Source organism: Pseudomonas sp. Pse79, assembly GCF_024519615.1.
GTDB lineage: Bacteria > Pseudomonadota > Gammaproteobacteria > Pseudomonadales > Pseudomonadaceae > Aquipseudomonas > Aquipseudomonas veronii.
This window is the reverse complement of sequence record NZ_JALJRR010000019.1, coordinates 1-112,630: the sequence shown is the minus strand read 5'-3', so window position 1 is coordinate 112,630 and position 112,630 is coordinate 1. Positions and strand designations below refer to the sequence as shown.

Here is a 112,630-nt window from a genome sequence, read left to right as displayed (position 1 = left end):
GACCTCTTCCACCAGCAGGTGGTCGATGCCGACGTCGCCGAACTCATTGATCAGCAGCGCCGTGTCGCCGAGGCTTTCGCCCTGCAGCAGGCGCGTGAGCAAGCTGGTCTTGCCACTGCCGAGGAAGCCGGTGATGACGTTGAGGGCAATACTCATATGTTACCTCCGCCTCTTGTAGGAGCGAGCTTGCTCGCGAAAATCATCAACGATAACGCGGGCATCCTGGATGCACGCGGCGTTCTCGGGCTTTTCGCGAGCAAGCTCGCTCCTACAGGGGCATTCCAAGTGATCGAGTAGTTGCGGTCGAGGGGGTCCAGCTGGCGCCCGAGCATGGTTTCGGCCGCTTGCCAGAGTTGATCCAGGCCGATATGAACACGCCCGCGCAGTTGCACGTCGTTGTTGAGGGTCGCGAGGATCGGCGCCGGGTCGGCCAGGCCGGTGGTTTCCGGGATCACCCGCTTGAAGGCCACCTCTTCCACCAGCAGGTGGTCGATGCCGACGTCGCCGAACTCATTGATCAGCAGCGCCGTGTCGCCAAGGCTTTCGCCCTGCAGCAGGCGCGTGAGCAAGCTGGTCTTGCCACTGCCGAGGAAGCCGGTGATGACGTTGAGGGCAATACTCATATGTTACCTCCGCCCCTTGTAGGAGCGAGCTTGCTCGCGAAAATCGTCAACGATGACGCGGGCATCCTGGATGCACGCGGCGCTCTCGGGCTTTTCGCGAGCAAGCTCGCTCCTACAAGGGGCATTCCAAGTGATCGAGTAGTTGCGGGTCGAGGGGATCCAGCTGGCGCCCGAGCATGGTTTCGGCCGCTTGCCAGAGTTGATCCAGGCCACTGGCCAACGCCTGCTTGCCGGTCGCGCCGAGCAGCAGGTACGACGCGCCCTGGAAGTCTTCGACCTTGAGCCGGAACACCGCCAGCACCTGGTTGATCGCGGCGATCCGGCGCAGGCGTTCGCGGCGCCGGGGCAACTCGTCGCCCAGGGGGTCGCTCCAGTGCAGGTCTTCGCCGAGCAGCCCGCAGAGTCCGCACATGGCTATACCCCGCTCATGGCATGACATCGCCGGAGTTCGGGCCCAGGGTCTGGCCGACGAACAGGTTGCCGCCCGGCTCGCTGGCCAGCAGCACGGCGGTCGGCGCCACTTCGTCGGCCAGGCCGAAGCGGCCCAGGGGCAGTTCGGCGGCCTTGGCGCGCTTCCAAGTGTCGCTGATGCCGCCCACCAGCGGCGTTTCGATGGGCCCCGGCGCGATGGCGTTGACCAGCACGTTGTCCTTGGCGACTTCCAGCGCCAGGGATTTGGTAAAGCCAATCACCCCAGCCTTGGCCGCGGCGTAGTGGGTCAGCTCGGCGCCGCCCTTGATCCCCAGTTGCGAGGCGACGTTGATGATCCGTCCCCAGCCCTGCGCCAGCATGTGCGGCAAGGCGCGCTGGCTGGCGACGAAGACGCTGGTGAGGTCGACGCGCAGCATGTCGTTCCACATTTCGATCGTAAGGTCGACGCAGCGCGCCTGGGTGAGCATGCCGGCGTTGTTGACCAGGATATCGATGCCGCCGAAATGTTCGACGCAACGGTCGACACTGGCCTGGGCGCCTTCGACGGTGCCGACATCGGCCAGGCACTCGAACACTTGCGCGCCGAGGTTGCGGCAGGTGACGGCGGTTTCGGCGAGGCTGACGGCATTGCGGTCGGCCAGCAGCAGGCGCGCGCCTTCGGCGGCATAGGCACGGGCGATGGCGGCACCGATGCCGCTGCCGGCGCCGGTGATCACGGCGCGGCGGTTAGTCAGTTGAGGCATACACAAACTCCTGAAAAAACACAGTACCCAGGTGGGGTCAGTCGGGCCAGCGCACGGTCAGGCCACCGTCGATGACGATGCTTTGCCCGGTCAAATAGCTCGACGCGTCACTGGTCAAAAACTGCACCAGCGACGCCACTTCATCCGCCCTGCCCACCCGGCCCAGCGGAATCGCCCGCGCCGCCTTGGCCAGGCCTTGCGGCCCGAGGGAGTTCTGCGCATCCAGCGATTGCGGCGTCTCGATCAAGCCCGGGATCACCGCATTGCAGCGAATCCCCAACGGCGCCAGTTCCACCGCCAGCGAGCGGCACAACCCCGGCACACCGGCCTTGGCCGCCGCGTAATGGCTGTGTTCCTGCCAGCCATATACGCCGCCGGCAATCGACGAAATCGCCACCAGCGCACCGCCTGCGGGCATATGCCGGGTCGCTGCGCGGAAGGTACGCATCACCCCGGTCAGGTCGACATTGAGCATTTCGTCCCACACCTGATCGGTCATTTCCAGCAGCGGCGCCCGACGCAGCAGACCGGCATTGGCCACCGCGTAATCGAGGCGGCCAAAATGCTGCACGGCCTGGGCCGCCAAGGCGTCCACCGAGGCGCTGTCGCCGACGTCCAGCGGCAGCATCAGGCACTCGCCGCCCGCTTGCTCCACCAAGGACACGGTGGTGCGCGGGTCATGGGGATCGGCCGGGTAATACCCGCCCACCACGGCCACGCCGCAACGCGCATAGGCCACGGCGAGGGCTTGGCCGATGCCGCTGGCGGCACCGGTAATCAAGGCAACTTTACGGTTCATCGAACACTCCTTACTGCACGGTTTCCGGGCGCACATGGCGTGCGGCGAACATCAGCACGCCGGACAAAAAGCACGGCACGGCGCCGAACCACAGGGCGGCGGTCTGCCAGTCGCTGCCGGCGGACAACACTTGCGTCGCGCCGAACCCCGCGACCACCGCACCGATCGGGCCCATGGCATGGATGATCGCGCCGCCGGTGGCGCGGATGCTGGTGGGGAAACTTTCGCTGATAAAAAACAACGCCGCCGAATACGGCCCGATCAGGAAGAACAGGCCCAGGCTGTACAGCCCGACCACCATCGCCATGTTGCTCGGGCCGAACAGCATCCCGGCGAACGACAGCCCGCCGAGCATCCAGCCCAGGCCGATGACATTGCGGCGGCCGATCTTGTCGCCCATCCAGCCGTGGCTGAGGTAACCGCAGTAACCCACCAGGTTCGACAGCACGAGGATGATCAGCGAGTTCTCGAACGAGATGTGGTGAACGCTGACGATCACCGACGTGCCGAGCACGCTGAACACCTGGATCGCCGCCCAGTTGAGCAACAGCGCGGCGCCGATCACCAGGGTGGCGCGGCGGGCCGGGCCTCGGAAGGCGGCTTTGAGGCCGGCTTTGCTGTGCTCGTCGTAGTCCACGCCATAGGTCACGGCAACGTTTTGCGCTTCACTCACCGCGCCGCTTTTACGCAGCTCGCTGATGCGCTGGTGGATCTGGAACTGCGGGCTCTCCTTGAGCTTGCGCGCCATGATCGCAATCACGATGGCCGGGATCGCAGCAAAAATGAAGCACCCCTGCCAGCCGATGATCGGCAGCAACAGCGCGGTCAAACCGGCGGCAATCAATGCACCGACCGGCCAGCCGCCCTGCACCAGGCTGTAGATAAACCCGCGACGCTTGGTCAGTCGGGGGTCTTCCGAGGCGCCATACAGCTCGCTCAAATACGTGGCGTTGACGGTTTCCTCGGCATAGCCCAGACCGCCCAACGAACGGATCAGAATCAGCGGCGACTTGCCCCACGCCCCACCGATCGCGGTCAGCGCCGAGCACACTGCGGAACCGGCCACGGTGAAGATGATCCCTTTGCGTCGCCCCAACTTGTCGACAACGGGGCCAATGGCAAACGCCACCACCGCCGTGCCCACCGCCACCCAGGTCGCGATTTCAGCTTGCTCCACCTCGCCCCAGCCGAAGTGCCGGCCGATCTCCGGCAGCAACGTGCCGAACAGGATGAAGTCGTACACCGCAAACACCCAGGCGAAAAACGCGATCCAGGTGGCGAAGCGCACTTCCTGGGACGTCAGTTGCCGGGGTTTCCAGCCAGTCAGGTCAAGCTTGTTGTAGATGGACATGAATCGCGCCTCAAAGGTGGGGGATCAGCTACGCGGTTTGAACCCATCTTGTAGGAGCGAGCTTGCTCGCGAAAATCATCAACGATGACGCGGGCATCCTGGATGCACGCGGCGTTCTCAGGTTTTTCGCGAGCAAGCTCGCTCCTACAAGGGCTGGGGATCAGGTACGCGGTTGCCGACGGATAAAGTCATCGGCGATTTCGTCGAAGGTGACGAAGCGCACGCCGGCATGGCTCTGAATGTGTTCGATCAAGCGTTCGAGCATCAGCAGCACTTGCGGGCGGCCGGACACGTCGGGGTGGATGGTCATGGTGAACACCGCGTGTTCGTGTTCGCGGTAGACCCAGTCGAACTGGTCGCGCCACATTTCTTCGAGGTGACGCGGGTTGACGAAGCCGTGGCTGTTGGGCGCCTTTTTGATGAACATCATCGGCGGCAGGTCGTCGAGGTACCAGTTGGCCGGGATCTCCACCAGGTCGGTTTCTTCGCCGCGTACCAGGGGTTTCATCCAGGTGTCGGGGTGCTGGCTGTAGTCGATCTTGGTCCAGCTGTCGCCCTTGCGCACGTAGTAGGGGTGGAAGTCGTTGTGCATCAGGCTGTGGTCGTACTTGATGCCTTTTTTCAGCAGCAGCTCGTTGGTGACCTTGCTGAATTCCCACCACGGTGCGACGTAGCCAGTCGGACGTTTGCCCGTCACTTGGGTGATCAGTTCGATGGACTTGTCGAGCACAATTTCTTCCTGCTCGGCGGTCATCGCGATCGGGTTTTCGTGGCTGTAGCCGTGTACGCCGATTTCGTGACCGGCGTCGGCCACCGCCTTCATCTGCGCGGGAAAAGTTTCCATCGAGTGGCCGGGGATGAACCAGGTGGTGCGCAGGCCGTAGCGCTCGAACAGTTTGAGCAGGCGCGGCGTGCCGATTTCACCGGCGAACAGGCCGCGGGAAATGTCGTCGGGCGAGTCTTCGCCGCCGTAGGAACCGAGCCAGCCGGCGACGGCGTCAACGTCGACGCCGAATGCACAGAGGATGTCTTTAGCCATGGGGGTGTCTCCTTAGATAGTCAGTTGGGATTCGACGGACAGCGCCGCCCGCAACAGGCGTGCGTCTTCCCCCGTCGGGGCGCTGAGCAGCAGCCCGGTGGGCAAGCCCAGCGCGTCGCAGCCGCTGGGCAAGGTGACGCCGGGCATGTCGAGCAAACTGCCGGGCATGGTCAGGCGCAGGGTGGCGAGGTTGGTGCTTGCAAAGCGTTCGTCGTCGACTTCCAGCGCTGCCAGCGCCGGGGCGACATGGGCGACGGTCGGGGTGATCAACAGGGCGCCGTCGAGTTCGTCGACCAGTTGCTGTTGCAGGCGGCGACGCGCGTCGATCAGTTGGAGCAGGCGGCTGGCCGGCAGCGACCGCGCCGCTTCGAGGCGGCGCCGGACACGCGGGTCGAGCCGAGCGGCGTCGGGGCTGTCGAGCAGCGCTTCGTGCAGGGCGAAGGCTTCGAACGCGCCGAGCCAGCCTTGCTGCTGGATCAGTTCCAGGGTGGCCTGGAAGGTGGCGCACGGGCGCACGTCGATCAGCGCGCCGGCGGCGTTGAGTTGCTCGACGGCGCGCAGCAGGTTGTTGCGCACCGCCGGTTGCACGTCATCCAGCAGGCGTTGCTCAAGCACCAGGCGCAGGCCCTTGAGGCTGCGGGCGCGGTGGGTTTGCCGGCGGCCGTTGAGCAGGTCGTCGATGGCCAGCACATCACGCACGCTGCGGGTCAGCGGGCCGAGGCTGTCGAGGGTGCGGGCCAGCGGGAACACACCGTCGCGGCTGTAGCGCCGACTGCTGCTGCGGTAACCGACCAGGCCGTTGAAGGCAGCGGGGATGCGGATCGAACCAGCGGTGTCGGTGCCCATGGCGATGGGCACGATGCCAGCGGCGACGGCCACCGCCGAACCGGACGACGAACCGCCGGGAATCCGCGGCTGGTCACGCCCATGGGGGTTGTGCGGCGTGCCGAAATGCGGGTTCAGGCCAAGGCCGGAATAGGCCAGCTCGCTGAGGTTGGTCTTGCCCACGCTGACCATCCCGGCGCGGCACAACAGGCCCACGCTCGGCGCATCGAGCAAGGCGGCGGGCGCGTCGCGGCGGTAGGCGGCGCCGGCGGTGGTGATGCTGCCGGCCACGTCGAACAGGTCTTTCCAGGCCAGGGGCACGCCGTCGAACACACTCAAGGGCTGGCCGGCGCGCCACCGGGCGGCGGCGGCTTCGGCTTCGCGGCGGGCGCGGTCGGCGGTCAGGGTGATAAACACCGCGGCCGCGCGGCTCGCGTGGTCGAGCGCCTGTTCGAGGGCTTGCACCGGGTCGCTGCGACCGCTGGCGAAATCCTCGGCCATTGAAGTGGCGTTTGACATCAGGTTGACCCTCATAAAACGTACATATTAATAAAATGTACATTTAATAAAGGCAGCTTTCGTGCCAGTCTGTGTCGATGACTTTTCCCGCGGTTGCGATTTATCGACCAGAGCGCCGGGCTAGATGGTTTTGTAGGAAGCAAAAAAACCTGGCGCGGACTCTGCAACGCACGCCCAAGCCAATAATGTATCTTTTATGAATAAGTACATTTTAGTGCAGAAAAGTAACAGCCCTAGATTCAAGGCCCCAAAAAAGTGCCACCGACGTGGCGCGGAGTGACAGGCGCATCTATGAGAGAATCCCCGGCTTCGTCCTACATACACCAGACCTCTTTACCTCAGAGAACACGATGAAAGCAGTGTCCGCCTCGGCCTCCCGTTACGCGATGATTCACCAGCTTTTGCGTGACGCGATCGTCAACGGCACCGCCCGCCACGGCTTGGTCCTGCTCGAAGCACCGCTGGCCGAATTGTTCGGCACCAGCCGCGTGCCGGTGCGCAAGGCGCTGGACCTGCTGCATGCCGAAGGGTTGATCTGCCGTTTCAACGGGCGCGGTTACCTGATCAACCCCGAGGGCGTGGCCATGGAACCGCTGCGCCTGCCGCTGAGCGCTGCGCACCTGGGCCTGAACGACGAGGACGAGTTGGTGGATACACGGCCGTTGGGCGAGCGGATCGTCGAGGAAATCGGCGCGGCGCTGTCCACCTGCATAGCCTTTGGCCATTATCGCCTGGATGAGCAAGCCGCCGCCGACCACTATGGCGTCAGCCGCGCAGTGGTGCGTGAAGCGCTGATGCGTCTGCGCGACCGTGGCCTGGTGGAAAAAGAGCCCTACTCCCAATGGCTGGCCGGGCCGTTGACGGCGCGGGAAGTCACCGAAGACTACGAACTGCGCGCCTGCCTGGAGCCCGAAGCACTGCGCCAGAGCGCGCCGAACCTTGACCGCGCGCTGCTCGAAGCCATGTTGCAACGCGTGCTCGACGCCCAGGACAGCCCGCAGTGCAGCCTCGAAGCCATCGAGCAGATCGAAGAAGACTTGCACCAACGCTGCCTGGCCGGCCTGCAGAACCGCAAGATCGCCGCGCTGATCCGCCAGGGCCAGAGCCCGATGATCATCAGTCGGATTTTCTATCGCTTGCTGGGGATCGGCGCCGACCCGGCGATGCTCGCCGAACACCGCTTGATCCTTGAATTGTTGCTGCACGGCGCGTTCGATGCGGCGGCGTTGAACCTGCGCGAGCACCTGCAACGGGCGCGGCAGCGGATGTTGCAGCGGTTGAAGGTGTTGTCGGTGTTGCCGGAACAGCCCCTGCCCGCCTACCTGCACAAAATCAGCTGACGGCATGCGGTTAACCTTGTGGGAGCAAGCCCCCTCCCACCTTGACCGGGTCTCTGCAGTAATTTCATGCAATATGTTGCTATCTAGCCCCCGCCATTGAAACCGCCGCTGGCCCGCCCCATCTAACTTGCATACTTCCTGATGCAGGTGCCCCATGAGCGACCAGCAAGATACCCCCGATTACGACGCCAACGAATACGCCGACCCTGAAAACGCCGAGGTTCACTCGTCCAATACCGGCCTGGCCCTGCCTGGGCAGAACCTGCCGGACAAGGTCTACATCATCCCGATTCACAATCGACCGTTCTTCCCGGCGCAAGTATTGCCGGTGATCGTCAATGAAGAGCCGTGGGCCGAAACCCTGGAGTTGGTGAGCAAATCCGACCATCACTCCCTGGCCCTGTTCTTCATGGACACGCCGCCCGAAGACCCGCGGCATTTCGACACCTCCGCGCTGCCGCTGTACGGCACCCTGGTCAAGGTCCACCACGCCAGCCGCGAAAACGGCAAACTGCAATTCGTCGCCCAGGGCCTGACCCGCGTGCGGATTCGCACCTGGCTCAAGCACCATCGCCCACCGTACCTGGTGGAAGTCGAATACCCGCACCAGCCGACCGAGCCGACCGATGAGGTCAAGGCCTACGGCATGGCGCTGATCAATGCGATCAAGGAACTGCTGCCGCTCAACCCGCTGTACAGCGAAGAGTTGAAGAACTACCTCAACCGCTTCAGCCCCAACGACCCGTCGCCGCTGACCGACTTCGCCGCCGCCCTCACCTCCGCCACCGGCAATGAGTTGCAGGAAGTGCTGGACTGCGTGCCCATGCTCAAACGCATGGAAAAAGTCCTGCCGATGCTGCGCAAGGAAGTTGAAGTCGCGCGCCTGCAAAAAGAACTCTCCGCCGAGGTGAACCGCAAGATCGGCGAGCACCAGCGCGAATTCTTCCTCAAGGAACAGCTCAAGGTCATCCAGCAGGAGCTGGGCCTGACCAAGGACGACCGCAGCGCCGACGTCGAACAGTTCGAACAGCGCCTGGAAGGCAAAGTGCTGCCAGCCCAGGCGCAGAAACGCATCGATGAAGAACTGAACAAACTGTCGATCCTCGAAACCGGTTCGCCGGAATACGCGGTGACGCGCAACTACTTGGACTGGGCAACCTCGGTGCCGTGGGGCGTGTACGGCAAAGACAAGCTCGACCTGAAACATGCGCGCAAGGTCCTGGACAAACACCATGCCGGGCTGGACGACATCAAGAGTCGTATCCTCGAATTCCTCGCGGTGGGCGCTTATAAAGGCGAAGTCGCCGGTTCCATCGTGCTGCTGGTCGGCCCGCCGGGCGTGGGCAAGACCAGCGTGGGTAAATCGATTGCCGAATCCCTCGGGCGGCCGTTCTATCGCTTCAGCGTCGGCGGCATGCGCGACGAGGCCGAGATCAAGGGCCATCGCCGCACCTACATCGGCGCCCTGCCCGGCAAGCTGGTGCAGGCGCTCAAAGATGTGGAAGTGATGAACCCGGTGATCATGCTCGACGAGATCGACAAGATGGGCCAGAGCTTCCAGGGCGACCCGGCTTCGGCGCTGCTGGAAACCCTCGACCCGGAACAGAACGTCGAATTCCTCGACCACTACCTGGACCTGCGCCTGGACCTGTCGAAAGTGCTGTTCGTGTGTACCGCCAACACCCTCGACTCGATCCCCGGCCCTTTGCTGGACCGCATGGAAGTGATTCGCCTGTCGGGCTATATCACCGAAGAGAAAGTCGCCATCGCCAAGCGCCACCTGTGGCCTAAGCAGTTGGAAAAAGCCGGCGTGTCGAAAAACAGCCTGACCATCAGCGACGGCGCCCTGCGCGCATTGATCGACGGCTACGCCCGCGAAGCCGGGGTGCGCCAGTTGGAGAAACAACTGGGCAAGCTGGTGCGCAAGGCGGTGGTCAAGCTGCTGGATGAGCCGGAGGCGGTGATCAAGATCGGCACCAAGGACCTGGAAAGCTCCCTGGGCATCCCGGTGTTCCGCAACGAACAAGTGCTGTCTGGCGTCGGCGTGATCACCGGCCTGGCCTGGACCAGCATGGGCGGCGCGACCCTGCCGATCGAGGCGACCCGCATCCACACGCTCAACCGTGGGTTCAAGCTCACCGGGCAGTTGGGTGAGGTGATGAAAGAATCCGCTGAAATCGCCTACAGCTACGTCAGCTCCAACCTGAAATCGTTTGGCGGTGATCCGAAGTTCTTCGATGAAGCCTTCGTCCACCTGCACGTCCCCGAAGGCGCCACGCCGAAGGACGGCCCCAGCGCTGGCGTGACCATGGCCAGTGCGCTGTTGTCGCTGGCGCGCAACCAGCCACCGAAGAAAGGCGTGGCCATGACCGGCGAGCTGACGCTGACCGGGCATGTCCTGCCGATTGGCGGGGTGCGTGAGAAGGTGATCGCGGCGCGGCGCCAGAAGATTCACGAGCTGATCTTGCCGGAGCCGAATCGCGGCAGCTTTGAGGAATTGCCGGAGTATCTGAAGGAAGGGATGACCGTCCACTTCGCCAAGCGCTTTGCGGATGTGGCCAAGGTGCTGTTCTGATCGTCCTTTAGCGCTTGGGCGGGCGTCATCGCGCGCAAGCCCGCTCCCACACTTGACCGAGTACATCCTTTGGAAGGCGGCCAAGATGTGGGAGCGGGCTTGCGCGCGATGGCGTCCGTCGCCGCCCTCTTGTCACACCCTGTCGCATCTTCGGTTATGCTCGCCCTTCGTCGCACATCAACGGAGCCTCCATGACCGCTGCCCGCCTGCTTCTCCCCTTGAGCCTTGCCCTGCTGGCCGCGTGCGCCAGTGCCCCGCAGCAAAACGTCAGCGTGGAAAAACAGAGCGCCTGCCCGCTCCAGCTCAAAAACGGACAAAACCTGATCCTGACCCTGCCAAGCAACCCCACCACCGGCTACCGCTGGGCCATCCAGGATTCCGCCGGCGGCGTGCTGCGCGCCCTGGGGCCCGAGGTCTACAGCAGCACAGAATCCGGCGTGATCGGCGGCGGCGGCCAGTCCACCTGGCGCTTCCAGGCCTTTGCGGCCGGCCAGGGCCGTTTGCGCCTGACTTCCCAGCAACCCTGGGAACCGGAAGCCGAACCGGCCGAGACCTTCGACTGCGCCATCACGGTGAACTGATATGCCATGGCTGATTCTTGCGTTGATGGGCGCCGGCACCTTTATCTACGGCCTGACCGTCCACGCGGCGTTACTGTGCCTGCTGGTCAAACCGTTGCCGGTGCTGGCGCTGCTGGGCTGGCTGCATGATGCGCCGCCGAGCGACTATCGACGCTGGATCAGCCTGGGGCTGATTTTCTCCCTGGTCGGCGATGTGCTGCTGGCGTGGCCGGGCGACTTGTTTATCTTTGGCCTGGGCGCGTTTCTGTGCGCGCACCTGGCGTACCTCAAAGCCTATTTCAGCGACTGCCGACGCTTGGCGTGGCTGCCGTTGGTGCTGGCGCTGGGCGTCGGCGCGATGCTGCTGAGCATCCTGATCGCCCATGGCCTCGGCGACTTGCTGATTCCAGTGGTGGTCTACGCCTTGGTGATCAGCGCGATGCTCTGGCGGGCGCTGGCGCGACTGGGCAGCGCGGTGCCCAAGCGTTCGGCGCTACTGGCGGCGGCGGGGGCCGTATCGTTTGTGGTTTCCGACACGCTGATCGGTATCAATCGCTTTGTGCTGAGCTTCGACGCGGCGCCGTATCTGCTGATCGCCACTTACTGGCTCGGCCAGTGGGGCATCACCGCCTCGGCGTTCCATCAGACAACCCGCGCATCCAAGGAGCAACTTGGCTAAAATGCCCGCCTTTCCCCCCTCGTCGCCGGAACAACCGTGAGCAAAGAACCCGATCGCCTATTCGCCCAGCCCCTGCCCCAGGTGCCGGACTTCGCCTTTAACGAAGACGTGGTGCGGGTGTTCCCGGACATGATCAAGCGCTCGGTGCCCGGTTATCCGACCATCGTCGAAAACCTCGGCGTGCTCGCCGCGCAGTTCGCCCAGCCCAACAGTGTGCTGTACGACCTGGGGTCCTCCCTCGGCGCGGTCACCCAGGCGTTGCGCCGCCACGTGCGTACCGACGGCTGCCACGTCATCGCGGTGGATAATTCGACGGCGATGGTCGAGCGCTGCCGCGAGTACCTCAATGGCCAGGACTCGATGTTCCAGGAGTTGCTGCCGGTCCAGGTGATCGAGGGCGATATCCTCGCGCTGCAGTTCCAGCCGGCCTCGGTGGTGGCGCTGAACTTCACCCTGCAATTCATCGCCCCCGATCAGCGCCTGGCGTTGCTCGGGCGCATCCGCCAGGCGTTGTTGCCCGGCGGTGCGCTGATCCTCTCGGAAAAGCTGCGCTTCAATGACCTTGAAGAACACGCGCTGCTCACCGACCTGCACATCGCGTTCAAACGCGCCAACGGCTACAGCGAGCTGGAAATCGCCCAGAAGCGCAGCGCCATCGAAAACGTCATGAAGCCCGACAGCCTCGAAGAACACCGCGAACGCCTGCTGGCGGCCGGGTTCTCGAAAGTCGTGCCGTGGTTCCAGTGTCTTAACTTTGCCTCGTTGATTGCCTTGCCATGATTGATCTGTCCCCCCTCGCCCGCCATCTGGTCGGCACTCCCCTGGCCGTGTGGGCCCAGGGCCTGCAAGCGCAACTCGATAGCAAGATGGAAAAGGGGCATGGCGACCTGGAGCGCTGGCAGAGCGCGCTGGATGCATTGCCGAAGATCCAGCCCAGCGAAGTCGATTTGCTCAATGGCCTGACCCTCGACAGCGATTGCGACGACGCCACGCGCGCGCAGATGCACAGCGCATTGATGGGCCTGTGCCCGTGGCGCAAGGGCCCGTTCCACTTGTTCGGCGTGCATGTGGACACCGAATGGCGTTCGGACTGGAAGTGGTCGCGGGTCGCGCCGCACCTGGACCTGAAGGGCAAGCGCATTCTCGATGTAGGCTGCGGCAATGGGTATTACATGTGGCGCATGCTCGGCGCCGGTGCCGACAGTGTGATCGGCGTGGACCCGAACTGGCTGTTCTTCTGCCAGTTCCAGGCGGTGCAACGTTACCTGTCGGCGCCGAACGCGTGGCACCTGCCGTTCCCGTTCGAGGACTTGCCGGCGAACCTGGAAGGCTTCGACACTGTGTTTTCCATGGGCGTGTTCTACCACCGTCGCTCACCGATCGAGCATTTGCTGGCGCTGAAAGACTGCCTGGTCAAAGGCGGTGAACTGGTGCTGGAAACGCTGGTGATCGAAGGCGATCAGCAACAGGTGCTGGTGCCGGAAGACCGCTACGCGCAGATGCGCAACGTATGGTTCCTGCCATCGGTGCCGGCGTTGATGCTGTGGCTGCGCCGGGCCGGGTTCAGTGAGGTGCGCTGTGTGGATGTGAGCGTGACCACGGTTGAAGAACAGCGGGGGACGGAGTGGATGAAGTATCAGTCGCTGAGTGACTTCCTCGACCCGGAAGACCATAGCAAGACGATTGAAGGGCTGCCGGCGCCGATGCGGGCGGTGATCATCGCCAGGAAGTGACCCCAATCTCCCTGAAAAAATGAAGATCAAAAATGTGGGAGGGGGCTTGCCCCCGATAGCAGTGTGTCAGTCAGCTTATCTATAGCTGACCCACCGCCATCGGGGGCAAGCCCCCTCCCACATTTGCTCATCAGTGTTCTTTAGAGGGCTGGTTTGGCCCGGCGGGCCTTGAAGAACTCGCTCAACACCGTCCCGCATTCCTCGGCCAGTACCCCGCCTTCAAACAGCACCCGATGGTTGAGAAAGCCCTGGGTAAAAAACTGCCCTTGGCTTTGCACAATCCCCGCCTTCGGCTCCAGTGCGCCGTAGACCACCCGCGCAATGCGCGAATGCACGATCAGGCCCGCGCACATGCTGCACGGTTCCAGCGTCACATACAGCGTGCTGCCGGGCAGGCGATAGTTGCTCAGCGTCTGGGCGGCGGCGCGGATGGCGACCATTTCGGCATGGGCGCTGGGGTCGTTGCCGCTGATCGGGCAATTGAAGCCACGGCCGATGATCACACCGTCCTGCACCAGCACCGCGCCCACCGGCACTTCGCCCAACGCCGCGCCCTGTGCCGCCAGGGCTAGGGCTTCGCGCATGAAGTCCTGGTCGCGGCTGCGGTCGATGATCGCCGTGGGGCGAAACTGGCGCATCACGCTACCTCGATGGCGGCCATCAGGCCGGTTTCCATGTGGTCGATCACATGGCAGTGGAACATCCACACGCCCGGGTTATCCGCCACCAGCGCGACGCGGGCACGTTCGTTCTTGCCCAGCAGGTAGGTGTCGGTGAAGTACGGAATCACCGTGTGGCGGTTCGAAGCGATCACCTTGAAGCTCATGCCGTGCAGGTGGATCGGGTGCTGGTATTGGGTCATGTTTTTCAGTTCGAAGATGTAGCTCTTGCCCTTCTCCAGCTTGGCAATCGGGCGGTCGGCGCAGGCCTTGTCGGTGATGTCCCAGGCCTGGCCGTTGATCTGCCACAGGCTCGGCGGTTTGCCGTTGTCGACGTTGACCGACACCGAACCGACCCATTCGAAATTGAAGTTGAGTTTCTCGGCGTTGGCCAGGTCCGGCTCGCTGATCGGATTGGCGGGCAGCGCCGGCGGCCATGCGCTCGGCGCGTCGGCGTTGGCCACCGAACGGAACGTGCCCAGGCGCACCGGGCCGTTGCGGATCGACAATTCTTCGCCCGCCGGCGGGGCCTTGATCGCCAGGCAGAGGCGCATGCCCGGGCCGAGCCAGTATTCCTTGCCCAAGGAGCGCGGCTCGATGGGGTTGCCGTCCAGCGCATAGATCTGCGCGTCGGCGTCGGGAATATTGAGGCGATAGGTCAGCGTGTTGTCGAGGTTGAGCAAGCGCACACGGGTGATCTGCCCGGCCGGCAAATCGATCACCGCCTGGGCCACGCCATTGATGGTCGACAGGCGCCCGGCCGTACCGCCACGCGCCGCTTCACGGGGCACGCTGAAGGCGACAAAGGCACCCTCTTCGTCGACGTGCCAGCTTTTCAGGCTGAGGGTGCGTTCGTGCTTGAAACCGGTGGGTTCGCGCTCTTCCACGATCAGCGGGCCGACCAGGCCACGGCCAAGTTCTTCGCTGCTGTTCACATGGGGGTGATACCAGTAGCTGCCGGCGTCGGGCACGCGGAACTTGTAGTCGAAGTATTCGCCGGGCAACACCGGCAATTGCGAGACGTAGGGCACGCCGTCCATTTCCAGCGGCAGGCGGATGCCATGCCAATGGATGGTGGTGGCGACCGGCAGGTGGTTGATGAAACGCACCCGCAGCCATTCGCCCTGGCGCACGCGCAGTTCGGTGCCGGGGGCCGACGGGCCGAACGCCCAGGCTTGGGTCTTGTGCCCCGGCACCAGTTCCACATCGAGGGGCGCGGCGATCAGTTCGTAGTCGTGTCCCGCCTCGGCCTCGGCGACTTTCCCCAGCCAGTAGCGGTAGCCGCCACCGGCACCGACGCCCACTACGGCCAGGCCGGCAAGACCACCCAGGATTTGTCGACGGGAAAAGGATCGGGACACAACAACCTCACGTATCTGCTGCGGGCCGAGGGCCTGCAAAGGGCAGATACGATACACCTGCGACGGCTAAACAGTAAGACTTCGCATTGCCGCATGCCAAAAACACCGAGGACTGATGTGGGAGGGGGCTTGCTCCCGATTGCGGTGGGTCAGCTATAGATGAGTTGACTGACACACCGCTATCGGGGGCAAGCCCCCTCCCACATTGGATCTTCATTGTTTTTAGTGTTTGGCAGCGGCCAGGATCAGGGCCTTCATCTCGGCGACCGCACCTTTGAAACCGACGAACAGCGCATGCGCCACCAGCGCGTGGCCGATGTTCAGCTCGTTGATGCCCTTGATCGCCGCCACGGCTTCGACGTTGTGGTAATGCAGGCCATGGCCGGCGTTGACGATCAGGCCTTCACGCAGACCTTGGGCCACGCCGTCGATAATGCGCTGCAACTCGGCGGCGACTTCGCTCGGCGTGGTCGCATCGGCATAACGCCCGGTGTGCAATTCGATGGCCGGCGCACCGACCCGGTGCGCGGCTTCGATCTGGCGCTCGTCGGCGTCGATGAACAGCGAGACTTCGCTGCCGATCTGCGACAGACGCTCCACCGCAGCCTTGATCCGCGCTTCCTGGCCGGCCACGTCGAGGCCGCCTTCGGTGGTCAGTTCCTGACGGGTCTCCGGCACCAGGCAGATATGCGCCGGGCGGATGCGCTCGGCGAACGCCATCATTTCTTCAGTGACGCCCATTTCGAAGTTCATGCGGGTTTGCAGCACGTCCTTGAGCAGCAGCACGTCGCGCTCCTGGATGTGACGGCGGTCTTCGCGCAGGTGTACGGTGATGCCGTCGGCGCCCGCTTCTTCGGCGTCCAGCGCGGCTTTGACCGGGTCTGGGTAACGGGTGCCCCGGGCCTGGCGCAGCGTGGCGACGTGGTCGATATTGACGCCGAGAAGAATGCGATTGCTGGTGGTCACGGAAGCGCTCCTGAAAAGGGGAAAGAAACGCTGCACAGCATACACGGGGTTGTCAGGGCTTTCGAAACAACTCGCGACTGACCAGCGGCCGCCCGCCCAGATGCACGGCCAGGGCCTGGCGCATCAGGCGCTTGGCGGCGGACAAGGCGCCGGGGGCGCTCCAGTCGGCTTCGCTCATGGCCAGCAGCTCGGTGCCCTGGAACAGGCCGGGTTGCAGCAGGTACACACGCTCCAGGCCGGCGTCGACCTGCAGACGATACATGCCGTCGGCGGCAATGGGTTCGCCATGCAGGTCGTTACTCAGTTCGAAGCCATAGCCGAGGTCGTCGAGCAGGCGCCATTCGAACGCGCGCAACAGCGGCTCCAGCGGGCGGCCTTCGGCCAGGGCCAGCAGCGTCGCGGCATAGTGATCGAAGACCGCCGGGTGCGGGTCTTCGGCCGGCAGCAGGCGGATCAGCAATTCATTGAGATAGAGGCCACTGAACAGCGCTTCGCCATTGAGCCAGGCAGAGTTGCCGACGCTTTCCAGGCGGCCGACGTTTTTCAGCTCGCCCTTGCCACGAAACTCCACGTCCAGCGCCACGAATGGCCGCGCCAAAGTGCCCGCCTTGCCCCGCGCACTGCGCAACACCGCGCGCAGGCGACCTTGGGGCGTGAGGAAGTCCACCAAGGCGCTGGTCTCGCGGTAGGCGCGGCTGTGCAGCACGTAGGCGGGCTGGCTGGGAGGCGGGGTTGAGGACATGGGTTCTCGTTGCTGGAATGCACTAGTGAAAACGACACAAACCTAATGTGGGAGGGGGCTTGCCCCCGATGGCGGTGGCTCAGTCAAAATATTTAGTGACTGACACTCTGCTATCGGGGGCAAGCCCCCTCCCACATTTTTTGCCCTGCGGTGTTCTTACAGGTCGCCGTAACCCAGGGAGCGCAATGCGCGCTCATCATCGGACCAGCCACCCTTCACCTTCACCCACAGGTTCAGCATGATCTTGGAATCGAACAGCAATTCCATGTCCTTGCGCGCTTCGGTGCCGATGCGCTTGATGCGCTCGCCCTTGTCGCCAATGATGATTTTCTTCTGGCCGTCACGTTCGACGAGGATCAGCGCATGGATATGCAGGGTTTTGCCCTGCTGCTTGAACTCTTCGATTTCGACGGTGATCTGGTACGGCAGCTCCGCGCCCATCTGGCGCATGATTTTCTCGCGTACCAGTTCGGCGGCGAGGAAACGGCTGCTGCGGTCGGTGATCTGGTCTTCCGGGAAGAAGTGCTCGTTCTCCGGCAGGTAGCCGGCGATCACGCGCTCCAGGGCTTCGAGGTTGTGCCCGTGCTGGGCCGAGATCGGCATGATCTGGGCATTCGGCAGTTGTTCCTGCAGCCAGCTCAGGTGCGGCATCAGCTCGGCTTTGTCTTCGATGCGGTCGGTCTTGTTCAGCGCGACGATCAACGGGCCGGTGACATATTGCACACGTTCGAGAACCATCTGGTCTTCGTCGGTCCACTTGGTGCGGTCGACCACGAAGATCACCACGTCGACGTCTTTCAGCGCGGCCGAGGCGGTCTTGTTCATGTAGCGGTTCAGGGCTTTCTCGCCGCCTTTGTGCATGCCCGGGGTGTCGACGTAGACCGCTTGTACGGCGCCTTCGGTCTTGATGCCCAGCATGTTGTGGCGGGTGGTCTGCGGCTTGCGCGAGGTGATCGCAAGCTTCTGGCCGAGGATGTGGTTGAGCAGCGTGGACTTGCCCACGTTGGGACGGCCGACGATGGCGACATAGCCACAGCGTGTTGCGGTTGAATCAGTCATGGCCATTCTCCACGCCCAGGGCAATCAGTGCTGCAGCGGCCGCTACCTGTTCGGCAATACGACGGCTCACACCCTGACCTCGGCTTTTTTCATTCAATAAGGTGATTTCACATTCCACGAAAAAGACGCGGCAATGGGGCTCACCCTGGATATCCACCACTTCGTAGCGTGGCAGTTCGCACCCGCGGGACTGCAGGAATTCCTGCAGGCGGGTCTTGGGATCTTTGTTGGTGTCGACCAGGGTCAGGCTTTCGATCTCGGACGTCAGCCAGGCGGTGACGCGCGCCTTGGCCGCTTCCATGCCCGCATCCAGATAGATGGCGCCGATCAGCGCTTCAAGGGCGTCGGCCAGGATCGACTCGCGACGGAAACCGCCGCTTTTCAACTCACCGGAGCCCAGGCGCAGGTACTCGCCCAGGCCAAAACCACGGGCCAGCACGGCCAGGGTCTCGCCCTTCACCAGCCGCGCACGCAAGCGCGACAACTGGCCTTCACGGGCTTGCGGGAAGCGTTCGAAGAGCGCTTCACCGGCAACGAAATTGAGGATGGCGTCACCGAGGAATTCCAGGCGTTCGTTGTTACGCCCAGCAAAACTGCGGTGTGTGAGGGCAAGGACCATCAGTTCCTGGTCCTTGAAGGTGTAGCCGAGCAGGTGCTCGAGACGGCTTAGAGAAACGCTCACGGTTTACCCATATCTGTTTGGTGGCACCGGCGGCCATCGACGATTGACGCAGTGTTCAAATTCAAATCCTGATTGGTGCTGCATGAGGCCGGAAATTGTCCCAGCCCCAGAAAAGCATTCGGCGCTGTGATCACAGCGCCGTCTGTATTACTTGATCAGCCCGACCCGCGAGAAGTTCGGCAGGTGGCTGAGCTTGGGTTCCGGCCAGCTCATCCAGACCGCGAAGGCCTTGCCGACGATATTCTGGTCGGGAACCATGCCCAGCAGGTCCTTGGGAATGGTGGGGTCATCCCAATAGCGGCTGTCGTTGGAGTTGTCGCGGTTGTCGCCCATCATGAAGTAGTGCCCGGCCGGCACTTTCCATTCGCCATCGGGCATTGCGCGGTAGCGGCTCATTTCCTTGCGGATTTCGTGCTCCACCGCACCGAGTTTTTCCTGATACAGCTCGGCGCTGCCCAGGGTGTTCGGCTCGGCGCCCAGCAGCTTCTCGGCCACCGACTCGCCGTTGATGAACAGCCGCTTGTCGCTGGTGTAGCGAATCACGTCACCCGGCAGGCCGACCACACGCTTGATGTAGTTGACGTTCGGATCGCTCGGGTAGCGGAACACCATCACGTCGCCGCGCTGCGGCTCACCGATCTCGATGACTTTCTTGTCGATCACCGGCAAGCGGATCCCGTAGGAAAACTTGTTCACCAGGATGAAGTCGCCCACGTCCAGGGTCGGTTTCATCGACCCCGACGGAATCTGGAACGGCTCCACCAGGAACGAACGCAGTACCAGCACGATGAACAGCACCGGAAAGAACGATTTGCCGTATTCAACCAGCAAAGGCTCTTTGTTCAGCTTCTCGATCACCACGACATCGGGCTGGCTGACGCTGCCCTGATAGGACGCGATAGCCGCCCGCCGACGCGGGGCGAAGAACACCAGATCGAGCAACGCCAGGAGTCCGCAAACGGCAACGGCGATGACCAGCAACAGCGGGAAATTTAGCGACATAGGACCTAACTATCCAACCTGAGCACCGCAAGGAAGGCTTCTTGTGGAATTTCCACGTTGCCCACTTGCTTCATGCGTTTTTTACCGGCCTTTTGCTTCTCAAGCAGCTTGCGCTTACGGCTGACGTCGCCACCGTAGCATTTGGCCAGTACGTTCTTTCTGAGTGCCTTGACGGAAGTCCGCGCAATGATCTGCCCGCCAATGGCGGCCTGGATCGCGACGTCGAACATCTGGCGCGGAATCAGTTCTTTCATCTTCTCGGTCAACTGTCGACCTTTGTAGTGCGCGTTGTCCTTGTGCACGATCAGTGCCAGGGCATCGACCTTGTCGCCGTTGATCAACACATCCAGTTTCACCAGATTAGCCGATTGGTAACGATCGAAATGGTAATCCAGCGAAGCATAGCCGCGACTGGTGGATTTGAGACGGTCGAAGAAGTCCAGGACCACTTCGTTCATCGGCAAATCGTAAGTCACTTGTACCTGGGTCCCGAGGAACAGCATGTCGTGCTGGATGCCGCGCTTCTCGATACACAGGGTAATGACGTTGCCCAGGTGCTCCTGCGGCACAAGAATATTGGCGCGCACGATCGGCTCACGCATGTCTTCGATGGAAGACAGGTCCGGGAGCTTGGACGGGTTATCGACGTAAATCGTTTCACCGTTTTTCAGCAACAGCTCAAAAATAACGGTTGGCGCGGTAGTGATCAGGTCCAGGTCGTATTCGCGCTCAAGGCGCTCCTGGATGATCTCCATGTGCAGCATGCCGAGGAAGCCGCAACGGAAGCCGAAGCCCAGGGCGTCGGAGCTTTCCGGGGTGTACTGCAACGACGAATCGTTGAGGGTCAGCTTCTGCAGGGCTTCGCGGAAGTCTTCGAAGTCGTCGGAGCTGACCGGGAACAGGCCGGCGTAGACCTGCGGCTGGATGCGTTTGAAGCCCGGCAGCACGTCGACGTCAGGGGTGCTGCTCAAGGTCAGGGTGTCACCCACCGGCGCGCCGTGGATATCCTTGATGCCGGCGATGATGAAGCCGACTTCACCGGCTTTCAGATCAACGGTGGCAGTATGCTTCGGGTTGAACACACCGACGCTGTCCACCAGGTGGATCTTGCCGGTGGATTTGACCAGGATCTTGTCGCCTTTCTTCACACGGCCATGGCGCACGCGTACCAGGGAGACAACCCCCAGGTAGTTGTCGAACCAGGAGTCGATGATCAACGCCTGCAGCGGATCTTCGATGTTGCCGGTAGGCGCGGGGATGGTCTTGACCAGGCGCTCGAGCACTTCGTCGACGCCCAGGCCGGTCTTGGCGCTGCACTCGACGGCGTCGGTGGCGTCAATGCCGATGATTTTTTCGATTTCTTCCTTCACGCGGTCCGGATCGGCCTGCGGCAGGTCGATCTTGTTCAGCACCGGCATGACTTCCAGGCCTTGCTCGATGGCGGTGTAGCAGTTGGCCACGGACTGGGCTTCGACGCCCTGCCCCGCGTCCACCACCAGCAGCGCGCCTTCGCAGGCCGCCAGGGAACGGCTGACTTCATAGGTGAAGTCGACGTGGCCTGGGGTGTCGATGAAGTTCAGCTGGTACTTGATACCGTCTTTGGCGGTGTAGTACAGAGTCACGCTGTGGGCCTTGATGGTGATCCCGCGCTCGCGCTCGAGGTCCATGGAGTCCAGTACCTGGGCTTCCATTTCACGCTCGGCAAGGCCGCCGCACATCTGGATGAATCGATCGGCCAGCGTCGACTTGCCATGGTCAATGTGGGCGATGATGGAGAAATTGCGGATATGACTCAAATCACTCACGGATCAACACTCAAAAAGGCTGCAGGCAGACTGCCCGCTGAAAAATAGCCGGGAATTGTACCTGATGCTCGGGCAGGACGTCATCTTTGCTGACCAGAACAAAAATGCCCCGATCTCTCGAACGGGGCATTTTTTGCTCATAAGCGCAGGCTCACCCGGCGCGGCGCAGCAGCCAGAACCCGGCCAGGGCGCAGATCGCGGTCGGCACCAGCACCGCAAACAGCGGCGAGAAGCCGAACACCAGGCTCGACGGGCCAAGCAAATCCTGGGCGATCCGGAACGCGAAGCCCACCAGCACGCCGGTGAAGACCCGCTGACCGAGGGTCACGGAGCGCAACGGACCGAAGATGAACGAGATCGCCATCAGCACCAGCGCGGCGGTGACCACCGGCTGCAGCACCTTGACCCAGAACGCCAGCCAGTAACGGCCGTTATTCAGGCCCTGATCCTTGAGGTAGTGGATATAACTCCACAAACCGGAGATCGGCAGGGCTTCCGGGATCATGACCACGGTGCTGAGCAGTTCCGGCTTCAGGGCGATGTCCCATTGCTCGGTCGGCACACTGATCACTTCGGTGCTGGCCTTGATGCCTTGGCCCACATTGCGGAAGTAAGTGGTGGTGACATCACTCAGCGTCCATTTCTCAGCACTGTACTGCGCGCGCTTGGCGAAACTGGAGGACAACATGTGGCGTTCTTTGTCGAACGTGTAGCGCGTCACACCAATCAGCAGGCCGTCGGGCTGCACGGCGTTGATGTGGATGAATTCATCACCCTGACGGTGCCACAGGCCGTGCCTGGCGCTTTGTGCATCGCCCGAACCCTGGGCCAGGGCACGATTGGCCTGGGCAGTGGCTTCGGACGGTGGCGCCACGTACTCGCCGATCAGCACGCTGCACGCCATCAGCAACAGCATCGGTTTCATGACGGCCCAGACGATACGGCCGATGGAAACCCCGGCCGCACGCATGATCGTCAGCTCGCTGTTGCTGGCCAGGCCGCCCAGGCCGATCAGGCAGCCGATCAACCCGGCCATCGGCATCATTTCGTAGAGACGACGCGGGGCGGTCAGCGCCACGAAGCTCAATACGTCCGTCACGGTATAGGTGTCGGTGACGTTGCCCACTTCATCAATGAAGGCGAACAACGACGCCAGCCCGAGAATGATGCCCAACACCGCCAGGATGGCGATCAGTACGCTGCTACCGATGTAGCGATCGAGCTTAGCCACGAGCCAACTCCTTCTGGCCACGACGGCTCTTCATTTTCAGACGTATAGGTTCCCAGTAGAGCAGCCCGAGGCCGATCATCAGGAAGACCCCGTGTACCCACCACAGGCCCAGGGTCGGCGACAGCTTGCCCTTTTCCAGGGAACCACGGGCGGAGATCAGGATGGTCAGGTAGGCCATGTACAGCAGGATCGCCGGCAGCAGCTTGAGGAAGCGGCCCTGGCGCGGGTTGACGCGGGACAGCGGCACGGCCATCAGCGTCACGATGAACACCAGCAACGGCAGGGAAATACGCCATTGCAGCTCGGCGATGGAGCGCAGTTCCGGGCTGCCGAAAAGCGACGACGTCGGGAGTGCATCGCGGTCGGTGACTTCTTCGCTGATATCAGGACGAGCCAGCATTACGCCATAAGTGTCGTATTTGATTGCCCGATAATCCGCCAGGCCCGGGCTGCCGTCATAGCGATAGCCATTTTCCAGGATCAGGTAACGGCTGCCGTCGGGGCGAACTTCCTGCCGGCCGCTGTCGGCCACCAGAATCGAAATGCCACGGTCTTTCTGGTTCTGCCCAAGGTTTTTCTGGGAAATGAACACGCCGCCGAGGTTGGCGCGGTCATCGGTCATGGTTTCGGTGTAGGTCACCCGCGTGCCGTCGTTGAGTGCCTGAAAGCGCCCGGGCTCGAGGGTGTCGAACTCAGTCATCGCGTCCTGTTTGTTCAGCAGCAACTGGAACTGCATGGCACCTTGCGGCGCCAGGCTCATGCTCAACCAGGCCACCAGCAGGGCAACACCGGCGGCCGGCACCATGGTCATGGCCAGCAGACGCTGCTGGCTCATGCCGGTGGCCGAAAGCACAGTCATTTCACTTTCAAGGTACAACCGGCCGTAGGCCAGAAGAATGCCGAGGAACAGGCCGAGCGGCAGAATCAGCTGCAGAAAGCCTGGCAGGCGAAAGCCCATGATCAAGAACAGCGAGCCCGGATCCAGGGCGCCAGAAGCCGCCTGGGCAAGGAACTTGACGAAACGACCACTCATGATGATGACCAGCAATACCGCGCTCACGGCACTCAGGGTCAACAGGACTTCGCGGGACAGATAACGGAAGACAATCAAACCAGACACTCCAGGGTTGTCAGGCTAAGGCGGCCAAACAAGCAAGCATAACGAGTCGGCCCGTTTAAACAGGCCGGCTAAAAAGATTGCGCATTATCCTGTGATTGACCGCGCCTGTCACGGAGCTTACTCATGCGCGTACACAAAGCCTGCGGCAAGGGTTGTCAGGCTCCGCCGCCGAGGTTCAAACTGCGGCCTTTGTCGCTGGCGGTTTACACGGCTGCCAGGCTTTAAAAGCCGGAGCACACAGACTCCAGGCTCACAGACCTTTATAAGGGACCCGAACATGGAATTGGTTGTAAAAAGCGTTAGCCCCGAAACGTTGAAAACCGCCACCCTCGTGGTCGCTGTCGGCGAAGGCCGCAAGCTCGGCGTTGCGGCCAAACAACTCGACGAACTGAGCGGCGGCGCCATCAGCGCGGTCCTCAAGCGCGGCGACCTGGCCGGCAAGGTCGGCCAGAGCCTGCTGCTGCAAAGCCTGCCGAACCTGAAGGCCGAGCGCGTATTGCTGGTGGGCGTGGGCAAGGACGCCGAACTCGGCGACCGCCCGTTCCGCAAGATCATCAGCGGCATTCTCACCACCCTCAAGGGCCTGGGTGGCAGCGACGCGACGCTGGCACTCGATGAAATCGTGGTCAAGGGCCGTGACAGCTACGGCAAGACCCGCCTGCTGGCCGAAAGCCTGCTCGACGGCGGCTACATCTTCGACCAGTTCAAGAGCCAGAAAGCCGAACCGCGTGCCTTGAAGAAAGTCACCCTGCTGACCATCAAGGCCGCCCAGGCCGAAGTCGAACGCGCCGTGAGCCACGCCCAGGCCATCGCCGCCGGCATGTCGTTCACCCGCGACCTCGGCAACCTGCCGCCGAACATCTGCCACCCGACCTACCTGGGCGAGCAGGCCAAGGCGCTGGGCAAGGAATTCAAAAGCCTGAAAGTCGAAGTGCTGGATGAGAAGAAGATCAAGGAACTGGGCATGGGCTCGTTCTATGCGGTCGGCCAGGGCAGCGACCAGCCGCCACGCCTGATCGTGATGCAATACAACGGCGGCAAGAAGGCCGAGAAGCCTTACGCCCTGGTCGGTAAAGGCATCACCTTCGACACCGGCGGCATCAGCCTCAAGCCGGGCCTGGGCATGGATGAGATGAAGTACGACATGGGCGGCGCCGCCAGCGTGTTCGGCACCCTGCGCGCGGTGCTGGAGCTCAAGCTGCCGATCAACCTGGTGTGCATCCTGGCCTGCGCCGAGAACATGCCGAGCGGCGGCGCGGCCCGTCCGGGCGATATCGTCACCACCCTGAGCGGCCAGACCGTCGAAATCCTCAACACCGACGCCGAAGGCCGCCTGGTGCTGTGCGATGCGCTGACCTACGCCGAACGCTTCAAACCACAGGCAGTGATCGACATCGCCACCCTGACCGGTGCCTGCATCGTCGCCCTCGGCTCCCACACTTCGGGCCTGCTGGGCAACAACGACGAACTGATCGAGCAACTGCTCAGCGCCGGCAAGGCCGCCGACGACCGCGCCTGGCAACTGCCGCTGTTCGACGAGTATCAGGAACAGCTGGACAGCCCGTTCGCCGACATCGCCAACATCGGCGGCCCGAAAGCCGGCACCATCACTGCAGCCTGCTTCCTGTCGCGGTTCGCCAAGAACTTCAACTGGGCGCACCTGGACATCGCCGGCACCGCCTGGACCAGCGGCGGCAAGGACAAGGGCGCTACCGGCCGTCCGGTGCCTCTGCTGACCCAGTACCTGCTGGATCGCGCCAAGGCCTGAAAACCGTGACTCCGGGGCGGCGTTACCGCCGCCTCGGGCTCCAGGAACCGCAATGACCCAAGTTGACTTCTATATATTGCCCAGCGCCGATCCGCTCGCGCGCCTGGACTTTGCCTGCAAACTCACCGAAAAAGCCTGGCGCATGGGCCACCGCATCTACCTGCATTGCAGCGATGCCGCCCAACGCGACGAGCTCGACGCACGCCTGTGGCGCTTCAAGGGCGAAAGTTTCGTGCCCCATGGCCCCGCAGAAGCTGAACCCGACGGCCAGGTGGTCCTGGGCGTGGGCGACAGCTGCGGCGATCACCATGACCTGCTGGTCAACCTCGACCTGAAAGTCCCGGCCTTTGCCAAGGCGTTCGCCCGCGTGGCGGAAGTGGTGGTGGAAGATCCGGCTATTCGTCAGGCCGCGCGGGAGAGTTTCCGTTTCTATCGCGAACAGGGCTATCCTTTGCAGGATCACCGGCTACAACGACTTTGAGTGCATGATGGACACCCCGAACACGCTAAAAAAAGACGACCACCTGTTGGACGACCTGGAGTCGATCCGTCAGTTGCTGGGTGATGACAACCTCCAACCGCCGCTGCTGACGGAAACCGTCAATGGCGACGTGCAGATTCCCTTGTTGTTCGACATGGTCGGCGCCAAGCCGGTTGAACCGCTCGAACCGCAACCTGCGCCGGCCCCACCGGTTGTCGAAGCGGCACCCGCTACCGCGCCTGCCGAAAAAACCCCGGATGCCTTGCTGCTGCACCTGGACAACGAACTGCGCGCCGCCGCGCAACTGATCATGCAAGACGTGATCGACGACTTCGCCCCGCATATCGAAACCGAGATCAAGCGCCGGATGGATGCACGGATGGAACGGTTGCTCAGCCAATACCAGAATTAGCGCCCCTGTAGGAGCGAGCTTGCTCGCGAAAAACGTCAATGATGGCGCGGACATCCTGAATGAACGCGCGGCCCTTCAGGTTTTCGCGAGCAAGCTCGCTCCTACCCCTCGCCCCTATCCCCCGTTATACTTGCCGGCTTTCCTGAATTAATGCCAACTAGGGTCCCGCCGCGCATGGATAAGACCTACCAGCCGCACGCTATTGAAACTTCCTGGTACCAGACCTGGGAGTCCGAGAATTATTTCGCTCCGCAAGGTGCGGGCGATTCCTACACCATCATGATTCCGCCACCGAACGTCACTGGCAGCCTGCACATGGGCCATGGCTTCAACAATGCGATCATGGATGCGTTGATCCGTTTCCGCCGCATGCAGGGCCGCAACACCCTGTGGCAACCGGGCACCGACCACGCCGGTATCGCCACGCAGATGCTGGTGGAGCGCCAACTCGAAGCCACCGGCCAGAGCCGTCACGACCTGGGCCGCGAGAAATTCCTGGAGAAAGTCTGGGAATGGAAGGACCAGTCCGGCGGCAACATCAGCCGTCAGATCCGTCGCCTGGGTTCGTCCGTCGACTGGAGCCGCGAGCGCTTCACCATGGACGACGGCCTGTCGGAAGCCGTGAAAGAAGCCTTCGTGCGCCTGCATGAAGACGGCCTGATCTACCGCGGCAAGCGCCTGGTCAACTGGGACACCAAGCTGCACACGGCGATTTCCGACCTCGAAGTGGAAAACCACGACGAGAAAGGCTTCCTGTGGAACCTCAAGTACCCGCTGGCTGACGGCGCCAAGACCGCTGAAGGCCACGACTACTTGATCGTCGCCACCACCCGTCCGGAAACCATGCTCGGCGATGCCGCCGTGGCCGTGAACCCGAACGATGAGCGCTACCAGGCCCTGATCGGCAAGTTCGTCGAGCTGCCGCTGGTCGGCCGCCGCATCCCGATCATCGCCGACGACTACTGCGACCCCGAATTCGGCACCGGCTGCGTGAAAATCACCCCGGCCCACGACTTCAACGACTACGAAGTCGGCAAACGCCACAACCTGCCACTGCTGAACATCTTCGACAAGAATGCCGCCGTGTTGCCGGCCTGCCAGGTCTTCAATCTGGACGGCACGCTGAACGAGAGCATCGATGGCAAGATCCCGGCCGAATACGTCGGCCTCGACCGTTTCGAAGCGCGCAAGCAGATCGTTGCCGCCTTCGACGCCGCCGGCCTGTTGGTCAGCGTCGACGACCACAACCTGAAAGTGCCGAAGGGCGACCGCTCCGGCACCATCATCGAACCGTGGCTGACCGACCAGTGGTACGTGTCTACCAAGCCGCTGGCTGAGCCTGCGATTGCAGCCGTGGAAGATGGCCGCATCCAGTTCGTGCCTAAACAGTATGAAAACATGTACTTCTCGTGGATGCGCGACATCCAGGACTGGTGCATCAGCCGTCAGCTGTGGTGGGGCCACCGCATTCCGGCCTGGTACGACGAGTCGGGCAAGGTCTATGTCGGCCGCGACGAAGCCGAAGTGCGCGCCAAGCACAACCTCGGCCCGGACGTGGCGCTGCAGCAGGACAACGACGTACTGGACACCTGGTTCAGCGCGGGCCTGTGGACCTTCTCCACCCTGGGCTGGCCGCAGCAGACCGAGTTCCTGAAGAAATTCCACTCCACCGACGTGCTGGTCACCGGCTTCGACATCATTTTCTTCTGGGTTGCCCGGATGATCATGCTGACCATGCACCTGGTGAAGAACGAAGACGGCACGCCGCAAGTACCGTTCAAGACCGTGTACGTCCACGGCCTGGTGCGCGATGGCCAGGGCCAGAAGATGTCCAAGTCCAAGGGCAACGTTCTGGACCCGCTGGACATCATCGACGGCATCGACCTGGAAACCCTGGTGCAGAAACGCACCTCGGGCATGATGCAGCCGAAACTGGCGAAGAAGATCGAGAAGCAGACCCGCGACGAGTTCGCCGACGGCATCGCCAGCTACGGCACCGACGCCCTGCGCTTCACCTTCTGCTCGCTGGCGTCCACCGGTCGCGACATCAAGTTCGACATGGGCCGCGTCGAAGGCTATCGCAACTTCTGCAACAAGATCTGGAACGCGGCGCGCTACGTGCTGGATAAAGGCGAAGACTGCGGGCAGAACGGCGAAGAAGTCGAACTGACCTTGGCAGACCGCTGGATCATCTCGCAACTGCAGCGTACCGAAGCCGAAGTGACCCGCCAACTCGACCAGTTCCGTTTCGACCTGGCCGCGCAGGTCTTGTACGAGTTCATCTGGAACCAGTATTGCGACTGGTACCTGGAACTGTCCAAGCCAGTGCTGTGGGACGAAAATGCGCCGGTCGAACGCCAGCGCGGCACCCGTCGCACCCTGGTGCGCGTCCTCGAAGTGGCACTGCGCCTGGCGCACCCATTCATGCCGTTCATCACCGAAGAAATCTGGCAGCGCCTCGCGCCGCTGGCCGGTATCCAAGGCAAGACCATCATGCTGCAACCTTGGCCGGTGGCCAACGAAGCCCGCATCGATGAGGCTGCCGAAAGCGATATCGAATGGCTCAAGACCCTGATGCTCGGCACGCGCAACATCCGCGCCGAGATGAACATCGGCCCGGGCAAGCCACTGGCGGTGTTCGTGAAGAACGCCAGCGCCGAAGACCAGCGTCGTCTCAGCGAGAACGATGCGCTGCTCAAGAAGCTGGCCAAGCTCGAATCGATCACCGTATTGGCGGATGACGCCGAAGCGCCACTGTCGGCGACCGCACTGGTCGGCGACATGGAAGTGCTGGTGCCGATGGCCGGCCTGATCGACAAAGGCGCGGAACTGGCCCGTCTCGACAAGGAAATTGCACGCCTGCAAGGCGAAGTGCAGCGGGTCGGCGGCAAGCTGTCCAACGCGGCATTCGTCGACAAGGCACCGGCTGAAGTAATCGACAAAGAACGCGCCAAACTGGCCGAGGCCGAACAGGCCCTGGGCAAGCTGGCGGAGCAACATGCGCGGATTTCCAGCCTGTAAGGGCTAGCCGTGTAAAAAGAGGCCTTCGGGTCTCTTTTTTTTTCTTTGCAAACCCGATCAATGTGGGAGGGGGCTTGCTCCCTCCCACATTTGATCGAGTTGACCTCAGGATGTGTGACAATGCCCACCACTTTGAGCCAACACCAGAATCATCATGACCGCCCCCAGCACACCGAAACCTCCGCGCAAGAAGCCCAAGACCGCCACCACGGCCAAACCCGTCGTGCCGCGCAAAGAGGCCAGCCTGCACCCGCGCAACCGCCACCAGGGCCGTTACGACTTCCCGGCGCTGATCAAGACCACGCCGGAACTGGCGCAATTCGTGATCATCAACCCCTACGGCAAGGAAAGCATCGACTTCGCCAGCCCGGACGCCGTGCGCGTATTCAACCGGGCGCTGTTGAAGTCCTTCTATGGCGTGCAGCATTGGGACATCCCGGCGGATTACCTGTGCCCGCCGGTGCCAGGGCGTGCCGACTACGTCCACTTCCTCGCCGACCTGCTGGCCAGCGTCAATGACGGCGAAATTCCCCGCGGCGCGCCGGTCAAGGTGCTGGACATCGGCATGGGCGCCAACTGCGTCTACCCGCTGATCGGCTACAGCGAATACCGCTGGCACTTCCTCGGCTCAGAAGTCGACCCTACTGCCGTCGCCGCCGCCAAGGCCATCGTGCAGTCCAACGGCCTGAACAAGGCGATCCAGCTACGCCAGCAAAGCAACCCCAAACAGATCCTGCTGGGCCTGCTGGAACCGGGCGAGCGCTTTGACCTGACCATGTGCAACCCGCCGTTCCACGCGTCCATGGACGAGGCCACCAAAGGCAGCGAACGCAAATGGCGCGCCCTGGGCAAGGCTGACCCAAAACGCAAGTTGCCGGTGCTGAACTTCGGCGGCCAATCGGCCGAACTGTGGTGTGAAGGCGGTGAAGCGCGCTTCGTGACGCAATTGATCGCCGAGAGCGCGCACTTTGCCCACAAGGTGTTGTGGTTCAGCACCCTGGTGTCGAAAGCCTCGAACCTGCCCGCGATCGAGACCGCGCTGAGAAAAGCCGGCGTGCTGCAAAGCCAGGTGGTGGAAATGTCCCAGGGCCAGAAACAGAGCCGCTTTGTCGCCTGGACCTTCCAGACCCCGTCCGAGCAGCAGGTATGGCGCCAGCGCTGGGCGCGCAAAGACTGAGCCTAAATCCCAGGCAACAAAAAACCGTGCCCGGATCGCTCCGGCGCACGGTTTTTTTTTGCTGCGTCTTACTTGTTAACAGCGTCGGTCAGGCCTTTGGCCACAACCAGCTTGATAACTTTCTTGGCAGCGATTTCGATGGCAGCGCCAGTCGAAGGGTTACGGCCAGTACGGGCAGGACGCTCGGTCACTTTCAGTTTGCCAACGCCTGGCAGAGTGATTTCGCCGCCGTTTTCCAGCTGATCAGCAACAACTTGGCTCAGTTGGTCCAGCAGAGCGCGCACGGTGGTTTTCGGTGCGTCTACTGCTTCAGCCAGGTCAGCGATCAGTTGGTCTTTAGTAATAGCCATTGTGGTGTTCCTTCCCTATCAAATTCATATGGATTGCAGAGTGCAGTGTCAGCCGTCGAGCCCGACCGTCAAGGCCTGGCATCCCCGGCTATAACCTCGGAGATCGGGGTTATAGATGCTTGAAACGAGGATTGGTTCGACCTGACAAATACTGAATGCACGCTTAACGCCGAGTCTTGGGCGTAAGACCGGGCAAAACTAGCACAGAGACGGGGAAATATCCGCTTCTACCTACCCATTTGGTCAGCTTTATCGCTCTAAACCGTGAAAAAAAGGCATATGGCCCGTCGGAGGCCTTCCAAAACACCTTCAAAGCACGTCTTGGCCAATGGGTGCGGTACACTGGGCGACTTTTCGGGGAGGCCAACCGCTCCCCTATCAACCAGCCGAGAAGCCTATGCCGATCCGTCATTGCATCGTCCACCTGATCGACAAAAAACCCGACGGCACACCCGCAGTTCTCCACGCCCGCGACTCCGAACTTGCCGAGTCGGCCGCGATCGAGAACATGCTTGCCGACCTCAACGAGAGCTACAACGCCAAACAAGGCAAGGCCTGGGGTTTCTTCCATGCCGAGTCGGGCGCGCACCCGTTCAGCGGCTGGTTGAAGGAGTATTTCGACGGGGGCCAGGATTTCACCACGTTCAGCCGCACCGCCGTCGAACACCTGCAGAAGCTGATGGAAGAGTCCAACCTGTCCACCGGCGGCCACGTGCTGTTTGCCCACTACCAGCAAGGCATGACCGACTACCTGGCCATCGCCCTGCTGCACCACAGCGAAGGCGTGGCGGTCACCGACGAACTGGACGTGACGCCATCGCGCCACCTGGACCTGGGCCAGTTGCACCTGGCGGCGCGGATCAACGTGTCCGAGTGGCAGAACAACAAGCAGTCCAAGCAGTACATCTCGTTCATCAAGGGCAAGAACGGCAAGAAAGTCTCGGAGTACTTCCGCGACTTCATCGGCTGCCAGGAAGGCGTCGACGGCCCGGGCGAAACGCGCACCCTGCTCAAGGCGTTCAGCGACTTCGTTGAAAGCGAGGACCTGCCGGACGAAACCGCCCGCGAAAAGACCAAGACCCTGGTGGACTACGCCAGCAGCCAGGCCAAGCTCGGCGAGCCGATGGGCCTGGAAGAACTGTCGGGTCTGATCGATGAAGATCGGCCTAAGGCGTTTTATGACCACATCCGCAACAAGGACTATGGGCTGTCGCCGGAGATCCCGGCCGACAAACGCACCCTCAACCAGTTCCGCCGCTTCACCGGGCGCGCCGAAGGGCTGTCGATCAGCTTTGAAGCGCACCTGCTGGGCGACAAGATCGAGTACGACGAAGCCGCCGGCACCTTGATCATCAAGGGCCTGCCGACCCAACTGACCGACCAGCTCAAGCGCCGCAACTGATGCTCGGCGGGGTCCTTAAAAAAGTCCTGCTGGTGTTGCTGGTGGTGGTGGCGATCCAGAACTGGGGCAAGGTCGAACGGCTGTTCAACCCGTCCCAGGTGGTCCCGGAGCAAACGCGGGCCTCGGCGCGCGTGGTGCTCTACTCCACCGAGTGGTGTGGCTACTGCAAACAGATCCGCCGCTTCCTCGACCAGAAAGGCATTCCGTACCAGGCGCTCGATATCGAAAAAGACGCCCAGGCGCGCAAGGCCTATGAAGCGTTGGGCGGCGGCGGGATTCCGTTCGTGGACGTGAACGGCACGTTGATTCGCGATTACAGCCCCGAGAAGATCATGGCGGCGCTGAAATAATCAGCGCACCACGATCAGCCGCCCCAGCAGCGTGTGCTGCTCGAACCCCAGCACCGCTTGCAAGCCATTCAGCACGGCTTGCGGATCGTTGCTCGGGAAACTGCCGCTGACACGCCGGGAGCCCACTTCGTCGTTGAGCAGCAGGATGCGCCCAGGGTAGTAACGCTGCAGATCCTCGATCACCTCGGCCAGCGGTGCCTTGTAGTAGTTGAGCCAGCCGTCGCGCCAGGCCAGGCGTGATTCGCTGTCGACCGCGTGCAGGGGCTCGGCCACGCCCTCGGCGTAGCTCATTTGCTGGCCCGCCGTAAGAATTTGCTGCGCACCCTGCTTGGCCGGCGTGACGCCGACCCGCCCCGACAACACCGTCACCTGCGCGCCCGCCGGTTGCAGGCGCACTTCGAACTGCGTGCCCAGCACCCGTGTTTCACCACTGCCCGCGCCCACCACAAATGCCGCGCCGGTGTGAGTCACGCTGAAAAGGCCCGCGCCGCGCCGCAGTTGGACATGCCGCTCACCTTGGCTGAAATCCACGGCGATGGCGCTGTCGGCATCCAGGGTGACGCGGGATTGATCGGCCAGGGTCACGGTTTTCACCTCGCCCGGCGCCGTCACGTAGTCCGCCCCCAGGTCATCGACCCAGCGCGACGGTTGCCAGCCGCCGCCCATGCACACCATCAACACCAGGCACGCGGCCATGGCCAGGGCGCCCACCCCGCGCATGGCCCGTGAGCGCTGCGAGGTGTGCATCGCATTCAGGTAGCCCTGTAAGGCCAACGCGTCTTCGTCCGCCAGTTTACGCGCCGGCACTTCGCTCAACTCCCATAGCACCTGGGCCTGGGAATAGGCCTCGACGTGTGCCGGATCAGCCCGCAGCCAAAGGCTGAAGGTGGCCTGGTCGCCGCTGCTGGGCTGGTCGTGCAACAGGCTCAGCCAGGCCAGTGCGGCCTGTTGCTGGTCGGGCGTCGGGGTGACGTTCACGGTGCTTTCCCTGGCGTGCGTGGAGGCAATGGCTCGCGAAGGCTGGCTTTGCAGGCTTCGAGGGCACGCATCATATGTTTTTCCACGGCACTTTGGGACAGCCCCATGGCCTTGGCGATTTGCGCGTATTTGCGGCCATGGATGCGGTTGAGCAGGAAGATCTGGCGGGTGCGCTCGGGCAAGCTGCGCAAGGCCGCCTCGACGTGGCGCAAGTCGTTGCCGGCCTCCAGTGCAGCCTGGGGTTCGGAGCCCTGATTGTCCTGCTGCTCGGGCAACCAGCCTTCGTTGCTGCGCACCCGCGCGCCTTCGCTGCGCAGGTGGTCGATGGCGATATTGCCGGCGCAGCGCAGCAGGTACGTGCTGAGTTCTTCGACCTGCACCAGCGGCCGGCGCCAGAAGCGCAGGAACAAGTCCTGCACCAGGTCGGCTGCAGTGGCACGACAGCCCACGCGCCGGCTGACCAGCGCTTCCATCTGCGAACGCTGGGACAAAAACACCTGCAGGAAATGCGCGCGCCCACCCGCCGCGTCCGCGTGCGGGCTGTCCTGGGGTTCCGGTGGCGTACTGATCATCATGCGCGGCTCACAGGGTGGCAAAGGCTGCGACGGGACCGGCCAGCAGGCCGACGCCCGCCAGGCTCAAGGCCAACCTCGGCCAATACGGCAACAGCAGCACCAGCAGCAGCGCGCTGAGCATCAACACCGCGCACCACTCCACCAGGCCTTGGGCCCACCCCGAGGCAGCCACCGCTGGCCAGATCGATAGCGTCAAGCACCCCCCGCCGGCCGCGCGCAACCCCAGGCGGCGGCGCGGCGACGGCTTGCTGCGCAGCAGCTCGCCATGGTGACGGTCGGTGGACAGGCACAGTGCGGTAAACCCGACGTAGCACATCAGCCATGCAAGCAGCATTCAATGCGCCTCCGGTTTGAGAGTGAGCGCCCGCGCCCGTTCGGCCTTGGGCTGGGGCGCCGTGCGGTGGTGCATCTTCCAGGCGGCCCAGGCGAGGAATACACCGCTGCCCAGGCACGTCAGGTCGAAGCCGGCCATGGCCCAGTCGCCCGTCGCCAGTGACGCGCCCAAGTGGTGCGAGGTGGTCAGCGCGTTGAGCGCAGGGATCGCGCCAAACAACAGCGCGCCAACGCTCAGTTGCTCGACCCAGGCCTGGCGCCCTCGGCGCAGCATGGCGTGCAACAGGCTCAGGCCCCACGCGATAAAGAACATTTGCACTTCCCAGTCGGCGCGCTGGGCGAAGCTCACTGGCAACAAACGGTTGGCCCAGAAGAACGCCGCGATGGCGATCAACAACCCGGACATGCTGGCAATATTGAGCACTTCGACCAGGCGCAGCTCAAACGGCATGCCACCGGTTTTGGCGTGCTTGAGCTGGCGCTTGCCGAGCCAGATCACCAGGCCGGTGCCGATCATCGCGGTGCCCGCCAGCCCACAGATAAAGTACAGCCAGCGCAACACCGGGCCGGCGAAACGGCCCATGTGCAGGCCATAGAAACTGCCACCGATCGCCGCCGGCAGCGATTGCTCGGCGCTGACCCGCAGCCGCTCGCCGGTACTGCCGTTGAACGACACGGTGCTGCCGAAATCATGCACCACGCGGTCGGCGCCGGCGCGGACCACATTGACCGAGGCATTCGCATCACTCGGGTTATTCACCACCAAGCGCCCGACATGCCCGCCCGCCCACTGCGCCCGCGCCTGTTCGTACATCGGCAGCAACGGCAACAATGTGCCGGGCTGGCCCAGCGCCGGGGCGTTGTCGGTGGCGGGGAACACCTCGTTGAAGAAGGCCCGGCTGTCGTTGCCGTAAGAGGCCACGATCGGGGCCGGCATGACCATGCTCATGAAGATCACCAGGCTGCTGTAGGTGATCATCAAATGAAACGGCAGCACCAGCACGCCCACGGCGTTATGCCCGTCGAGCCAGGAGCGCTGGCCCTTGCGGGGGCGGAAGGTGAAGAAGTCCTTGAAGATTTTTTTGTGGGTGATGATGCCGGTGATCAACGCGACCAACATCACCATCGCGGCGAAGGTGGATAACCAGCGGCCCCAGGGGTACGGCATTTGCAGCTGGAAGTGGAAGCGATAGAAGAACTCGCCGCCCATGCTTTCGCGGGCTTGCACGGCTTGGCCGCTGACCGGGTCGAGGACTTTCTGGATGAAGTTGCCGCGTTTGCCCGGGTCGACCTTGTCTTGCCACATCACCGACAGGCCAGGGTCGCGGCTGTTCGGCAAGGTGATAATCCAGCGCGCGGCGGTGGGCGCCTGCCGCTGCAGGTAGGCTTGGGCCACCGCGAGGCTGCGCCCATCGTCCAACGGCCTGGCCTGCACTTCGGGCTGGGTCCAATGGCTGATTTCATCCTTGAAATACGACAAGGTGCCCGTCAGGAAAATCGCAAACAGCAGCCAGCCAAAGATCAGTCCGGCCCAAGTGTGCAACCAGGCCATGGCCTGGCGGAATCCTTCTTTCATGTGCGTGCCATCCATACACCCACACCTGCCAGGGTCGCGAACAACGCGCTCGGCAGCATCACGCCACACCAGGCACGCCATGCCGTGCGGCAGGCAAAGCACCACAGCACCGCCAACAGGTAGAACACAAACGAACTCATCATCCCGGTGATCACTGCGTCGGCGCGGGACGTGGGCAGCCACAGCGCCAGACAGACGGCGGCCAGAGACGCCATCAGATAGCCGCCGACCACAGCGGCCAATGCGCGTGACGTGACAGCGAGGCGGTAAGCGGCGGGAAGCGAGGTTTTGCTTTTCATGCGGGGAGCGCCAGGTTCATCAGAGCGCAATATTAATGATAAATATTCTCATAAGCAAAAGAGAACGGATGAATCACCTGCTCGAAGGCGTGAGATCTAGCTGCCCGCCAGGCAACTCGGGGTGCCCGCGACCAGGGCGTCGATGGCGCAGCGCGTCTTGGCCGGCATGTGCGCCGCGGTGGGCCAGATCACATGGATCGGCGCGGGTTGCTCGCGGTAGCTCGGCAGTACCGCTTCCAACTGCCCGCGCAGCACATAGTGCGCGATCAGCCAGCTCGGCAACCAGGCCAGGCCCACGCCAGCGATGGCGGCATCGGCCACGGCCTGGAGGTCGTCCATCATCAGCGGCGAGGCGACCCGCGCGCGGTGCGGGCGGCCTTGGGCATCATTGAGTTCCCACTCCAGGCGTGGCGCATTGCAGCGGTAGGCAATGCCGCGGTGCCCGGCCAAATCCTCGAGACACTCGATTCGACCGACGCGGCGCAAATACGCCGGCGCCGCCGCCAGGCCGATGGCCTGTTCGCCCAGGCGCCGCGCGCTCAAGCGGTCGGTGTCGGGTAACGCGCCGATTCGCACCGCCAGGTCGAAGCCTTCCTGGGCCACGTCGATCAGCCGGTCAGAAAACGAAATATCAATCTCCAACTGCGCAAAACGATCCAGCAAGCCCCACAACGCCGGCGCCGCGTAGTGATGCCCGAAAGCCAGCGGCAAGCTCGCCCTCAAGCGCCCGCGAGGCTGCTGCCGACCGCTTTCGAGCACGGATTCGGCCGCTTCCAGCTCGGCCAGCGCGCGCAGGCAATGCTCGTAATAAGCCTGCCCGTCCTCAGTCAACCGCTGACGGCGGGTGGAGCGCTGCAACAGGCACGTGCCCAGGCGCGCCTCGAGGCGCGCCAAGCCTTTGCCCACGGCCGAACGGGTGAGGTTCAGCCGTTCGGCGGCTTCGGTCAGGTTGCCGCTCTCGACGATCTGCAGAAAGAGTTCAACACCATCAAAACGTGGGGTGGCCATGCTGTAATTGTCGCCTTTGATTCCCTGATTGAAGGAAAACTTGTCACGAATAAAGAATCCACTTCCCGCGAGAATGACACGCTCCACCTCTCGAAAGGAAGACCCCATGCCTCCCGCCGTCGCTGTATCGGCTGTCAGCCCATCAAGCTCCGCCAGAAACGCGCTCGCCCTCACCGCCGTGTGCCTGGTGGCGCTGATGTTCGGCCTGGAAATCTCCAGCGTGCCGGTGATCCTGCCCACGCTGGAACAACAATTGGGCACGGGTTTCCAGGATGCCCAATGGATCATGAACGCCTACACCCTGGCCTGCACCAGCGTACTGATGGCTGCCGGCACGCTGGCCGACCGCTTTGGCCGGCGACGCATGCTGGTGCTGTGCCTGTGGCTGTTTGGCTTGGCCTCACTGGCCTGCGGGCTGGCTGAAGACGCGTCCCTGCTGATCACCGCGCGTTTCGTCCAGGGCGTGGGCGCCGGGGCGATGATGATCTGCCAGTTCGCAATTTTGTCGCACCAGTTCCGTGAACCGGCGGCGCGGGCGCGGGCTTTTGCGGTGTGGGGCGTGATCGCGGGCCTGGGCCTGGGCTTCGGGCCGATGGTCGGGGCGTTGATCCTGGCGGTGGCGGACTGGCGCTGGGTGTTTCTCGTACATGTGCCGCTGACCTTGCTGACTCTGGTGCTGCTGCATGTCAGCGTGCAGGAGTCGCGCGACCCGGCTAGCCATCGCCTCGATATCGCCGGCATGCTCACCTTGACGCTGTCGGTGTTTGCGTTGGTTTATTTCATCACCCAAGGCACCGAGAATGGCTTTGGCGCACCGGCCATGCTGGGCTGGGCCGGTCTGTCGCTGGCCGCGCTGCTGCTGTTCAGCTTGATTGAGCGGCGCAGCGCCCATCCGATGTTCGATTTTTCGGTGTTTCGCATCCAACGCTTCAACGGCGCGTTGATGGGGTCGATCGGCATGAACTTCAGCTTCTGGCCGTTCATGATCTACCTGCCGTTGTACTTCCAGGCGGGCCTGGGCTACGACACCCTGACCACCGGCAGCGCCCTGCTCGCCTATACCCTGCCCACCTTGCTGGTACCGCCGCTGGCCGAACGCCTGGCCCTGCGCTACGGCGCCGCACGCATCATCCCGCTGGGCCTGGGGGTGATGGGCACCGGCTTTCTGGCCATGGCCGCCGCCAATGGCGCCGCGCATCCAAACATCGTGCTGGTGCTGTTCAGTTGCGCGATGGCCGGCGTGGGCTTGGCGCTGACCAACTCACCGACCACCAACACCACCACCGGCTCGGTCTCGGCGGATCGCGCCGGCATGGCCTCGGGTATCGACCTCAGTGCGCGGCTGATCACCCTGGCGCTGAATATTGCGCTGATGGGTTTGGTGCTCTTGCTGGGGATCAGCCATCAACTGGCCGAAGTGCTGCCCGAAACCAGCGCACTGGATTGGCCCGCGATCAGTCAGCACATTGCAGCGGGCAAGCTGGAAGTGCTGAGCTCGATGGGGCTGGCGCGCGCGGATGCCCAAGCGGCGCTGCGCCACGGCGCAGGTTGGGCGATGTTGTTTGCGGGCGTAGGGGCGTGTGGGTTGGCGTGGTTGAGCGGGTATTTTTTCCGACGCAGCAGGTAAACAAAAACGGGCCTGCATCTGCAGGCCCGTTCTCAGTGGGGAATGAAAAAACTGTCAGCTGTTAATTGCAGCGTTTTCGTTTTCCAGGAATTCCTCTTCAAGCGCGTCATCATTCACTTTGTTGGCCGGCACATTTTTCGCGGCAGCGCGTGGCTTGCCTTGCAGTTTGCCGAACAAGTGTTCCAACGCATGGTCCAGCTTGGTCGCGGCACCGTCGATCGCCAGTTCCAGCGTATCGGCTTTATGCAGCACCGAAAGCGGTTGATGGCCCTTTGGCCGTGCTTCCAGGCGGCAGCTTAAATCGTGGGGACCGGGCTTGTCGCCGTTCTCATCCCGCAGGTAGACCTCAACGCGGGTCAGGTCTTCTTCATAACGTTCGAGCGTGCTTTCAATGGTATTACGTACCCACTCCTCCAGTCGGATGCTGCTTTCAATATGGTTATCGCTATTGACTTGGATTTGCATAGTTCTTCCCTTATTTCAGCTAGCTCGCGAGAGGTCACAAACTGCAACACCGGGGTGGTGAAACCATGACCTCTTGATTACACAATTGAGCAGTCAGAGAAACAATTCAACCCCTTTGCAAAGATAAATCCCACATTACAAATTAACCCTGACTACAAGCAAAAACGCTGGTAGGGTGGGGAGTTAGTTACATCTTCCTACCCCCCGCAATCTTCATCGTTGCCCCGCGCGCGCCTGCTTGCGCCGCCGACCAATCATGCACCGCATTCTCGCTATTGCCCTGAAACAAAGCACGACGCCAACCCATGTGGGAACCGGCTCGCCCGCGATAGCCGTCTCTCAGCCGAGGATTCATGAGCTGATCCCCCGCAATCGCGGGCCAGCCCTCTCCCACAGGTGTGTTCCAGCGTCAGACAGGTCGCTGTACGGCACGGCCCTTGCTGTACAGCTGATGAGGCAAACGGATGTTGTGAACCCTCAGCGACGGAGTGGCCGGTGGTCAGGCAACGCGAACTAATCCAGACCTCGGTCGTCAATGACTGCATGTTCTTATCAGGCGGTAACGCACCATGGACAATCCTTTTCAGATCATCACCGACACCTTCACCCCACAATACCGGGTCAACCTGAGCATCCAGCGCCTGGATGGCAGCATCATGCTGACCCTCTCGAATGAGCAGGGCGTGGTGGTCAAGCGCATGATCAGCGCCGCACAACGCAACGACCCGCAACGGCTCAAGCGCCTGGTGCAAAGCATCCAGTTCGGCATTGCCATCGAGCAGGGCCACAGCGCCATGGAAATCCTGGCAGTGATGACGGACGGGGACAGTCACAAGCTGTTGCAGCGACCGCCCACCCGCGCCCTGCCCTTGAGCGTCAGGTTTTAAACGCTGTTTCAGGGCTCTCACCCATGCGGCGCGGGCCTTGCACCTTCACCGACGGAAACGCCGAAGAATAACCATGGGTACGTTTTTGATCACCACCGAGACTGACAGAACTGCGCGAGAGGGATGGACGATTCATTCTCGAGTGCATCAAGCCATCGACTAGCTGTGTCTTACTCGAAACGCGTCTTAAACTCGCACCGACTTCTCTATATTTCAATAATCGATAGCGTTCGGTAGAACAGCTATATTTAAGAAATAAACGCTGACCGTCCAGACGTATCCCGCGCAATTATCGGCCCTTGATGCAATGAGCTGTTCAGCCGCAGCCCCAGTAAAGCACCAATACGCGAACGGAATAACTTCCAATAATCCAGCGAACGAGAGAATGCAACAGGAAAGAAATTCGAGCTGGAAAACCAGCTCGGCATCTATGCACTAATTAGCACGAAGCTGATTAGCAAAGTGTAGATCGATCAAACTATTCGTATCATCCCACGACAAGGGAGAAGCGGAAAACGAAATCCTGTCAGCCTCCACTGGAATATCGTGATCTGTAAATATCTGGTTATGCTTATAATGCATTCGCAGCATCCTGACGGCCTCAGGATCTGATTCGCTCTTGCCGCGTTTCTGCGCGAGCCTCAACCGGTCCCTGGCATGGAGACCCGCACCTTGAATCACCCATTCAATTTCGCCTGCCTCGTCACGAACAAGCAGGTTTTCGACAAACCCTAAAAAATCCTCTTCCCAATAAACAAACTCAAACTCGGTACGACTGGCATTCCAGTGCTTCAAAAGAATTAAGGATTTAGCAGTTTTTATACCGCGCTCATCCATCTGCTCCTTGATTCGAGAGTACATATAGTTCAAAAGTATTTTCCCTTGAGCTGCGGCATTATCACCACCCGCCGCACGCAAAACCCGAACTTCATCCACATCACAAAATCGCTGCTCTTGAAGATCCACCCTGACCGCATTGGGACTTTTGAATAAAGTTTTAACAGAATACCCAACATCCCCATCGATAATATCGAAAAGCTCCTTGCGTTTCGACCTGGGACCAACTGCTTTCTTTACGATTCTGATTAACGTTTCTGCATCCTTGCCATCCAAATCGGTCGAGTACGGCAAACAGAAAAAAGTTCTAAGCAGACGTGACAGCTCCACCAGCTGATCTTTCGAGAGATAGCTCACCTTACACTCCAGAACTTGTATTCTTGGTTAAACCGTCTAATTCCACTAGTAGTTCACTGGGAGGAATGCCCAACCCCTCCGCAAGTCGATAAATATTCTCAAGACTAATATTTCGCTCCCCTCTCTCGACTTGACCGACATAGCTACGGTCAAGTCCACACCGGAGCGCCAAGCCTTCTTGGGTAATAGATAGCTGATGGCGTAGACCCCGGAGTCGATCACCAAAAGCCTGTTTTACCTTGGCCCCCCACATATCGTCAGCTGTCATTTGCACCCCTCTCATGAGATGCGTATAGTCCGGACATGAAGACCATGAATCCACGGACTATCAGTACCTTTTGAAATGAAAAAAAAATATCGCGTTATTGACCTTTTTTGTGGGTGCGGTGGAATCAGCAGGGGACTTGAGCGCACTGGGCGCTACTCAATTGAAGCTGGGGTCGAGATAGAAGCACATCCAATACGGACATTTGTGGCCAACCATCTCAATTCAGCAGGGTCTCCGCCACTTTCGTACCAAGGCGATATAAGAGAAATAGCGGGACCAGACGCAACAAAGAACATCAGTGATTGGCTACGCCCTACAGGCTTGGATACTCCCGGAGAACTGGACTTATTGGTGGGCGGCCCACCCTGCCAAGGTTTCAGTAGAAATGGCGTTCGGCAGTACGAGGAGTGCGGGGTAAAACGCTTCTATGACGACCCGAGAAACCATTTATACCGTGCATTTTTGAGCACCATTGAGACCTTGAGGCCTAAGGTTGTTCTTATTGAAAACGTTAGAGAGTTTCTGAGTTTCGGTGGAGGGCGATTTGCCGAAGACTTATTAAAGCGATTAGATGAGTTGGGTTACACCGCCGATTACAGAAAGGTTTGTGCGGCCGATTATGGAGTGCCTCAAATCCGCAACCGGGTAATATTTATTGGCATCCATCGCGGCTATATGGATATCCCAACATCGAAGCTACCTTTCCCTACCCCTACGCATGTCAAACCCAGCAGCAACCAACTGGACCTTATTGCCGACAAGCCTTACAACACTGTCAGCGATGCGATTGGTGACCTTCCTGAACCCTCTTATGTACAAGGGACGCGACTCCCCTACAACAGGAAAAGTCAGAATGCGTTTGCGACCTTGATGCGTTCAAAATCAGGTGAAGTTCGCAACCATATTGCGAGAATTCTCAGTGAAAAGAGCTTACAGCGTATCAACGCGGTAGGTACAGGCAGAATGAAACATGTCGATGAAAGCTTACAAACTCGAAGCTTCTATGGCAGTGCCTATAGAAGGCTCGACTGGAACGAGCCGGCATTGACAATCACCACATGGGTTTATCATGTCGGTTCGGGTAGATTCGCACATCCAGTCGAGGATAGAGCAATTACCATGCGTGAGGCCGCGCGGTTGCAAAGCTTCGATGACGATTTTGTATTTCCTGATTTGATAAACCCTGTGTCTCAGATGATAGGCAACGCTGTCCCCCCTCTTATGGCTCAGGCTTTTGGACAGGCGATAGCGGATCTATTAGATAAGGATAGCCTTAGCCACCTGACGCAATAATTCAACGTAACTATGAAGGAAAATCCTCCTTCATAGTCACCACCGTCATACAACAAACAGTCTCAGCACATTGAATTACCCCCAACAACAAAAACACTCAACCCCAAAACAACCTTGACACTCAATCACTCCTTTCTTTCACGGATGGATATTTTGACGAAGAATACCTTACAACCAGAATCGAAAAAGCGAGAAGCAGAACGCCGCCACTGATATACAGAATCCCTTCATCAGGAGCTTTGTGGTGCGACACATCGCTAATCAGTAGCCGAATCAATGCCGTCACTCCAATGTAAAGGAGGAACCTCAATGGCATATGATTCGTTTTAAAATAGATACCCGACATGGCGAGTAATTCGAGATAAATGAAAAGCAGCAAGATGTCATCGACACTGACTTTCTCTTGATGCAGCATATCAACAAACGCCGAAATACCCGCCCATACGGTGATTGCGCCAATTGCGAACAATGCTAGATAGTGAAAAAACTCTACACTCAGGTTCCCTAAGCTATTAGCCCCCGCATGAAGCCGCACCCGCATCCGATCTGCCCACTTCATAACTTTCCACTCCCCATCGCACGTCAAACCGAAAAAAAAGACCACGCATTGCCTCTACCGCACGGCTCATCCAGCCCCCGTATCCGAGGCTACACAGTAACAAATTGATCTTGCGGAGTTCTTCCTAAAAACAGGCCAACGTTAAGGATATAAGTAAACTTGACCTTGCTCTTGAAGTAAATCCAGAACATGGCGGCCAACGCCAGGTAGTCGAACGACTCGACAAACAGATTGCCCATCGACTCAGCCAGCCCGCGGACATTCTGACGCAGCTTTTCGACCCGGTTGATTTTCACGATGATGCTTCCTTAGGTCGGCTCGACCGGATAGTGCCGCTTGGACGTGACGGTTGTTCTGCATGCAGAAAAAAGGCCAGCGGCAGGGGTAAGATGATGGCGGGGTGACATGAGACACTCCAAACCTGTATTTCCGGGCTACATTAAAAAACTGCTACCCAAACCCCACGGTTTGGCTTACCCTTTTAGCTGTATATAAATACAGTAGTCGCAAAAGACAACTATCGTGAAGGCATGTGAGGTGGTGAATGGCCGTCGAAGTGGTATACCGCAGCAGCCGAGATCTGGAGCGTTTGTTCATGGATAAAGCCGAAGCTGACCGTCATGACAAGATGCTTGAACTCGCTGAGTTGCTCGCAGAAGTGTTGCAAAAAGCCGTGCCGTCGTTGAGCGAGCAGCAGGTTGAAGAGGCCGGGATCTACATGGCGAAAAACCGCGATGTCTTTGCCAAGGCGTTCAAGAGCCAACCGGACGCGCTGTCCGAGTTGCTGAACCCGCCGGCGGAATAAAGTCCGAATTGAACAGGCCCTGAATCGATGATTCAGGGCCTTTTTAATGCGTGGGCTAGCGGTAAAGCAGGCGCTCGGCCAGTTCATCGGCGACCCGTGCAGGGGAGCGTTTTTCGGCCTGGGCGTGGGCGAAGATTTCGGTCAGGCGCGTGCCGATGTTCGACAGGTGCGCGGTGATGGTCGGCAGTTCGGCGCCGCTGTGCTTGAGGGCGACGTAGATCAGGCCACCGGAGTTGATCACATAGTCCGGGGCGTAGAGGATGCCGCGCCCTTCCAACTGGTCGGCGACTTGCAGGTTGGTCAGTTGCGCACTGGCGGAACCGGCCACGGCGGCGCAACGCAGTTGGCCGACGCTGTTGCGATTGAACACGGCGCCGAGGCCGCAGGGCGCGAGGATGTCGCAGGGGGTGCTGAGCAAGGCGTCATTGGCGATCGGGTGTGCGCCGAGTTGCTCCATGGCCAGTTGCACTTTGCCTTGGTCGATGTCGCTGACCAGCAGTTCGGCGCCGGCGGCATGCAGTTGTTCGGCGAGGGCGTAACCGACGTTGCCCAGGCCCTGGATCGCCACGCGCAAGCCTTCGAGATTGTCGCTGCCCAGGCGCGCCATCGCGGTGGTGCGGATGCCGGCGAATACGCCCATGGCGGCATGGGGCGCAGGGTCGCCGGCGGCGGTGGTGCTGGTGACGAAGCGGGTTTGCTGGGCAATGCAATCCATGTCGGCCACCGAGGTGCCGCTGTCGATGGCGGTGATATAGCGGCCATCAAGTTGCTCGACACATCGCCCGAAGGCTTCAAACAGGGCTGCGCGGCTTTCCACATGGGCGGGGCGCAGGATCACGGCGCAACCACCGCCTACCGGCAAACCCGCCAGGGCGGCCTTGTAGCTCATGCCTTGGGCCAGGCGTGCGGCGTCGGCCACCGCGCTTTCGTCGTCGGGATATGCGAGGTAACGACAACCACCCAGGGCAGGCCCCAGGCGGCTGTTGTGGATGGCTATGATCGCCTTCAACCCGGTCGTCGGGTCGATGCTTAGGTGCAGCGATTCAAGGCGGGTGCTGTGCATGAGAGCAAACATCGTCAAGCTCCCGAATCACTTCTGGTGTCGCCAAGTATAGGCCTGCGGCAGAAAACTGCCGAAGTGCGCGGGAATAAGCCACCCGGTTTTGCGGGGCCTGCGACATAAGCAAGTAGGATATCTCTCAAGCTACTGGACGAAAATTCTCAGCAAGGCTAAAACGGGAGCATCCGCCGGAGAATGCAATGAACCCCCGTCACGCCTTTTTCGCCTGCCTGGAACGTTCGCCCCCTGCGCTGTTTGAAGCTGCGCTGTGGATTGCGGCCGAGCATGACCCAACGGTGCAACCGCTGTTGATCCTGCAGGAGCTCAACGTGCTGCAACAGCAGGTCAGCCTGGGCATGCCCCTGTTGCCGGCGGATGAGCTCGGCCAGCCGTTGCTGCGACGCCTGAATGACCTCGGGTTCGCCCAGGATGACTTCACCCCGCTGCGCCCCGCCGCCGCGCTGCTGGACAAGGTGTTGCAGCGCAAGCGCGGGCAACCCCTGGCCATGGGGCTGATCGCGATGGAACTGGCGCAACGCCTGAATATCCCGATGGTCGGCGTCAACTTCCCCGGCCACTTCCTGCTGCGGGTACCCGGCGCCGATCACCTGCTCGACCCTTGCGGCGGCCGACGCCTGTACCCCAACGATTGCCGCGAACTGTTGCAACGCCAATACGGCCCCGACCTCAAGCTGCAGGCCGACCACCTGCGCACCGCCAGCCCACGCTCGATCCTGCAACGGCTGTCGCGCAACCTGCGCCAGTTGTACCTCTCCAATGACGACCCGCTGGCCGCCCTGGTCGACGCCGAGCGCGTGCTGGAACTGGGCCATGCCAGCGCCGCCGATTACCTGGCGCGGGCCAGCCTGTATCAACGCCTGGACTGCCCAAGCGCCGAGCGTTTCGACCTGGAGCACGCGCTGCTGCTCAGCGAAGACCCGATCCAGCGCCTGCGCCTGACCCAGCGGCTGGGCCACTTGCCGCCCAACTCAGTGATTCACTGAACACAACGAGCGCGTCTAGGGTGTATCAGGCTGGTTGGCAGGGTGCGCCTGGATAAACGCCGGATGCTGCGCCGCCAAAGCCGCCACCCGCCCGATACGCGGATACCCCGCCAACGCCACCTTGAAGCGCTCGGCGGCATACAGCTGCGGAATCAGAAACGCATCCGCCAGCCCCGGCTGCTCGCCAAAGCAAAACCCGTGATCGCCAATCAACTGCTCGACCGCGTCCAAGCCCTGGCTGATCCAATGACCGATCCAGGCCAGCACCTGGGTTTCATCATGGCCCCACTGGCGCAACAGGTTCTGGGTGCTGGAGTTGTGCAGCGGGTGAATGTCACAGGCGATGATCGACGCCACCGCGCGCGCATGGGCGCGGGCTGCCAGGTCCTGGGACAGCAGCGGCACCTGTGGATAACATTCCTCCAGGTATTCGATGATCGCCGACGACTGGATCAATAGTTCGCCGTCATCGGTGCGCAGCGCCGGGACGCGACCTTGCGGGTTGATCGCCAGGTACTCCGGCTGGCGATGGGCGCCGCCCGCCGGCGCCACAAGGTTGACCGGCACGGCGGTGAAATCCAGGCCCTTGAGCGCCAGCGCGATCCGTACCCGGTACGACGCGGTAGACCGATAGTAAGTGTAAAGCTCCATCGCCCTGCCCCTCAGTGCGCCGCGACCACCGTGCCACGGCATTCGCCGAAGCCGATGGAGGCAAAACCGTCACGGCTGCAACGGCCGCGCAGGATGATTTCATCACCGTCTTCGAGGAATTTACGCACCTCGCCCGACGCCAGTTCAATCGGCTTCTTGCCGCCCTCGGTGATCTCCAGCAGGCTGCCGAACTGCCCCGGCTGCGGCCCGGACAAGGTGCCCGAACCGAACAGATCGCCGGCCTGCAACTGGCAGCCATTGACGCTGTGATGCGCAACCATTTGCGCCACGGTCCAGTACATGTACTGGGTGTTGCTCAGGGTCAGGCGCTGGGGCGGCAGGTTCTGTTCACGCATCGACGCCGTGGTCAGCAGCACCTCCAGCTCGATATTGAACGCGCCCGCCGCCTGATCGCGTTGATCCAGCAGGTACGGCAGCGGCTGCGGATCGCCTGCGGGACGAGCCGGTTGGGCCTGGCGGAACGGCGCCAGCGCTTCGGCCGTCAGCACCCACGGCGAGATGCTGGTGATAAAACTCTTCGACAGGAACGGCCCCAACGGCTGGTACTCCCAGGCCTGGATATCCCGCGCCGACCAGTCGTTGAGCAGGCAGAAACCGGCAATGTGTTCGGCCGCCTCGCCAATGGCAATCGAGTCGCCCATGGCATTGCCCTGGCCGATCCAGATGCCCAGCTCCAACTCGTAGTCCAGCCGCGCGCAGGGGCCGAAGCTCGGCTCGGTCTGGCCGGCCGGCAGGGTCTGGCCTTTGGGGCGGCGCACCTCGGTGCCGGACGGGCGAATGGTCGATGCACGGCCGTGATAACCGATCGGCACGTACTTGTAGTTGGGCAGCAGCGGGTTGTCGGGGCGGAACAGTTTGCCGACGTTCTGCGCGTGTTCGATGCCGACATAGAAGTCGGTGTAGTCATTGATCTTGGCGGGCAGGTGCATCTGGCAATCGGCGGCGCGGTGCAGCACTTCGGCTTCGCGTGCTTGCAGCGGGCTGCCCTCCCCGAGCAATGCCAACAGGCGCTCGCGCAAGGCCACGCGCGGGCCACGGCCCAGCTCGAAGAACGCGTTCAATTGCCCGCCGGCAGTGGCGTCGACGGCGCGCAGCGCTTCACCGTCAAACGCATCGCGGGCGGCCAGCAGGTCGAGAATGCAGTCGCCGATCGCCACGCCACTGCGCGGCGCCGCGCCGTTGATGCTGAACACCCCCAGCGGCAGGTTTTGCAGGGGAAAATCACGATGACCGTTGGCGCTGGTGACCCAACTGCGGGCGAGCGTTGATTGCGTCATGGGTTATCTCCGGTTCGGGTCGAAGGTGACGGGCAGCGAGGCCCAGCACGCGTCATAAGCAGATTGTAGTTGCGGGCAGTCCAGGGCGAAGCGCGTCGGGCGCAGCACTTGGCTGGTCTCGAACATGAACGCCATGGTGTCATCGATCTTGTGCGGGGCCAGCTCGACATTGATCGCCTTGGTGCAGGTCTCGCCATCCGGGCCGTGGGCGCTCATGCAGCTGTGCAGCGACGCGCCGCCGGGCAGGAAGCCTTCGGCCTTGGCGTCGTAGGCCCCCTGGATCAGGCCCATGTATTCGTTCATCAGGTTGCGGTGGAACCACGGCGGCCGGAAGGTGTTCTCGGCCACCATCCAGCGCGGCGGGAAGATCACGAAATCGAGGTTGGCCAAGCCATGCACGCTGGTGGGCGAGGTCAATACGGTGAAGATCGACGGGTCGGGATGATCGAAACTTACCGTGCCGATCGTATTGAACCGACGCAGGTCGTATTTGTACGGCACGTTGTTGCCATGCCAGGCCACGACGTCGAGGGGCGAATGGTCGAGTTCGCAGGCCCACAGTTCGCCGAGGAATTTCTGCACCAGGGTCGTCGGCTGCTGGCGGTCTTCGTAGTGAGCAACCGGGGTCAGAAAATCACGCGGGTTGGCCAGGCCGTTGCTGCCGATCGGGCCGAGGTCCGGCAGGCGCAGCGGGGCGCCGTGGTTTTCGGCGACATAACCGCGCGCCTGCGCATCCAGCAGTTCGACGCGGAATTTCAGGCCGCGTGGCAGCACGACGATTTCCAACGGCTCGACCTCCAGCACCCCGAGTTCGCTGGCGATACGCAAGCGGCCCTGCTCAGGCACGATCAACAGCTCGCCATCGGCGTTGAAGAACACGCGCTGCATCGAACGGTTGGCGCCGTAATGGTAAATGCTGATGCCCGACGGTTGCTCCGCCCCGGCATTGGCCGCCATGCCGACCAGGCCATCGATGAAGTCGGTCGGCTCGCTCGGTATCGCCAACGGGTCCCAACGCAGCCGATTCGGCGTCACCGCGCCCAGCGGCCCACCAGCCAGTTGTCGCTCCAGTTTGACGAACGCCGGATGATGGGCCGACGGCTGGATGCGATACAGCCAGGTACGGCGCGCTTCACTGCGCACCATGGTGAAGGCCGTGCCGGAGAAGAGTTCGGTGTACAGGCCGTAAGGCGCTTTTTGCGGGGAGTTCTGGCCGACCGGCAGCGCGCCGGGCAGGGCTTCGCTGGCGAATTCATTGCCGAAGCCCGAGAGGTATTCGAGGTTCATGGATCATCCTCTGACGGAAGTTGTTTTTATCGTAATCCAGTTACGCATAACGTAATTTGATCACTGTCGACCGTCAAGCTATAAAGACGCCCACTCATCTCTCGGATTCCCGTTGCCCCATGGAAAAGCCCCGCGACACCGGTAAACAGAAAGTCCGCTCGGCCGAAGTGGGCACCGACATCCTCAAGGCCCTGGCCGAACTGTCGCCCTCCACCTCGCTGTCGCGCCTGGCCGAGCATGTGCAGATGCCGGCGAGCAAGGTTCACCGCTATCTCCAGGCCCTGATCGCGTCGGGCTTCGCCGAGCAGAACAGCGCCACCAACCATTACGGCCTGGGCCGCGAAGCATTGCGCGTGGGCCTCGCCGCACTGGGCAGCATGGACGTGCTCAAAGTCGGCGCCCTGCCCCTGGCCGAGCTGCGCGACGAATTGAATGAAACCTGCTTCCTGGCGGTGTGGGGCAACCAGGGTGCGACCGTGGTGCAGATCGAACCGGCGGTGCGCGCGGTCACTGTGGTGACGCAGTTGGGTTCGGTGTTGCCGCTGCTCAGTTCATCCACCGGGCTGGTGTTCAGCGCCTTTTTGCCAGCGCGGGAAACCATCGAATTGCGCGAGCGCGAGATCCAGGCGGGCATCGCCCACGCTCTGGCGGACGACCAGGCCTACGCCAGCGCCTGCGAACAGATCCGCGCGCGTGGCTTGCACTTTGTGCATGGCCTGCTGATGCCGGGTGTGGATGCGTTGTCGGCGCCGGTGTTCAATGCGGTCGGCCAGGTGGCGGCGGTGATGACCGTGGTCGGCCCCACCTCGCTGTTCCATGCCGATGAAGACGGCCCGGCGGCGCAGCGCCTGCTGGCGGCGACCCGGGCGGTGAGTTGGCGGATGGGCTACCAGCCCTGAATCAATCGTGCCATTGCGTCAGGGCGACCGCCAGGCGGTTCTCCAGAGCGCGGACCGGTGCGGCGTCGCTCAGGTAGTTGTTGCTGATCATCGAAAACACCAGGCGCCGCCCGTGGGCGTCGGTGAGGTAACCGCTCAATGACGACACGCCGCCCATGGAGCCGGTCTTGGCATGCAGGTTGTCTTGCGCCAGCGTGCCGCGCAGGCGATAACGCAGGCTGCCGCCGCTCATGCGCGCGGGGTTGCCGGCAATCGGCAAGGCGTTGTACCACGCGTCGAACCAGGGTTGCCTGGACGTCGCCAGCAGCAGGTCGGTGAGCGTCTGCGCCGACACCAGATTGCGCCGCGACAACCCCGAACCGTCCACCTGATTCAGGCTCGCCGGGTCCAACCCCTGGCGCCGCATGAAGGCCGCCACCGCCGCCACGCCCGCCTGCGCGGTTCCGACGTTCGCGGTCTGGCGGCCCATGGCCTTGAGCAAGGCTTCGGACATGTTGTTGTTCGAAAGTTTGAGCAGCGGCGTGATCAGTTCCTGCAACGGGGCCGATTGATGCTCCGCCAGCAGCCGCGCCGTCGCCGGACTGCTGCCCCCGATCACTCGCTGGCCCAGCACCTGGATGCCCTGCTGCGCCAATGCCTGTTCAAACAGATTGGCCACCAGTTGCGTCGGTTCCCACACACTCACCCATTGCCGACTGTGCTTACCCGGCGCCAGCGCGCCCGTGAGTTGCAGCAGGTTGGTGCCGTGCTGGCGCGTGATCCCATAGCTGTTGCCGGGGCCGCTCACCGCGCGGTTGCTCAGTTGCACGTAATCGGTGGCCGGGCTGATCGCCACACTGACCGGCTGGCCGGGGCTCATGGGCGCGGTGGCGGTGACCATCAAGGTGCCCGCATCAAAATCAGAATTGGGTGACACGGTCAGCGCCGAAATCTGCGCGCCGTAGTAGGTGCTTTCATCGTCCTGAGCCCAATCCACGCCGAGGCGCTGCGCATCGAACCAGCTGTCGTCGAACACCAGGTCGCCCTGCACCTGACGCACGCCTTGGCTCGCCAGTTGCGCGGCGAGTGCCTGGTAATCGGCGAACTGCGTGGTCGGGTCGCCCAGGCCGCGCAGGTACAGGTTGCCGTTCAGGCGCTCGCCTTGCTGCGCGCCGTTGCTCAGCAGTTGGGTGGAAAACCGATACTGCGGGCCCAGCACGTCCATCGCCGCCGCGGTGGTCAGCAGCTTGAGGTTGGAGGCCGGCACCAGCCGCGTGCGCGGGTTGTGTTGATAGAGCGTGTTGCCGCTGCGGGCGTCGCGCACCACGAGTGAAACCGTGGCGCCATTGAGGGCCGGGTCGGCCAACAGGCGGTCCAGGGTTGAAGGGCCGGCGGTCGGCGCAACGCTGGCGCAGCCCCCCAATAAAACGCTCAAGCCGACCAGCATCGCGCTGGTGTGTAACCCTCGTGCAAACCGCATCAGTACCGTTTTCCGCAAAGCCGTCAGTGGCGGCAACGCTAACAGCTCATGCCGTTTGTGGCGAGAGAGCGTGCTCGCGCTGGAGGGCGAAGCGCCCCTGACAGGCTCGACCACTGCCCTCGCCGCCGGCTCAGAACTCCAGCGTGCTGGACACCGACACCTGCCGCGCATCCCCCATCGACACAAACACCCGGCTGGCCGCCGAGGTGTAGTAGGTGCGATCGAACAGGTTCTTCACGTTGAGCTGGAACTTGACCTTCTGCCCGTCGATTTTGGTGTTGTAGGAGGCGAACACATCGGCCACGGTATAACCCGGCAGATTGAAGCTGTTATTCGCATCGCCTTCGCGCTGGCCGACGTAACGCGCGCCAGCACCGACGCGCAGATCATCCCCGCCGATCAAGCTGCCGATGTCATACACCGCCGACAACGAACCGGTGTGCTTGGCCACGTTCTGCAGGCGCTTGCCTTGCAGCGCCGGGTCTTTGGTGACTTCGGCATCGGTGTAGGCATAGCTGCCGATCAGGCTCCAGCGCTCGCTGAGCTGGCCGCTGGCATCCAGTTCCAGGCCACGGGAGCGCACTTCGCCGGCCACGCTGTAGACCGTGTCGACACCGGAGCCGACGGACACCAGCACGTTGCGCTTGGTGATATCGAACAGCGCCGCGCTGGCGGTGATGCGCCCCGGTATGTCGAGCTTGGTCCCCAGCTCCCAGGCCTTGGATTGCTCCGGCTGCAGGTCGCCCTGAAGCACGCTGCCATCGTTCAGCGCGGCAATGGTCGAGTTGGGTTTGAACGACTCGGTGTAGCTGCCGTAAAACGACAGTTCGTCGGTGTAGCGGTACACCAGGCCGGCACGCGGCACCCATTTCTGGCCATTGCCGTCGGTATTGGCCTTGAACGGCACGCCTTTGCCGGCGTATTGGTCGTACATCTGATAGCGCGCGCCGCCCACCAGAATCCACTGGTCGGTCAGGTGAATCGCATCCTGGAAGAACAGTGAGTCACTGCGCAGCAAGTCGGTCTGCGCGCTGTCCTTGGCGCTCACCGTGGTGCCTTGCACATCGTTGCCATACACCGGATTGACGTAGCTGAAGGCACTGCGCTGCGCCTGGCGGATCAGTTCGGCGCGATAGATCTTGCGGTACTCATCGTCGAGGCCGAACACCAGGTCATGCTGCATGCCGCCCAGCTTGACCTTGCCTTCCAGGCTGGCCGTGGCGAAGCGGTCGGTGGTCAGTGCGCCACGCGTACCGTCCATGCTGCGAGTCAAGGTGCCGTCGGCATTCACCGAGGCGACGCGCACCTGGCTGGCGTCATAGGTTTCGCGGTTCCAGCTGTAGCCGACGTGCGCCTTCCAGTCGTCGTTCAGGTCGTGATCGGCCTCCAAGCGATACAGGTCGGAGCGGCCTTCCATGTTGTTGAACGGCTCATCCAGGCGCCGGGTGGCGGGGATGTCCAACGGGTGATTGGTCTTGGGGTCGATGGCGGTGCCGCGGTCGAACGGCGAGAGAAACTCGCGGTGTTCGTAAGCGAACACCACCTGGGTGGTGTCGCCATACCAGGCCAGGGATGGCGCGATCAGGCTCTCGCGGTGAGTGCCGTAGTTGCGCCAGTAATCTTCGTCCTCGTGGTCGACGATCAGGCGATACGCCAGCCCGCTGTCGCCGATGGGCCCCGTGGTGTCGAGGTTGCCGCCGCTGCCGTTCTTGCCGTTGCCGAAGGTGGAGCCACGGACAGTCAAGGAGGTGGACTGCAGCAACTGCGGCTTTTTGCTGACGATATTGACCACGCCGCCTGGGTCCTGGATGCCATACAGCAGCGACGACGGGCCCTTGAGCACTTCAACCCGTTCGGCCGTAGCGTTCAGCGCCCGGCCCTGCACCACGGGCATGCCGTCCTGCATGATCGAACCGTTACGGTTGTCGCCAAAGCCGCGCAGCATCACCGCATCCTGGGTGCTGCCGAGGGTGTTGGCCTGGGTGATGCCGCTGATATTGGCCAGGGCGTCATCCAGGTTGCGCGGTTGTTGATCACGCAGCACTTGGGCGGGCACTACGTTGACGGTTTGCGGGGTCTCCAGCAGCAGGCCACGGGAACGCATGACCGAGCTGGTGGGTGGCGGCTGGTAGCTGGTGCTGTCGGCGGGTTCGGCGACCGCGCTGATGGTGGTGGCGCCCAGGTTCAGCGCGCCGTCGCTGGGCACGGGCTCCAGGGCCAGGGTGCGGGCGTCGATCTGGCGGAAGGTAAAACCGGAGCCGCCCAACAGGCGTTGCAAGGCCTGGGTCGCGCTCATCGGGCCGCTGACGGCCGGGGCATTGAGGCCGTAGGGGGCTTCGTCGGTGTAGATCACACTGAGCCCGGTGACCCGGCTGAAATCACTGAGCGCCTGGGGCAGCGGCTTGGCCGCCAGGGCAAAGTTGAACTGGGCACTTTGTTGTTCCTGCGCCTGCGCCACACTCAGGGGCAGCAGTGCCAGCCCCGATACCGTCAAGACCGAGGCTCCCAGCCACTGTTTAACCCAACCGCCCGCCGTCGATTTCATGCTTGTGAGCACCCGTGTAGAAAACGCTGTTAATGCGAATAGATCGCAGTTTCAAGCACTACACGGATGGGCGTCGGGTTTACCTCACCTCCGGTTGAAAATAATCCGGTTTTATTGCGCCTGAATGCAAAAACCCAGGCGCGGGAAGTGAACATGCACGGTGCCGCCGCGTTCGTCGGTACGGCGCAGGATCAGTTCTTCGCGGCCGGCAAACAACAACTCACCGAGCACCGGGTCGGTGCCGTAGTCGGTGGCCGCAATGCTCACCTGCTGGCCGGCCGTGAAGCCATTCAAGTCCTCGAACACTTCAGCGGGCAACGCCGCCGGGGTGGCGTGACGCGCTACGTCAAGGGCTTGCTCGGTGCTCATCTCGGTGGCGGTGCCATGGCCAAAGCTCAGCACCCGGTCGAGCCAGGTGGCAACGGCGGGATGTGCGTCAACCAACGGCGCGGTCACCACCGAGCCTTTGAGGAACCACAGCGGATGGGCCAGGGCAAAGTCGGCAATCGAAGGCTCACCGAACAGAAAATCTCCCTCTTGATGCTGCAATTGCTGGTCGATGCGGCTGATGATCGCCGGCCATTGATGCTTGGCCTGCTCCAGATGCAGACGGGCTGCGGTGCCGCCGCTGAACAGCTTGGCACGATCGGCCACCAGCACTTTGAGCATTTCGGGCGGCACTTTGGCGAACTTGGCCGCCAGGGATTCGGGCTGGAATACCAAGGCCACGGCATGGGCGAACACAACCGAATCGGCCCAGGCGGCGAACCCCTGGGCGACCAGTTCGAGGCCTTGGGGAAACAGCGCCGGCCCGGCTTTTTCCTGTTCCAGGCGGTGCGCGATCAGTGCTGTGTCACAGTAGATGTCGGCGCCGATCTGCAGCACCGGAGTCTTGCGATAGCCGCCGGTGAGGGCGATCAGGTCAGGCTTGGGCATCACCGGCGAGATCAGCACCGAGCGCCAGGACAAGCCCTTGAAGCCCAGGAGCAGGCGGGCTTTTTCCGCGAAAGGGGATTGCGGGTAGTGGTGCAGGATCAACTCAGACATGCCAGGCTCCGCTCAATTAAATGAGCATTCAGCTTAGCCTGCAAAATCACGCGTGGGTGAAATAGGCCCCCATCAATCAGGTCAATGAGCCACTCGCCGCCAGGCATTCTTTGGCGCTCTTCTTCAATTTCTTGATCAAGCGTTCCTGGCGCAGCGCCTCGCCCTTGCTCGCACACTGCTCGGTGTACACCAGCGCGATGGCGGGGCTGGAGAGGAAGAACCGCGCGCCCTTGCCGCTTTGATGGGAGGCAAACCGGCGCAGCGGATCATTGCTGATGCCGCAATACAGCGAGCCGTTGGCGGCACGCACCAGGTACACGAACCAGGGCTTGGGTTCAGGAAGATCAGTCACGGGTCGATTCGGCAAACCAGAGGAGCGCCAATCTTATCAACGACTGGCCTGAAATGCCCTCAGGCCTTTGAGCGCCTGGGCGCGCACGGCGTTTTTCAGCGCGGGCGACCAGCCCAGCAGCAGCCCCTTGAGGCCCAGGGCCTGGCGCGACCAGCGCCACAGGTCGAAGTGGTCGTGGTGTTCGCAGATCTTGCCGTCGCGAAACACGAAGCGCGCGCCAATGTCGTTGACCACCGTGTTGCCGGTCGCGCTGAACAGGTACGTTGCCACCCAATGGGCGCTGCCAGTACTGTCATCACTGCGCACGTGGTCGAAGGTCAGGGAAAAGTCCTTGGCCCGCGTGGTGAGCATGCGCCACATATCCCCGGCATCGCGCCCGCGCAGCTCGCCGAACGCCGGGTCGCTGAACACCACGTCGTCGGTGTAGCAGGCGGCCATGGCTTCGGCATCCAGATGTTGGAAGGCCGTATAGAACTCGGTGATCAGGACGTTGTGGGCATCACTCATGGGCAACATTCGCACGATGGTCAGGGGTGCTGAACGATAATCCTCGTAACACGGGAAAGCCATGGTTATTCGTCACGAGAATAAGTGATGCCTGGCGGGGTTAAAGGTAGATAACGTCCAAAGTGGCGCTGCCGTCTATCTGGATTTCTTCCTCACCCGGCAGAGAGTCTTTGGGCGCGAGGACTGTACTCAACATCAGGTCTGTCTTAAGGGTCGTCACTGCCACGGGAATTATATTACCGTTACTCACGGTGCGCAGCCAACGTGGTTGCCACGTTGCGTTATCGGCAGCAAACCACGTCTCTTTATCGATGGACTCAATCACGGCTCTCGGTTGTTCGTCGGCTGTCACATCGTTCATCTTAAGTTCGTACCTGCCGATCTTTTGCCCACCACTTGCCAAGCCCAAACCATACACGGTGAGCGGGTCATGTGACGGTGATTGAACAGCCGCAGTTCCGGCTCGATTGTCCAGACTCCTGACTGCCATCAAAGTCGGCGCGTCACAAGTAACCTCCAAGTTTATCGTCGCCGCTGGCAGTACCATCTCCCCCAGTCTAGGAAAATCGTTGATCGAGATCTTCCCATAATCCACCGTACCGGCATCAGATAAAGTTGGCGTACAGGCCGACGGAATGATAGTACCGACCACGCTGATATCCACACTGGATGCGGCCATTACATTAGAAACACCGGCCAGCAAAAACGCGGCGGCAACAAGTACACGGGACGGTTGCATAATAGGCTCACTTTCGGTCATTACTTGATGAGCCAGGCAAGCGCACAGACGCGCTTACTTTAACTCGCCAGCAAGACAAAACTATTAGAATGAAGTGTATGCCCCGACCAAACAATGCCAGGACAGCCATCACAAGTTAAGGGATAACTCATTCAAACTTAATACAAGTAATACGATACTCAGCCACTGCCTGACTCACTCTAGCACCGTCATGAAACTGCAACTTTCTACGGCACCATGCCCGCCGCACGCGCATAAGCGAACAAATCCACATCGGTGGAGATGCACAGCCGGGTCATCGCGGTGCTTTTCTGCTTGCTGATGGTCGAGATGCTGCGGTTGACCCGCGCCGCGATCTGGCTGACGGTCATGCCGCTGGCGAGCATCCGCACCACTTCGCGCTCTTTGCCGGACAACTGCGGCACGGCTTGCTGATTGCCCGTCCCGGCCTCCGCCAGTTGTGCACGCAAACATTCGCTGACGAAGGTGCGCCCTTCACTGACGGCGGCAATCGCCAGGGGCAGTTCGCGGGCCGACGCGCTTTTGGCCAGGATCGCCCGCGCGCCCTGGGCAAACGATTCGCGCAACGTGGCGACATTGGCAAACATGGTCACCAGAATCACCGGCAAGTCCGGGTGCCGGCGCCGCATCAGGCCGAGCAAGCCATAGCCGTCGGCTTGCTGGTTACCCGGCATGGCGAAGTCCGTCACCAGGATATCGCACGGGGTGCTGTCCACCAGCGCCAGCAACTGATCCGGGCCGTCGGCCTCGGCGACAACTTTGCACCGGCCATTGGCTTCTATCACCACTTTCTGCCCGATACGCACGATGGGATGATCGTCAGCAATAATTACGCGAAGCATGAGCACCACCATGATGGCAACTTGAATCCGCGCAAAATACTCCCGGATCGGATCGGCAACAACCGCCCCCAAACGCCGTAATGGCAGATAGCCCAGCAATCCCTGGGAGCAGAATTTTACCCCACAGAAAAAAAGGAAATTGCCCACTCTGAAGACCTACAGAAGCCATCGGTCTTAGCTGTCATCCTTTTCCTAACAGCGACAAATATTTCAGATACCCCATCAAGTCGCTGCGCAAGGCGAGCAAGCGCTGAAGGTGCATGGCCACGCCGTCGCGGTTGATCGCCTCGATCAACTGATGACCGCGCATTTCCAGCGGTGTGGCGCCGAAGAACGCCACGCTGCCGATCAAGCGGTGCAAATGCTCGACCGTGGCCTGCGCTTGCAGGCCGTCGGTGGCCTGGGCCAGCGCATGCAGATCGAGCTCGGCCTCATACACCAGGCTCGCCAGGATACCGGGCAGCGCCTCGCTGCAGCCGAACAGTTGCCCCAACCGGCCGCGACTCGGCCAGCGCCCCTCCACCGCCGTGACCGGCTGCGCGGTCTCGCTGATACGCGGGCCGGGCAGCCAGTCGCCGAGGACTTGGCGCAGTTGTTGAAAGGTCACCGGTTTGGCCAGCCAGGCATCCACGCCCGCAGCCTGGCACTGCTGGATTTCGCGCGCGCCCAGCTTGCCGGTGAACGCGATGACCGGCACGCGCTCCGCGCCGTCGCGCAGTTCGCGGCGGCGCAGCTCACGGGTCATGGCATAGCCATCCATCACCGGCATTTGGCAGTCGCTGAAAATCAGGTCGGCGCGGCTGACGTCCAGAATCGCCAGGGCAGCCTGGCCGTGCGCGCACACTGCAAATGCCAGCCCCAACCGCTCCAGCATCGCGCCCATCAGCAGGCAATACGCGGGATGATCGTCTACCAACAACACCTTGAGCTCACGCCAATGCCGGGTTGACGCCGGCTGTGCGGCCAGGTCATCCCCTGCTCGGTCGCCTGGGATAGGGCCTGATGACATGACTACCTCAAATTCAATAAGCGCACGGCGCGGGGATCGGCAACCTCAATGGCCGACAGAACATCCGCCGACATAGGTACCGGGTACGGCACGCAACACGCCTGGCTGTTCGAATGTGCTGTGAAGATGTATCGGCCGGAACGCTATTTGAATTAGGCCGCCTGCGCGATACAACAACTACGAAACCCTTATATTTCCTACACACAAAAAAACGAGTTCCGACAAGTCGATTGGGCGTGTGCGACATCCGCCCATTGTCGTATTTGTTGTATTTGCCCGACGCCCTCCCCCCGATAGATTGCCCGGCATCCCCAGAGCGGGACGCGACCGGCCACTCCAGGCGGTCGCCACCTAGTTACCGACGGGTCCCCCCTTGCCCCTCGGCAATCAGCTTTGCATCGGAAGCTCGATCACATGAAAAAGCCCTTAGCCGCATTCACCGCCGTCATCGCCCTTGTCGGCAGCGGTATGACCTTCGCCGCCAGTACCGTGGAATTGACCGTCAAAGGCGTGATTACCCCAAGCGCCTGTACACCGACGTTGTCCGCCAGTGGTGTGGTGGATCACGGTAAGGTCTCGGTAAAAGACCTCAACCTCGACAGCCCGACCAGCCTGCCCACCGCCAGGCTGCAACTCAATGTGGACTGCGAGGCCGCAACCCTGTTTGCGTTGCGCACCACCGACAACCGCGCCGGGTCGTCAATCTACGGTTTCGGCTACGGCCTGGGCCTGATCAACAACCTGCAGAAAATCGGCACGTTCTGGCTCTCCCTGAGAAATCCGGTGGCCGACAACGTCGCCGTCGAGCCCATCGAGTCATTGGATGGCGTGAGCTGGCAAGCCATTGACGATGTGGTTTGGCAAAACCCGTACATGGCGGCGTTTGGCGACAGGTCGAACGGTCAGGATCCCAAGCCGATCCCGATCAAGAACGTGATCAGCGAGCTGGTGATCGACACCCAGATCGCCGCCGCCAACAGCCTGGACTTGAGCAACGAAGTGCTGATCGACGGCTCCGCCACGATCGAGGTCAAGTACCTGTAACTCATCATCCACGCAGGGCATTGCCCAGAGAGGTTGTTCATTTCATGGATAAATATTTCCCCGCATTGTTGGCGAGTCTGCTGCTGGCGAACGTGCCCAGCGCTTTAGCCAGCAGCCAGGCCGAGCTGAGCGTGAGCGGCGTAATTACGCCCAAAGCCTGCACGCCGGGCTTGGCTGAAGGCGGCACCATCGACCACGGAAAGGTGACCGTGCGCGACCTCAACCAAGACCGAGACACGTTGCTGCCGCGCAACACCCTGCACCTGAACGTGCGGTGCGAAGGCTCGACGCTCTTCGCCATGACCACCATCGACAACCGCCACGGCACATCGGTGATCCCCAACCACCACGGCCTGGGCACGACCCCCAACGACGAGAAACTGGGCAGCGTTTCGCTGAGTTTGAGCAACCCCATGGCGGACACCATGGCCGTGCGAACCATCGTGTCGCTGGATGGCGGTACCACGTGGACCCCCGGTACGCAGTTGGGCCACCTCAACCTGCTCGCGGTTGCCGCAATGGACAACCCCACTCAGCCAATGGCCGTGACGATCTTCGACGCAGACATTGTGCTCTACACCCGAATTGCCCGCGCCGATGGCCTGACCCTCACCGACGAAGTCCTCGTCGACGGGCACGCGACCCTTGAGATGAAGTACCTGTAACAGCGTAACCCCCTGTCCCCCTGGACCCCCTGTATTCCTATCCATCCCTGGAGCTTCACCCGTCATGAAAAAGCTACTGCGTACCAGCGTTACCGGCGTACTGATCGGCTGCGCTTTCCCGGTGCTCGCCGCCTCCACCGTTGACCTGACCGTCAAGGGCCTGATTGTGCCCTCGGCGTGCATGCCGAGCCTGTCGGCCGAGACCATCGACGTCGGCCGAGTCTCGGTCAAGGACCTTAACCTGGACACCCGGACCCAACTCACCCCGGTCACCCTGCAGATGGGCATCGACTGCGAAGCCTCGACCCTGTTTGCCCTGACGGCCACCGACAACCGCACCGACTCGGCAAACAGCATCATCGAATATGGCATCGGTAAGACCAGTGCCGGTCAGCGTATTGGCGGCTACGTCATGTTCCTCGACCAGGGCGTCGCCGATAGCAACTCCGTCAGGCTTATCCAGTCGGCGGACAACGGCGCCACCTGGAACTCTTATGGGGCAGACACGGGATGGCAGACCAATCGATGGATCTCGATCCAAGAGATCGGCGCACCGCGGGTGCCTGTGCCGGCCCAGAACACGCAGGTGGCGCTCTCGGTCAAGCCATTCATCCTGCCGGCCCAGGGTCTGACGATTACCGAAGACACGGTGATCGACGGTTCGGTCACGGTCGAAGTCCTCTACCTGTAACGCCACCGCCTTGCCCGATGCCCGTACCACCCGTTCAACACCAGGTAACTCAAGCCATGAACCTGCTTACTCGCTTGCCGGCCCTCACCCTTCTGTTGGCGGCAGCGCCCTTGGCCTTCGCGCTCTCGAGCGTGGAGTTGGACGTCAACGGGCGAATCACCCCCAGCGCGTGCAGCGTATCGCTGTCGGACAACGGCCTTGTCGACCACGACAAGATCCTGGCGACGACGTTGCATCCGAGTGAGTTCACCGTGCTGCCGAACCAGCAGATGGGCTTGAGCATCAGTTGCGAAGGCCTGGTGTTGTTCGCCCTGGTGGGCATCGACAACAAGCGCGAGTCATCGCTGGCGCCGGATTATTTTTATGGGCTGGGCATGAACCCCCATGCCCCCGACGAACGCCTCGGGTCGGTCAGCCTGTCGTTGCGCGGCCCGGTAGGCGATTCGCAGCCGATGCAAACCCTGACCTCATCCGACCAGGGGGCTAGCTGGAAGCCCGAACCTAACATGTACCCGCGTCTGTTGATGGGCTTTGCCCGGGCCGGCGATACGCTGCCCGCGCCGATCCGGCAATTGGTGGCGTCCCTGCGGGTCGACACCTCGATCAGCCCGGCCAACACCTTGACGCTCCACGAAGAGGTGCCCCTCGATGGCTCGATCACGCTGGACCTGCGTTACCTCTGACACCGTGCCGTCGGCGCCCCGGTCACCCACCGCGCGCATGTCGGCCCATTTGAAGCGCCCTGTATAGAAGAGCCCTGTTATGAACTCGTTTTTTTCCGTTTGGCGCTGGCTGCCGCGTCTCTGCTGCGTGGCACTGGCCGTACTCGGTGCAACCGTCGCGCGTGCCGACGGCATGGTCCCGGACACCTCGGTGGTGATCGTCAACGAGGCCGATGGCGAGGCCACGGTCTCGGTCACCAACACCGACACCAAAATGGCCTTGCTGCACGTCACCCTCGAAAACATCCCCGAGGACAGCGACACGCTGCTGTTCGTGACTCCACCCCTGACCCGCGTCGAGGCGTCCAAGAGCCAGTTGGTGCGCTTCATCCTGCAAACCCAGGCGCCGCTGCAAACCCAGCGCCTCAAACGGGTGATTTTCGAGGGCATGCCCGCCCAGCGCGACCCGGCCCAGCTCGGGCGCGCGCAAGTGGGCGTGACCGTGCGGCAGAACCTGCCGGTGATCATTCATCCCAAGGGGCTGGCGCCGAATCGCACGCCGTGGCTGGGCCTGCAATGGACCTTGAAAGCCGACCAGCTCAGCGTCCACAACCCGTCCCCGTATGTGGTGCGCCTGGCCCAGGAGCTGCAACTGCTGCCCGGCAATGCTTCGGCGATGCTGCCGCGCACCTATGTGCTGCCCGGTGAAACGCTGACCGTCACCGCCAGCGGCGCCGGCGCCGGCGCCGGCGCCACCAGCGTGCGCCTGCAACCGGCCACGGTGTATGGCTTTGCGGTCGCGCCCCACGACGCGCCCATAAGCCTGTGATGCAACGGCGCCCAGGGACACGACGGCGCCACTATCACGAAGTGGCCACCCACTGAAGGCCACCGGGAAGACCTGACGCGATAGGGAATCACGCCGGGTACTTCCATCATCCGAGTGCATTTGTGTGAACACAGTCATCCATTACCGTGACGGCAAAGCCGTGCCCGGCGTTTCACCGCGCCTGGCATTACTGGTGCTGACGCTCAGTCAGGGGTTGCTGACGAACCTGGCATGGGCAGAGCAGTCGTCGACAGGTTCGTTTGATCCACAGACCCTGCTCCAGCGCGGCATCGATCCCGAACTCGCCAGCCTGCTGATGCAGACCCCGCGTTTTACCCAGGGGCGCCATGCGCTCAACCTGACGGTCAACGGCCAGCGGCGCGGGCGCGTCGATGTCAGCGTGGATCAGCACGGCGCCACATGCTTCGACCCGCCGCTGCTGGACGCCGCGCAGTTGGTGACACCGTCTTCGGGCCCGGCAGAAGAAAGCAGTTGTTATGCCTTTCTCGAGCAATACCCACAGACCGTGGTCGAGCACGACCCAGCCAACCTGAGCCTGAACCTGGTGGTGCCCACCCAGGCGCTGCGCCCGCTCACCCAGGACATTTCCGGCTATCAGACCGGCGGTTTCGCGGCGCTGCTCAACTACGACGTGAGCGGCCTGTACAACCATTACCGCGATGATTCCAGCCGCTTTGGCTCGGCCAATACCGAGGTCGGCTTCAATGCCGGCGACTGGATCGTGCGCAGCCGCCAGGTACAGACCTGGCAGGACAGCCGCTCAAGCACCACCCATCTGGACGCCTACGCCCAGCGCACCTTCGCCAGCCACCAGGCGGTGTTGCAGGTCGGGCAGATCAACCTCTACAACCCGGTGCTCGCGGGTGCGCCAATCACCGGCGTGCAGGTGCTCACCGAACAGGCCCTGCAGGATCAGAACCAGGGCGCGACCATCAACGGCATCGCCAACGGCCCGGCGCAGGTGGAAGTGCGCCAGAACGGCGCGTTGATTCACTCCACAGTGGTGCCCGCCGGCCCGTTCAGCTTGAGCAATGTACCGCGCCTCAACGGGCGCTCCGACGTCGAAGTCACCGTCAAGGAAAGCACCGGCGAGGAACGGCGCTTTACCGTGCCCGCCGCCATGCTCGGCCTGGGGCTGCCCGCGCCCGGCTACTCGGTGGCGGCCGGGCGGGTGCGCAATATCGGCGACGGCCCGGGCGCCGAACCCTGGGTGCTGAGCGCCGGCTGGAGCGCCGCGCCGCATCCGCAGCTCAGCTTCGGCAGCGGGCTGTTGGCGGCCGCGGATTATCGCTCGGCGGGCCTGAGCCTGGGCCTGTTGCCGCTGCCGGACAGTCAGGTGCAAGTGGCCGTGGTCGCCTCCGAAGCCTCGCGGCGCACCCAGGAACGCGGGGTGCAGACCGACCTGTCGTGGTCGCACAAACTCAGTGAGCGCTGGGCCTTCACGGCAGCCAATTCCTGGCGCACCCAGGGCTACCGCGACCTCACCGAATCAACCTACATCGCCGACACCCGCGAGCAGCAACGCGCGCGTTACCGCGACCAGCAGAGCGCCACCAGCTCATGGTCGCACCCGTGGCTGGGCGCCTTCAGCGCGGGGGTTTCCCGTTCGTCCTCGTTCCAGGGCGACAGCAGCAGCCGCGCCCTCGCCTCCTGGGGTACGCAGGTCGCCGGTATGTCGATTTCCACCACCGCCGAATGGCACATGGGCGGGCGTCGTTACAACGACGACAGCCTGTACCTGACGGTCAGCCTGCCCCTCGGCGAAAGCCGTCGTGGCCGCGCCTGGGTGCGCAATTCCGGCGGCGAGCACCGCACCGGGATGGGGCTCAACGAGCAGATCAACGACCACTTGGCGTATCGCGTCGGCGTCGAACATGACACCCGCGACCGCGAAGTCGAATCGTCCCTGGGCGTGTCGGCCCTGCCGTTCTACAGCCAGTTGGACTTCAACTACACGCGCGCTGACGCCGAACGCTCCAGCTACCAGGGCGGCGCACGCGGCGGGATGGTGCTGCACGCCGACGGGTTGACGTTCTCGCCCTACCCGGTGCGCGACACCTTTGCCGTGCTGGCGGTGGGCGACATGCCCGGGATCAAGGTCAACACCCCCAGCGGCCCGGTGTGGACCGACTGGCAAGGCCAGGCCGTGGCGCCTCAGCTCAGCGCCTACGGGCGCAGCCCGCTGGAAGTCCACACCCGTTCGCTGCCGCGCAATGCCGACATCCACAACGGGCTTGCGGTGGTATCGGCAGGCCGCGGCGCGGTGGACCGCATCGAGTTCGGCGTGTCGCTCACCCGGCGTGCGCTGCTGACCCTGGACACCCCGATGCCACGCGGCTCGACCGTGACCACGGAGGACGGCGAGTTCATCACCCTGGTCCAGGAAGGCAACCAAGTGTTCTTGCCCGACGTGCTCGACACCCGCCCGCTATGGATCAAGGCCCCTGACCAGCCGCGCTGCCACTTGCGCTTTGAACTGCCGGCCAAGGCCGACCCCCACGTGTATTTCGAAACCGCACCGGCCCGCTGCCAGCGACCTTGAGGACCCCAATATGAAGCTTCAACACAGCCTGGCAGCCCTGCTGCTGTTCGCCGGCACGGCCCTGGCCGAGAACGACTGCCGCCTGGACCTGAGCGAATCGCGCCTGGATTTTGGCCTGATGAACCGCGCCGTCGCGTCAGCACCGGCAGCGGAACACCTGCTCGGCGAACGGCGCCTGTCCTTGACCTTGAACTGCCCGCAACCGGCTGACATGAGCCTGTTCTACCGCGCCCTGGCTGCCGGCACCGAGCGCTTGCGCTTGGGCGACGGCGGCAGTTACCGCGTGCAAGTGCATGACGCGGTGCTCGATGGCCACGCGGTGCAACTCGGCTTGCTCGCCGGCCCAGGCCAGGCGCCCGCGCAAATCGGCACGAGCCTGGCGTGGCGCGCCGACCACGGCATCGTCCCGCTGCACGACGGCCAGCCCGCCACCGGGCGCAGTTTTGCCGCGCAACTGCAGGTGAGTGCGTGGGCGCGGGACGAAGCGATCCGCGTGCGCGATGCCGAAACCTGGGAAGCCTCGGCGCAGGTGGACGCGCCCACCTCCGGGCGTTCACGGGAATTGCAGCTGCAAGCGCGCTTCGCACCGACGGCCTGCACGCCCACCCTGACCAACAACGGCACGGTGGACTTCGGCAAGTTGTCGGTCAGCGACTTGCACCGCGACAAAGACACCGCCCTGCCCGCCCGCGCGCTGAGCCTCACGGTCAGCTGTGACGGCCCGACTCCGTTTGCCCTGGTCATGCACGACAACCGCGCCGGCTCAGCCACCGGCGGCATCGATGAAACCGCCTACGGCCTGGGCCTGGATGCACGCGGGCAGAAAGTCGGCCGTTATTACCTGCTGGTCGACCCCGCCCGGGCCAGCGCCGACAACCTGTCCCAGCTGTATCGCACCGACTCGACCACGGGCAGCGCCGCCTGGAGCAGCGCCAGCGCCAGCGCGATCCCCTTGGGCGCGCGCAGCCTCCTCGGGTTTACCGCCACGGCCGGTAGCACCGAAGGCCCGAATGCCCTGCAAAACCTCAGCGCATTACTCAGCCTGAAAGCCTTCATCGCGCCGCTCGACAGCCTGGACCTGCGCAGCGAAGTGCGGCTCGACGGTTCGGCGACCCTGGAAATCACCTACTTCTAAGCCCCTCGGAGCCTCCCATGATTGCTCGCTACCTGATCCTCGTGCCCCTGTTGTTCAGCCAACCGGCGCAGGCCGCCGCCCCCGTCGACCTGAACGTCAACGGCCGGATCATCCCGGTGTCCTGCGCGCCAAGCCTGTCGGCCAACGGCGTGGTGGATTTCGGCAAGATCGCCCAGCAAGACCTCAACCTCACGACCGGCACGCGGCTGCCGGTCAAGTCCCTGAACCTGACGGTGATCTGCAACGGCCCGGTGCGTTATGCCTTGCGCATGCACGACAACCGCGACGGCTCGGCCCACGTCAACAGCGAGATTTATTACGGGTTGGGCCTGGACAACAGCGCGAACAAGATCGGCGTGTACTCGCTGACGTTCGATCCGCAGCAGACCGTGGTGGGTGGCGTGGCCGAGGTCCACGGCACCGAGTCCACCACCGGCGGCGTGGCCTGGCGCGCGGCCAACCGCAACCCGATCAATATCGGCGCCAAGAGCCTGCTGGGCTTCACCGACACCGCGGGCAGCACCGCCGGCCCCATGGCGATCCAGAACCTGACCAGCACGCTGAGCCTGGAGACGGTGATCAACGCCAAACAGAATCTGGACCTGAGTACCGACATCCTCATGGACGGTTCGGCGACGCTGGAGGTGGAGTACCTCTAGACTTTCTCGCTGCTGACCTCGACGTACCGCGCGCGCCCCGCACCGAGGCCGGCGACGATGGCGCCCAGGCCGATCACCGCGAAGACCCAGCCGGTGGCGGCCCAGCCGCCGGTCCAATCGTGAATCAGGCCCACCGCGAGCGGGCCCAGGGACGCCAGGGTGTAACCGAAGCCCTGGGCCATGCTCGACAGGTTGGCGGCCACGTGGGCATCCCGCGAGCGCAGCACGATCAAGGTCAGCGCCAGGCTGAACGTACCGCCCTGCCCCAGACCCAGCAGAATCGCCCAGCCCCACAGCCCGTCAAGGGGCGCATACAGGCAGCCCATCAGCCCGCCGAGGGTCAGCAGCATCACCACCACGATGGCCAGGCGCTGGTCCTTGCCGCGCGTGGCCAGCCAAGGCGCGGTGAGGGCGCTGAGCAGTTGCACGATGATCGAACCGGACAGCGCCAGCCCGGCATCGGTGGCGCTCAGGCCGCGGTCGATGAGGATCGACGGCACCCAGCCGAACACGATGTAGGCCAGGGACGATTGCAGGCCCATGTACAAGGTCACTTGCCAGGCCAGCGGATCGCGCAGCAAGCCCTTCACCCGGTAGGCGACGCGATGCGCGCCATGCTTCTGCCCGATTTGCGGCAACCAGCACAGCGCGGCCAGCAACGCCGGCACCATCCAGAAGCCCAACCCGATGCTCCAACGGTTGCCGAAGGAGTCGCTCAAGGGCACCGAGGCCCCCGCCGCCAACGCCGCGCCCAGGCACAGCGCCATGGTGTAGACCCCGGTCATCGCGCCAGCCTGCCTGGCGAAGTCGCGCTTGACGATACCGGGCAACAACACGCCGATGATGCCGATGCTGGCCCCGGCGATCAGGCTGCCAACAAACAACCCGACCTCACCGAACGCACTGCGCAGCAGAATACCGCCGGCCAGCGTCAACAAGATCCCCAGCACCACCCGCTCGGCGCCGAAGCGCCGAGCGAGGAGCGGCGCCAGCGGCGCGAACAGGCCCAGGCACAGCACCGGCAAGGTGGTCAGCAGACCGGCCCTGGCCGCCGACAAGCCCAGGCTGGCCGAGACCTCACTGAGCAGCGGCGACAGGCTCGACAGCGCCGGGCGCAGGTTCAGCGCCACCAGCACCAGGCCCAGCAGCAACAGCCATGGCCGGCTCGTCGGCGGGGGGCTGTGCTGGACTGCATCGTCGTCGGCCTCGGCGTCGATCAGCAATTCTTCCAACTCAGGCATGCGTGGGGCGTCAGGGTTCATTGATCAACTGCCGGCAAAGGGATTTGGCGCGCTCCGGGTCTTGCTGCGCTACGGCATCAAGCAGGGCGGTGTGCAGGTCGAACACCGCCTGGCGACGCGGCGAGATGTTCAGGGTCTGGCGCAGTTGCGCGCCGATGATGCTGGAAAAGTACCGGTACAACTCGCTCAACGCCGGGTTGTGCGCCGCGTCCACCAGCCGTTGGTGGAATACCAGATCGGCGCTGATGTAGGCCTCCAACTCACCGTGATACAGCGCGGCGCTGGCATCAAGCGCCTCGCGCAACCGGTGCAGGTCTTGCTCGGTGCGACGCAGGACGGCCAGACCGATGGCCTCCACTTCCAGGATCTGCCGCGTCTCCTGCGCCTGTTCCAGGCTGCAATGGGATAACGCGCGCATGGCGCCCAGCGGGTCCGTCATCGAACGCAGGTAACTGCCGTCGCCCTGGCGGACCTCGATCAATCCAGAGAATGCCAGCACCCGCATGGCCTCGCGCACGGTATTGCGGCTGATGCCCAGTTCCGCCGCCAGCTCAGGCTCGGTGGGCAGGCGCTCGCCGATGGCCCACGTGCCTTGGGTGATGCGCTGGCGCAGCTGCTCGAGGGCTTGGTCGACCAGGGAGCGTTTGATCAGCGGGGAGATGTCTGTCATGAGGTTTGCGCTTTCGTCCAATCATAGGATGAATTTACCTACAGCCTATTCGGACTTGCCTACAAAGGCAACGCACTAGGGTTTTCAGGCAGGGAAACGGAGCAGTATTTTCGATTGTTAAAATTACCCTTAAAGGGTAATTTCAGCCTTAGGTGTCTTATGGAAAAGTACACACCTCATTACGATTTGGCGGTGATAAAGGCGGATGTCATCAGGTTGGGTAGCAGAGCATTCACCGCAAGCGCGCGGGAGGCGGCTCGACAACTTGAGTTGAACATCGGCCAGATGCGACTCGCGGTCTGCGCCCTTGAGAATCGAATGTTGTGCAAGTCAATGACGACCTATTCAGACCACCGTGTGTGGCAGGACGTCTATCTGATCAAGATTTACGCTACGGAGATTTACATCAAAGTGACTTACCGCCCAGGTGGTGGTCCTCCCGTAATCTCCTTCAAGGAGAAAACCTTATGAAAACCCAACAATGCGTGAGCTGCGGAACCCATGACGCAATGCAGCATTTCGAAGGTCGCAACTTCACGATCAACACACGCGGCATGATCCGGGATATCCCTGATATTGCAGGCTGGGAATGCCAGGCCTGTCACGAGGTCGAGTTCGATTCGGACACCGATAGCGCAGAGCGTTATTCCGATGCCAGCGATAAGTTGTTAATGGATGCCAGGACAATCATCGCCGCCGAAATGAAACGAATTCGCCGCAAATTGCATCTGACGCAGAAAGACGCGGTGAGGCTATTGACCGGCCGCGGCCATAACGCATTTTCCCGCTACGAAAGGGCTGAGATCTTTCCGCCCGCGCCACTGCTCACATTGATGCGTCTACTGGATAAACATCCGCATCTATTGGCCGAAATAGAGGCACTCAATGCCGGCGAAGACCTGAATCATCTGCTGATCGCAAAAGATGCGCAGCTTGCAACTCAAGCGTCCGCGTAAAAACAGCAGGCAAAAATAAACCCGGCCTGGTGCCGGGTTTATCGCTTCAAGCATCAACCATCGATCAATGCAGAATCTGGCTCAAGAACAACTTGGTCCGGTCATTCTGCGGGTTGTCGAAGAAGTCATTCGGCGCCGCCTGTTCCACGATCTCGCCCTTGTCCATGAAGATCACGCGGTTGGCCACGGTACGGGCGAAGCCCATTTCGTGGGTCACGCACAACATGGTCATGCCGTCTTCGGCCAGGCCGATCATGGTGTCGAGCACTTCCTTGACCATTTCCGGGTCGAGGGCCGAGGTCGGTTCGTCGAACAGCATGATTTTCGGTTTCATGCACAGCGCCCGGGCAATCGCCACGCGCTGTTGCTGGCCGCCGGAGAGTTGCCCCGGAAACTTGTGGGCCTGCTCCGGGATACGCACGCGCTCCAGGTAGTGCATGGCGATTTCTTCGGCCTTGCGCTTGGGCATCTTGCGCACCCACATCGGTGCCAGCGTGCAGTTCTGCAGGATGGTCAGGTGCGGGAACAGGTTGAAGTGCTGGAACACCATGCCGACTTCGCGGCGGATCGCTTCGATCTGCTTGAGGTCGTTGGTCAGCTCCACGCCATCGACCACGATGCGGCCCTGCTGGTGTTCTTCCAGGCGGTTGAGGCAGCGGATGGTGGTGGACTTGCCCGAACCCGACGGGCCGCACAGCACGATACGCTCGCCCTGCTTGACGTTGAGGTTGATGTCTTTCAATACGTGGAACTGGCCGTACCACTTGTTCACGCCCTGCATCTGGATAATGCCTTCAGGGCTCACAGGCTGTTTGATCGCTTCGCTCATAACATCAACTCCTAACGCTTGTGGCCTGTGTCGAGCTTATGTTCCAAATGAATGGAATAGCGCGACATACCAAAACAGAAAATCCAGAACACCAGGGCGGCGAACACGTAGCCTTCAGTGGCCATGCCCAACCATTTCGGGTCGGCGGCGGCTTGCTTGACGCTGTTGAGCAGGTCGAACAAACCGATGATGATCACCAGGCTGGTGTCCTTGAACAGCGCGATAAACGTGTTGACGATGCCGGGGATCACCATCTTCAGGGCTTGCGGCAGAATCACCAGGCCCATGCTGCGCCAGTAACCCAGGCCCATCGCCGCGGCCGCTTCGTACTGACCTTTGGGAATCGCCTGCAAGCCACCGCGCACCACTTCCGCCACGTAGGCCGACTGGAACAGGATCACGCCGATCAACGCCCGCAGCAGCTTGTCGATGCCCATGCCTTCGGGCAGGAACAACGGCAGCATCACCGAGGACATGAACAGCACCGTGATCAACGGCACGCCGCGCCAGAATTCGATGAAGGTCACGCAGACCACACGAATCGCCGGCATGTTCGAACGCCGCCCCAGCGCCAGCACAATCCCCAGCGGCAAGGCACCGGCGATGCCGACGGTGGCGATGACCAGGGTCAGCATCAGGCCGCCCCATTGGCTGGTGGCCACGCTGGTCAGGCCGAAAATGCCGCCGCGCAACAGGAAGAAGGCAATGATCGGGTACAACACCAGAAAGCCCAGGCCGTAGATCGCCTTGCGTGGAAAACGCGAGATGAACAACGGCGCCACGCCCACGATGGCCAACCACACGGTCAGGTCTACGCGCCAGCGCAGGTCGCCGGGGTAGTAGCCGTACATGAACTGCCCGAAGCGCTGTTGGATAAACACCCAGCAGGCGCCTTCTTTGGTGCAGTCGGCGCGAGTGGTGCCGACCCAGTTGGCGTCGAGGATGGCCCAGTGCAGGATCGGCGGCACGACCAGGTAGATCAGGTAAAACGCCAACAAGGTCAGCAGGGTGTTGAGCCAGCTGGAAAACAGGTTGGCGCGCATCCATGCCATCGGCCCGAAGACTTTGCTCGGCGGTGGCATATCAGGTTTGAACGTATGCGAACTCATGCTCGTTTCCTCACCGCTCGATCAGCGCAATGCGCTTGTTGTACCAGTTCATCAGCAGGGAAATGCTGATGCTGATCGCCAGGTACACGCTCATGGTGATGGCAATGACTTCGATGGCCTGGCCGGTCTGGTTGAGCACCGTGCCGGCAAACAGCGAAACCATTTCCGGGTAACCGATACCGGCGGCCAACGACGAGTTTTTCGCCAGGTTCAGGTATTGGCTGGTCAGCGGCGGAATGATCACCCGCAGGGCTTGCGGGATGATGACCTTGCGCAGCGTCGGCCCGGGGCGCAGGCCCAGGGAGCGTGCGGCTTCGGTCTGGCCGTGGCTGACGGACTTGATGCCCGAGCGCACGATCTCGGCGATAAACGCCGCGGTGTACACGGTCAGCGCCAGGGTCAGCGCCAACAGTTCAGGGATCAGCACCCAGCCGCCGACGAAGTTGAAGCCTTGCAGCTTGGGCATTTCCCAGTGCAACGGCGCGCCGAAGACCAAGGCGCACAATGCCGGGATCACGATGAACAGCGCCAGACCCGCCCAGAACTTGTGGAAGGGAACACCGGTCGCTTCAAAGCGCTTGTTGGCCCAGCGGGTCATCAGCACGACGGCCACGATGGCCACGACCACGCTGACCACGAACGGCCAGAACCCGTCGGCGGCCAGCGCGGCCGGCATGTTCAGGCCACGGCTGCTGACGAAGAACGTGTCGCCGAAGTTATGGCTGTTGCGCGGCCCCGGCATGGTCAGGAACACCGCGAAGTACCAGAACAGGATTTGCAGCAACGGCGGGATGTTGCGGAACACTTCCACGTACACCGTCGCCAGCTTGTTGATCATCCAGTTGGGCGACAAGCGGGCCACGCCGATGATGAACCCGAGCAGGGTCGCCAGGACCACGCCGATCACGGTCACCAGCAAGGTATTGAGCAGCCCGATCACAAACACCCGGGCATAGCTGTCCGATTCGGTGTAGTCGATCAGGTGCTGCGCGATGCCGAAGCCGGCACTGCGCTCAAGAAAGTCGAAGCCCGAGGTAATGCCCCGGTGTTGAAGGTTGGTCTGGGTATTGTTGAAGAGGTACCAGCCCAGCGAGACCACCGCCACAATCGTGATGATCTGGAAGAGCCACGCACGCACTTTGGGATCGCTGAAGCTGAGCTTCTGCTTTGGTGCGCCGATTTTATTTTGCATGAAGTGCCCCGGAAAGAATGGAACAGAACATCACCCGGCGGTTGGCCCACCGGGTGATAGAACCATCAGCGATCAGCGCACAGGGGGTGCGTATTGAATGCCGCCGTTGTTCCACAGCGCGTTCAGGCCACGGTCGATTTCCAGTGGCGTGCTCTTGCCGAGGTTTTTCTCGAACACTTCACCGTAGTTGCCGACCTGCTTGACGATCTGTACGACCCAGTCTTTCTTCACTTTCAGGTCTTTGCCGTATTCGCCGTCGGCACCGAGCAGACGCGCAACGTCCGGGTTCTTGGTGGACTTGGCTTCAGCTTCGACGTTTTTGGAAGTGATACCGGCTTCTTCCGCGTTGAGCATGGCGTAGCCAACCCAGCGCACGATGGCCAGCCACTCGTCGTCGCCATTACGCACGACCGGGCCCAGCGGTTCCTTGGAAATGGTTTCCGGCAGAACCACGTAGTCTTTCGGCGAGGCCAACTTGCTGCGCTGGGCGAACAGTTGGGACTTGTCGGAGGTCAGTACGTCGCAACGCCCGGACTCCAGCGACTTGGCGCTTTCGTCGGAGGTGTCGAAGGTGATCGGGGTGTATTTCAGACCGTTGCCACGGAAGTAGTCGGAAACGTTCAGCTCGGTGGTGGTACCGGCCTGGATGCAGATGGTTGCACCGTCCAGTTCCTTGGCACTTTTAACGCCCAGCTTGTTGTTTACCAGAAAGCCGATGCCGTCGTAGTAAGTGATGAAGCCGGGGAATTTCAGGCCCATGCCCGCATCGCGGGAGCTGGTCATGGTGGTGTTACGGGACAGAATGTCGACTTCGCCGGATTGAAGCGCGGTGAAACGCTCCTTGGCGTTCAACTGGCTGAATTTGACCTTGGTCGCGTCGCCAAACACAGCAGCGGCTACCGCGCGGCAGAAGTCAGCGTCGATCCCGAGGATCTTGCCGCTGGCATCCGGTACCGAGAAACCCGGCAAGCCGTCACTCACGCCACATTGCACAAAACCTTTCTTCTGCACGGCGTCCAGGGTGGCGCCGGCTTGGGCGAAACCACTGACACCCAATACAGCGGCCGCGGAAACGATGGCCAGGGTGGATTTCAATACCTTCATTCAAACCTCCAGTTGCTCTTGTTGTGTCGGAGCTAGAACCTCAGCGCACCCTTATGAGGCGATATCGACCCGTGTTGGCTTTTATTAGGGTCAAGCAGCATGAGGCAGTCGCAGTAATTCCAGTTGCTATCCCACAAACGGCAGTCACTGATAGTGTTACCGTCCCAGGAAAGATCTGACATCGACCTACACATAGCAAAGCGCGTACCAGAGTGGCTGCTGAGTCGATTCAGCCCAAGGTCAATGGCAAAAGATTCAACCTTGCGACATTCTCGTAACAGATCAAACTATTGCGCACCGTTCCGTCGCACCCAATCGGAGCGCACGCACATTAATGGAGCAGACATGAGCAACCCCTTGATTCTTCAGCCCACCAAGCCTGCAGACGCCTGCGTAATCTGGCTGCATGGCCTGGGTGCCGATCGCTACGACTTCCAGCCGGTGGCCCAAGCGCTGCAGGAAAACCTGCTGACCACCCGCTTCGTCCTGCCTCAAGCACCGACCCGCCCGGTGACCATCAACGGCGGCTATGAGATGCCCAGTTGGTACGACATCAGGGCGATGAGCCCGGCGCGGTCCATCAGCCTGGAAGAGCTGAAAGAGTCGGCCAAAATGGTCACGGATTTGATCAAGGAACAAAAAAGCAGCGGAATAGACGCCTCGCGGATTTTCCTGGCGGGTTTCTCCCAGGGTGGCGCCGTGGTGTACCACACCGCTTTCCATAAATGGCAAGGCGCCTTGGGTGGCGTAATTGCCCTCTCCACTTATGCGCCGACCTTCGACGACGAGCTGGAATTATCCGCCAGTCAGCAGCGCATTCCGGTCCTTTGCCTGCATGGCCAGTACGACGAGGTGGTGCAGAACGCAATGGGACGCAGCGCTTACGAGCACTTGAAGACCCGTGGTGTCACCGTGACATGGCAGGAATACCCAATGGGTCACGAAGTGTTACCTGAAGAGATCAGCGATATCGGTACGTGGTTGGCCGAACGACTGCGCTGAACACCGCCGTTTATTTAGCCACATGACAGACGCACTACGCCGCGCCCGATTCTTGCATTACACTGGCCGGCGTATATTCCTTAACCAATTAATGAGATCACCGTGCTCAAAGCACTCAAGAAGATGTTCGGCAAAAGCGAGGCTGAGCCGCTCGCGCCAGTTCCCAGTGCTCCCGTCCCGACACCCGGCAGCCGCCACGACGGTAAACAGCCTGGCCTGGCCGCGCCTGTGACCGCGCCGAAACCGCTCGAGGTGACGCCAACCGAACCGCCGAAACCGGCCGAAGCCGCTGCGGCAACCGCGCCTGCGCCTGCGCCAAAAGCCGCACGCCGTGAACGCGCGCCCAAGCCGCCCGTCACGCCGTGGAAACTCGAAGATTTCGTCGTCGAACCCCAGGAAGGCAAAACCCGCTTCCACGATTTCAAGCTCGCACCGGAACTGATGCACGCCATCCAGGACCTGGGCTTCCCGTACTGCACACCGATCCAGGCGCAGGTGCTGGGCTTCACCCTGGCCGGCAAAGACGCCATCGGCCGCGCCCAGACCGGCACCGGCAAGACCGCCGCGTTCCTGATCTCGATCATCACCCAACTGCTGCAAACGCCGCCGCCGAAAGAACGCTACATGGGTGAGCCGCGCGCGCTGATCATCGCCCCGACCCGCGAGCTGGTGGTGCAGATCGCCAAGGACGCCGCCGACCTGACCAAGTACACCGGCCTCAACGTCATGACGTTTGTCGGTGGCATGGACTTCGACAAGCAGCTCAAGCACCTCGAAGCGCGTCACTGCGACATCCTGGTCGCCACTCCGGGCCGCCTGCTCGACTTCAACCAACGCGGCGACGTACACCTGGACATGGTCGAAGTGATGGTGCTGGACGAAGCCGACCGCATGCTCGACATGGGTTTTATCCCGCAAGTACGCCAGATCATTCGCCAGACTCCGCCGAAAAACGAGCGTCAGACCCTGCTGTTCTCCGCGACCTTCACCGAAGACGTGATGAACCTCGCCAAGCAGTGGACCACCGAGCCGTCCATCGTCGAGATCGAGGCGCTGAACGTCGCCAGCGAAAACGTCGAGCAACACATCTACGCCGTGGCCGGTGCCGACAAGTACAAGCTGCTCTACAACCTGATCAACGACAACGGTTGGGAGCGCGTGATGGTGTTTGCCAACCGCAAGGACGAAGTGCGCCGTATCGAAGAGCGCCTGGTGCGCGATGGCGTCAACGCCGCGCAACTGTCGGGCGACGTGCCGCAGCACAAGCGCATCAAGACCCTGGAAGGCTTTCGCGAAGGCAAGATCCGCGTGCTGGTGGCCACCGACGTGGCCGGGCGCGGGATTCACATCGACGGCATCAGCCATGTGATCAACTTCACCCTGCCCGAAATGCCCGACGACTACGTACACCGTATTGGCCGCACCGGCCGTGCCGGGGCAGCGGGTGTGTCGATCAGCTTTGCCGGGGAGGATGACTCGTATCAGTTGCCGTCGATCGAGACGCTGCTGGGCCGCAAGATCAGCTGCGAGACACCGCCGACGCACTTGCTCCGGGCTGTAGAACGCAAACGCCCGTAAGCTCAAATGCGGTCAAACATGTGGGAGGGGGCTTGCCCCCGATAGCGGAGTGTCAGTCGCAGAATTTGCCAACTGACCCACTGCTATCGGGGGCAAGCCCCCTCCCACATTTGATTTCAGCTGATTTTGAGGGATGTGTTCGGCTGGCTACTTCCAGCGATCCGCTGCGGCGTGGTCGCTGTCGCGCCCGTCCACCCAACGCGCACCTTCGCTGGTGCTTTCTTTCTTCCAGAACGGCGCACGGGTCTTCAGGTAGTCCATCACAAACGCGCAGGCATCAAACGCAGCCTGACGATGCGCGCTAGCAGCGGCGACGAAGACGATGGGCTCACCCGGTTCCAGCGCGCCGATGCGGTGCAGCACTTCCAGCTTGAGCAGCGGCCAGCGTTGTTCGGCTTCCACGGCGATCTTGGCCAGGGCCTTTTCGGTCATGCCGGGGTAATGCTCCAGGAACATCCCCGCCACGTCGTGGCCGTCATTGAAGTCGCGGACATAGCCGACAAAACTCACCACCGCGCCAACGCCGACATTGGCGGCGTGCATCGCGTTGACTTCGGCGCCGGGGTCAAACGGCGCGGGCTGCACACGGATGGCCATGCTCAGCCTCCGGTCACGGGTGGGAAGAAGGCGACTTCATCACCGGCTTCGAGCGGCTCGTCGACGCTGCACATTTCCTGATTGCGCGCGCACATCAAGCTGGTCTCGTTGAGCACGTCAAAGCCCGGATCGCCGACCAATGCCTGGCGCACCGCGTCGACGGTGGCGAAGTCGCCTTCCATCTCCAGGGAATCCAGGCCGATCGTTTCGCCGTAGCGGGCAAAAAACAGTACGTTGATGCTCATGCCTGGTCCGCCTTGAAATGCCCGCTTTTACCGCCGAGCTTTTCCAGCAGGCGGATGTTTTCGATGGTCATGCCGCGGTCCACGGCCTTGCACATGTCGTAGATGGTCAACGCAGCGACACTGGCGGCCGTCAGCGCTTCCATCTCTACGCCGGTCTGGCCCGAGAGTTTGCAGCGCGCCACGATGTGCACGGAGTCTATGCCCTCGGCGCTCAGTTCGACCTTGACGCCGGTCAACATCAGCGGATGGCACAAGGGGATCAAATCACTGGTTTTTTTCGCCGCCTGGATCCCGGCGATACGGGCCACGGCAAACACATCGCCCTTGGGATGGGCACCATCGACAATCATTTTCAGTGTCTCGGGCAGCATACGCACCCGCGCTTCAGCCACCGCCTCTCGGAACGTCACGGACTTGTCGGTGACGTCGACCATATGGGCGCGACCTTGGGAATCGAGATGAGTCAGCACAGGGATACTCCTGATCAGGAGCGTCGATTGTAAACCCTGTAGGAGCGAGCTTGCTCGCGAAAAACCAAAGAACAACGCGGGGCTCCAGAGACCCCGCGTTATCGTAGACACTCTTCGCGAGCAAGCTCGCTCCTACATGGACCGCGTTTACAAGTGAGATTCGGCGTATTCGGCCAGGATCGAACGTGGAACTCCCTGCAGCGCGATATGCACGCCGTTCGGGAAGTCTTTGAAGCGTTCCGTCAGGTAAGTCAGCCCGGAGCTGGTCGCGGACAGGTAAGGGGTGTCGATCTGCGCCAGGTTGCCCAGGCACACCACTTTGGAACCGGCGCCGGCACGGGTGATGATGGTTTTCATCTGGTGCGGCGTGAGGTTCTGGCACTCATCGATCAAAATCAGGCTCTGCTGGAAGCTGCGACCTCGGATGTAATTGAGGGATTTGAACTGCAACGGCACTTTGCTGAGGATGTAGTCGACGCTGCCATGGGTGTTTTCGTCATCCATGTGCAAGGCTTCGAGGTTGTCGGTGATCGCCCCCAGCCACGGCTCCATTTTTTCCGCTTCGGTGCCGGGCAGGAAACCGATTTCCTGGTCCAGGCCCTGCACGCTGCGGGTGGCGATGATGCGGCGATAGCGTTTGGTCACCATGGTCTGTTCGATGGCGGCCGCCAGAGCCAGGATGGTTTTGCCCGAGCCGGCGGCACCGGTCAGGTTGACCAGATGGATGTCCGGGTCGAGCAGCGCATACAGCGCCAGGCTCTGGTAGATATCACGCGGTTTCAGGCCCCAGGCTTCCTGGTGCAACAGGGGTTCCTGATGCAGGTCGAGGATCAGCAGCCTGTCGACCTGGATCTCTTTGATCCAGCCCACGAAGCCCTGTTCGTCGATGATGAACTCGTTGACGTGTACCGCCGGCAGGTTGTCGATCAGTTGCACCTGGTGCCAGGTGCGACCGTGGTCCTGACGGGTTTCGACCTTGCTGACGCGGTCCCAGAACGAGCCGGTCATGGTGTGATAACCACGGGACAGCATCGACACGTCGTCGACCAGTTGGTCGGTACTGTAGTCCTCGGCAGCGATCCCACACGCTCGTGCCTTGAGGCGCATATTGATGTCTTTGGTCACCAGCACCACGCGCATGTCCTTGTCACGAGCGTGCAGGTCGATCAATTGGTTGATGATTTTGTTGTCGTTGAGGTTTTCCGGCAGCAGGCTGTTGGGCTCGCTGCGCTTGCTCATCAAAATCGACAACAAACCCTTGGGCCCGCTTTTGCCGCGCTGGATCGGCACGCCGACTTCGACGTCCTCGGGTGACGCTTCACCCAGGGTTTTGTCGATCAGGCGGATGGCCTGGCGACATTCGGCGGCCACGCTGTGATGCCCGCTTTTGAGTTTGTCGAGTTCCTCCAACACGATCATCGGGATGGCGACGTGGTGTTCTTCGAAGTTAAGCAGAGCGTTCGGATCGTGGATCAGTACGTTGGTATCAAGCACATAAAGGATTGGCTGGTCGGAAGAAGGGTTACGTCCATGATCATCCATACTCGGTCACCTTTGTGGGAGCCAGTCGACGCAATACCACAACAGTGCTGCGCCTCGATTCGACCACCGACTGCACCTTGCGTGACGTCAAGTGCAGTGCCCACATGAGGAGTCTTGGAAGACGCCACCTGTGTTGCAGGTTTCGGCGATCTGACTTCGTAATACCGCAAAACCCATGACAGGAAAAAGCACTTTGACGTTTTTTTGAAGTTTATTTTTCAGGATGACGAATAGCACTAGCCGAGTGCCAGCTACCCCGTTAAAGTCGGAAGTCGGCCCGCATCGAAATATCGTACAAAATCACCCCGAAAATGCCGCATCCCCAACGGGAGCGGGCACTTCAGCCTCTTCAGCGAAACGCCTCCCGGCAGTCCTGCCAACCCAGCCCGCTTTGCGCCGTTGCCTGCAATACCATCGGTAATGCGACCCGCGCCTTGTCCTGGGTGTCGTGAAACACAATCACCCCTTTGCGCCACAACAACATCAATGTCAGCACCCGCTGCGCCGACTCATCGGCCTTGAGCTTGCCTGGCTCGTCCTGGGAGTCGATATCCCACAACGCCACCTGCAAACCCTGGGACTGGAAGAAACCCTGGCTGTCCGCGCGGCGCTGGCCGTAGGGTGGACGGAACAGCGGCACGTAGTTTTCCGGCATCAGGTTCTGCGCCAGCGCGGCGCTGCGGATGATCGAACTTTGCCAGTCGACCCAATGGCTGTGGGAACGGTACTGCCAACCTTGAGTGCCTACGCACTGCCCCTGATACAGCGCCTGCACATCCGCGACGGAACTGCGCTCCACACGGTTTTGCAGGCTGCTGCCGAGGGCGAAGAACGTGGCGTTCATCTTCTGCTTGCGCAGGTAATCGGTGAGCCAGTCGGTATTGCCGCTGACCGGTGCAGGGCCGCCGTCGAAGGTCAGCAGGAACAGGCGGTCGTTGAATTCGTCGCCATTGCGCTCATGGTCACCGAAACGTGCGATTTCGCTGCTGATCTGCGGGAACAGCGCGGCTTTGCGCAGCAGCTCGTCCAGGTAACGCTCGTGGAAATTGTGGCTTGGGCCGACCCAGCCTATATAGAAGGAGTTGTCACTGACCTCGAACTTGCCGGCCTGCTCGCGCAGGTCGTCCATGTTTTCTACCAGGTAGCAGAACGACGCGTCCTCCTCGCAGCTTTCCTGGGCAGCGGTGTAATTCTCCAGAAGGCGCCGCCAGAGCTGGCGACGCAGATCGTCGATGGCCGCCAGGTTGATGATCTTCAGGCCCAGGCGCTGTTTGAGCGCCGCTTCATCCAGGGCTTCGCTGCCGATCAGGCTGCGGGCGAACATCAATATTTCAGCGCGCGAGGCCACGTCGAACAGCGCAGGGCTGCTGAGTTTTTCCGGCCAGACGCCGCGATCCAGGCTGGCCACGTCCACCGGCGCCGCGTGGGCGTTCAGGCAAAACAGGCACGCCGACAATAAAAGCGCTATTCGCACACAGGGTCTCCCTCTCCAGAATCACCGGCCATCATAACGGATCGCGCCTATCGCCATCATAGGTGGAGTCAAAGTGCCCAACCCCCTAGAATCCCGCCCACGTTACAAGCACGATTACAGGAGCCAACTTCATGCTGATGGTGATTTCCCCCGCCAAGACCCTAGACTTCGAGTCCAGGCCTGCGACCCAGCGCTTTACCCAGCCGCAGTACCTGGACCATTCCCAGGAGTTGATCGAGCAACTGCGCCACCTGAGCCCGGCGCAGATCAGCGAATTGATGCATGTGTCCGACAAGATCGGCGGCCTCAACGCCGCGCGCTTCGGCAGCTGGACCCCGGCGTTCACACCGGCCAACGCCAAGCAGGCGTTGCTGGCGTTCAAGGGCGACGTGTACACCGGTCTTAACGCCGACACCTTCAGCGACGCCGACTTCAGCTACGCCCAGGACCACCTGCGCATGCTCTCGGGCCTGTACGGCCTGCTGCGCCCCCTGGACCTGATGATGCCGTACCGCCTGGAGATGGGTACCAAGCTGGCCAACGCCCGCGGCAAGGACCTGTACGCCTTCTGGGGCACCCGGATCAGCGAGTGGCTCAACCAAGCCCTGGCCGAACAAGGCGATGACGTGCTGCTCAACCTCGCATCCAACGAGTACTTCTCGGCGGTCAAGCGCACGGCGCTGAATGCGCGGATCGTCAATACCGAGTTCAAGGACCTGAAGAACGGCCAGTACAAGATCATCAGCTTCTACGCGAAAAAGGCCCGGGGCATGATGAGCCGCTTCGTGATCGAAGAGCGTATTAACGACCCGGCCCAGCTCAAGCAGTTCGATGTGCAGGGTTATCGCTTCAATGCCGAGCAGTCCAAGCCGGACAACCTGGTGTTCCTGCGCGATCACGCACCGGAATAAGGCCCTGCTCCGCCCTCATAGACGCTAAAGATCAAATGTGGCAGGGGGCTTGCCCCCGATGGGGGGGGATCAGTCATACATGGATAGACTGACACACCGCCATCGGGGGCAAGCCCCCTCCCACATTTTTGTCTGCATTTCACAGCGGGAATCGTCAATTGTTTGGCGTCAAAAAATATCCTGACGCATCTCTAACAAATATTTCACTCGACATTCGTCATTTTTTTTCGTAGTGGCACCACTTTTTTAAATGACTAGTGGCACAAAACTATTCCCGCGCGCCAACTCCCCGTAACTACTGGCCCAAATAGCAAGTGCTATCAATATAGTACCAGTGCCATCTTTGCTGATATTTCAAGAAATTTCCGGAAACAGGATGAGCGGCCAGGAACTTAGCCCTAAAGCACCGCTCATACCACCGGTAACGGAATTCTCTGCTTCTGTAAGAGATGACTTACATGGCGACCAACGGAAGTAGCAAAGTTGTCACATTAAACTTTGACTCTGGGCTCATATTACCAACCGATTAGTTAAGAGCGGCGATAAGGATCGATTGCCACACACTATAAGGCCAAGGCCGTGCTTACCCCAATGGGTCAGTGCTACAACCCAAGGCATTGATAATTATAGGCTTACAGCCTTTTATCAAGGCCCTGTTGCACTGGCGCCAGGCCCTTCTCCCAGGAAGGCCGGCTGCATTTCAGGGCAAGCACCAATAACAAGGCCACGTTGCGCACAACTTGAGTGCAATCATTAGTCACTCGTTATTCAACATGCCTGCACGCGGCAAGTCGGCGTCTATTCGCCTAACTTTCGCGGCATCAGTGACGCTTGCAAACATGAACTCCGGCCATTTAATGGCATGATTTAATACAGAGGTAAATGCGATGCGTATCAGCATATTTGGTTTGGGTTACGTTGGCGCAGTCTGTGCCGGTTGCCTGTCTGCCCGCGGCCATGAAGTGGTCGGCGTAGACATCTCCAAGGAAAAGATCGACCTGATCAACGCAGGCAAATCGCCGATCGTTGAACCGGGCCTGGGCGAGCTGCTGAGCCAGGGTATCGAGACCGGACGACTGCGCGGTACGACCGACTTCGCCGAAGCCATCCGCGCTACCGACCTGTCGATGATTTGCGTCGGTACGCCGAGCAAGAAAAACGGCGACCTGGAACTCAACTACATCGAATCGGTATGCCGCGAGATCGGCTTTGTCCTGCGTGACAAGACCACCCGCCACACCATCGTCGTGCGCAGCACCGTATTGCCGGGTACCGTGGCCAATGTGGTGATCCCGATCCTCGAAGACTGCTCCGGCAAGAAAGCCGGCGTCGACTTCGGCGTTGCGGTCAACCCGGAGTTCCTGCGTGAATCCACCGCCATCGCCGACTACGACCTGCCACCGATGACCGTCATCGGCGAATTCGACAAAGCCTCCGGTGATGTCCTGCAATCGCTGTACGAAGAACTCGACGCGCCGATCATCCGCAAGGACATCGCCGTTGCCGAAATGATCAAGTACACCTGCAACGTGTGGCACGCCACCAAGGTGACCTTCGCCAACGAGATCGGCAACATCGCCAAGGCCGTCGGCGTCGACGGGCGCGAAGTGATGGAAGTGGTCTGCCAGGACAAGACCCTCAACCTGTCCCAGTACTACATGCGCCCGGGCTTCGCGTTCGGCGGCTCGTGCCTGCCCAAAGACGTGCGCGCCCTGACCTACCGCGCCGGCTCGCTGGACGTGGAAGCGCCGCTGCTCAACTCGCTGATGCGCAGCAACGAATCCCAGGTGCAGAACGCCTTCGACATCGTCGCCGGCCACGACAAACGCAAAGTCGCCCTGCTGGGCCTGAGCTTCAAGGCCGGCACCGATGACCTGCGCGAAAGCCCCCTGGTGGAGCTGGCGGAAATGCTGATCGGCAAGGGTTACGACCTGAGCATCTACGACAGCAACGTCGAGTACGCCCGTGTCCACGGCGCGAACAAGGACTACATCGAAGGCAAGATCCCGCACGTGTCGTCCCTGCTCAACTCGGACTTCGACGATGTGATCAACAACTGCGACGTGATCATCCTCGGCAACCGTGACGAGAAGTTCCGGGCCTTGGCCCATAACGCACCGCACGGCAAGCAAGTGGTCGACCTGGTGGGCTTCATGTCCAAGGCCACCAGTGTGAGCGGCCGTACCGAAGGTATTTGCTGGTAACAGCAACCGCAAGTTTCGGGCTGCCGGCGTCCTGATCCCCAGCGCTTGCAGCTCGAAACCTCCTTCACCTGCGGATGACGCCTATGTCCAAGTTAAAACACGTACTGCTCCAATCCGCCGGCTGGCTGTTCTTCTTGAGCCTGCTGATGGGACTCGCCCTGCTGTTGCCGGCGAGTACGTTCGACTCCGAGTCGAAGAATTTTATTTTCCTGATTGGCGCCGTCGGTATCTGGCGCTACTCGATGGGTGCGACGCATTTCTTTCGCGGCATGCTGTTCCTGTACGTGGTCTACCCCCACCTGCGGCGCAAAGTGCGCAAGTTGGGCAAGGCCGCGGACCCGTCCCATGTGTTCCTGATGGTCACCAGTTTCCGGATCGATGCGCTGACCACCGCGCAGGTCTATAGCTCGGTGATCCGCGAAGCGATCGAATGCGGCTTCCCCACCACCGTGGTCTGCTCGCTGGTGGAAATGTCCGATGAACTGCTGGTGAAAAGCCTGTGGGAACGCATGAACCCGCCGGGCCATGTGAAGCTCGACTTCGTGCGTATCGCCGGCACCGGCAAGCGCGACGGCCTGGCCTTCGGTTTCCGCGCCATCTCCCGCCACTTGCCGGATGACCGCGCCGTGGTTGCAGTGATCGATGGCGACACCGTGCTCGCCGAAGGCGTCGTGCGCAAAACCGTGCCGTGGTTCCAGCTGTTCGGCAATGTCGGCGGCCTGACCACCAACGAGTTCTGCGAAGTGCGCGGCGGCTACATCATGAGCGAATGGCACAAACTGCGCTTCGCCCAGCGCCACATCAACATGTGCTCGATGGCCCTGTCCAAGCGCGTGTTGACCATGACCGGGCGCATGTCGGTGTTCCGCGCCAGCGTGGTCACCGACCCGGGCTTTATCGCCGATGTGGAAAGCGACTCGCTGCAACACTGGCGCCTGGGCCGCTTCAAGTTTTTGACCGGCGACGACAAGTCCAGCTGGTTCAGCCTGATGCGCCTGGGCTACGACACCTTCTACGTACCGGATGCCGCAATCAACACCGTGGAGCACCCGCCGGAAAAGAGCTTTATCAAAGCCAGCCGCAAGCTGATGTTCCGCTGGTACGGCAACAACCTGCGCCAGAACTCCCGCGCCCTGGGCCTGGGTGTACGTCGCCTCGGCCTGTTCACCAGCGTGGTGTTGTTCGACCAGCGCGTGTCGATGTGGACCTCGCTGCTCGGCCTGACCGTGGCGATCATCGCCACCTTCAAGTACGGCGGCGCGTTCATCCTCGCGTACCTGCTGTGGATCGGCATCACCCGCCTGATCCTGACCGTGCTGCTGTCGTGCTCCGGGCACAGGATCGGCCCGGCGTACCCGGTGATTCTCTATTACAACCAGATCATGGGCGCGCTGGTGAAGATCTACGTGTTCTTCCGCCTCGATCAACAGTCCTGGACCCGCCAGGACACCAAACTGACCCGCGATTTGGCCAGCTTTCAACGTTGGTTCAACACCTGGTCGTCTCGGACCATGACCTTCTCCGCCGGCAGCATTTTCGTCGCCGTGTTGCTGATGATGGTCTGACCCTGCCAAGCCTGAATTAACTCTAGGAAATTGTCCTGATGAACAGCCAAGTAAACGCCAACGTTGTCCACGAATCCGAAGCCCAACGCCAGCACGCCCGGGTCAAAATCCCGGCCAAGTTGCGCTTTTTCAACACTGACCGCACGCCGACCGAAGCGCGGGTCATCGACCTGTCCGCCGGCGGCCTGGCGTTCACCGCCACCCAGCCGCTGATCGTTGGCGAAGTGCACAAGGGGCGCCTGCAATTTGTCATCGACAACCTCGGCCTGGCGATGGATGTGGAGCTGCAGATTCGCTCCTACGACCGCCAGAGCGGGCGCACCGGTTGCCAGTTCCAGAACCTCGACGCGCAGGATATTTCCACGCTGCGTCACCTGATCACGTCGCACCTGTCGGGCGATATCGTGACCATGGGCGACGTACTCGCCACCCTGCAACGCGACAACTTCACCAAGGCGCGCAAGGTCAAGGACGGCGGCAGCAACATGAGCGTCTTCGGCCGCCTGCGCGCCGTGACGTTCAGCCTGGCGATCTTCCTGGTGGGCCTGGCGGCATTCGGTTTCGTCTTCAAATCGCTGTACGGCATGTACTTCGTCAGCCACGCCCAGGCCGGCCTGGTCAGCGTGCCCGGCATGAACGTGACCATGCCCCGCGACGGCACCGTGCAAAGCCTGCTCAAAGGCGACGCGGTGGCGGCCAAAGGCGCGCCGCTCGCGACCTTCAGCACCAGCATGCTCGACGTGCTCAAGGGCCACCTGGACGAAGACCAACTGCAACCGGCCAAGGTCGAAGAACTGTTCGGCAAGCAAATGACCGGCACCCTGACCTCGCCTTGCGACTGCATCGTGGCCCAGCAAATGGTGGCCGACGGTCAATACGCAAGCAAAGGCGACGTGATCTTCCAACTGGTGCCACGCGGCAGCCTGGCCAACGTGGAAGCACGCTTCTCCTACCGCCAGTTCGCTGACGTTCGCCCAGGTACCCCGGTGAACTTCCAGGTCGCCGACGAAGAACAGACCCGCACCGGCACCATCGTCAGCAGCACCAGCCTGAACAGCGCCGACCTGTCCTCCGACATCCGCGTGCAGATCAAGCCGGACGCACCGCTGGACAGCGCCTACGCCGGCCGCCCGGTGGAAGTCACCAGCGACCGTGGTCCATCGCTGAACTGGCTGATCGATAAAGCCATGGCTGCCGGACTGTAAGCGAGGACATGCCTGTGACGACTCTCCTGAAAACACCGCAATCCCTGTGGGAGCGGGCTTGCTCGCGATGGGATCAGTGCGGTTTGCCTGACGGACCGCACGGCCTGCATCGCGAGCAAGCCCGCTCCCACAAGGGTCCTGTCGCGTTGCTGGCCCTTGCGGTCAGCCTCGCCGGTTGCGCCGGTCTGCCCGACCAGCGCCTGGCCAACGAAGCCCTCAAGCGGGGCGACACGCTCACCGCGCAGCAGAATTACCAGCAACTGGCGACCCTGGGTTACAGCGAGGCCCAGGTGGGCCTGGCCGATATCCAGGTCGGCACACGCGACCCGGCGCAGATCAAGCAGGCCGAGGCCACTTACCGCGCCGCTGCGGATATTTCGCCGCGCGCCCAGGCCCGCCTGGGGCGCCTGCTGGTGGCCAAGCCCGGCGCCACCGAAGCCGAACACCATGAAGCCGAAGGCCTGCTGAAAAAAGCCTTTGCCAATGGCGAAGGCAACACCCTGATCCCGCTGGCGATGCTGTACCTGCAATACCCGCACAGCTTCCCCAACGTGAACGCCCAGCAGCAGATCAACAAATGGCAGGCCGCCGGTTACCCGGAAGCCGGTCTGGCCCAGGTGCTGCTGTATCGCACCCAGGACACCTACGACCAGCATCTGGATGATGTCGAGCGCATCTGCAAGGCCGCGCTGAACACCACCGACATCTGCTACGTCGAGCTGGCCACGGTCTACCAGAAAAAAGCCGAGCCAGAAAAACAGGCCGAACTGCTCAAGCAAATGGAAGCCGGCTACAGCAGCGGCACCGTCACCGCACAGCGCATCGACAGCGTGGCCCGCGTATTGGGCGACGCAACGCTGGGCAAGACCGACGAGAAAACCGCCCAGGCGCTGCTGGAAAAAATCGCCCCCGGCTACCCCGCATCCTGGGTCAGCCTGGCGCAATTGCTCTACGACTTCCCGGAACTGGGCGACGTCGACCAGATGATGAAGTACCTGGACAACGGCCGCGCCGCCGACCAGCCGCGCGCCGAGCTGTTGCTGGGCAAGCTCTACTACGATGGCAAGTGGGTGCCGGCGGACGCCAAGGCCGCCGAAGCGCATTTCGAGAAAGCCCTGGGCCGCGAAGTGGCCGCCGACTACTACCTCGGCCAGATCTACCGCCGTGGCTACCTGGGCAAGGTCTACTCGCAAAAAGCCCTGGACCACCTGCTGACTGCTGCGCGCAACGGCCAGAACAGCGCCGACTTCGCCATCGCGCAATTGTTTTCCCAAGGCAAGGGCACCAAGCCCGACCCATTGAACGCCTATGTCTTCAGCCAATTGGCTAAAGCCCAGGACACGCCAGAGGCCAATGACCTGGCCACGCAGCTCGAAGCCCCGCTGACGCCGGAACAACGCGCCGAAGGCCAACGCCTGGTGCAACAGGAACTGGCCGCGCGCGGCACCCTGGCCCAGAGCACGCTGCAACTGCACGCCCTGCAAGAAGAAGACGGCGAGGAATCCCTATGAAGCTCAATCCATTCGTGCAGGCCGGTATCGGCCTGACCTTCGCCCTGCTGTGGTCGTGCCCGACCCTGGCCGCGCTGACCGAAGCCAATAACTTCGGCCTGGAAGTCAAAGTCACCGGCCAGTCCGAAGACGACCGTGACCTCGGCACCCAAAAGGGTGGCGACGTCAACGGCATCGGCCTCGACCTGCGCCCGTGGATCTACGGCGAAAGCGGCAACTGGAGCGCCTACGCCATGGGCCAGGCCGTTGCCTCGAGCGACATCATCGAGACCGACACCCTGCAACAGTCGTCGAGTGACACCACCGAGCAGTCGAGCAACAGCGACCGCACAGCGAAGAAAAACTACCTGGCGCTGCGCGAGTTCTGGGTCGGCTACAGCGGCTTCACGCCCTACCCCGGCGAGCTCCTCAAGTTCGGCCGCCAGCGTCTGCGCAATGACGACGGCCAATGGCGCGACACCAACATCGAAGCGCTGAACTGGGCCTTCGACACCACCCTGCTCAAGGCCAACGTCGGCGCCGCCGAACGCTTCAGCGAATACCGCACCGACCTCAAGGAGCTGTCGCCCGACGAAAAAGACCGCCAGCACTTCTACGCCGACGCCGCCTACCAGTGGACGCCAGGCCAGTGGATCGGCCTGCGCGGGCACCACACCCATGACGCCGGCAAGCTCGATTATTCCGAACCGGGCATGCCCATCGACCCCTCGGACAAGCGCGAGAACGGCGACCTGACCTGGCTCGGCATCGAGGCCAACAGCGACGCCTACAACTGGCGCAACACCAACACCGTCAACTACTGGGCCAGCGTCACCGGCATGCAGGGCGACCGCGACACCGTCAACGCGTTGAACGCCGACGGCACCCGCCCGAGCAACGCCAAGCGCAGCGAAGACGTGAGCGGCTGGGCCACCGACCTGGGTATCCGCCTGCGCCTCGACCCGCAGTGGCAAGTGGGTGCGGCCTATGCCCGCGCCAGCGCCGAGTACGAACAGAACGGCCTGCAAAGCAACCGTTCGAACTTCACCGGCACCCAGTCCCGCCTGCATCGCTTCGGCGAAGCGTTCCGCGGCGAGATGAACAACATGCAGTCCATGAGCCTGTTCGGCTCCTGGCAGTTACGCGAGGACTACGACGCCAGCCTGGTGTACCACAAGTTCTGGCGCGTCGACGGCAACAAGCCGGTGGGCAGCAACGGCATCGACGCCGTGCAGAACAACACCGACGACGTGACCGGCGCGATCCTGTCCAGCACTTCCCTGCCCCTTGAAGACGGCAAGAAAGACCTGGGCCAGGAGATGGACCTGGTCGTCACCAAGTACTTCAAGAAAGGCCTGCTGCCGGCCGCGCTCAGCCAGTCGATCGACGAACCGTCGGCCCTGGTGCGCTTTCGTGCCGGCGTGTTCAAACCGGGCGACGCTTATGGCAGCCAGGTCGACTCGTACATGCATCGCGCCTTTGTCGACGTGATCTGGAAGTTCTGATGGGAGCCCGCGCAATGATTGCTCACCCCTTCACAGGCAGATGCTTGCTGGTGACCGCGATGCTGATGGCCAATGCCACAGCCTTCGCCGATACCGCGCAGCCGGTCAAGGCGCCGACCATCGCCAAAGAACTGCAACAGGCCAAGACCTACACCATTTCCAGCCCGCCGACCGCGCCGCTGGAAATGCCCAAGCCGGCCCTGCCGGACCTGTCGGGCTACACCGCCGCGGCGATGGAAAAGAAAATCGTCAGAACCAAGCCGGGCAAAATCAGCATCCGCCGCATGATGCAGGAAGACGCGCTGAAGGACTTCATCGGCGGCGACAACAAGATGGCCGAGTGGGTGGTGCGCCAGCACGGCATTCCCCAGGCGATCTTTATCGACGACGGCTACATGAACCTCAAGGACCTGCTGGGCAAAGTGCCCAAGCAGTACCTCAGCGAAACCTCGCCGGGCGTGTTCCTCGCCAAGTTGCCGATCGTGGTCGGGCGCAAGGGCATCCTCGACATCGACAAGCACACCAAAGAACTGCGCCTGTCCCAGGAGGCCGGTGCGTTCCTGATCAACGACGGCCAGCTGTTCGTGCGCGATACCAAGATCACCGGCTGGAAAGAAAAGGCCAACGGCCCGGCGACCTTCCAGTCGCCCCAGGAATTCCGCCCGTTCCTGCTGGCCTGGGGCGGCACCGAGACCTACATCGCCAACACCAAAATGGCCAGTTTCGGTTACGCCAACAGTAAGTCGTATGGGGTGAGTATTTCCCAGTACACGCCGAACATGGCCAAGGTGCTCAAGCGCCCTGAGCCGACCGGCTGGATCATCGATTCCGAGTTCTCGGACATGTGGTACGGCTTCTACTGCTACGAGACCGAAGGCTTCGTGATCAAGGGCAACACCTACAAAGACAACATTGTCTACGGCATTGACCCCCACGACCGTTCCCACGGCCTGATCATCGCGGACAACACCGTCTACGGCACCAAGAAGAAGCACGGCATCATCATTTCCCGGGAAGTGAACAACAGCTTCATCTTCAACAACCGCAGCTACGACAACAAGCTCTCGGGCCTGGTGATCGACCGTAACAGCGTGAACAACCTGATCGCCGACAACGAGATCTACCGCAACCACACCGACGGCATCACGCTCTATGAGAGCGGCGACAACCTGTTGTGGGGCAACAAGGTGATCGCCAACCGTCGCCACGGCATCCGCATACGCAACAGCGTCAACATCAAGCTGTACGAAAACACCTCGATGGCCAACGGGCTGACCGGCGTCTATGGCCACATCAAGGACCTGACCGACACCGACCGCGACATCGCCCTCGACCCGTTCGACACCAAGGTCTCGCTGATCGTGGTCGGCGGCGAACTGGCCGGTAACGGCAGCGGGCCGCTGTCGATCGACTCGCCGTTGAGTATCGAGCTGTACCGCGTGTCGATGCTGGCGCCGACCAAATCCAGCGGCATCAGCTTCTCCGGCGTGCTGGGCGATCGTCAGGAAGAAATTCTCGACCTGCTGGTACGCCAGCAGAAAGCCGTGCTGATCGACCCTGTCGAACGCCAGACCGAAATGCAGGACTGAGGATGACCCTTATGCACCCACACATGATCAAACTGTTGAGCCTCTCGGGTCTGACCCTCGGCCTGCTCGCGGCCAGCCAGGGCGTACGCGCCGACGAGATCAAGGCGCCGACCTTCAGCGCCGAACCGTGCTGCAGCCTGTGCCCGGCGGCCCACGACGCGAAGAACTACACCACGCGCTACCAGCAGAACTTCACCACCCTGGTGCAAGCCCAGGGCGACTGGCTGTTCCGTACCCAGGAAGACCTGCGCACCGAATTCGACACCAGCCCCGCCGGCTACAAACGCATGCAACAGCTGCACGATGCGTTCAAGGCCAAGGGCGTGGAACTGGTGGTGGTCTACCAGCCGACCCGTGGCCTGGTGAACCGCAACAAGCTCAACCCCGAAGAGAAAGCCGCGTTCGATTTCGACAAGGCCCTGGGCAACTACAAGAGCATGCTCGGCCGTTTCGCCAAGATGGGCTACGTGGTGCCGGACCTGTCGCCGTTGACCAACGAGCAGTTGCCCGATGAATTGCCGGCCCACGATTTCTACTTCCGCGGCGACCAACACTGGACCCCTTACGGCGCCCAGCGCACTGCGAAAATCGTCGGTGCCAAAGTGCGCGCGATGCCCGAGTTCGCCGAGATTCCCAAGCGCGAATTCGAAACCAAGCGCTCCGGGCGCATGGGCAAGACCGGCACCCTGCACAACATGGCCGGGCAACTGTGCGGCACCAGCTACGCGATCCAGTACATGGACCAGTTCACCACCGAACCCAAGGGCGAAGCCGGCGACGGCGACCTGTTCGGCGATTCGGGCAACCCGCAGATCACCCTGGTCGGTACCAGCCACAGCGGCAAGAACTACAACTTCGCCGGCTTCCTCGAACAGGAAATCGGCGCAGACATCCTCAACGTCGCCTTCCCCGGCGGTGGCCTGGAAGGCTCGATGATCCAGTACCTGGGCAGCGACGAGTTCCAGAAGACCCCGCCGAAAATCCTGATCTGGGAATTCTCGCCGTTGTACCGCCTCGACCAGGAAACCATCTACCGCCAGATGATGGCGCTGCTGGACAACGGCTGCGAAGGCAAGACCGCGCAGATGAGCGCCAGCGCCACCCTGAAACCCGGCAAGAACGAATTGCTGGTCAACAGTTCGAACAAAGACCTGCGCAACGCCAACCATCAGGTCGACATCCGCTTCGCCGACCCGTCGGTGAAAACCTTGCAAGCCACCCTCTGGTACATGAACGGGCGCCACGAGGACATCAAAATCGAAAAACCCGAAACATCCGATACAGACGGGCGTTTCGCCTTTGAACTGCGCACCGACGAAGACTGGGCCTCGCAGAACTTGCTGGCCGTGGAAGTGCAGGGCCCCGAAGCGGGTGCTGCCGCGCAGAAAGTCGAAGCGAAAATTTGCACACGCAACGTATTCCCAAGCGGCGGTCAGAAGACTGCCTCACTCGGGCAATGAGGTTACCTATGCAGAAGTTATTGATCCCCACATTGCTGGGCCTGGCGATCTTCGCCGGTTCTGTGAATGCCGCCGCGCCACTGCGTCCGCCCCAGGGTTATTTCGCCCCGGTGGAAGCGTTCAAGACCGGCGACTTCAAGGACGGCTGCGACGCCATGCCGGCGCCGTACACCGGCTCGCTGCAGTTTCGCAGCAAGTACGAAGGCTCGGACAAGGCCCGTTCCACGCTGAACGTGCAGTCGGAAAAAGCCTTCCGCGACAGCACCGCCGACATCACCAAGCTGGAAAAAGACACCAGCAAGCGCGTGATGCAGTTCATGCGCGACGGTCGCCCGGAACAGTTGGAATGCACACTCAACTGGCTGACCAGCTGGGCCAAGGCGGATGCGTTGATGTCCAAGGACTTCAACCACACCGGCAAATCCATGCGCAAATGGGCGCTGGGCAGCATGGCCTCGGCCTATGTGCGCCTGAAGTTCTCCGACTCGCACCCGCTGGCCAACCATCAGCAGGAATCGCAACTGATCGAAGCCTGGTTCAACCGGCTGGCCGATCAGGTGGTGAGCGACTGGGACAACCTGCCGCTGGAAAAAACCAACAACCACTCCTACTGGGCCGCCTGGTCGGTGATGGCGACGTCCATCGCCACCAACCGTCGCGACCTGTTTGACTGGGCGGTGAAGGAATACAAAGTCGGCGCCAACCAGGTCGACGACCAGGGCTTCCTGCCCAACGAACTGAAGCGCCAGCAACGCGCGCTGTCGTACCACAACTACGCCCTGCCGCCGCTGTCGATGATCGCCAGTTTTGCCCTGGTCAACGGCGTGGACCTGCGCCAGGAAAACAACGGCGCGCTCAAACGCCTGGGCGACAAGGTGCTGGCCGGGGTCAAGGACCCGCAGATCTTCGAGCAGAAGAACGGCAAAGAGCAGGACATGAAGGACCTCAAGGAAGACATGAAATTCGCCTGGCTTGAACCCTTCTGCACCCTCTACACCTGCGCGCCGGATGTGCTCGAGCGCAAACATGGGATGCAGCCGTTCAAGACCTTCCGCCTCGGGGGCGACCTGACCAAGGTCTACGACCCGACGCACGAAAAAGGCAACAAAGGCAGCTGACGAAACGCGGTTAGACATGTGGGAGGGGGCTTGCCCCCGATAGCAGTGTGTCATTCAACACAGATGGCGACTGTTACACCGCCATCGGGGGCAAGCCCCCTCCCACATTTGAGCAATACAACCTCCCCCCGGATTCGTGGGGGGGTTTGGGGGGGCTGCGGCCCTTGACTGTTGGTTAAACATGGAGAGATCGGGATGGTTTTCTCGTCCAATGTGTTCCTGTTTCTGTTCTTGCCGATCTTTCTCGGCTTGTACTACTTGAGCGGGCAACGCTATCGCAACCTGCTGCTGCTACTGGCCAGCTACGTGTTCTACGCCTGGTGGCGAGTGGACTTCCTGGCGCTGTTCGCCGCCGTCACGCTGTGGAATTACTGGATCGGCCTCAAGGTCGGTGCCGCCGGCGTGCGTACCAAGCCGGCGCAACGCTGGCTGCTGCTGGGCGTGGCGGTCGACCTGTGCATCCTCGGCTACTTCAAGTACGCCAACTTCGGCGTCGACAGCATCAACGTGATGATGAAGTCGGCGGGCCTGGAGCCGTTCATCCTGACCCACGTACTGTTGCCGATCGGGATCTCGTTCTACATCTTCGAGTCCATCAGCTACATCATCGACGTGTATCGCGGCGACACTCCGGCCACGCGCAACCTCATCGACTTTGCCGCGTTCGTGGCGATCTTCCCGCACCTGATCGCCGGCCCCGTCCTGCGCTTTCGCGACCTGGCCGACCAGTTCAACAACCGCACCCACACCCTCGACAAGTTCTCCGAAGGCTGTACGCGGTTCATGCAGGGGTTCATCAAGAAGGTCTTCATCGCCGACACCCTGGCGGTGGTGGCCGACCATTGCTTCGCCCTGCAAAACCCCACCACCGGTGATGCCTGGCTCGGTGCGCTGGCGTACACCGCGCAGTTGTACTTCGACTTCTCCGGCTACAGCGACATGGCCATCGGCCTGGGCTTGATGATGGGTTTCCGCTTCATGGAAAACTTCAAGCAGCCGTACATCAGCCAGTCGATCACCGAGTTCTGGCGGCGCTGGCACATCAGCCTGTCGACCTGGCTGCGCGACTACCTCTACATCACCCTGGGCGGCAACCGTAAAGGCACGCTGATCACCTACCGCAACCTGTTCCTGACCATGCTGCTCGGTGGTCTGTGGCACGGCGCGAACATCACCTACATCGTGTGGGGCGCCTGGCACGGCATGTGGCTGGCGATCGAGAAAGCCATCGGCCTGAACACCTCGCCGCGCAGCTTCAACCCGATCCGCTGGGCGCTGACCTTCCTGCTGGTGGTGATGGGCTGGGTGATCTTCCGTTCCGAAAACCTGCACGTCGCCGGGCGCATGTACGGCGCGATGTTCAGCTTTGGCGAATGGTCGCTGTCGGAACTCAACCGCGCCAGCCTCACCGGCCTGCAAGTGGCGACCCTGGTGGTGGCCTACGCAACGTTGGCGTTCTTTGGCCTGCGCGACTTCTACAGCAACCGCCCTGCCGAGAAAACCAAGGCGGCCGACCCGAGCCTGATCAAGGCCGTACCGGGCGACGACCCGGGCAGCATCCACCAGCCAGGTTTCACCGTGGGCAAAGACGCCGCCGTGCAACCGGCCTACTGGACCGCTGACTGGCCACGCTACGCCATGCGCGCGGCGGTGCTGCTGCTGTTCGTGGCGTCGATTCTGAAACTGTCGGCGCAGAGTTTCTCGCCGTTCCTTTACTTCCAATTCTGAGGGAGCCGACCATGACCCGATCATTGCGCGTCCTCTATATCAGCCTGTTCCTGGTGGTGCTGCTCGCCCTGGGCGCCTGGTCGTTGCGCGGTTTCTTCGGCTTCAGCACCAATGCCGACGCCACCGTGCTCAACGGCCGCTGGACCAAAGCCGTCGAGACCCACTACGACGAACAGTTCCCGATCAAGCGCCTGGGCACCAACCTCTGGGCTGCGCTGGACTACAAGCTGTTCAATGAAGGCCGCCCCGGCGTAGTGCTGGGCCGCGATCACTGGCTGTACAGCGACGAGGAGTTCAACCCCGCCGTCAACGAAGAGCAGAACCTGGAGGGCAACTACGCCCTGGTCGAAGGCGTGCGCCAGCAGCTCAAGGCCCAAGGCATTCAACTGGTGCTCGCCATCGTGCCGGCCAAGGTGCGGCTGTACCCGGAACACCTGGGTGACGTGAAACCGGCGAGCATCCACGCCAACCTGTACCAGGACTTCCACGCCCGTGTCGCCGCCGACAAGATCCTCGCCCCCGACCTGCTTGGCCCGCTGCAACAGGCCAAGCTCGGCGGCCAGCAAGTGTTCCTGCGCACCGACACCCACTGGACCCCGGACGGTGCCGAAATCGCCGCCAAGCAACTGGCCAAGGCGATCGCCGACAAGGCCCCACTGAGCGGCGAACCGCAGCGCTTTGTCACCGAAGCCGAGAAAACCGCACCGCACAAGGGCGACCTGCGCCTGTTCCTGCCGCTCGACCCGCTGTTCGAAAACCTGATGCCGCCCAAGGAGCCGCTGGAAAAACGCGTCACGCACCTGGCCGAAACCAAAGGCGACGACGCGCTGTTCAGCGACAGCGAAACCCCGGTGGCACTGGTCGGCACCAGCTACAGCGCCAACCCCAACTGGAACTTCGTCGGGGCGCTCAAGCAAGCCCTGGGCAGCGACGTGATCAGCTACGCCGAAGACGGCCATGGCCCGATCCTGCCGATGCTCAGCTACCTCAAAAGCGATGACTTCAAGAACCGCCCGCCCCAGGTGCTGATCTGGGAGTTCCCCGAACGCTATCTGCCCGTCAACAACGAAATCGGTGATGCCGACCCGCAGTGGGTTGCGCAACTCAAACAAGCCGGTGCGCGCCAACAGAACATGGCACTGAACACTCCAGCTAAACACCCAAAATCCGAGACGCCCGAACGGGCGCAAAACTGAAAGAGAGGTAACTCACATGACTTTCACTACTACTCCGCGTCGTCTCGCCAAGACCCTGGCCCTGGTTGCCGGCATGAGCGTTGTATCGATGTCCGCCTTCGCCGGCGGTGACGCCGCCTTGTACGGCCCTGTCGCACCGAAAGGCTCGAGCTTCGTGCGTGTCTATAACGCCTCCAATCAGGAAGTCAGCGCCACCGTCGGCGCCACCAACCTGAGCGAAGTGGCCCCGCTGGCCAGCAGCGACTTCAGCTTCATGCCCGGCGGCGACTACAGCGCCAAGGTGGGCAGCCAGACCGTGTCGGTCAAGCTCGCCGCCGACCACTACTACACCCTGGTCAACAACAGCAGCGGCCAGCCGCAGTTGATCGAAGAACCGCCGTTCAAGAACAAACAGAAATCCCTGGTGCGCGTGCAGAACCTCAGCGACAAGGCCCTGACCCTGAAAACCGCCGACGGCAAGACCGACGTGGTCAAGGCCGTCGCCGCCAAAGGCCGTGGCGAGCGTGAAATCAACCCGGTGAAGGTCAGCCTGGCGCTGTACGACGGCGACAAGAAAGTCGGCGACGTGAAACCGGTAGCCCTGGAGCGTGGTGAGGCGGCGGTGCTGTATGTCACCGGCTCCGGTTCAAGCCTGTCGCCAGTGTGGGTGAAACGCCCCGTGTCGACCCGCTAAACATTTCTCGGACTGACAGCAACCCACTGTAGGAGCGAGCTTGCTCGCGAAAATCGCCAACGATAACGCGGGCATTCTGGATGTACGCGGTGTCTGGAAGTTCTTCGCGAGCAAGCTCGCTCCTACAGAGGGCAGAGGCGTCAGTTCGGACCGAGACAAAAACAAGAGTGGAACGACAAACCTTCGTAGCTCTGACCCAAATCGATTCAAGGAGAAACAGCATGATCCCAGTAATCCTTTCCGGTGGTAGCGGCTCACGTCTTTGGCCGCTTTCGCGCAAACAGTTTCCTAAACAGTTCCTGGCCCTGACCGGCGAGCACACACTGTTCCAGCAAACCCTGGAGCGCCTGGTATTCGATGGCATGGACACCCCAATCGTGGTCTGCAACAAAGACCATCGGTTCATCGTCAACGAGCAACTGAGCGTGCGCAAGCTGGAAGCCCAGCGCATCCTGATGGAACCCTTCGGCCGCAACACCGCGCCAGCCGTGGCGCTGACCGCGATGATGCTGGTCAACGAAGGCCGCGATGAGCTGATGCTGGTGCTGCCGGCCGACCATGTGATCGACGACCAGAAAGCCCTGCAACGCGCCCTGGCCCTGGCCACCGTGGCCGCCGAGCGTGGCGAGATGGTGCTGTTCGGCGTGCCGGCGACCCGTCCGGAAACCGGTTATGGCTACATCAAGTCCGCCAACGATTCGCTGCTGCCCGAAGGCGTGAGCCGCGTGCAACAGTTCGTGGAAAAACCCGATGAAAAACGCGCCGTCGAGTTCGTCAAAAGCGGCGGTTACTTCTGGAACAGCGGCATGTTCCTGTTCCGCGCCAGCCGCTTCCTCGAAGAGCTGAAAAAGCACGACCCGGACATCTACGACACCTGCGTGCTGACCCTCGAACGCAGCGAGCAGACCGCCGACACCGTGACCTTCGACGAAGCCACCTTCGCCTGCTGCCCGGACAATTCCATCGACTACGCGGTGATGGAAAAAACCCAGCGCGCCTGCGTGGTGCCGCTGAGCGCGGGTTGGAGCGACGTGGGTTGCTGGGCGTCGCTGTGGGCGGTCAACGATAAAGACGTCAACGGCAACGTCACCAAAGGCGACGTGGTGATCCAGGACAGCAAGAACTGCATGATCCACGGCAACGGCAAGCTGGTGTCGGTGATCGGCCTGGAAAACATCGTGGTGGTGGAAACCAAGGACGCGATGATGATTGCCCACAAGGACAAGGTCCAGGGCGTCAAGCAGATGGTCGCCACCCTCAACGAACAAGGGCGCAGCGAAACCCAGAACCACTGCGAAGTCTACCGTCCGTGGGGCTCCTACGACTCGGTCGACATGGGCGGGCGCTTCCAGGTCAAGCACATCTCAGTCAAGCCGGGCGCGTGCCTGTCGCTGCAGATGCACCACCACCGCGCCGAACACTGGATCGTGGTCAGCGGCACCGCCGAAGTCACCTGTGACGAGAACGTGTTCCTGCTCTGCGAGAACCAGTCCACCTACATCCCGATCGCCTCGGTACACCGCTTGCGCAACCCGGGCAAGATCCCGCTGGAGATCATCGAAGTGCAATCGGGCAGCTATTTGGGCGAAGACGATATCGAGCGGTTTGAGGATATCTATGGTCGCTCGACGCCGGTGGAACGTGGCGTGTCGGTGAAAACGATCGCGCAGTAAAACAGTCGTAAAAGAAGCCCTCGCCCAGGTCATTGCGTCCCCTATCCGCAGTGGCTTAGGTGGGGGCTTTTTGTTTGGGATTTGCGCTGGTTGTGAGGGCCTCATCGGGGGCAAGCCCCCTCCCACATTTGAATGTATTCACAGATCAAAGGTGGGTGGGGGCTTTTTGTTTGGGATTTGTGCTGGCTGTGAGGGCCTCATCGGGGGCAAGCCCCCTCCCACATTTGAATGTATTCACAGATCAAAGGTGGGTGGGGGCTTTTTGTTTGGGATTTGTGCTGGCTGTGAGGGCCTCATCGGGGGCAAGCCCCCTCCCACATTTGAATGTATTCACAGATCAAAGGTGGGAGGGGGCTTGCCCCCGATGAGCCCCGCCCGGCCACCGCAGCACTCAAGGTAGCCAATCCCACCTACGCTTAAGTTAGGATGCTCGTTCCCTATTCGAGGTGGTCTCCATGTTCTTCGGCGTTCTCCTGATCATCACCTGGCTGGTCCTGCTGCTGCGCTATCCGGCCAAAGCCCTGCCCGTATCGCTGGCCGCCGCTGTGGGCCTGGGGCTGGTGGGCGTATGGGTGGTGTGGCTGGACAATCGTGAAGCGTCGCAACTGGCGCGCCTGGAGCTGCGCATTGTCTACGCCCCGCAGGACTGCCCGGCCGACCGCCCACTGAAGCTGACCCTGAACAACGGCAACGACGTACCGCTGACCGAACTGCGCTGGCGCGTCGCTGCCTATGCGCCGGGCGATACGGTCAACCTGGCCGACAACGTCTATGCTGCCCCACGCTATCGCGGCCCCGGCGAGTTGCAGGCCGGCGCCACCTGGGACGACTGCCTGCCCACCCCGCCGTTGCGCCCTGGCTACCGCCCGCAAACCCTGGAATTTCGCGCCGAGCATTTGCAAGGCAGCTTCTCGGACTGACAAAGGACCGATCCATGCCCAACGTACTCATCACCGGTTGCTCCAGCGGCATCGGGCGCGCCTTGGCCGAGGCCTTCAAATCCGCCGGCTTCGACGTGTGGGCCAGCGCCCGCCAACCGGAAGACGTCGCCCGCTTGTCCGCCGCCGGCTTCAACGCGGTGCAACTGGACGTCAACGACAGCGCCGCCTTGCAGCACCTGGCCGAGCAGTGGGGCGAGCTGGATGTGCTGGTCAACAACGCCGGCTACGGCGCCATGGGCCCGTTGCTCGATGGCGGCACCGAGGCGCTGCAGTGTCAGTTCGAAACCAACGTGTTTTCCATCGTCGGAGTGACCCAGGCGTTCTTCCCCGCGCTGCGTCGCGGCAAAGGCCTGGTGGTGAATATCGGCAGCGTTTCCGGGGTGCTGGTGACACCATTCGCTGGCGCCTACTGCGCCTCCAAAGCCGCCGTGCATGCCTTGAGCGATGCCCTGCGCATGGAACTGGCGCCGTTTGGCGTGCGGGTGATGGAAGTGCAACCGGGCGCAATCGATACCCGCTTTGCGAAAAACGCCGGGGCCCAGGCGGAGCTGTTGATCAACGAACAATCGCCGTGGTGGCCGTTGCGCGAAGGCATCCGCGCGCGCTCCCGGGCCTCCCAGGACAACCCGACACCGGCCAGCCGATTTGCCAGCCAGGTCCTGAACGCCGTGCAACAACCGACACCGCCCCGCTTATTGCGCGCGGGCAATGGCAGTCGGGCACTGCCGTTGATGGCGGCGTTACTGCCCAAAGGGTTGTTGGAAAACGTATTGAAGCGACGCTTTGGTTTGAATAGGAGTTTATAAATGATCGACTACAGCGACTTTTTCGAGGAAGTGATCCAGACCCACGTCGAGATCGAACAATGGTTCGCCGGGGTGGCGCCTGAAGGCACGCTGCAAAGGCTGCTCGCGCGCTTCTCGCCGGAGTTCAGCATGATTGCGCCCTCCACCGGCACACGCATGAACGCCGCTGGGGTCAATTACCTGTTCACCCGCCTGGGCGGCCAGCGGCCAGGGTTGAAGATCACCTTGAGCGAACTGAGCGGCATTGACCGGCATGCCCGCGGCGCCGTCGTCAGTTACCGCGAACATCAGATCGACGACAGCGGCACCCAGACCGATCGCCGCGCCACGGTGGTCTTCGAGAAACAGGCCAGCGGCGCACTGCTGTGGCGCCATTTGCACGAGACGTACTGCCAGGCCTGAACCGCCAGGCAACACCCCGCCAGTATGCGCGCAAGCCTCCCCCCGCTTGCGCGCACAGCCCATCGCCCTGAGTCCCCCGCTCATTGGCGGCAATACAATTTCGCTACAGAACTGAACGGACACTCTCGCTAGAGTGACGCGCTGACTTCTGACTCAACACGCTCAGACCTCATACCTAGCTTGTCGTTGATCGCTGTTCGCGTCGATTCGACACAGCCGTTCCGGTACCTCTTGGGTGACCCCTATCAAGCCTTTAAACAAATCGCGCGCCTGTCGGACGCTGCTCACACTGTCACTGGGGTTAACTGCGGTGACAGGCTGTTCGGTCGCACCTCTGCCCGCGTTGAAACCGCCCGCGCCAGAGGCATGGCGCAATGCACCGTCCCCACTGGCGCCGGCCAAGCCCGACCTCAATCGGTGGTGGCACGCCTTCAATGATCCTGAACTCGATACCCTGGTGGATCAGGCATTGCACAACAACCTCGACGTCGCCGCCGCAGTCGAGCGCCTGCGGGCTGCGCGTGTGCTGAGCCAACATTCCCAAGCGCCCTATCTGCCCTCGCTCGGGATCAAGACCCACGACGCGATAAGCCCCGACACCAGCAGTTCGTACTTCCTGATCGGCTTCGATGCGCAATGGGAACTGCCACTGTTCGGCGCCAGGCAGAGCGCGGATCGCATCGCCGAGGGCAACCAGGCGCTGGTGGCCGCCGACTTGCGCAGCGTCCAGGTGTCGCTGGTCGCCGAAGTCACCCGGCATTGGGTTGAGCTGCGTTCGGCGCAACACGCCGAACGCGCGCTGACGGCCATTCGTGACGCTCAGCAGGAAAAACTGGCGCTGCTGCGTGTGCGCGAGCAACTTGCCCTGGCGCCGCACGCTGACGTGGCGGGCGCCGAGGCGGAACTGGCGCGGGCCGAGATGCAGCTGAGCGGGCCGCAACAACGGATCCACCGCCATGCCCAGCAGTTGGCGCTGTTGTCGGGTCGGCCGGAGCCCGACCCGCGCTGGCTGCAGCCCGGACCGCAGCCCACGCTCGGCCAGTGGCAACTCAACAACGTGCCGGCGGACCTGCTGCGCACACGCCCGGAAATTGCCAGCGCCGAGGCCGAGGTTCTTGTGGCCGCCGGGGAGTTGGGGATGAGCCGCGCCGATATCTACCCGCATCTCAGCCTGGGCGCTTCGTTGCAGTGGTCGCTGAACATTGCCAGCAACCGCAAGCGCACGCCCAGCGGCAACAGTATTTTCTCGGCCGGGCCGGGGATCAGCATCCCGTTGTTCGACTGGGGCCAACGTATCGCCACCGCCCGCGCGAAAGACCACCTGTTGCAGGCAGCGGTTCTGACTTATCGCCAGGCGGTGTTGCAAGGCGTTGCCGAAGCCGAAATCGCCCTGGGCGACCTCGAACAAACGCGCCTGCGCGAGCACGCCTCGCGCCAGGCCCATAAGGCGACGCAGACGCGCCTGGAGGCCTTGCAACAACGCGAGCGCCTGGGGCTCATGAGCCCACTGGAGCTGACGAGCGCCCATGTGCAGGCACTGCAAGCCATGCGACAGGCCGACAGCGCCAGCACCGAACGGGACATCGCCTACATCGCGCTTTATAAAGCCCTGGGCGGCGCACCGTTACCGAACCCGACAGTGAAGGATGCTGACTGATGGTGGCGCTTGCCCGTCTGACACTGATCCACGAATGGCGGCGCTTCCTGCCCGCGATGATTGCCGTAGGCTTCGCGGGGCTGCTGCAGTTGCTCCAGGCCGCGCTGGTGCTGGGTATTTTCGGCAGTGCCAGCGTCTATATCACCGGCTCTACGGCGGACCTCTGGGTCGGTTACCCCGGCACGCAAAGCGTCAACCTCGGAAGACCGATCGATGCCGGCGTGGAAATGCGCCTGCGCATGGACGCCGATGTCCTGCGTGTCGAGTCGTTTCGCTGGGTCGACGCCGATTGGCGCGGTGCGCGAGATACCGGTGGCGTGTCGGTGTTTGTCAGCGGCATCGACGCCGGGCCAGACGGCCTGATGTTTGCGCGCGCCCTGCCGACGGCACTGCGCGCCCGCCTGGCCGAGCCCGGTGCGGTGATCGTCGACCGCGCCGATCTGAGCACCCTTGGCGTGAACCTGGGGGACGCCGCGACCATCAACGGGCAACGTGTGCGCGTGGTGGGCGTCACCAGCGGCCTGCGCGCGCTGGGCGGGGTCAATGTGCTGGCGTCGCTGGCCACCGCCCGGCAGCTCGACACCACCACCGCGGCAGACCGCATCACCTACCTGGTGGCCAAAGTGCGCGATCCCGCTCAGGCCGGTGCGGTTGCCGCGCGCCTGAGCGACGGCCCTGCATTCGGCAACTACTCGGTATGGACCGCACAACAGTTCGCCCAGCGCTCGCAGATGTATTGGATGTTCGACACCGGTGCCGGTGCCGGCGTGCTGTTTCTGGCCGCGATTGTGTTCCTGGTGGGCGCGGTCATCACCAGCCAGACGCTGGTCGCCGCGGTCGTCGGTTCCATCCGCGAGTACGCCACCTTGAACGCCCTTGGCGTCGGCGTGAACGCCCTGCGCAAAGTGGTCATGGAGCAGGCTTTCTGGGTCGGGGCACTGGGGCTGCTGGGCAGTTCGGTGCTCGCCGGCCTGTTCTTCGCCCTGGCGGCGCACTACAACGTGCCGGTGCAGCTTTCGCCCGTCGCGGCCCTCGCCTGCCTGTGCCTGAGCATGCTCCTGGCACTCGTGTCGGGCCTGGCGGCCATCCGCACCTTACGCCACGCCGACCCGGCCAGCCTTCTGAGATAGCACTGCCATGAGTCTCCTGACATCCGCCACACCCTTCACGCTGCAAGCCAGCAGTATCAGTAAATCGTTCACCTCGGGGCGGGTCGTAACCCCAGTGCTGCATGACATTACCCTGGCGATACGGCCCGGCGAACTGACCCTGATCTCAGGCCCGTCCGGCTGTGGCAAAAGCACGCTACTGGCGATCCTCAGCGGCCTGCAGCAGCCCGACCGCGGCAGCGCATCGGCCCTGGGGCACAACCTTTCAAGCCTCGACACGCGGGCCCTGGAGAATTTTCGCCTACGCCACACCGGCTTCGTATTCCAGGGGTTCAACCTGTTTCCGGCGTTGACTGCGCAGCAACAGGTCGAGTTGCCCTTGAGCTACCTGGGGCTGCCGAGCACGGAAGTCCGAGCGCGCGCCATTGAGGCGCTGGAGGACGTCGGGCTGGGCTCGCGCATGCAACTGCGCCCGGCCGAATTGTCCGGCGGCGAAAAGCAGCGCGTAGCGATTGCACGCGCCGTGGCAAAGGCCCCCGAGTTGTTGTTCGCCGACGAACCGACCAGCGCCCTCGATGCGGCCAACGGCCAGATCGTGATCGATATTTTGCACCGCATCGCCCGCACGCGTGGCACCACGGTGCTGTGCGTCAGCCACGATCCGCGCCTGATCAGTAATTGCGACCGCGTGCTGACCATAGAAGACGGCCGCATTTTGAACGATCAATCCCTTCCCTTCCAACCGGCCGCTATGGTCGGAACCCAGGAACACTCTGTATGAACGCGCGCCCGCTTCGCTCTTGGCTGCTTCTGAGTACCGCACTTGTATTGCTGAGCGCCTGCTCCCGTGAAGATGCGCCTTCCACGCCGACGTCAACGGCGCCAACCTACCTGGCCGTCGCGCGCGGCCGTATCGATGTGGAAGGCGGTTTGCTCAAGCTCGGCGCGAGTCGCGACGGCGTAGTCGCCGAGATCAAGGTGACGGAAGGCGAGCAGGTCAAGAAAGGCCAACTGCTCGCCACTCTGGACAGTGAACTGGCGCAACTGGCCGTCGCCGCCGCACTGACCGAGCAACGCCAAGTGCAGATCCAAGCCAAACAGTTGGCAAGGCAGCTCAAGTTCGCCGAGCAGCAGGCCAGCCGCCTGACCGCCGCCGCCAAGGCAGGCGCCGGCGACAGCCAGAGTGCCGATGGGGCCCACGAGGCCGCCGAGCGCTTGCGCGACGAGATTGAAAAGACTCAGACAGACGCCGAAGTCGCCGCGAGAAAGCTGACGGCGGCACGCTACGAACTGGCGCAACGCAGCCTGCGTGCGCCGGTCGACGCCGAGGTGGTTCGGCGCCTGATTCAACCCGGTGCCGCAGTGTCTGCCCAGTCCGGGCCGGCTTTCGTTTTGTTGCCGAACCAGGCGCGTATCGTAAGGGCTGAGCTCAACGAGTCATTTACCGGTGCGGTGCGCCCCGGGATGAAGGCCGAAGTCACCGATGACAGCGCCGATGGTTCAGTGGCGCTGACCGCCCATGTGGTGCGGATCAGCGCGGTACTGGGCAACAGCACCCTGGAAGACGACGCCTTGGTCAGGGCCAATACGCGTACCGTTGAATGCATATTGGCGTTCGATCAGCCGGCGCCGCCGTCTCTGCGCGTGGGGCAGCGCCTGCTGGTGCGGTTTGGGCCGTAGGTAATCGTCACGACCCGCCCAGCCCGACAGAGGTTCAGTGCTGGATAGAGTCGACAATCACCGTGCAGGTAATCCCCGCCGCCAACAACACGCCTTCGGGCACTTCATCGATATGAATCCGCACCGGCACGCGCTGGGCCAAGCGCACCCAGTTGAAGGTCGGGTTCACGTCGGCGATCAGTTCGCGGCTCTCGGGGTTATCGCGGTCGTAGATGCCGCGAGAGATGCTTTCCACATGGCCCTTGAGGGTTTCGCCGCTCATCAACTGCATATCGGCCTTATCGCCGACCTTGACGTGGGGCAGTTTGGTTTCTTCGAAGAAGCCATAGACCCAGAACGAGTTCATATCGACCACGGCCATCTTGGCTTCGCCGATGCGCGCGTAGTCACCGCGATGCACGTTGAGGTTGGTGACGTAGCCGTCGACAGCCGCCACCACTTGCGTGCGTTTCAAGTTCAGTTCGGCGGCTTCCAGTTGTGCCTGGGCGTGCTGGTAGTCGGCGAGGGCCGAGTCGGCGACGTTGCCGGCGTCGTCGCGGTTTTCCCTGGAGATCACCAGCGCGTCGAGGTCGGCGCGGCGGTGGGCGTTGTCCTTGCGCATTTCCCAGGTGGCTTTGCGCGAAGCGACAAGGGCTTGTGCCTGTTTGACGGCGAGGCGGTAGTGTTCGGGGTCGATCTGCATCAGCAGGTCGCCCTTTTTCACCAACTGGTTGTCACGCACCGGCACGTTGACCACTTCGCCGGTGACGTCGGCGGCGACATTGATGATGTCGGCACGCACGCGGCCATCGCGGGTCCAGGGGGTTTCCATGTAATGCACCCACAGCGTGCGGCCAATCCAGATCGCCAGAGCCAGAACCAGCAAGGTCGCGAGCAGGCTGAAAAACTTTTTCATCGGGGCATTCTCAACGGTAGACGGTCAGCGCCAGGGCGCCGAACAGGCAAACGAACAGGCTCAGGCGCAGCAACGCCGGGTGCCAGAAAAAACGGTACAGATCGAACCCCCCCAGGAAGCGGTCCAGCGCCCAGGCCAACCCCGCCGCGATCAAAAACATCAGGGTCACGGTCGGCATGTAAATGCCGTGGAACGCGATTTCACGAGGCATGCCCAGCTCCTTTCAACATAAGCGCGCCTTGGGGCTTGTAGGCCGCCAGTGGCGATTGCGGGTCCAGCAGCGAAGTGCGGATGAAGTGCAGGTAGCTTTTCACCCGGCGCAGGGCCGAGGTATCGAAGTGCGGCGCGAAGGGTTCGTCGGTCGCCTGCACGCGGCTGATCGCATGGTCGACGGCAATCAGCCCGCGCTCCAGGTTGCTGGCGCTGGGTTGCAGGAACAGGCGCACCAGTGAGCGGCCCATCACGCGGATCGCCTGGCGCCAGGGCTGGGATTCGGCGTAGGCCGGGTGGATCGGCAGGATCGCCTGTTCCTTGCGCAACTCGATGATCGCATGGCCGACTTCAAGCACCACGAACATCCAGCGCAGCAGGTTGCGTTGCACTTGCGGCTGGCCGACAGCGAGGCCGTAGGCCTGGTGCAGCAGGTCGCGGGTGCGGCTTTCGAAACTCGACGCCAGGCCCTTGAGCTTGCCGCTGATCGCGTACACCACTTGCTCGCGCAGGTCCTGTTCCAGGCGGCGCCACAGCCAGCGGCTGTTGGGCGGCAGGATGATCGCCCCCGCCGCCGCGCATACCAGCATGCCGATGATCATCGCGATGTAGTCGTTGATAAAGTTGTAGGGGTTGTAGACCGTGAGGTTGTCCGGCACCGAACCGGTGCTGAAAAAGATCAGCAGGCCCACGCCGACCCCGGCGTATTGCGGGCGTGAAGCGAGGAAGGCGCCGAGGATGATCACCGGCGCGAGCATCACGCACAGCAGCGGGAAGCCGTCGATCCAGGGAAACACGAAAAACATTTCGACGAAGCCCACCAGCGCCCCAATCAGGGTGCCGCACGCCATCTGGAACGCCATGCGTTTGGGGTTCGGTGTGGCGGCGGACAGGCCGACGGTGGCGGCGGCGATCATGGTCATGGTCGCGCCGCTCGGCCAGGCGGTCGCCACCCAGTAGCTGCCGAGCACGATCAGGATGAACGACGCCCGCACCCCCGAGGCCACGCAGGCCAGCCAGTTGGTTTTGGGGATGAAGGTTTCGTCCCACTGTTCCCGCGCATGGCTGTGATCGGCCAGGGAGGCGTGGGTCTGTGCGTAGTTGTGCAGGTCGTCGACGAAGCGGTAGAGCAGCTCGTAGGCGGTATGAAAGTCCAACTGCTCGTCTTCGCTCGGGTTGCCTTGCTGGAAGATCGCTCGCAGGCTGCGGACCTTGGCGGGCAAGCCGTCCTTGTAGACGCTCAACTGGTTGACCAGCCGCGCCGCGTCGGGGCTGGTGAGGGCGCGGCCGGAGAACCCGTCGAGTACCTCGGCCAAGTCCTGCAAGCCCGGTTTGATTTCGGCGACAACGTGGTCCGCGGCATCGGCACGCAGGCGTTCGAGCAACTGGTGCAAGGCGTTGAAGCGCGTGGTGATGCTCATGAATTCGCTGTTGAGGCGACTGAGCCGGCCGTTGCGCCGACGCATGTGCGGGTCTTCGAACACGGTGATGCTGCGCAGGCCTTCCAGGCCCACGGCTTCGGCGATAAAGCGCACGTTGGTGCTTTCGAAGGTTTCGCGCTGGCTGCGCCCACGCAGGCCGTCGGTGACGAACAGCGCGAATACGCCAAAGCGCTGGTACAGCGCGTTGCGCATCGCCGCACTGGAGGTCTGCGGCAGGATCGCCGCGCTGACCAGCGTGGAGACCAGAATCCCCAGGGAAATTTCCAGCACCCGCCACACGGCCGCCATGAACGCTCCGTCCGGGTGGGCCAGGGACGGCAGGCCGACCATCGCAGCGGTGTAACCGGCGAGCACAAAGCCATAGGCGCGAAAGTTGCGGTTGCGCGTGGCGCCAGCGGTGCAGATCCCCACCCAGATCGCCAGCGAGCCGAGGAACAGCTCGGTGTTCTGCGCAAACAAGGCGATCAGGAACACCATCACCGCCGACCCGGCCAAGGTGCCGAGGAAGCGATAGAAGCTCTTGGCGAACACCTGGCCGCTCTGGGGTTGCATCACGATAAACACGGTGATCATCGCGGTGCGCGGTTGCGGCAGTTCCAGGCGCATGGCCAGCCACAGCGTGGCGAACGCAGCGATCAGCACCTTGAAGATGTACACCCAGGTCACGCCGTCACTGCGTGCCCAGTCGAAAAAGCCACGGCGCCACTCAAGGGAATACAGCCAGCGCAGCGGTGCAGGCAAGGGAGTCATCAAATCCTACTCAGTGATCGAACACGGCGAGCGCCGCCGGGGTCTTGCTCGGGACAGTCTTGGTGTCTTGCGGAACATCGTTGCCGGCGCCCAGCCCGCCGCCCAGGGCGGTCACCAGGTCGGCGTGGGCCGTCAGACGCGCGGCCTGCACCTGCTGCTCGACTTGCTGCTGGCGGAACAACAGGGTCTGGGCGTTCAGCACATTGAGGTAATCGGTAAGGCCGCGCTGGTAGGCGATCATCGCGATGTCGTAGGTTTTCTGCGCCGAGGCCACCGACTCTGCGGCGAAGCCCTTTTGCTTGTCCATGGATTCGCGGCGGATCAACTGGTCGCTGATGCCCTTGAGCGCGTTGACCAGGGTCTGGTTGTAATGCGCCACGGCGATGTCATAGCCGGCGCTGGCTTCACCCAACTGCGAACGCAGGCGGCCGCCGTCGAAGATCGGCAGGGTGATGGCCGGACCGACGTTGTAGTTGAATTTCTTGCCGGCCAGAAAACCCAGCATGCCGCCGCCGGTGGCCATGTAGCCGAGGCTGCCGACCAGATCGACGTTGGGGTAGAAACCGGCGTGCGCGACATCGATGCCACGCGCCTGCGCTGCCACCTGCCAACGGCTGGCGACCACGTCCGGGCGCTGGCCGAGCAATTGCGCGGGCAGGCTGGACGGCAATTTCAGCGGCGCGCCGAGGGACAAGGTCGGACGTTGCAGTCGCGCGCCCTCGCCCGGGCCTTTACCCGCCAACGCCGCCAACTGGTTGCGGCTCAGGGCGATCTCTTCGTCCAGGGCATCGAGTTGGCGATGGGTCTCGGGCAACGGGGTTTCGGCCTGGCTCACATCGAAATGCGTGCCAATGCCCGCGTTCAGGCGTTTATTCGCCAGGTCGAGAATCTGCTGTTGCTGGGCCAGCGTGGCCGCGACGATGTCGCGGTTGGCGTAATGCAACGACAGCTGGATATAGGCGCGCACTACGTTGTTCTGCAGTTCGAGCTGGGCCTGGCGTGCTTCGGCCACGCTCATGTGCGCCAGGTCGACGGCACGCTCGGTGGCGTTGCTTTCGCGGCCCCACAGGTCGAGGGCGTAGCTGAAGCCCAGGGACGTATTGTTGTCCCAGGTGTTGGAACCGCTCAATGCACCCGGGCCGTAGAACTGGTCGTTCGGCCAGTTGTGGCGCTTGAGGGTGGTGTCGCTGTTGATCTGCAACGACTCGGCCGACTCGACAATCCCGGCCATGGCCCGCGCTTCACGCACACGCGCGGCAGCCATGGCCAGGCTCGGGCTGTCGTGGGTCGCGAGTTCGACCCAGCGGTTGAGCTGGGGATCGCCGTAGGCCTGCCACCATTGCGCGGTGGGCCAGTGGGCGTCCCGGGCGGCGCTCTGGATCGCCTCGTCGGTGGCCAGGGTATTGGCGCTGAGGGCCTGGTCTTGGGGGGCGATTCCTCCGGTTCCGATGCAGCCGCTGATTGCTAACGATAAGGCCCAAACACTGAGAGTCTTCAGCTCTCTGCTGATGCGACGCGGCACTGCTGCGAATTCCTGAGGTGGGTGATGCAGGGTAGGTGGTGTAATTCTAGGACGCGAGGGGAATGACGATAAGCTGGTATTCCTGTGAATCTTTATTACCGTTCAGGCGATAATCCCTTCGTAGGGATCACTGGTCTACGTAACTTTCTGTCACAATTTGCTATCTCCCTTGAGAACACCCCATGGACACTTTGCAAAACATGCGCGCCTTCAGTTCTGTGGCCGAAGCCGGCAGCTTCACCGCCGCCGCCGCACAGCTGGACACAACCACCGCCAACATTTCGCGCGCGGTCTCCAACCTGGAGGCCCATCTGCAAACCCGCTTGCTCAACCGCACTACCCGCCGCATTGCACTCACGGAGGCGGGTAAACGCTATTTATTACGCTGCGAGCAAATCCTGGCCTACGTCGAAGAAGCCGAGGCCGAAGCCAGCGACGCCCACGCGCGCCCCGCCGGCCAGTTGAAAGTGCATACCATGACCGGTATCGGCCAGCATTTCGTCATCGACGCCATTGCCCGCTACCGCCGCACTCACCCGGACGTGACCTTCGACCTGACCCTGGCCAACCGCGTGCCGGACTTGCTCGATGAAGGCTACGACGTGTCCATCGTGCTGGCCAGCGAACTGCCGGACTCGGGCTTCGTGTCCCAGCGTCTGGGCATCACCTACAGCATCGCCTGCGCCTCGCCGGACTACGTCAAGGCCAAAGGCTGCGCGCAACGGCCCCACGATCTGCTCAACCACGCCTGCCTGCGCCTGGTCAGCCCGGTGGTCCTGCTGGATAAATGGAGCTTCAACGGCCCTGACGGCCAGGAAAGTGTCGCGATCAACACATCGCCGTTCCTGGTGAACTCGGCCGATGCGATGAAAACCGCCATCACCAGCGGCATGGGCGTCGGCCTGTTGCCGGTGTACGCCGCCATCGAAGGCCTGCGCAACGGCACGCTGGTGCGAGTGATGCCCAACTATCGCTCCCAGGAACTGAACCTGTACGCCATTTACCCATCGCGCCAGTACCTGGATGCGAAGATCAAGACCTGGGTGGAATACCTGCGCGGTTCGCTGCCGGAAATTCTCGCGGCGCACCAGGCGGAATTGGTCGCGTATGAGTTGAGCGGCAGCCTGGGCGGCGTGCGGATGGCGAACTGATTTCTGCCAGACGATAGCGATCCAATGTGGAAGGGGGCTTGCTCCCGATAGCGGTAATGAAGTCATGCATGTATTGGCTGACACACTGCTATCGGGGG

The 112,630-nt window shown here is 62.1% G+C and carries 108 protein-coding genes and 2 pseudogenes; 53 read left to right on the top strand and 57 right to left on the bottom strand.

The genetic code is table 11. The annotated features are described in order from the left end of the window. The 6 genes and pseudogenes from NR164_RS22215 to NR164_RS22190 all read right to left on the bottom strand — a co-directional run. A partial coding sequence (locus tag NR164_RS22215) for a GTP-binding protein (protein WP_306218216.1) occupies positions 1–156 on the bottom strand: 156 nt, incomplete at its 3' end. Positions 157–245: 89 nt separating this feature from the next. Continuing rightward, positions 246–623, bottom strand: a pseudogene (locus tag NR164_RS22210) (GTP-binding protein); the annotation flags it as partial. A gap of 112 nt (positions 624–735) precedes the next feature. Continuing rightward, entirely contained in the window at positions 736–1,035 is a 300-nt protein-coding gene (locus NR164_RS22205; protein WP_017844560.1) for a hypothetical protein, read from the bottom strand. A gap of 13 nt (positions 1,036–1,048) precedes the next feature. Continuing rightward, positions 1,049–1,798, bottom strand: coding sequence for an SDR family NAD(P)-dependent oxidoreductase (locus NR164_RS22200; protein ID WP_017844559.1), 750 nt, complete (start codon positions 1,796–1,798; stop codon positions 1,049–1,051). Between the two features lie 37 nt (positions 1,799–1,835). Next, positions 1,836–2,597: an SDR family NAD(P)-dependent oxidoreductase gene (locus NR164_RS22195; RefSeq protein ID WP_017844558.1), complete on the bottom strand. Its 762-nt coding sequence runs from the start codon at positions 2,595–2,597 to the stop codon at positions 1,836–1,838. 10 nt (positions 2,598–2,607) lie between these two features. Then, complete coding sequence (locus tag NR164_RS22190; RefSeq protein WP_017844557.1) at positions 2,608–3,948, bottom strand: MFS transporter; 1,341 nt, start codon at positions 3,946–3,948, stop codon at positions 2,608–2,610. Between the two features lie 62 nt (positions 3,949–4,010). Here NR164_RS22190 and NR164_RS22185 point away from each other — a divergent pair. Further along, positions 4,011–4,097, top strand: a pseudogene (locus NR164_RS22185) (outer membrane lipoprotein carrier protein LolA); the annotation flags it as partial. A gap of 11 nt (positions 4,098–4,108) precedes the next feature. Here the strand turns inward: NR164_RS22185 and NR164_RS22180 are convergent. Beyond that, the gene (locus tag NR164_RS22180) at positions 4,109–4,987 is read right to left on the bottom strand and encodes a polysaccharide deacetylase (protein ID WP_046488589.1); all 879 of its coding nucleotides are present in this window, start codon (positions 4,985–4,987) and stop codon (positions 4,109–4,111) included. A 12-nt stretch (positions 4,988–4,999) separates the two neighbouring features. Further along, positions 5,000–6,331: an amidase gene (locus NR164_RS22175; protein WP_256823263.1), complete on the bottom strand. Its 1,332-nt coding sequence runs from the start codon at positions 6,329–6,331 to the stop codon at positions 5,000–5,002. A 350-nt stretch (positions 6,332–6,681) separates the two neighbouring features. Here NR164_RS22175 and NR164_RS22170 point away from each other — a divergent pair, with 350 nt between their 5' ends. The 6 genes from NR164_RS22170 (at position 6,682) to cmoB (ending at position 13,218) form a co-directional block, all read left to right on the top strand. Continuing rightward, positions 6,682–7,671 carry a GntR family transcriptional regulator gene (locus tag NR164_RS22170; protein ID WP_046384581.1) on the top strand — a complete coding sequence of 330 codons (990 nt, stop codon included), beginning with the start codon at positions 6,682–6,684 and terminating at the stop codon, positions 7,669–7,671. Between the two features lie 154 nt (positions 7,672–7,825). After that, positions 7,826–10,246 (top strand): endopeptidase La, encoded by a 2,421-nt coding sequence (gene lon, locus NR164_RS22165; protein ID WP_079442920.1) that lies wholly within the window; start codon positions 7,826–7,828, stop codon positions 10,244–10,246. Between the two features lie 191 nt (positions 10,247–10,437). Further along, a complete protein-coding gene (locus tag NR164_RS22160) occupies positions 10,438–10,827 on the top strand; it encodes a protease inhibitor I42 family protein (protein ID WP_017844552.1) in 390 nt (129 codons plus the stop codon). 1 nt (position 10,828) lies between these two features. Then, positions 10,829–11,485 carry a lysoplasmalogenase gene (locus NR164_RS22155; protein WP_046384582.1) on the top strand — a complete coding sequence of 219 codons (657 nt, stop codon included), beginning with the start codon at positions 10,829–10,831 and terminating at the stop codon, positions 11,483–11,485. A gap of 36 nt (positions 11,486–11,521) precedes the next feature. Further along, positions 11,522–12,265, top strand: coding sequence for a carboxy-S-adenosyl-L-methionine synthase CmoA (cmoA, locus tag NR164_RS22150; protein ID WP_017844550.1), 744 nt, complete (start codon positions 11,522–11,524; stop codon positions 12,263–12,265). Beyond that, entirely contained in the window at positions 12,262–13,218 is a 957-nt protein-coding gene (gene cmoB, locus NR164_RS22145; RefSeq protein ID WP_102617531.1) for a tRNA 5-methoxyuridine(34)/uridine 5-oxyacetic acid(34) synthase CmoB, read from the top strand. The genes cmoA and cmoB overlap by 4 nt, the downstream gene beginning before the upstream one ends. Positions 13,219–13,358: 140 nt before the next feature. On the opposite strand, the gene tadA is transcribed toward cmoB, so the two are convergent. The 10 genes from tadA to lptF form a co-directional block, all read right to left on the bottom strand. Further along, entirely contained in the window at positions 13,359–13,856 is a 498-nt protein-coding gene (gene tadA / locus NR164_RS22140; RefSeq protein ID WP_256823262.1) for a tRNA adenosine(34) deaminase TadA, read from the bottom strand. Further along, on the bottom strand, positions 13,856–15,238 hold the full coding sequence (locus NR164_RS22135; RefSeq protein ID WP_057004312.1) for a multicopper oxidase family protein: 1,383 nt from the start codon (positions 15,236–15,238) through the stop codon (positions 13,856–13,858). Before NR164_RS22135 ends, tadA begins: the two co-directional genes overlap by 1 nt. A 222-nt stretch (positions 15,239–15,460) precedes the next feature. Then, the gene (gene pdxJ, locus NR164_RS22130) at positions 15,461–16,204 is read right to left on the bottom strand and encodes a pyridoxine 5'-phosphate synthase (protein WP_017844546.1); all 744 of its coding nucleotides are present in this window, start codon (positions 16,202–16,204) and stop codon (positions 15,461–15,463) included. A 52-nt stretch (positions 16,205–16,256) separates the two neighbouring features. After that, on the bottom strand, positions 16,257–16,946 hold the full coding sequence (recO, locus tag NR164_RS22125) for a DNA repair protein RecO (protein WP_017844545.1): 690 nt from the start codon (positions 16,944–16,946) through the stop codon (positions 16,257–16,259). Positions 16,947–17,102: 156 nt separating this feature from the next. Continuing rightward, positions 17,103–18,005 carry a GTPase Era gene (gene era / locus NR164_RS22120; protein ID WP_003210432.1) on the bottom strand — a complete coding sequence of 301 codons (903 nt, stop codon included), beginning with the start codon at positions 18,003–18,005 and terminating at the stop codon, positions 17,103–17,105. Continuing rightward, positions 17,998–18,687 (bottom strand): ribonuclease III, encoded by a 690-nt coding sequence (rnc, locus tag NR164_RS22115; RefSeq protein WP_046384585.1) that lies wholly within the window; start codon positions 18,685–18,687, stop codon positions 17,998–18,000. The genes era and rnc overlap by 8 nt, the downstream gene beginning before the upstream one ends. A 147-nt stretch (positions 18,688–18,834) precedes the next feature. Next, on the bottom strand, positions 18,835–19,689 hold the full coding sequence (gene lepB / locus NR164_RS22110; protein WP_256823261.1) for a signal peptidase I: 855 nt from the start codon (positions 19,687–19,689) through the stop codon (positions 18,835–18,837). Positions 19,690–19,694: 5 nt separating this feature from the next. After that, a complete protein-coding gene (lepA, locus tag NR164_RS22105) occupies positions 19,695–21,494 on the bottom strand; it encodes a translation elongation factor 4 (protein ID WP_017844542.1) in 1,800 nt (599 codons plus the stop codon). A 151-nt stretch (positions 21,495–21,645) separates the two neighbouring features. Then, complete coding sequence (lptG, locus tag NR164_RS22100) at positions 21,646–22,725, bottom strand: LPS export ABC transporter permease LptG (RefSeq protein WP_079442916.1); 1,080 nt, start codon at positions 22,723–22,725, stop codon at positions 21,646–21,648. Further along, positions 22,718–23,836: an LPS export ABC transporter permease LptF gene (gene lptF / locus NR164_RS22095; RefSeq protein ID WP_046384588.1), complete on the bottom strand. Its 1,119-nt coding sequence runs from the start codon at positions 23,834–23,836 to the stop codon at positions 22,718–22,720. Before lptF ends, lptG begins: the two co-directional genes overlap by 8 nt. A 286-nt stretch (positions 23,837–24,122) precedes the next feature. On the opposite strand from lptF, the gene NR164_RS22090 reads away from it, so the two are divergent. The 5 genes from NR164_RS22090 (at position 24,123) to rlmF (ending at position 30,704) form a co-directional block, all read left to right on the top strand. Then, complete coding sequence (locus NR164_RS22090) at positions 24,123–25,613, top strand: leucyl aminopeptidase (RefSeq protein ID WP_017844539.1); 1,491 nt, start codon at positions 24,123–24,125, stop codon at positions 25,611–25,613. Between the two features lie 52 nt (positions 25,614–25,665). Further along, positions 25,666–26,094: a DNA polymerase III subunit chi gene (locus NR164_RS22085; protein ID WP_017844538.1), complete on the top strand. Its 429-nt coding sequence runs from the start codon at positions 25,666–25,668 to the stop codon at positions 26,092–26,094. Positions 26,095–26,101: 7 nt separating this feature from the next. Next, entirely contained in the window at positions 26,102–26,506 is a 405-nt protein-coding gene (locus tag NR164_RS22080; RefSeq protein ID WP_046384590.1) for a hypothetical protein, read from the top strand. A gap of 174 nt (positions 26,507–26,680) precedes the next feature. Continuing rightward, the gene (locus NR164_RS22075) at positions 26,681–29,527 is read left to right on the top strand and encodes a valine--tRNA ligase (RefSeq protein WP_256823260.1); all 2,847 of its coding nucleotides are present in this window, start codon (positions 26,681–26,683) and stop codon (positions 29,525–29,527) included. A gap of 154 nt (positions 29,528–29,681) precedes the next feature. Continuing rightward, on the top strand, positions 29,682–30,704 hold the full coding sequence (rlmF, locus tag NR164_RS22070; protein WP_079442914.1) for a 23S rRNA (adenine(1618)-N(6))-methyltransferase RlmF: 1,023 nt from the start codon (positions 29,682–29,684) through the stop codon (positions 30,702–30,704). Positions 30,705–30,772: 68 nt separating this feature from the next. Here the strand turns inward: rlmF and NR164_RS22065 are convergent, their stop codons facing one another. Then, the gene (locus NR164_RS22065; protein ID WP_003188840.1) at positions 30,773–31,054 is read right to left on the bottom strand and encodes an HU family DNA-binding protein; all 282 of its coding nucleotides are present in this window, start codon (positions 31,052–31,054) and stop codon (positions 30,773–30,775) included. Positions 31,055–31,451: 397 nt separating this feature from the next. Between NR164_RS22065 and yejK the strand changes: the two genes are divergently transcribed. Together yejK and NR164_RS22055 are read left to right on the top strand one after the other, a co-directional pair. Beyond that, on the top strand, positions 31,452–32,456 hold the full coding sequence (yejK, locus tag NR164_RS22060) for a nucleoid-associated protein YejK (RefSeq protein ID WP_017844533.1): 1,005 nt from the start codon (positions 31,452–31,454) through the stop codon (positions 32,454–32,456). Next, positions 32,456–32,806: a glutaredoxin family protein gene (locus NR164_RS22055; RefSeq protein ID WP_017844532.1), complete on the top strand. Its 351-nt coding sequence runs from the start codon at positions 32,456–32,458 to the stop codon at positions 32,804–32,806. The genes yejK and NR164_RS22055 overlap by 1 nt, the downstream gene beginning before the upstream one ends. Here NR164_RS22055 and NR164_RS22050 read toward each other — a convergent pair whose 3' ends face one another. From NR164_RS22050 to NR164_RS22025, 6 genes are all read right to left on the bottom strand, one after another. Continuing rightward, a complete protein-coding gene (locus tag NR164_RS22050) occupies positions 32,807–33,784 on the bottom strand; it encodes a FecR family protein (protein WP_079442913.1) in 978 nt (325 codons plus the stop codon). Next, positions 33,781–34,359, bottom strand: coding sequence for an RNA polymerase sigma factor (locus NR164_RS22045; RefSeq protein WP_079442912.1), 579 nt, complete (start codon positions 34,357–34,359; stop codon positions 33,781–33,783). The genes NR164_RS22050 and NR164_RS22045 overlap by 4 nt, the downstream gene beginning before the upstream one ends. Before the next feature lie 7 nt (positions 34,360–34,366). Beyond that, positions 34,367–34,693 carry a DUF3325 domain-containing protein gene (locus tag NR164_RS22040; protein WP_017844529.1) on the bottom strand — a complete coding sequence of 109 codons (327 nt, stop codon included), beginning with the start codon at positions 34,691–34,693 and terminating at the stop codon, positions 34,367–34,369. Then, complete coding sequence (locus NR164_RS22035; protein WP_046384597.1) at positions 34,694–36,268, bottom strand: PepSY domain-containing protein; 1,575 nt, start codon at positions 36,266–36,268, stop codon at positions 34,694–34,696. Next, positions 36,265–36,567 carry a DUF3649 domain-containing protein gene (locus tag NR164_RS22030; protein ID WP_046384598.1) on the bottom strand — a complete coding sequence of 101 codons (303 nt, stop codon included), beginning with the start codon at positions 36,565–36,567 and terminating at the stop codon, positions 36,265–36,267. The genes NR164_RS22035 and NR164_RS22030 overlap by 4 nt, the downstream gene beginning before the upstream one ends. A gap of 96 nt (positions 36,568–36,663) precedes the next feature. After that, a complete protein-coding gene (locus tag NR164_RS22025) occupies positions 36,664–37,575 on the bottom strand; it encodes a LysR family transcriptional regulator (RefSeq protein ID WP_026139741.1) in 912 nt (303 codons plus the stop codon). 106 nt (positions 37,576–37,681) lie between these two features. Here NR164_RS22025 and NR164_RS22020 point away from each other — a divergent pair, with 106 nt between their 5' ends. Beyond that, entirely contained in the window at positions 37,682–39,202 is a 1,521-nt protein-coding gene (locus NR164_RS22020; RefSeq protein ID WP_046384599.1) for an MFS transporter, read from the top strand. Positions 39,203–39,256: 54 nt separating this feature from the next. Here the strand turns inward: NR164_RS22020 and NR164_RS22015 are convergent, their stop codons facing one another. Next, complete coding sequence (locus NR164_RS22015; RefSeq protein WP_046384600.1) at positions 39,257–39,667, bottom strand: HPF/RaiA family ribosome-associated protein; 411 nt, start codon at positions 39,665–39,667, stop codon at positions 39,257–39,259. Positions 39,668–40,236: 569 nt separating this feature from the next. Between NR164_RS22015 and NR164_RS22010 the strand changes: the two genes are divergently transcribed. Continuing rightward, positions 40,237–40,554, top strand: coding sequence for a DUF3509 domain-containing protein (locus NR164_RS22010; protein ID WP_256823259.1), 318 nt, complete (start codon positions 40,237–40,239; stop codon positions 40,552–40,554). Between the two features lie 435 nt (positions 40,555–40,989). Here the strand turns inward: NR164_RS22010 and NR164_RS22005 are convergent, their stop codons facing one another. Further along, positions 40,990–41,748 carry a hypothetical protein gene (locus NR164_RS22005; RefSeq protein ID WP_256823258.1) on the bottom strand — a complete coding sequence of 253 codons (759 nt, stop codon included), beginning with the start codon at positions 41,746–41,748 and terminating at the stop codon, positions 40,990–40,992. A 1-nt stretch (position 41,749) separates the two neighbouring features. Next, positions 41,750–42,001, bottom strand: coding sequence for a helix-turn-helix domain-containing protein (locus NR164_RS22000; protein WP_222941879.1), 252 nt, complete (start codon positions 41,999–42,001; stop codon positions 41,750–41,752). A 90-nt stretch (positions 42,002–42,091) separates the two neighbouring features. Between NR164_RS22000 and NR164_RS21995 the strand changes: the two genes are divergently transcribed. Next, on the top strand, positions 42,092–43,309 hold the full coding sequence (locus NR164_RS21995; protein WP_079442907.1) for a DNA cytosine methyltransferase: 1,218 nt from the start codon (positions 42,092–42,094) through the stop codon (positions 43,307–43,309). A 121-nt stretch (positions 43,310–43,430) separates the two neighbouring features. Here the strand turns inward: NR164_RS21995 and NR164_RS21990 are convergent, their stop codons facing one another. Then, positions 43,431–43,868 carry a phosphate-starvation-inducible protein PsiE gene (locus NR164_RS21990; RefSeq protein WP_057004297.1) on the bottom strand — a complete coding sequence of 146 codons (438 nt, stop codon included), beginning with the start codon at positions 43,866–43,868 and terminating at the stop codon, positions 43,431–43,433. A gap of 89 nt (positions 43,869–43,957) precedes the next feature. Beyond that, complete coding sequence (locus tag NR164_RS30630; protein WP_372813100.1) at positions 43,958–44,164, bottom strand: hypothetical protein; 207 nt, start codon at positions 44,162–44,164, stop codon at positions 43,958–43,960. A gap of 248 nt (positions 44,165–44,412) precedes the next feature. On the opposite strand from NR164_RS30630, the gene NR164_RS21980 reads away from it, so the two are divergent. Then, positions 44,413–44,673 carry a YebG family protein gene (locus tag NR164_RS21980; protein WP_010564043.1) on the top strand — a complete coding sequence of 87 codons (261 nt, stop codon included), beginning with the start codon at positions 44,413–44,415 and terminating at the stop codon, positions 44,671–44,673. Positions 44,674–44,728: 55 nt separating this feature from the next. Here the strand turns inward: NR164_RS21980 and NR164_RS21975 are convergent, their stop codons facing one another. Then, on the bottom strand, positions 44,729–45,748 hold the full coding sequence (locus NR164_RS21975; protein WP_017848678.1) for a Glu/Leu/Phe/Val dehydrogenase dimerization domain-containing protein: 1,020 nt from the start codon (positions 45,746–45,748) through the stop codon (positions 44,729–44,731). Between the two features lie 185 nt (positions 45,749–45,933). Here NR164_RS21975 and NR164_RS21970 point away from each other — a divergent pair, with 185 nt between their 5' ends. After that, positions 45,934–46,737: a SirB1 family protein gene (locus NR164_RS21970; protein WP_046488617.1), complete on the top strand. Its 804-nt coding sequence runs from the start codon at positions 45,934–45,936 to the stop codon at positions 46,735–46,737. A gap of 15 nt (positions 46,738–46,752) precedes the next feature. On the opposite strand, the gene maiA is transcribed toward NR164_RS21970, so the two are convergent. Genes maiA through hmgA form a run of 3 tightly spaced genes read right to left on the bottom strand, consistent with a single transcriptional unit; the run spans position 46,753 to position 49,973 of the window. Further along, positions 46,753–47,388 (bottom strand): maleylacetoacetate isomerase, encoded by a 636-nt coding sequence (maiA, locus tag NR164_RS21965; protein WP_057004295.1) that lies wholly within the window; start codon positions 47,386–47,388, stop codon positions 46,753–46,755. An 11-nt stretch (positions 47,389–47,399) separates the two neighbouring features. Further along, positions 47,400–48,686 carry a fumarylacetoacetase gene (fahA, locus tag NR164_RS21960; RefSeq protein ID WP_256823257.1) on the bottom strand — a complete coding sequence of 429 codons (1,287 nt, stop codon included), beginning with the start codon at positions 48,684–48,686 and terminating at the stop codon, positions 47,400–47,402. A 3-nt stretch (positions 48,687–48,689) separates the two neighbouring features. Continuing rightward, positions 48,690–49,973, bottom strand: coding sequence for a homogentisate 1,2-dioxygenase (gene hmgA, locus NR164_RS21955; RefSeq protein ID WP_017848674.1), 1,284 nt, complete (start codon positions 49,971–49,973; stop codon positions 48,690–48,692). A gap of 119 nt (positions 49,974–50,092) precedes the next feature. Here hmgA and NR164_RS21950 point away from each other — a divergent pair, with 119 nt between their 5' ends. Next, positions 50,093–50,872 carry an IclR family transcriptional regulator gene (locus tag NR164_RS21950; RefSeq protein WP_046384607.1) on the top strand — a complete coding sequence of 260 codons (780 nt, stop codon included), beginning with the start codon at positions 50,093–50,095 and terminating at the stop codon, positions 50,870–50,872. Between the two features lies 1 nt (position 50,873). Here NR164_RS21950 and dacB read toward each other — a convergent pair whose 3' ends face one another. The 8 genes from dacB to NR164_RS21910 all read right to left on the bottom strand — a co-directional run bounded on the left by dacB (position 50,874) and on the right by NR164_RS21910 (position 59,393). Next, positions 50,874–52,331, bottom strand: coding sequence for a D-alanyl-D-alanine carboxypeptidase/D-alanyl-D-alanine-endopeptidase (gene dacB / locus NR164_RS21945; RefSeq protein WP_256823256.1), 1,458 nt, complete (start codon positions 52,329–52,331; stop codon positions 50,874–50,876). Positions 52,332–52,461: 130 nt separating this feature from the next. Then, complete coding sequence (locus NR164_RS21940; protein WP_256823255.1) at positions 52,462–54,876, bottom strand: TonB-dependent receptor; 2,415 nt, start codon at positions 54,874–54,876, stop codon at positions 52,462–52,464. Between the two features lie 111 nt (positions 54,877–54,987). Then, positions 54,988–55,923 carry a glutathione S-transferase family protein gene (locus NR164_RS21935; RefSeq protein ID WP_017848670.1) on the bottom strand — a complete coding sequence of 312 codons (936 nt, stop codon included), beginning with the start codon at positions 55,921–55,923 and terminating at the stop codon, positions 54,988–54,990. 76 nt (positions 55,924–55,999) lie between these two features. Next, the gene (locus tag NR164_RS21930) at positions 56,000–56,275 is read right to left on the bottom strand and encodes a GIY-YIG nuclease family protein (RefSeq protein WP_177031853.1); all 276 of its coding nucleotides are present in this window, start codon (positions 56,273–56,275) and stop codon (positions 56,000–56,002) included. A gap of 36 nt (positions 56,276–56,311) precedes the next feature. Next, entirely contained in the window at positions 56,312–56,782 is a 471-nt protein-coding gene (locus NR164_RS21925; RefSeq protein WP_046385353.1) for a nuclear transport factor 2 family protein, read from the bottom strand. Positions 56,783–56,882: 100 nt separating this feature from the next. Beyond that, a complete protein-coding gene (locus NR164_RS21920; protein WP_256350905.1) occupies positions 56,883–57,521 on the bottom strand; it encodes a DUF1120 domain-containing protein in 639 nt (212 codons plus the stop codon). 227 nt (positions 57,522–57,748) lie between these two features. Then, positions 57,749–58,384 (bottom strand): response regulator transcription factor, encoded by a 636-nt coding sequence (locus NR164_RS21915; protein WP_026140231.1) that lies wholly within the window; start codon positions 58,382–58,384, stop codon positions 57,749–57,751. A 181-nt stretch (positions 58,385–58,565) separates the two neighbouring features. Further along, positions 58,566–59,393, bottom strand: a complete 828-nt coding sequence (locus NR164_RS21910) for a response regulator (RefSeq protein WP_082107800.1) — start codon at positions 59,391–59,393, stop codon at positions 58,566–58,568. 414 nt (positions 59,394–59,807) lie between these two features. Here NR164_RS21910 and NR164_RS21905 point away from each other — a divergent pair, with 414 nt between their 5' ends. The 8 genes from NR164_RS21905 (at position 59,808) to NR164_RS21870 (ending at position 67,641) form a co-directional block, all read left to right on the top strand. Further along, positions 59,808–60,437 carry a DUF1120 domain-containing protein gene (locus NR164_RS21905; RefSeq protein ID WP_017848664.1) on the top strand — a complete coding sequence of 210 codons (630 nt, stop codon included), beginning with the start codon at positions 59,808–59,810 and terminating at the stop codon, positions 60,435–60,437. Between the two features lie 44 nt (positions 60,438–60,481). Then, positions 60,482–61,102 carry a DUF1120 domain-containing protein gene (locus NR164_RS21900; RefSeq protein WP_079442901.1) on the top strand — a complete coding sequence of 207 codons (621 nt, stop codon included), beginning with the start codon at positions 60,482–60,484 and terminating at the stop codon, positions 61,100–61,102. 64 nt (positions 61,103–61,166) lie between these two features. Beyond that, on the top strand, positions 61,167–61,793 hold the full coding sequence (locus NR164_RS21895) for a DUF1120 domain-containing protein (RefSeq protein ID WP_017848662.1): 627 nt from the start codon (positions 61,167–61,169) through the stop codon (positions 61,791–61,793). 56 nt (positions 61,794–61,849) lie between these two features. Beyond that, positions 61,850–62,476, top strand: a complete 627-nt coding sequence (locus NR164_RS21890) for a DUF1120 domain-containing protein (RefSeq protein WP_017848661.1) — start codon at positions 61,850–61,852, stop codon at positions 62,474–62,476. Positions 62,477–62,555: 79 nt separating this feature from the next. Next, positions 62,556–63,284, top strand: a complete 729-nt coding sequence (locus tag NR164_RS21885) for a fimbria/pilus chaperone family protein (RefSeq protein WP_046384613.1) — start codon at positions 62,556–62,558, stop codon at positions 63,282–63,284. A 124-nt stretch (positions 63,285–63,408) separates the two neighbouring features. After that, positions 63,409–65,847, top strand: coding sequence for a fimbria/pilus outer membrane usher protein (locus NR164_RS21880; protein ID WP_256823254.1), 2,439 nt, complete (start codon positions 63,409–63,411; stop codon positions 65,845–65,847). A gap of 10 nt (positions 65,848–65,857) precedes the next feature. Then, positions 65,858–66,982 carry a DUF1120 domain-containing protein gene (locus NR164_RS21875; RefSeq protein WP_256823253.1) on the top strand — a complete coding sequence of 375 codons (1,125 nt, stop codon included), beginning with the start codon at positions 65,858–65,860 and terminating at the stop codon, positions 66,980–66,982. A gap of 17 nt (positions 66,983–66,999) precedes the next feature. Beyond that, positions 67,000–67,641: a DUF1120 domain-containing protein gene (locus tag NR164_RS21870; protein WP_017848657.1), complete on the top strand. Its 642-nt coding sequence runs from the start codon at positions 67,000–67,002 to the stop codon at positions 67,639–67,641. Here the strand turns inward: NR164_RS21870 and NR164_RS21865 are convergent. Both NR164_RS21865 and NR164_RS21860 read right to left on the bottom strand, forming a co-directional pair. Beyond that, positions 67,638–68,903, bottom strand: a complete 1,266-nt coding sequence (locus NR164_RS21865) for a CynX/NimT family MFS transporter (RefSeq protein ID WP_057004287.1) — start codon at positions 68,901–68,903, stop codon at positions 67,638–67,640. The two genes, NR164_RS21870 and NR164_RS21865, sit on opposite strands and share 4 nt — an antisense overlap. Then, entirely contained in the window at positions 68,893–69,552 is a 660-nt protein-coding gene (locus tag NR164_RS21860; RefSeq protein ID WP_017848655.1) for a FadR/GntR family transcriptional regulator, read from the bottom strand. Before NR164_RS21860 ends, NR164_RS21865 begins: the two co-directional genes overlap by 11 nt. 159 nt (positions 69,553–69,711) lie before the next feature. On the opposite strand from NR164_RS21860, the gene NR164_RS21855 reads away from it, so the two are divergent. Together NR164_RS21855 and NR164_RS21850 are read left to right on the top strand one after the other, a co-directional pair. Further along, positions 69,712–70,023, top strand: coding sequence for a type II toxin-antitoxin system MqsR family toxin (locus NR164_RS21855; RefSeq protein ID WP_046384618.1), 312 nt, complete (start codon positions 69,712–69,714; stop codon positions 70,021–70,023). Then, on the top strand, positions 70,020–70,508 hold the full coding sequence (locus tag NR164_RS21850) for a type II toxin-antitoxin system MqsA family antitoxin (protein ID WP_046384619.1): 489 nt from the start codon (positions 70,020–70,022) through the stop codon (positions 70,506–70,508). The genes NR164_RS21855 and NR164_RS21850 overlap by 4 nt, the downstream gene beginning before the upstream one ends. 64 nt (positions 70,509–70,572) lie before the next feature. Here the strand turns inward: NR164_RS21850 and NR164_RS21845 are convergent, their stop codons facing one another. From NR164_RS21845 to NR164_RS21830, 4 genes are all read right to left on the bottom strand, one after another. Then, a complete protein-coding gene (locus tag NR164_RS21845) occupies positions 70,573–71,337 on the bottom strand; it encodes an amino acid ABC transporter ATP-binding protein (RefSeq protein ID WP_003171943.1) in 765 nt (254 codons plus the stop codon). A gap of 11 nt (positions 71,338–71,348) precedes the next feature. Next, a complete protein-coding gene (locus NR164_RS21840) occupies positions 71,349–72,446 on the bottom strand; it encodes an amino acid ABC transporter permease (protein ID WP_017848652.1) in 1,098 nt (365 codons plus the stop codon). A 10-nt stretch (positions 72,447–72,456) separates the two neighbouring features. Beyond that, positions 72,457–73,638, bottom strand: a complete 1,182-nt coding sequence (locus NR164_RS21835) for an amino acid ABC transporter permease (RefSeq protein WP_079442895.1) — start codon at positions 73,636–73,638, stop codon at positions 72,457–72,459. Positions 73,639–73,710: 72 nt separating this feature from the next. Next, positions 73,711–74,742, bottom strand: coding sequence for an amino acid ABC transporter substrate-binding protein (locus tag NR164_RS21830; RefSeq protein ID WP_010564018.1), 1,032 nt, complete (start codon positions 74,740–74,742; stop codon positions 73,711–73,713). A gap of 345 nt (positions 74,743–75,087) precedes the next feature. Between NR164_RS21830 and NR164_RS21825 the strand changes: the two genes are divergently transcribed. After that, positions 75,088–75,744, top strand: a complete 657-nt coding sequence (locus NR164_RS21825; RefSeq protein ID WP_017848649.1) for an alpha/beta hydrolase — start codon at positions 75,088–75,090, stop codon at positions 75,742–75,744. Between the two features lie 96 nt (positions 75,745–75,840). Next, a complete protein-coding gene (rhlB, locus tag NR164_RS21820; RefSeq protein ID WP_046488650.1) occupies positions 75,841–77,322 on the top strand; it encodes an ATP-dependent RNA helicase RhlB in 1,482 nt (493 codons plus the stop codon). Between the two features lie 147 nt (positions 77,323–77,469). On the opposite strand, the gene moaE is transcribed toward rhlB, so the two are convergent. From moaE to NR164_RS21795, 5 genes are all read right to left on the bottom strand, one after another. Continuing rightward, positions 77,470–77,919, bottom strand: coding sequence for a molybdopterin synthase catalytic subunit MoaE (moaE, locus tag NR164_RS21815; RefSeq protein WP_017848647.1), 450 nt, complete (start codon positions 77,917–77,919; stop codon positions 77,470–77,472). Between the two features lie 2 nt (positions 77,920–77,921). Beyond that, positions 77,922–78,164 carry a MoaD/ThiS family protein gene (locus tag NR164_RS21810; RefSeq protein ID WP_046384622.1) on the bottom strand — a complete coding sequence of 81 codons (243 nt, stop codon included), beginning with the start codon at positions 78,162–78,164 and terminating at the stop codon, positions 77,922–77,924. Beyond that, a complete protein-coding gene (gene moaC, locus NR164_RS21805; RefSeq protein ID WP_046384623.1) occupies positions 78,161–78,634 on the bottom strand; it encodes a cyclic pyranopterin monophosphate synthase MoaC in 474 nt (157 codons plus the stop codon). The genes NR164_RS21810 and moaC overlap by 4 nt, the downstream gene beginning before the upstream one ends. Before the next feature lie 147 nt (positions 78,635–78,781). Next, entirely contained in the window at positions 78,782–80,176 is a 1,395-nt protein-coding gene (locus tag NR164_RS21800) for a PhoH family protein (RefSeq protein ID WP_017848644.1), read from the bottom strand. A gap of 349 nt (positions 80,177–80,525) precedes the next feature. Then, positions 80,526–81,650 (bottom strand): polysaccharide deacetylase family protein, encoded by a 1,125-nt coding sequence (locus NR164_RS21795; protein WP_256823252.1) that lies wholly within the window; start codon positions 81,648–81,650, stop codon positions 80,526–80,528. 131 nt (positions 81,651–81,781) lie between these two features. On the opposite strand from NR164_RS21795, the gene yaaA reads away from it, so the two are divergent. From yaaA to NR164_RS21690, 20 genes are all read left to right on the top strand, one after another. Beyond that, positions 81,782–82,561, top strand: a complete 780-nt coding sequence (yaaA, locus tag NR164_RS21790; protein ID WP_046384625.1) for a peroxide stress protein YaaA — start codon at positions 81,782–81,784, stop codon at positions 82,559–82,561. A gap of 887 nt (positions 82,562–83,448) precedes the next feature. After that, positions 83,449–84,765: a nucleotide sugar dehydrogenase gene (locus NR164_RS21785; protein WP_046384626.1), complete on the top strand. Its 1,317-nt coding sequence runs from the start codon at positions 83,449–83,451 to the stop codon at positions 84,763–84,765. An 83-nt stretch (positions 84,766–84,848) separates the two neighbouring features. After that, entirely contained in the window at positions 84,849–86,330 is a 1,482-nt protein-coding gene (alg8, locus tag NR164_RS21780; RefSeq protein ID WP_017848640.1) for a mannuronan synthase, read from the top strand. A 38-nt stretch (positions 86,331–86,368) separates the two neighbouring features. Next, positions 86,369–87,535, top strand: coding sequence for an alginate biosynthesis protein Alg44 (locus tag NR164_RS21775; RefSeq protein ID WP_017848639.1), 1,167 nt, complete (start codon positions 86,369–86,371; stop codon positions 87,533–87,535). An 8-nt stretch (positions 87,536–87,543) separates the two neighbouring features. After that, complete coding sequence (gene algK, locus NR164_RS21770; protein WP_177031861.1) at positions 87,544–89,046, top strand: alginate biosynthesis TPR repeat lipoprotein AlgK; 1,503 nt, start codon at positions 87,544–87,546, stop codon at positions 89,044–89,046. Continuing rightward, positions 89,043–90,530, top strand: a complete 1,488-nt coding sequence (locus NR164_RS21765) for an alginate export family protein (RefSeq protein ID WP_256823251.1) — start codon at positions 89,043–89,045, stop codon at positions 90,528–90,530. Before algK ends, NR164_RS21765 begins: the two co-directional genes overlap by 4 nt. After that, the gene (gene algG, locus NR164_RS21760; protein ID WP_256823250.1) at positions 90,530–92,119 is read left to right on the top strand and encodes a mannuronan 5-epimerase AlgG; all 1,590 of its coding nucleotides are present in this window, start codon (positions 90,530–90,532) and stop codon (positions 92,117–92,119) included. The genes NR164_RS21765 and algG overlap by 1 nt, the downstream gene beginning before the upstream one ends. Positions 92,120–92,130: 11 nt before the next feature. After that, positions 92,131–93,579 (top strand): alginate O-acetyltransferase, encoded by a 1,449-nt coding sequence (locus NR164_RS21755; RefSeq protein WP_046385355.1) that lies wholly within the window; start codon positions 92,131–92,133, stop codon positions 93,577–93,579. Between the two features lie 8 nt (positions 93,580–93,587). Further along, positions 93,588–94,697, top strand: a complete 1,110-nt coding sequence (locus tag NR164_RS21750) for a mannuronate-specific alginate lyase (protein WP_126587567.1) — start codon at positions 93,588–93,590, stop codon at positions 94,695–94,697. Positions 94,698–94,892: 195 nt separating this feature from the next. Further along, the gene (locus tag NR164_RS21745; protein WP_046384629.1) at positions 94,893–96,425 is read left to right on the top strand and encodes an MBOAT family protein; all 1,533 of its coding nucleotides are present in this window, start codon (positions 94,893–94,895) and stop codon (positions 96,423–96,425) included. Positions 96,426–96,436: 11 nt separating this feature from the next. Continuing rightward, on the top strand, positions 96,437–97,621 hold the full coding sequence (locus NR164_RS21740) for an alginate O-acetyltransferase (RefSeq protein ID WP_046384630.1): 1,185 nt from the start codon (positions 96,437–96,439) through the stop codon (positions 97,619–97,621). Positions 97,622–97,637: 16 nt separating this feature from the next. Beyond that, positions 97,638–98,294: an alginate O-acetyltransferase AlgF gene (locus NR164_RS21735; protein WP_104903881.1), complete on the top strand. Its 657-nt coding sequence runs from the start codon at positions 97,638–97,640 to the stop codon at positions 98,292–98,294. 221 nt (positions 98,295–98,515) lie between these two features. Beyond that, on the top strand, positions 98,516–99,967 hold the full coding sequence (locus tag NR164_RS21725; RefSeq protein WP_046384632.1) for a mannose-1-phosphate guanylyltransferase/mannose-6-phosphate isomerase: 1,452 nt from the start codon (positions 98,516–98,518) through the stop codon (positions 99,965–99,967). A gap of 455 nt (positions 99,968–100,422) precedes the next feature. Beyond that, entirely contained in the window at positions 100,423–100,887 is a 465-nt protein-coding gene (locus tag NR164_RS21720) for a hypothetical protein (protein ID WP_017845897.1), read from the top strand. Between the two features lie 14 nt (positions 100,888–100,901). Beyond that, positions 100,902–101,714, top strand: coding sequence for an SDR family oxidoreductase (locus NR164_RS21715; protein WP_017845898.1), 813 nt, complete (start codon positions 100,902–100,904; stop codon positions 101,712–101,714). After that, positions 101,715–102,116, top strand: a complete 402-nt coding sequence (locus tag NR164_RS21710) for a hypothetical protein (RefSeq protein WP_017845899.1) — start codon at positions 101,715–101,717, stop codon at positions 102,114–102,116. Between the two features lie 310 nt (positions 102,117–102,426). After that, positions 102,427–103,773, top strand: a complete 1,347-nt coding sequence (locus NR164_RS21705) for an efflux transporter outer membrane subunit (protein WP_256823249.1) — start codon at positions 102,427–102,429, stop codon at positions 103,771–103,773. Continuing rightward, entirely contained in the window at positions 103,773–104,903 is a 1,131-nt protein-coding gene (locus NR164_RS21700) for an ABC transporter permease (protein WP_128191574.1), read from the top strand. The genes NR164_RS21705 and NR164_RS21700 overlap by 1 nt, the downstream gene beginning before the upstream one ends. Before the next feature lie 7 nt (positions 104,904–104,910). After that, complete coding sequence (locus NR164_RS21695; protein ID WP_079442887.1) at positions 104,911–105,663, top strand: ABC transporter ATP-binding protein; 753 nt, start codon at positions 104,911–104,913, stop codon at positions 105,661–105,663. Further along, on the top strand, positions 105,660–106,562 hold the full coding sequence (locus NR164_RS21690) for an HlyD family secretion protein (RefSeq protein ID WP_017845903.1): 903 nt from the start codon (positions 105,660–105,662) through the stop codon (positions 106,560–106,562). Before NR164_RS21695 ends, NR164_RS21690 begins: the two co-directional genes overlap by 4 nt. A 34-nt stretch (positions 106,563–106,596) precedes the next feature. Here the strand turns inward: NR164_RS21690 and NR164_RS21685 are convergent, their stop codons facing one another. The 4 genes from NR164_RS21685 to NR164_RS21670 are packed head-to-tail and all read right to left on the bottom strand — an operon-like array spanning position 106,597 to position 111,381. Then, positions 106,597–107,457 carry an HlyD family secretion protein gene (locus tag NR164_RS21685; RefSeq protein WP_046484565.1) on the bottom strand — a complete coding sequence of 287 codons (861 nt, stop codon included), beginning with the start codon at positions 107,455–107,457 and terminating at the stop codon, positions 106,597–106,599. A gap of 10 nt (positions 107,458–107,467) precedes the next feature. Next, positions 107,468–107,668: a DUF1656 domain-containing protein gene (locus tag NR164_RS21680; RefSeq protein WP_017845905.1), complete on the bottom strand. Its 201-nt coding sequence runs from the start codon at positions 107,666–107,668 to the stop codon at positions 107,468–107,470. Then, positions 107,658–109,859 carry an FUSC family protein gene (locus tag NR164_RS21675; protein WP_079442886.1) on the bottom strand — a complete coding sequence of 734 codons (2,202 nt, stop codon included), beginning with the start codon at positions 109,857–109,859 and terminating at the stop codon, positions 107,658–107,660. The genes NR164_RS21680 and NR164_RS21675 overlap by 11 nt, the downstream gene beginning before the upstream one ends. Before the next feature lie 10 nt (positions 109,860–109,869). Continuing rightward, positions 109,870–111,381 (bottom strand): efflux transporter outer membrane subunit, encoded by a 1,512-nt coding sequence (locus tag NR164_RS21670; RefSeq protein ID WP_201021908.1) that lies wholly within the window; start codon positions 111,379–111,381, stop codon positions 109,870–109,872. 182 nt (positions 111,382–111,563) lie between these two features. Between NR164_RS21670 and NR164_RS21665 the strand changes: the two genes are divergently transcribed. Beyond that, positions 111,564–112,532, top strand: a complete 969-nt coding sequence (locus tag NR164_RS21665) for a LysR family transcriptional regulator (protein WP_017845908.1) — start codon at positions 111,564–111,566, stop codon at positions 112,530–112,532. Positions 112,533–112,630: the final 98 nt, after the last annotated feature.

Coding starts and splice junctions, on each gene's coding strand:
- NR164_RS22205 (WP_017844560.1), bottom strand. CDS start 1,035: ATGTGCGGACTCTGCGGGCTGCTCGGCGAAGACCTGCACTGGAGCGAC.
- NR164_RS22200 (WP_017844559.1), bottom strand. CDS start 1,798: ATGCCTCAACTGACTAACCGCCGCGCCGTGATCACCGGCGCCGGCAGC.
- NR164_RS22195 (WP_017844558.1), bottom strand. CDS start 2,597: ATGAACCGTAAAGTTGCCTTGATTACCGGTGCCGCCAGCGGCATCGGC.
- NR164_RS22190 (WP_017844557.1), bottom strand. CDS start 3,948: ATGTCCATCTACAACAAGCTTGACCTGACTGGCTGGAAACCCCGGCAA.
- NR164_RS22180 (WP_046488589.1), bottom strand. CDS start 4,987: ATGGCTAAAGACATCCTCTGTGCATTCGGCGTCGACGTTGACGCCGTC.
- NR164_RS22175 (WP_256823263.1), bottom strand. CDS start 6,331: ATGTCAAACGCCACTTCAATGGCCGAGGATTTCGCCAGCGGTCGCAGC.
- NR164_RS22170 (WP_046384581.1), top strand. CDS start 6,682: ATGAAAGCAGTGTCCGCCTCGGCCTCCCGTTACGCGATGATTCACCAG.
- lon (WP_079442920.1), top strand. CDS start 7,826: ATGAGCGACCAGCAAGATACCCCCGATTACGACGCCAACGAATACGCC.
- NR164_RS22160 (WP_017844552.1), top strand. CDS start 10,438: ATGACCGCTGCCCGCCTGCTTCTCCCCTTGAGCCTTGCCCTGCTGGCC.
- NR164_RS22155 (WP_046384582.1), top strand. CDS start 10,829: ATGCCATGGCTGATTCTTGCGTTGATGGGCGCCGGCACCTTTATCTAC.
- cmoB (WP_102617531.1), top strand. CDS start 12,262: ATGATTGATCTGTCCCCCCTCGCCCGCCATCTGGTCGGCACTCCCCTG.
- tadA (WP_256823262.1), bottom strand. CDS start 13,856: ATGCGCCAGTTTCGCCCCACGGCGATCATCGACCGCAGCCGCGACCAG.
- recO (WP_017844545.1), bottom strand. CDS start 16,946: ATGTCCTCAACCCCGCCTCCCAGCCAGCCCGCCTACGTGCTGCACAGC.
- era (WP_003210432.1), bottom strand. CDS start 18,005: ATGACTGATTCAACCGCAACACGCTGTGGCTATGTCGCCATCGTCGGC.
- lepB (WP_256823261.1), bottom strand. CDS start 19,689: ATGTCGCTAAATTTCCCGCTGTTGCTGGTCATCGCCGTTGCCGTTTGC.
- NR164_RS22090 (WP_017844539.1), top strand. CDS start 24,123: ATGGAATTGGTTGTAAAAAGCGTTAGCCCCGAAACGTTGAAAACCGCC.
- NR164_RS22085 (WP_017844538.1), top strand. CDS start 25,666: ATGACCCAAGTTGACTTCTATATATTGCCCAGCGCCGATCCGCTCGCG.
- NR164_RS22080 (WP_046384590.1), top strand. CDS start 26,102: ATGGACACCCCGAACACGCTAAAAAAAGACGACCACCTGTTGGACGAC.
- NR164_RS22075 (WP_256823260.1), top strand. CDS start 26,681: ATGGATAAGACCTACCAGCCGCACGCTATTGAAACTTCCTGGTACCAG.
- rlmF (WP_079442914.1), top strand. CDS start 29,682: ATGACCGCCCCCAGCACACCGAAACCTCCGCGCAAGAAGCCCAAGACC.
- NR164_RS22065 (WP_003188840.1), bottom strand. CDS start 31,054: ATGGCTATTACTAAAGACCAACTGATCGCTGACCTGGCTGAAGCAGTA.
- yejK (WP_017844533.1), top strand. CDS start 31,452: ATGCCGATCCGTCATTGCATCGTCCACCTGATCGACAAAAAACCCGAC.
- NR164_RS22055 (WP_017844532.1), top strand. CDS start 32,456: ATGCTCGGCGGGGTCCTTAAAAAAGTCCTGCTGGTGTTGCTGGTGGTG.
- NR164_RS22045 (WP_079442912.1), bottom strand. CDS start 34,359: ATGATGATCAGTACGCCACCGGAACCCCAGGACAGCCCGCACGCGGAC.
- NR164_RS22040 (WP_017844529.1), bottom strand. CDS start 34,693: ATGCTGCTTGCATGGCTGATGTGCTACGTCGGGTTTACCGCACTGTGC.
- NR164_RS22035 (WP_046384597.1), bottom strand. CDS start 36,268: ATGAAAGAAGGATTCCGCCAGGCCATGGCCTGGTTGCACACTTGGGCC.
- NR164_RS22030 (WP_046384598.1), bottom strand. CDS start 36,567: ATGAAAAGCAAAACCTCGCTTCCCGCCGCTTACCGCCTCGCTGTCACG.
- NR164_RS22025 (WP_026139741.1), bottom strand. CDS start 37,575: ATGGCCACCCCACGTTTTGATGGTGTTGAACTCTTTCTGCAGATCGTC.
- NR164_RS22020 (WP_046384599.1), top strand. CDS start 37,682: ATGCCTCCCGCCGTCGCTGTATCGGCTGTCAGCCCATCAAGCTCCGCC.
- NR164_RS22015 (WP_046384600.1), bottom strand. CDS start 39,667: ATGCAAATCCAAGTCAATAGCGATAACCATATTGAAAGCAGCATCCGA.
- NR164_RS22010 (WP_256823259.1), top strand. CDS start 40,237: ATGGACAATCCTTTTCAGATCATCACCGACACCTTCACCCCACAATAC.
- NR164_RS22000 (WP_222941879.1), bottom strand. CDS start 42,001: ATGTGGGGGGCCAAGGTAAAACAGGCTTTTGGTGATCGACTCCGGGGT.
- NR164_RS21995 (WP_079442907.1), top strand. CDS start 42,092: ATGAAAAAAAAATATCGCGTTATTGACCTTTTTTGTGGGTGCGGTGGA.
- NR164_RS21990 (WP_057004297.1), bottom strand. CDS start 43,868: ATGAAGTGGGCAGATCGGATGCGGGTGCGGCTTCATGCGGGGGCTAAT.
- NR164_RS21980 (WP_010564043.1), top strand. CDS start 44,413: ATGGCCGTCGAAGTGGTATACCGCAGCAGCCGAGATCTGGAGCGTTTG.
- NR164_RS21975 (WP_017848678.1), bottom strand. CDS start 45,748: ATGTTTGCTCTCATGCACAGCACCCGCCTTGAATCGCTGCACCTAAGC.
- NR164_RS21970 (WP_046488617.1), top strand. CDS start 45,934: ATGAACCCCCGTCACGCCTTTTTCGCCTGCCTGGAACGTTCGCCCCCT.
- maiA (WP_057004295.1), bottom strand. CDS start 47,388: ATGGAGCTTTACACTTACTATCGGTCTACCGCGTCGTACCGGGTACGG.
- fahA (WP_256823257.1), bottom strand. CDS start 48,686: ATGACGCAATCAACGCTCGCCCGCAGTTGGGTCACCAGCGCCAACGGT.
- hmgA (WP_017848674.1), bottom strand. CDS start 49,973: ATGAACCTCGAATACCTCTCGGGCTTCGGCAATGAATTCGCCAGCGAA.
- NR164_RS21950 (WP_046384607.1), top strand. CDS start 50,093: ATGGAAAAGCCCCGCGACACCGGTAAACAGAAAGTCCGCTCGGCCGAA.
- dacB (WP_256823256.1), bottom strand. CDS start 52,331: ATGCGGTTTGCACGAGGGTTACACACCAGCGCGATGCTGGTCGGCTTG.
- NR164_RS21940 (WP_256823255.1), bottom strand. CDS start 54,876: ATGAAATCGACGGCGGGCGGTTGGGTTAAACAGTGGCTGGGAGCCTCG.
- NR164_RS21935 (WP_017848670.1), bottom strand. CDS start 55,923: ATGTCTGAGTTGATCCTGCACCACTACCCGCAATCCCCTTTCGCGGAA.
- NR164_RS21925 (WP_046385353.1), bottom strand. CDS start 56,782: ATGAGTGATGCCCACAACGTCCTGATCACCGAGTTCTATACGGCCTTC.
- NR164_RS21920 (WP_256350905.1), bottom strand. CDS start 57,521: ATGCAACCGTCCCGTGTACTTGTTGCCGCCGCGTTTTTGCTGGCCGGT.
- NR164_RS21915 (WP_026140231.1), bottom strand. CDS start 58,384: ATGCTTCGCGTAATTATTGCTGACGATCATCCCATCGTGCGTATCGGG.
- NR164_RS21910 (WP_082107800.1), bottom strand. CDS start 59,393: ATGTCATCAGGCCCTATCCCAGGCGACCGAGCAGGGGATGACCTGGCC.
- NR164_RS21905 (WP_017848664.1), top strand. CDS start 59,808: ATGAAAAAGCCCTTAGCCGCATTCACCGCCGTCATCGCCCTTGTCGGC.
- NR164_RS21900 (WP_079442901.1), top strand. CDS start 60,482: ATGGATAAATATTTCCCCGCATTGTTGGCGAGTCTGCTGCTGGCGAAC.
- NR164_RS21895 (WP_017848662.1), top strand. CDS start 61,167: ATGAAAAAGCTACTGCGTACCAGCGTTACCGGCGTACTGATCGGCTGC.
- NR164_RS21890 (WP_017848661.1), top strand. CDS start 61,850: ATGAACCTGCTTACTCGCTTGCCGGCCCTCACCCTTCTGTTGGCGGCA.
- NR164_RS21885 (WP_046384613.1), top strand. CDS start 62,556: ATGAACTCGTTTTTTTCCGTTTGGCGCTGGCTGCCGCGTCTCTGCTGC.
- NR164_RS21875 (WP_256823253.1), top strand. CDS start 65,858: ATGAAGCTTCAACACAGCCTGGCAGCCCTGCTGCTGTTCGCCGGCACG.
- NR164_RS21870 (WP_017848657.1), top strand. CDS start 67,000: ATGATTGCTCGCTACCTGATCCTCGTGCCCCTGTTGTTCAGCCAACCG.
- NR164_RS21865 (WP_057004287.1), bottom strand. CDS start 68,903: ATGAACCCTGACGCCCCACGCATGCCTGAGTTGGAAGAATTGCTGATC.
- NR164_RS21860 (WP_017848655.1), bottom strand. CDS start 69,552: ATGACAGACATCTCCCCGCTGATCAAACGCTCCCTGGTCGACCAAGCC.
- NR164_RS21855 (WP_046384618.1), top strand. CDS start 69,712: ATGGAAAAGTACACACCTCATTACGATTTGGCGGTGATAAAGGCGGAT.
- NR164_RS21850 (WP_046384619.1), top strand. CDS start 70,020: ATGAAAACCCAACAATGCGTGAGCTGCGGAACCCATGACGCAATGCAG.
- NR164_RS21845 (WP_003171943.1), bottom strand. CDS start 71,337: ATGAGCGAAGCGATCAAACAGCCTGTGAGCCCTGAAGGCATTATCCAG.
- NR164_RS21840 (WP_017848652.1), bottom strand. CDS start 72,446: ATGAGTTCGCATACGTTCAAACCTGATATGCCACCGCCGAGCAAAGTC.
- NR164_RS21835 (WP_079442895.1), bottom strand. CDS start 73,638: ATGCAAAATAAAATCGGCGCACCAAAGCAGAAGCTCAGCTTCAGCGAT.
- NR164_RS21830 (WP_010564018.1), bottom strand. CDS start 74,742: ATGAAGGTATTGAAATCCACCCTGGCCATCGTTTCCGCGGCCGCTGTA.
- NR164_RS21825 (WP_017848649.1), top strand. CDS start 75,088: ATGAGCAACCCCTTGATTCTTCAGCCCACCAAGCCTGCAGACGCCTGC.
- moaE (WP_017848647.1), bottom strand. CDS start 77,919: ATGGCCATCCGTGTGCAGCCCGCGCCGTTTGACCCCGGCGCCGAAGTC.
- NR164_RS21810 (WP_046384622.1), bottom strand. CDS start 78,164: ATGAGCATCAACGTACTGTTTTTTGCCCGCTACGGCGAAACGATCGGC.
- NR164_RS21800 (WP_017848644.1), bottom strand. CDS start 80,176: ATGGATGATCATGGACGTAACCCTTCTTCCGACCAGCCAATCCTTTAT.
- yaaA (WP_046384625.1), top strand. CDS start 81,782: ATGCTGATGGTGATTTCCCCCGCCAAGACCCTAGACTTCGAGTCCAGG.
- NR164_RS21785 (WP_046384626.1), top strand. CDS start 83,449: ATGCGTATCAGCATATTTGGTTTGGGTTACGTTGGCGCAGTCTGTGCC.
- alg8 (WP_017848640.1), top strand. CDS start 84,849: ATGTCCAAGTTAAAACACGTACTGCTCCAATCCGCCGGCTGGCTGTTC.
- NR164_RS21775 (WP_017848639.1), top strand. CDS start 86,369: ATGAACAGCCAAGTAAACGCCAACGTTGTCCACGAATCCGAAGCCCAA.
- algK (WP_177031861.1), top strand. CDS start 87,544: ATGCCTGTGACGACTCTCCTGAAAACACCGCAATCCCTGTGGGAGCGG.
- NR164_RS21765 (WP_256823251.1), top strand. CDS start 89,043: ATGAAGCTCAATCCATTCGTGCAGGCCGGTATCGGCCTGACCTTCGCC.
- algG (WP_256823250.1), top strand. CDS start 90,530: ATGGGAGCCCGCGCAATGATTGCTCACCCCTTCACAGGCAGATGCTTG.
- NR164_RS21755 (WP_046385355.1), top strand. CDS start 92,131: ATGCACCCACACATGATCAAACTGTTGAGCCTCTCGGGTCTGACCCTC.
- NR164_RS21750 (WP_126587567.1), top strand. CDS start 93,588: ATGCAGAAGTTATTGATCCCCACATTGCTGGGCCTGGCGATCTTCGCC.
- NR164_RS21745 (WP_046384629.1), top strand. CDS start 94,893: ATGGTTTTCTCGTCCAATGTGTTCCTGTTTCTGTTCTTGCCGATCTTT.
- NR164_RS21740 (WP_046384630.1), top strand. CDS start 96,437: ATGACCCGATCATTGCGCGTCCTCTATATCAGCCTGTTCCTGGTGGTG.
- NR164_RS21735 (WP_104903881.1), top strand. CDS start 97,638: ATGACTTTCACTACTACTCCGCGTCGTCTCGCCAAGACCCTGGCCCTG.
- NR164_RS21725 (WP_046384632.1), top strand. CDS start 98,516: ATGATCCCAGTAATCCTTTCCGGTGGTAGCGGCTCACGTCTTTGGCCG.
- NR164_RS21720 (WP_017845897.1), top strand. CDS start 100,423: ATGTTCTTCGGCGTTCTCCTGATCATCACCTGGCTGGTCCTGCTGCTG.
- NR164_RS21715 (WP_017845898.1), top strand. CDS start 100,902: ATGCCCAACGTACTCATCACCGGTTGCTCCAGCGGCATCGGGCGCGCC.
- NR164_RS21710 (WP_017845899.1), top strand. CDS start 101,715: ATGATCGACTACAGCGACTTTTTCGAGGAAGTGATCCAGACCCACGTC.
- NR164_RS21700 (WP_128191574.1), top strand. CDS start 103,773: ATGGTGGCGCTTGCCCGTCTGACACTGATCCACGAATGGCGGCGCTTC.
- NR164_RS21695 (WP_079442887.1), top strand. CDS start 104,911: ATGAGTCTCCTGACATCCGCCACACCCTTCACGCTGCAAGCCAGCAGT.
- NR164_RS21690 (WP_017845903.1), top strand. CDS start 105,660: ATGAACGCGCGCCCGCTTCGCTCTTGGCTGCTTCTGAGTACCGCACTT.
- NR164_RS21685 (WP_046484565.1), bottom strand. CDS start 107,457: ATGAAAAAGTTTTTCAGCCTGCTCGCGACCTTGCTGGTTCTGGCTCTG.
- NR164_RS21680 (WP_017845905.1), bottom strand. CDS start 107,668: ATGCCTCGTGAAATCGCGTTCCACGGCATTTACATGCCGACCGTGACC.
- NR164_RS21675 (WP_079442886.1), bottom strand. CDS start 109,859: ATGACTCCCTTGCCTGCACCGCTGCGCTGGCTGTATTCCCTTGAGTGG.
- NR164_RS21665 (WP_017845908.1), top strand. CDS start 111,564: ATGGACACTTTGCAAAACATGCGCGCCTTCAGTTCTGTGGCCGAAGCC.